This window comes from Flavobacterium sp. ABG (assembly GCF_001027725.1).
Lineage (GTDB): Bacteria > Bacteroidota > Bacteroidia > Flavobacteriales > Flavobacteriaceae > Flavobacterium > Flavobacterium cupriresistens.
In genome coordinates, this window is record NZ_LEKS01000015.1 from 1 (window position 1) to 115,343 (window position 115,343).

At 36.5% G+C, this 115,343-nt stretch carries 37 protein-coding genes and 2 pseudogenes (1 of these 39 running past the window's edge); 8 read left to right on the forward strand and 31 right to left on the reverse strand.

Going from position 1 to position 115,343, the window contains the following annotated elements; all coding sequences use genetic code 11:
• Positions 1-19,046, reverse strand: a 19,046-nt coding sequence (locus tag AB674_RS15405; RefSeq protein WP_047778029.1) for a DUF4347 domain-containing protein, incomplete at its 3' end; no start/stop codon positions are given.
• 1,352 nt (positions 19,047-20,398) lie between these two features.
• Here AB674_RS15405 and AB674_RS15415 point away from each other — a divergent pair.
• Complete coding sequence (locus AB674_RS15415) at positions 20,399-21,001, forward strand: hypothetical protein (protein ID WP_053004291.1); 603 nt, start codon at positions 20,399-20,401, stop codon at positions 20,999-21,001.
• A 339-nt stretch (positions 21,002-21,340) separates the two neighbouring features.
• Here AB674_RS15415 and AB674_RS15420 read toward each other — a convergent pair whose 3' ends face one another.
• The 7 genes from AB674_RS15420 to AB674_RS15450 form a co-directional block, all read right to left on the reverse strand.
• Positions 21,341-23,353 (reverse strand): hypothetical protein, encoded by a 2,013-nt coding sequence (locus AB674_RS15420; RefSeq protein WP_047778032.1) that lies wholly within the window; start codon positions 23,351-23,353, stop codon positions 21,341-21,343.
• Between the two features lie 375 nt (positions 23,354-23,728).
• On the reverse strand, positions 23,729-24,952 hold the full coding sequence (locus AB674_RS15425) for a glycoside hydrolase family 27 protein (protein ID WP_047778033.1): 1,224 nt from the start codon (positions 24,950-24,952) through the stop codon (positions 23,729-23,731).
• Between the two features lie 128 nt (positions 24,953-25,080).
• On the reverse strand, positions 25,081-26,775 hold the full coding sequence (locus AB674_RS15430) for a RagB/SusD family nutrient uptake outer membrane protein (RefSeq protein WP_053004292.1): 1,695 nt from the start codon (positions 26,773-26,775) through the stop codon (positions 25,081-25,083).
• A gap of 22 nt (positions 26,776-26,797) precedes the next feature.
• Positions 26,798-30,106 (reverse strand): SusC/RagA family TonB-linked outer membrane protein, encoded by a 3,309-nt coding sequence (locus AB674_RS15435; protein ID WP_053004293.1) that lies wholly within the window; start codon positions 30,104-30,106, stop codon positions 26,798-26,800.
• A gap of 221 nt (positions 30,107-30,327) precedes the next feature.
• Positions 30,328-31,542: a FecR family protein gene (locus AB674_RS15440; protein ID WP_047778035.1), complete on the reverse strand. Its 1,215-nt coding sequence runs from the start codon at positions 31,540-31,542 to the stop codon at positions 30,328-30,330.
• Positions 31,543-31,867: 325 nt separating this feature from the next.
• A complete protein-coding gene (locus AB674_RS15445) occupies positions 31,868-32,470 on the reverse strand; it encodes an RNA polymerase sigma factor (protein WP_047778037.1) in 603 nt (200 codons plus the stop codon).
• 318 nt (positions 32,471-32,788) lie between these two features.
• Positions 32,789-34,081, reverse strand: a complete 1,293-nt coding sequence (locus AB674_RS15450; RefSeq protein WP_047778038.1) for a S28 family serine protease — start codon at positions 34,079-34,081, stop codon at positions 32,789-32,791.
• Between the two features lie 152 nt (positions 34,082-34,233).
• On the opposite strand from AB674_RS15450, the gene AB674_RS15455 reads away from it, so the two are divergent.
• From AB674_RS15455 to AB674_RS15465, 3 genes are all read left to right on the forward strand, one after another.
• Positions 34,234-35,196: an ornithine cyclodeaminase family protein gene (locus AB674_RS15455; protein WP_047778039.1), complete on the forward strand. Its 963-nt coding sequence runs from the start codon at positions 34,234-34,236 to the stop codon at positions 35,194-35,196.
• A gap of 469 nt (positions 35,197-35,665) precedes the next feature.
• Positions 35,666-36,733, forward strand: a complete 1,068-nt coding sequence (locus AB674_RS15460; protein WP_047778040.1) for a proline racemase family protein — start codon at positions 35,666-35,668, stop codon at positions 36,731-36,733.
• A 58-nt stretch (positions 36,734-36,791) separates the two neighbouring features.
• A complete protein-coding gene (locus AB674_RS15465) occupies positions 36,792-38,003 on the forward strand; it encodes a M24 family metallopeptidase (protein ID WP_047778041.1) in 1,212 nt (403 codons plus the stop codon).
• Positions 38,004-38,856: 853 nt separating this feature from the next.
• On the opposite strand, the gene AB674_RS21950 is transcribed toward AB674_RS15465, so the two are convergent.
• The 3 genes from AB674_RS21950 to AB674_RS15485 form a co-directional block, all read right to left on the reverse strand.
• Positions 38,857-42,705: a M43 family zinc metalloprotease gene (locus tag AB674_RS21950; RefSeq protein WP_053004294.1), complete on the reverse strand. Its 3,849-nt coding sequence runs from the start codon at positions 42,703-42,705 to the stop codon at positions 38,857-38,859.
• A gap of 453 nt (positions 42,706-43,158) precedes the next feature.
• Entirely contained in the window at positions 43,159-44,616 is a 1,458-nt protein-coding gene (locus tag AB674_RS15480; protein WP_047778044.1) for a SusD/RagB family nutrient-binding outer membrane lipoprotein, read from the reverse strand.
• Positions 44,617-44,630: 14 nt separating this feature from the next.
• Positions 44,631-47,813, reverse strand: a complete 3,183-nt coding sequence (locus AB674_RS15485) for a SusC/RagA family TonB-linked outer membrane protein (RefSeq protein WP_240478096.1) — start codon at positions 47,811-47,813, stop codon at positions 44,631-44,633.
• 742 nt (positions 47,814-48,555) lie between these two features.
• Between AB674_RS15485 and AB674_RS15490 the strand changes: the two genes are divergently transcribed.
• The gene (locus AB674_RS15490; protein WP_047778047.1) at positions 48,556-49,185 is read left to right on the forward strand and encodes a DsbA family protein; all 630 of its coding nucleotides are present in this window, start codon (positions 48,556-48,558) and stop codon (positions 49,183-49,185) included.
• Between the two features lie 351 nt (positions 49,186-49,536).
• On the opposite strand, the gene AB674_RS15500 is transcribed toward AB674_RS15490, so the two are convergent.
• A complete protein-coding gene (locus tag AB674_RS15500) occupies positions 49,537-51,309 on the reverse strand; it encodes a MutS-related protein (RefSeq protein WP_047778050.1) in 1,773 nt (590 codons plus the stop codon).
• 69 nt (positions 51,310-51,378) lie between these two features.
• On the reverse strand, positions 51,379-52,212 hold the full coding sequence (locus tag AB674_RS15505; RefSeq protein ID WP_047778051.1) for a universal stress protein: 834 nt from the start codon (positions 52,210-52,212) through the stop codon (positions 51,379-51,381).
• Between the two features lie 226 nt (positions 52,213-52,438).
• Between AB674_RS15505 and mnmE the strand changes: the two genes are divergently transcribed.
• A complete protein-coding gene (gene mnmE / locus AB674_RS15510) occupies positions 52,439-53,839 on the forward strand; it encodes a tRNA uridine-5-carboxymethylaminomethyl(34) synthesis GTPase MnmE (RefSeq protein ID WP_047778053.1) in 1,401 nt (466 codons plus the stop codon).
• A gap of 115 nt (positions 53,840-53,954) precedes the next feature.
• Here the strand turns inward: mnmE and AB674_RS23235 are convergent.
• Positions 53,955-54,401 (reverse strand): annotated as a pseudogene (locus AB674_RS23235) (IS6 family transposase).
• Positions 54,402-54,704: 303 nt separating this feature from the next.
• Between AB674_RS23235 and AB674_RS15515 the strand changes: the two are divergent.
• Together AB674_RS15515 and AB674_RS15520 are read left to right on the forward strand one after the other, a co-directional pair.
• Complete coding sequence (locus AB674_RS15515; protein WP_047778054.1) at positions 54,705-56,600, forward strand: flavin monoamine oxidase family protein; 1,896 nt, start codon at positions 54,705-54,707, stop codon at positions 56,598-56,600.
• Positions 56,601-56,968: 368 nt separating this feature from the next.
• Positions 56,969-57,205, forward strand: a pseudogene (locus tag AB674_RS15520) (tRNA uridine-5-carboxymethylaminomethyl(34) synthesis GTPase MnmE); the annotation flags it as partial.
• Between the two features lie 53 nt (positions 57,206-57,258).
• Here the strand turns inward: AB674_RS15520 and AB674_RS15525 are convergent.
• The 17 genes in view from AB674_RS15525 to AB674_RS22620 are tightly spaced (at most 54 nt apart) and all read right to left on the reverse strand, a layout consistent with a single transcriptional unit that may run on beyond the window.
• Positions 57,259-57,948 carry an MBL fold metallo-hydrolase gene (locus tag AB674_RS15525; RefSeq protein WP_047778057.1) on the reverse strand — a complete coding sequence of 230 codons (690 nt, stop codon included), beginning with the start codon at positions 57,946-57,948 and terminating at the stop codon, positions 57,259-57,261.
• Complete coding sequence (locus tag AB674_RS15530; protein ID WP_165579385.1) at positions 57,948-58,664, reverse strand: 4'-phosphopantetheinyl transferase family protein; 717 nt, start codon at positions 58,662-58,664, stop codon at positions 57,948-57,950. Before AB674_RS15530 ends, AB674_RS15525 begins: the two co-directional genes overlap by 1 nt.
• 13 nt (positions 58,665-58,677) lie before the next feature.
• Positions 58,678-59,649 carry an acyltransferase domain-containing protein gene (locus tag AB674_RS15535; RefSeq protein ID WP_047778061.1) on the reverse strand — a complete coding sequence of 324 codons (972 nt, stop codon included), beginning with the start codon at positions 59,647-59,649 and terminating at the stop codon, positions 58,678-58,680.
• A 23-nt stretch (positions 59,650-59,672) separates the two neighbouring features.
• Positions 59,673-60,419 (reverse strand): polyketide synthase, encoded by a 747-nt coding sequence (locus tag AB674_RS15540; protein WP_047778062.1) that lies wholly within the window; start codon positions 60,417-60,419, stop codon positions 59,673-59,675.
• Positions 60,407-61,195, reverse strand: coding sequence for an enoyl-CoA hydratase/isomerase (locus AB674_RS15545; protein WP_047778064.1), 789 nt, complete (start codon positions 61,193-61,195; stop codon positions 60,407-60,409). Before AB674_RS15545 ends, AB674_RS15540 begins: the two co-directional genes overlap by 13 nt.
• Entirely contained in the window at positions 61,186-62,433 is a 1,248-nt protein-coding gene (locus tag AB674_RS15550) for a hydroxymethylglutaryl-CoA synthase family protein (protein WP_047778065.1), read from the reverse strand. The genes AB674_RS15545 and AB674_RS15550 overlap by 10 nt, the downstream gene beginning before the upstream one ends.
• Positions 62,434-62,456: 23 nt before the next feature.
• Positions 62,457-63,716, reverse strand: a complete 1,260-nt coding sequence (locus tag AB674_RS15555) for a beta-ketoacyl synthase N-terminal-like domain-containing protein (protein WP_047778127.1) — start codon at positions 63,714-63,716, stop codon at positions 62,457-62,459.
• Positions 63,717-63,732: 16 nt separating this feature from the next.
• Positions 63,733-63,966 (reverse strand): phosphopantetheine-binding protein, encoded by a 234-nt coding sequence (locus tag AB674_RS15560; RefSeq protein WP_047778066.1) that lies wholly within the window; start codon positions 63,964-63,966, stop codon positions 63,733-63,735.
• A gap of 20 nt (positions 63,967-63,986) precedes the next feature.
• Positions 63,987-65,306, reverse strand: a complete 1,320-nt coding sequence (locus AB674_RS15565) for an NAD(P)/FAD-dependent oxidoreductase (RefSeq protein ID WP_047778068.1) — start codon at positions 65,304-65,306, stop codon at positions 63,987-63,989.
• A gap of 32 nt (positions 65,307-65,338) precedes the next feature.
• Positions 65,339-67,615 (reverse strand): ACP S-malonyltransferase, encoded by a 2,277-nt coding sequence (fabD, locus tag AB674_RS15570; protein ID WP_047778070.1) that lies wholly within the window; start codon positions 67,613-67,615, stop codon positions 65,339-65,341.
• Positions 67,616-67,647: 32 nt separating this feature from the next.
• Positions 67,648-68,958, reverse strand: coding sequence for an NAD(P)/FAD-dependent oxidoreductase (locus tag AB674_RS15575; RefSeq protein ID WP_047778071.1), 1,311 nt, complete (start codon positions 68,956-68,958; stop codon positions 67,648-67,650).
• A 54-nt stretch (positions 68,959-69,012) separates the two neighbouring features.
• Positions 69,013-70,815 carry a cytochrome P450 gene (locus AB674_RS15580; protein ID WP_047778073.1) on the reverse strand — a complete coding sequence of 601 codons (1,803 nt, stop codon included), beginning with the start codon at positions 70,813-70,815 and terminating at the stop codon, positions 69,013-69,015.
• A 22-nt stretch (positions 70,816-70,837) separates the two neighbouring features.
• On the reverse strand, positions 70,838-71,173 hold the full coding sequence (locus AB674_RS15585) for a hypothetical protein (protein WP_131701552.1): 336 nt from the start codon (positions 71,171-71,173) through the stop codon (positions 70,838-70,840).
• Positions 71,174-71,202: 29 nt separating this feature from the next.
• Positions 71,203-78,933 carry an SDR family NAD(P)-dependent oxidoreductase gene (locus AB674_RS21955; protein WP_082210658.1) on the reverse strand — a complete coding sequence of 2,577 codons (7,731 nt, stop codon included), beginning with the start codon at positions 78,931-78,933 and terminating at the stop codon, positions 71,203-71,205.
• Positions 78,934-89,862: an SDR family NAD(P)-dependent oxidoreductase gene (locus tag AB674_RS15595; RefSeq protein ID WP_047778077.1), complete on the reverse strand. Its 10,929-nt coding sequence runs from the start codon at positions 89,860-89,862 to the stop codon at positions 78,934-78,936.
• 5 nt (positions 89,863-89,867) lie between these two features.
• Positions 89,868-106,160: an SDR family NAD(P)-dependent oxidoreductase gene (locus AB674_RS22615; protein ID WP_047778079.1), complete on the reverse strand. Its 16,293-nt coding sequence runs from the start codon at positions 106,158-106,160 to the stop codon at positions 89,868-89,870.
• Positions 106,161-106,194: 34 nt separating this feature from the next.
• Positions 106,195-115,343, reverse strand: partial view of an SDR family NAD(P)-dependent oxidoreductase gene (locus AB674_RS22620; RefSeq protein WP_117610352.1) — the 3' portion only. Its footprint extends 4,507 nt past the window's final position; only the last 9,149 of its 13,656 coding nucleotides appear in the window; its start codon lies off the right edge, out of view; its stop codon occupies positions 106,195-106,197.

The following is a 115,343-nucleotide window of genomic DNA, read 5'->3' on the forward strand; positions in this document are numbered from 1 at the left end:
GTTCCGGTACACAATACATTGGTAACGGTTCCAACTGTTACTACTGCGTCACAGGTATTCACACAATCCACTACTACACTCTCTGTGAACGTACAGCCGTTAGTATCTGTGACTGTAACACTGTAAGCTCCATTGGTAAGTCCTGTAATGGTTGCTGTTGTACCTCCATTACTCCATAGATACGTATATGGCGCTGTACCACCTGTAGCGGTAACTGTAACGCTACCGTTACTACAGCCTTGACCGGTAGTTGCATTTTGCTTCGTTAAATTAGCAGTTAAAGTACTAGATGGCTGAGTAATCACTATTGGACTAGTAACAAATTTACACCCTTTAGCATCTGTTACTGTCAAGGTATAACTTCCTGCAGGAATTCCTGTTAGGTCTTCTGTTGTTTGTCCTGTATTCCAACTATATGTAAATGGACCAGTTCCTCCGTTAACAGTTGCATTTATGGCACCTGTAGATTGACCTTGACAACCAATATTAGTAGCAAGATTAGTAACTGCTAAATTACTTTGATAAGTCTGAATTATAAATGGTTCACCAGGCACTTCACCAAAACAGCCACTGTCTGTTATAAGAGAAACTATAACATCCGTATAACTTCCCGGCATTAAATTCGGAATCGTTAATTGACTGCTGCTATTTGATGTCATATTGGCTACTACCGGAGCAGCTCCATTTTTCACATAGCTAACCTGATAAATTTTTCCAGGTAAAAGTCCTCCATTACTAATTACCAAACTTCCATCATTGCCCGGAGTACAATTTGTTGGACTGTTTGCCGCTATTGTCAAACTGGTTTCAATTATTTCGCAACATGCTTTAGCAATAGCACTATTGATCCAATCAGTATTAATAGGTTTAAAGCAACCTGCATTTGTTAGTCCTGTTCCACTGCCATCATTCACAGCTGAATAGGCGTTAACGCTAACTGTAAAAGTTACTATATTGATTCCTGCTTCCTGAGCATCACTACAGCTATCGTTATCACTGTTAAGGTCTAAATAATCCGGTAAAGCATCGCCATCTGTATTTATTGGTGTTATTAATCCGCCTGTAGACTGTCCTGTTTCACAGCCACCTGCATCAATAACATTTCCGTCAGGGAAACGACAACTAACAAGACTTGTGTAGCTTGCAAGATTTCCGGAAGCTTCTATTGCATCAGGAATACCGTCATTATCACTATCCAAATCTAAACTGTTGATGATTCCATCACCATCAGTATCTACGGTACCTTCTACTATATCGGAAATTCCGTCATTATCGTCATCAACATCAGCATAATCCGGAACTCCATCACCATCGGTGTCAGTTCTCGTGTTATCAAAACAATCACAAGAATCTGCTACACCATCACCATCGGAATCCGGACTTATTATTGTTGCATTAACATAAGTATAAGTTCCTGTGTATATCCCAGGGCTTGCAAGAGACTCAAGTGTATCATTAAATCCATTTAAATTCGTGTCCGGTTGTGAACTTCCGTATGTAAAATTAGAAGTACGATTCATACTAACACCGGATTCGAAATGATCACTACAACCATCACCATCACTATCCAAATCTACATTATTGGTTTTTCCATCACCGTCTGTGTCAACGGAACAAGTAGCTTTTGGATTGGATGACGCAATATAAGTTGCAGGTCCCTGAGTCGCTGTAATCTCATAATTTGTAAAAGTTGGCGTAGTCGATCCTACTGTAGATACTCTAATTCTATAGTATTTATAAAAATCGTTTTGGTTTGCTGCTTGTACTGCCCATGTTTTGGTTGTTCCTGCACTGGTTGCCACCGGAGCCGAAATAGTCGTATACGCTACGCCATTAATTGAACCTTCTAAAACAGCGAAAGATCCTGTACCCCAACTTGCCGTTCCTCCAATTACATTTACTGTGGCTAAATTTACAAATGCCGGATACTCTATCGTGTAGATTATTGAACTGGTAGTACTCGTTTGTGCGGCTGCGACAATATGATTGGATGCTGCTACATTGGTAGAAGTCCCATCATGTAAAGTTAGAATATCATTTCCTGGTGTAACCGTTATGCTATTTACTGTCGTAGAGGCTAAACCGGTCGAAACTTTTGCTATAACCAATCCTTCTGCAGCAGTATAATAACAACTTGGTGCTTCCACTGCGTCTAAAATACCATCATTATCATCATCAATATCCACTAAATCATTGATTCCATCACCATCTGTATCAGCACAAACGTTTAAAGCTTTGTTTAATCCATATAGTGTATAAGTTGAAGGATAACTTGTGGTTGCCGCAGCCGTATCATTGTTTTCTAATGGATTGGCTAAACCGTTGTTACCATAAGGCCCTTGTGCTACTGCATTTGGAGCACTTACAGTACCGGAAGTATTTACAAGATTACCGCTTAATAAGGTACCTGTAACTCCGGATTCTTTGGCATCCGGACAACCGTCACCGTCACTGTCTAAGTCTAATCGGTTTGCAATTCCGTCACCGTCAGTATCGATATCCAAGATACAACCGGAACTAACATTAGCAGACGAAATAGTTCTTACTGTGGTCTGAGCAGACTGCCATTGCGCAACATAATTGTCTCCGGCGCCATTATCAAAATGATAAACTCTAACTAAAACTCTTCCTGTTGCATTGGTAAAAGCAGGTGTAAATGTACTTGCTGCACCTGTACTTGTTGTAATTTGTGTTGTTAAAGGAACTTCAGAAGGATCTCCATTTGGAAAAACAGAAAGCCATGTATAATCTACAGCTCCTCCGGATGTTACATTAAACTGTACATTATTTTGTGTACGTAGGTCTAAATAGAACTCGTCCACTATCATTTCAAGATCCCCATTCGCTGCTGTACCTACGGAATCATCGTATAAAGCTTGCGTAATTCCCGAAGTGGTAACTACGACATTATAGGTACCTGCATTTCCTCCGTTTGGATTATTTGCATTAGTTGTATATTGACTTGGAAACGTTGGTTGTCCATAAATATCAGTTCCGCTAAAATAGCTTGCCAAAGCCGTACTGCCTAAACTATTATCAAATCCCGGAACAGTCGCGTAATATCTTGTACCGAATTGAGCACAGGCACCAATAACCGTTTCTGCGGTGTCTAAAATACCGTCATTATCGTCATCAATATCCACTAGGTCTCCAATTCCGTCACCGTCTGTATCGGTACATAAATTCAAGCCTGATGCTGTAGCGTATTTAGTATAGGTTGATGTATAACTTGTTACTGCTTTCGTAGTATCATTATTTTCCAGCCCGTTGGCCAAACCATTGGCACCATAAGGTCCTTGCGCTACTGCGTTTGGAGCAGTTACAGTCCCGGAAGTGTTTACAAGACTACCACTTAATAATGTACCGGTAACACTCGATTCTTTGGCATCCGGACAGCCGTCACCATCACTATCTAGATCTAAATTATTGGTTATACCGTCACCATCTGTATCAACACTACAAGTTGGTTTTGGATTGGCTGAAGCTCCGTAAACCGCAATTCCCTGAGTCGCTGTGATTTCATAATTGGTATAAGTTGGTGTAGTTGTTCCAACCGTAGAAATTCTTATTCTGTAATATTTATAAAAATCATTTTGATTGGCAGCTTGCACTGTCCAGGTTTTGGTTGCTCCTGCACTTATGGCAAGTGGTGCTGAGATCGTAGTATACGTACTCGCATTTGTAGAACCTTCTAGCACTGCAGAATACCCTGTTCCCCAACTTGCGGTAGCTCCCACTACATTTAATGTCGCTAAGTTTACCGGTACCGGATACTCTATATTGTAAATTACAGAACTTGTAGTATAAACTAATCCTGCCGGAACAACATGATTGGATGCCGCTACATTTGTAGAAGTACCATCACGCATGGTTGGAATATCGTCACCTGAATTCACTACAACACTATTAACTGTAGTTGTTGTCAATCCAGTTGATACTTTAGATAAAACCAAAGCTTCGGCTGCTGTATAATAACAGCTTGGTGCTTCAACGGCATCTAAGATTCCATCATTGTCATCGTCTATATCTACTAAATCTGATATTCCGTCATTATCACTGTCTGAACAGGCATTTAACGTTTTATAGATAGCATAATTATTATAAGTAGATAAATAACTTGTAGTTGCCGCAGCAGTATCATTATTTTCTAAAGGATTGGCGAGTCCATTGGCTCCATAAGGCCCTTGTGCTATTGCATTTGGAGCGCTTACAGTTCCTGAAGTATTTACAAGATTACCACTTAATAATGTTCCTGTAGCTCCTGATTCTTTAGCATCCGGACATCCGTCGCCATCACTGTCTAAATCTAAATTATTCGTTACACCATCACCATCGGTATCCACACTACAAGTTGCTTTTGGGTTTGATGCAGCTACATAAACAGCAGGACCCTGAGTTGAAGTAACCTCATAATTGGTAAATGTTGGTGTTGTGGTTCCTACTGTAGATACTCTGATTCTGTAATATTTATAAAAGTCATTTTGATTAGCTGCCTGAACCGTCCATGTTTTGGTTGTTCCTGCGCTTGTAGCCACCGGTGCTGAAATGGTTGTATAAGTTGTACCATTTGTTGAACCTTCCAATACGGCAAAGAACCCTGTACCCCAACTTGCTGTAGCTCCAACCACATTTAGAGTGGCAAGATTTACCGGTACAGGATATTGAATGTTATAAATTACGGTACTGGTTGTATAAACTAATCCCGCCGGTACAACATGATTAGAGGCTACCACATTAGTAGAAACACCATCGCGCATTGTTGGAATGTCATTTCCGGGAAGTATTGGTCCACTGTTTACAGTAGTGGATACTAATCCTGTAGATACATTTGCTATAACCGAAGCTTCGGCGGCTGTGTAATAACAACTCGGTGCTTCTATAACATCTAAAATACTATCGTTATCATCATCAATATCAACTAAATCCGGCACTCCGTCATTATCTGTATCTATACAAGCATTCACACCAGTAGAAAGCGCATAATTAGGATAGGTTGATGCATAACTTGTAGTCGCTGATTGAGTATCATTATTTTCCAACGGATTTGCTAATCCATTGGCTCCATAAGGTCCTTGTGCCACAGCATTTGGAGCACTCACAGTACCTGAAGTATTGACAAGACTTCCACTTAATAAAGTTCCTGTGACACCCGATTCTTTAGCATCAGGGCAACCATCGCCATCACTATCCAAATCTAATCGATTCGGAATTCCATCACCATCAGTATCAAGGTTACAAGAGCTATCACTATGTAATACCGTGTTTAAAGCGGTTGCAATTCTTCCTTGATTTTGCGGATAATATCCTGATTGTGTCGGTGTTGCATCATCAGAAACAAAAACAAAATTTCCTTTGCTTGAAGCGCCCGGAATCTGTCTCATAATTATAAAGGCGGAGTTAGGGAATCCTTGACCATAATTCAATACATCCTTATCTGCTACTCCATTTATAAGTTGGAATACCGCTCCATGGGGAACCGGCCATATTGGATTCATTAAACTATAATAATCGGCATTTGCATTTAGTGCTAAATCCTGCGCATTAATAACAGGTCCCACAGAATAACTCGAACCGTATACGGTATTCAGCATGCTTACCAGACTGGTCATGTTGGCAGCATTACAACAACCATCGACAAAAAAGGCAAATGATTTACTTTTTTTATTGACAATAGCATCTGTAAGAGCGGCCCAATGTGCTGCATTAATGGTGTTACTGGTAGATTCAATAACCACCATATCATAACCGCTATAATAATTTGCCGGTACTGTTGCACCTTCTAAAGTAAGAAAGTTTGAAACAGTAGACCCCGCAGGCATATAATTCGTAAATTCAGTTATTAAACCGGTTCTTATTCCAAAAGTATCTTCGTTGGTTGTATTAATCAATACCGTTGAAGGTACCGCACTAACACTGCTTTGCAAACACTCTGTCGTATCCAGTATACCATCATTATCATCATCGATATCCACTAAATCTCCTACTCCATCACCATCACTATCGATACAGGCATTCAGAGTACTGTTCACTGCATATTGACTATAGGTCGAAGTGTAACTTGTTGTAGCCGCTGCTGTATCATTATTTTCTAATGGATTGGCTAAACCATTGGTTCCATAAGGTCCTTGAGCAATTGCATTTGGAGCAGTTACCGTACCAGAAGTATTCACAAGGCTACCGCTTAATAAAGTACCCGTAACAGTTGCTTCTTTGGCATCCGGACAACCGTCACCATCACTGTCTAAATCCAATCGATTTACAATACCGTCTCCATCAGTATCTATGTCGCCACACTCTGCGGCTACGGCTGTCAAATCTGCAGAAACGTTAACAGACCACCAGAATTCAGCTTGAGTAGTTGAAAAGGTAATAGACGATAATGTGTCTCCCAGTTCGGTCGTCCCTTGCGCATAAGTCGTTACACCATCTAACTGATGCAAAGTATTGTTTGCGGTAAAATTTAAACCTGTACCCTGTTGGATTTTTGTTAATGAATAAGTGCCCGTAAAAACCAATGGAGCTTGACCGCCACCGCCACCATACGACCATATATGAAATCTTGGTGTAGGAATCGGCTCTGAAAATGTTAAAGTCCAGCTACCCGCATTGCTTATGACCGGCGTAACGACAGAACCTGTAAAATTGGCTGGACAAAAAGAATTAAGTCCGGTACTGGCATTATCCCACGTCGCTTGAGTAGTACTGCTCATTGCTGTTGCATTATTGCTCTTCAAGGTAACGGTCACGGTTTTGCTGCCGTAGGTCATATGTCCGGACCAAGTGGCAGTTCCTATTCCACTATCCCAAACAATCCAAGAATCGTTACCATGTAAACCGCCGCAATTATCGGCAACTTTACAAATAGCGGATTCGACTGTATCTAATATTCCATCATTATCATCGTCAATATCAACTAAATCACCTACTCCATCACCATCACTATCCAAACAGCCATTTAAAATAGCACTCACTGCATTTGGAGCATAAGTTGATGTATAGCTGGTTGTCCCTGCTGCTGTGTCATTATTTTCTAATGGATTGGCTAAACCATTGGTTCCATAAGGTCCTTGTGCAATGGCATTTGGAGCAGTTACCGTACCCGAAGTATTCACAAGGCTACCACTTAATAAAGTACCTGTAACCGTCGCTTCTTTTGCATCCGGACATCCGTCACCATCACTGTCTAAGTCCAGATTGTTAGTGATACCATCCCCATCGGTATCTACACTACAGGTTGGTTTTGGGTTTTGCGAAGCATTATAAGAAGCCGCCGCATCTACATAAATTTCCAGAACTCTCGCATAATAAGCTGTTCCGGCTGCTCCTGTTATTCTGTATTTAGCATACTTAACTCCCGGTTGCAGTGTATTGGTAAAGGTTTCTGTTGCATTAACAGTTGATCTTACAGCTGCCGCATTCAGATCTATCCACGAAGCACCGTCGTAACCTTGTAATTTCACGGTATTACCGGCACCACCATCAGTGAAGCCTAAATTATACATAGAAAAACGAATCGCTGCTATGGCAACAGGAACTGTCGGAGTAATTTCGTATATCGATAATCCAACTGCATTTTGCCCCGGGTTAAAGTAAAAATCACTGGCAGTACTGTCAATTCCATCATACGTATTTGTTATTGGCGTACCACTTCCTATTGTTAGATTTGAAGTAACATTTGTTATTTTAGTAGCCTCGGCAGCCGTATAATAACAGCTTGTTGCTTCAACGGTATCTAAAATACCATCGTTATCATCATCAATATCTACTAAGTCTGCCACTCCATCCCCATCTGTATCAGCACAAGCATTTAAAGTTTTATAAATAGCATAAGCATTATAAGTAGAAGTGTAACTTGTTGTAGCCGCAGCTGTATCATTATTTTCTAATGGATTGGCTAAACCATTGGCTCCGTAAGGTCCTTGTGCTACTGCATTTGGAGCACTTACTGTACCCGAAGTATTCACAAGGCTACCACTTAATAAAGTACCTGTAACCGTCGCTTCTTTTGCATCTGGACATCCGTCACCATCACTGTCTAAGTCCAAATTATTAGTTATACCGTCACCATCGGTATCTACACTACAGGTAGGTTTTGGATTTTGCGAAGCATTATAAGAAGCCGCCGCATCTACATAAATTTCCAGCACTCTTGCGTAATAAGCTGTTCCGGTTGCTCCTGTTATTCTGTATTTAGCGTACTTAACTCCGGGCTGCAACGTATTAGTAAAAGTTTCAGTTGCATTAATAGTTGATCTAACAGCAGCCGCATTCAAATCTATCCACGAAGCACCGTCGTAACCTTGTAATTTCACGGTATTACCGGCACCACCATCAGTGAAGCCTAAATTATACATAGAAAAACGAATTGCTGTTATGGCAACGGGAACTGTCGGAGTAATTTCGTATATCGATAAGCCAACAGCATTTTGCCCCGGATTAAAGTAAAAATCACTGGCAGTACTGTCAATTCCATCATACGTATTTGTTATTGGAGTAGCACTTCCTATTGTTAGATTTGAAGTAACATTTGTTATTTTAGTAGCCTCGGCAGCCGTGTAATAACAGCTTGTTGCTTCAACGGTATCTAAAATACCATCATTATCATCATCGATGTCTACTAAGTCTGCCACTCCATCCCCATCTGTATCAGCACAGGCATTTAAAGTTTTATAAATTGCATAAGCGTTATAAGTTGACGTATAACTTGTAGTAGCGAAAGAAGTATCATTATTTTCTAATGGATTGGCTAAACCATTGTTTCCATAAGGTCCTTGTGCAATGGCATTTGCAGCATTCACCGTACCTGATGTGTTTACAAGATTACCGTTTAATAATGTTCCGCTAACGCCAGATTCTTTGGCATCCGGGCAACCGTCACCATCACTATCTAAGTCTAAATTATTCGTTATACCATCAGCATCGCTATCAACACTACAAGTTGGTTTTGGGTTTATAGAAGCCGCATAAACTGCCGGACCTTGGGTTGCTGTAATTTCGTAGTTGGTAAAAGTTGGTGTTGTACTTCCAACCGTAGATACTCTAATTCTAAAGAATTTATAAAAATCATTTTGATTCGCAGCTTGTACCGTCCACGTTTTAGTTGTTCCTGTACTTGTGGCAAGTGGCGCCGAAATAGTGGTATACGTTATACCGTTTACTGAACCTTCAAGCACTGCAAAAGATCCTGTTCCCCAACTGGCTGTAGCTCCAATTACATTTACGGTCGCTAAATTTATTAAACCGGGATATTCTATAGTATAAATTACAGTACTTGTTGTAGTTGTTTGTGCAGCAGCTATTACATGATCAGATGCCGCCACTGTTGTTGAAATTCCGTCACGCATAGTAGGAATGTCATTTCCTGCAGTTACTGCGCTACTATTTACTGTAGATGAGGCTAATCCTGTAGAAACTTTAGCTATAACTGAAACTTCAGAACTGGTGTAAAAACAGCTTGGTGCTTCTATAGCATCTAAAATACCATCATTATCGTCATCGATATCTACTAAATCTAATATTCCGTCGCCATCACTATCTTTACAAGCATTCAAACCTGCATTTAACGCGTATAAAGAATAGGTTGACGGATAACTTGTAGTTGCCGCAACTGTATCATTATTTTCTAATGGATTTGCTAAACCATTAGCTCCATAAGGGCCTTGTGCTACAGCATTTGCTGTACTCACAGTTCCTGATGTGTTAACCACATTACCGCTTAATAAAGTTCCAGTAACACCTGATTCTTTGGCATCCGGACAACCGTCACCGTCGCTATCTAAATCTAATCGATTTACAATACCGTCCCCGTCAAGATCGGTTTCAATGTTACCGCAACCCGGGGTATTAGCTTTATATAAGGTTATGCCATCAATTCCAATATAGTTTCCATCACCGGGACCAGCAGCGAGTACATCAATAACCAATGCCGGAGCAGTTGTTGTAGCAACAAAAGTTATGGAAGATTTAGCCCATTGCTTAATATTGTTTCCATTATAAGTCATCATATCCGAAAGATAAGCGACTCCATCAACCGTAAATCTCAATTGCGCCTGCTGACCAACGGTTGTTACTCCATTTGTTCCTCCAAATATTTGATAAAAATCAAACGTATACGATTGTCCAATCTGAATTCCTTTTGAAGCTGGAATAGTTGTACTCATCGCTTCATTTGTAAAGCCATTATAAATAGCTGCGAAGATATTTCCATCCGGCGTAGCCTGTGTACCATTCAACGCACCTCCCCAAAATCCGGAACCATTTAATGAAAAACTTCCCGTCCAGGTATCGCAACTTCCCGAAGAAGCCCAGCCTGTAGGCCCTAGTGTTGAGTTTAAACTAGCTGTATTGGTATTTTCATTCCATGCGACACCTGCAGCTGCTTCAAAAGAGCCATCAACCACACCATTTAATAAAGAAACACAGCTACCTTGTTCGACTGTATCCAATATCCCATCATTATCATCATCAATATCAACTAAATCTCCCACTCCGTCACCGTCAGTATCTAAACAGGCATTTAAGGTTGCACTTAACGAATACTGGTTATAAGTTGATGTATAACTTGTTACAGCTGCTGCTGTATCATTATTTTCTAATGGATTTGCCAAACCATTCGCTCCATATGGTCCTTGAGCAACTGCATTTGCAGCGGTCACGGTACCTGAAGTATTCACAAGACTACCACTCAATAATGTCCCCGTAACGGTAGCCTCTTTGGCATCCGGACAGCCATCACCGTCACTGTCTAAATCTAAATTATTGGTTACACCATCCCCGTCAGTATCGACACTGCACACTGGTTTTGGATTTGCCGAAGCTCCATAAACTGCAGTTCCTTGAGTTGCTGTAATTTCAAAATTGGTAAAAGTTGGTGTAGTTGTCCCTACTGTAGATACTCTGATTCTATAATATCTATAAAAATCATTTTGGTTGGCGGCCTGAACCGTCCAGGTTTTAGTTGTTCCTGCACTTGTGGCTACAGGAGCCGAAATAGTGTTGTAAGTAACTCCATTTGTAGAACCTTCCAATACGGCAAAATAACCTGTTCCCCAGCTTGCGGTTGCCCCTATTACATTTAATGTCGCTAAGTTTACCGGTACCTGATATTCTACATTGTAAATCACTGAACTGGTCGTATAAACCAATCCCGCAGGAATAACATGATCTGATGCAGCTACTGTCGTAGTAGTACCATCACGCAGGGTTGGAATATCACTTCCCGAACTTACAACTACACTGTTAACAGTCGTAGTTGTCAATCCTGTAGCTACTTTTGTTATAACCAAAGCTTCAGTTGCTGTCAGATAACAGCTTGGTGCTTCAACAGTATCCAAAATACCATCATTATCATCATCAATATCGGCAATATCACCTATTCCGTCACCATCACTATCTGTACAGGCATTTAAAGTACTAAAAACCGCATAATTACTGTAAGTAGAATTATAACTTGTTATTGCTGAACCTGTATCATTATTCTCTAATGGATTGGCTAAACCGTTGGTTCCATAAGGTCCTTGTGCTACTGCGTTTGCAACACTTACAGTACCTGAAGTATTTACAAGGCTACCACTTAATAAAGTACCTGTAACACCTGATTCTTTGGCATCCGGACAACCATCACCGTCACTGTCTAAATCTAAATTATTGGTGATACCATCACCATCAGTATCCACACTACAAGTTGGCTTTGGATTTGATGAAGGTCCATAAACCGCAGGTCCCTGTGTTGAAGTAACTTCGTAATTGGTATAAGTTGGTGTAGTGGTACCTACAGTTGATACTCTTATTCTATAATATTTATAAAAATCATTTTGATTCGCAGCTTGTACCGTCCAGGTTTTGGTTGTTCCTGTACTTGTGGCTACCGGCGCCGAAATAGTTGTGTACGTTGTACCGTTTGTTGAACCTTCTAATACCGCAAAAAATCCTGTACCCCAGCTTGCCGTAGCTCCTATTACATTTACTGTCGCTAAATTTACCGGTACGGGATATTCAATGTTATAAATTACGGAACTTGTCGTATATACCAGCGCAGCTGGAACCACATGATTAGAGGCTGTCACTGTTGTAGCAGTACCATCACGCATTGTTGCAATGTCGTCTCCTGGATTAACCACTAAACTATTAACTGTAGTAGTTGCAAGTCCTGTTGATACTTTAGACAACACTAAAGCTTCAGCTGCTGTATAATAGCAAGTTGGCGCTTCTACAGCGTCCAGAATACCATCATTATCATCATCTATGTCTGCCAGATCGCTCACTCCATCATTATCACTATCTGCACAAGCATTTAAAGCTTTATAAGTGGCATACAAATTATAGGTTGAAGTATAACTCGTTACCGCTCCCGCCGTATCATTATTTTCTAATGGATTCGCCAAACCATTAACTCCATATGGCCCTTGTGCCACAGCATTTGGAGCACTTACGGTACCCGATGTATTGACAAGATTACCACTTAATAATGTACCGGTAACCCCAGATTCTTTAGCATCCGGACAACCGTCACCATCACTGTCTAAATCTAAATTATTGGTTACTCCGTCATTATCTGTGTCAACACTACAAGTTGGTTTTGGGTTTGCTGACACAGCATATGCAACAGGGCCCTGAGTCGCTGTAACCTCAAAATTTGTAAAAGTTGGTGTGGTTGAGCCTACAGTAGAAACTCTAATACGATAATATTTATAAAAATTATTTTGGTTCGCTGCCAATACACTCCAGGTTTTGGTTGTTCCCGTACTCGTATCAAGTGGCGCCGAAATAACCGTGTAAGTGCTTCCGTCTGTTGATCCTTCTAATACGGCAAAAGATCCTGTTCCCCAGCTTGCTGTTGCTCCTATTACATTAATATTTGCAACATTTACCGGTACCGGATATTCCAGAGCATAAATAATTGAATTCGTAGCGGTTGTTAACCCTGCCGGAATAACATGATTGGAGGCAGCTACAGTTGTAGAAGTACCATCACGCATAGTTGGTATATCAGTACCCGTCGTCACCACTACACTATTAACAGTAGTAGTTGCCAAGCCAGTAGTAATTTTAGATAAAGTCAAAGCTTCTAAAGCCGTATAATAACAGCTTGGCGCCTCAACAGCATCTAAAATACCATCATTATCATCATCAATATCCACCAAGTTTGATATTCCATCACTATCACTATCCGTACAGGCATTAAAAGTAGTGCTCAATGCATAAGGATTATAAGTAGTGTTATAACTTGTTATTGCTGCACTCGTATCGTTATTTTCTAAAGGATTTGCTAAACCATTAGTTCCATAAGGTCCTTGAGCAACTGCATTTGGAGCACTTACGGTACCCGATGTATTGACAAGATTACCACTTAATAAAGTACCGGTAACCCCAGATTCTTTGGCATCCGGACAACCGTCACCATCACTGTCTAAATCTAAATTATTGGTTATACCATCACCATCCGTATCGACACTACAAGTAGCTTTTGGATTCGCAGAAGATGCATAAACTGCAGGTCCTTGAGTTGAAGTAATTTCATAATTGGTAAAAGTTGGCGTAGTAGTTCCTACTGTAGAAACCCTGATTCTGTAATATCTATAAAAATCATTCTGATTGGCGGCTTGTACTGTCCAGGTTTTCGTCGTTCCTACACTTGTGGCTACAGGTGCCGAAATAGTGGTATAAGTTGAACCATTGGTTGAGCCTTCCAGCACTGCTAAATACCCTGTTCCCCAGCTTGCTGTAGCTCCAATTACATTTAATGTCGCTATATTTACCGGTACAGGATATTCTATATTGTAAAGTACAGAACTTGTCGTGTACACTAATCCCGCAGGAACAACATGATTTGAGGCTGCTACTGTTGTAGAAGTACCGTCACGAAGGGTTGGGATATCATCACCTGAATTTACTACTACACTATTAACTGTTGTAGTGGTCAATCCTGTAGATACTTTAGCCACCACTGAGGCTTCGCTAGCCGTATAATAACAGCTTGGTGCTTCTACCGCATCTACAATACCATCATTATCATCATCTATATCTACTAAATCAGCAACACCATCTCCATCAGAATCAGCACAACCATTTAAAGCGGTACTCAATGCGTATGGACTATAGGTGGAAGTAAAACTAGTAGCTGCAGCAGAGGTATCATTATTCTCCAGCGGATTTGCTAAACCATTAGTCCCATAAGGTCCTTGTGCTACTGCATTTGGTGTGCTTACTGTGCCTGAAGTGTTTATTACATTACCACTTAACAATGTCCCTGTCACACCGGATTCTTTGGCATCCGGACAACCGTCACCATCGCTGTCTAAATCCAGATAATTAGGTACCGTATCTCCATCACTATCTGCCGAGCAGACTGCTTTAGGTTGCACACTGATGATATAAGGCTGCGCAAAAGTAAAATTAACTTCGTGAAGTCTTGTACCGTTTGTTACCGATCCTGTTCCCGCCAAACCTTGTATTCTGAATCGGTTATAAGCTTTAGTGGGTTGTAGCGTATTGGTATAGGTATACGTTATATTCGGAGTAGTCATAGCTTGCGCTGCAGATAATGCCTCCCATGAGGTTCCGTTATAACCCTGAAGCTGAAAACTACTACTTGGAAAAGCGTTATTTATTCCGATCTGAACTGTAACTGTAGCTAATGGTAGTGATGTTACAAGTGGCAGATTAAATTCAATCAGATTTCGGTTGGATGTAATTCCTGTTGTTATATCTCCCCAGGTAGTAGGGTCTCCATCAAGTGCGAAAGAAAAAGGCTGAGTAACCGAATCAAAAGAAAGATCTGAAGTAGCAAACGATACATTTTTTAATTCCTGAAACGTGTAAAAACAGCTCGGGCTTTCTACAGCATCGAGTATCGCGTCATTATCATCATCTATATCTGTAATATCTTTTACGGTATCATTGTCTTTGTCTGAGCATGAATTTAATTTACTGTCTAATGCTAACGGATAATACGTGTTGGTGTAGCTCGTAGCGCCATCCAAATCCGTATCTACACTGTCATTCAAACCGTCATTATTTACATCTGTAGCAGCTGGATTTAACTGACTTCCTGCCGGAGTTGAAATTCCGTAACTTCCACCCACATTGTTGGTAGCAGAAGGCGTACTGACATCTGTTGTTGGGCTAACGCCTGCTTCAACCAAATCGCCACAAGAATCGCCATCACTATCCAAATCCAAACGGTTACTAATCGTATCTCCGTCTGTATCTAAATCCAAATAATTGGAATCATCATACGTTTTTAAGGCACAAAGTCCGTAAGCCATTAAATAAGCACCACCAACACTGGTTACTTTTACTGTTACACTCGTATACACGGGACCATCTACAATAAATATTTCTGTAGAAGTTCCATTCGCCATAACACCAACATTCTGATTGTCAATAGTGGTAAGATTACTTTTGTTACAGGACTCACACATGGTCTGCTGTCCGGTGCCATTATTAGTTGTAACCTGAAAAGATTCTATAAGTCCAGGTGGTGCACTTTCAATTGCCGCTGCCACAATCTGAAAATTGGTTACCGGTTTACTAAAGTTAAACGTAACCGTTTGGTTGTTGGCATCGACTCTTTGCCAGTAAGGCACACCGTTAAGAGGTCCTAAACCACACTGAAATGTGTAACCGGTACTGCCTTGTGCCGTTATAGTTGTGTTTGTGGTTATGGTATACGATACTTCCTCTCCATCTACCACTACCGTAGCCGGAGCTGTTGTGGTAGCTGTTGTAGGAGGAGATACCCAGCTGGTACAATTTACAGTACCACAAGACGCTTTGGTTTGTTCATTTATATCTGTAACTCCATCATTGTCATCATCAAGATCTGCGATATCATAAATACCGTCTCCATCTGTGTCTTCGCAGGCGCGAATAGTTTTTGACTGTGCATATGGCTTGTAGGTAGAGGTATAATTTACAATTCCGTCTCCATCCGAATCGACAGCATTAACCAAACCGTCTCCATTAGAGTCTGCACCGGTAAATTTAAAATTCGCAGTTAGATTTGTGGTAGCTCCCGATTCAAAAGCATCACTGCAACCATCACCATCACTGTCTAAATCCAACTGAGGCAAAATACCATCACCATCAACGTTTGCATCTACGCAAGTACTTTTAGGATAGTTTGAAGCGATGTAGGATGCTATATTGAAATCAAAATAGACTTCGGAAGCATTCTGCGCCGCAATATTGGAAGCCGCAACTCCTGTTATTCTGATATATTTGTAACCAATTGTTTTGTTCAGCGTCACCGGATAGGCAATAGAATTCGTTAGGCTGACCAACCCATTTGTGGTAACATTGGTTCCTGCCGTTTGTGCTATCGCTGCCGACAAATCAACCCAGTCTGCTCCATTATTCGTATTGGATCCCTGTATCTTTGTCGTTCCGGCAAATTGTGTAGCCGTATTAAACTGCAGATACAATGCTTCCAACTTCATGGCGCGCCCAAAAGTGAATAAATACACATTCGCATTCTGAATTGCCTGCGTCGGTGTAGCAGAGAAGGTTACCGCTGTTGCGTTACCAATCCCATCTGTTAACTGACTAAAATTACCTGTAGTCGTTGTTAACGAAGAAGTAACGGAAACTCCTACGGCCGGTTTGGCTAAACTGTTCCATTCACCTGCCAAATAATAACAAGCAGGACTTTCTGTAGCATCCGGAACACCATCATTATCATCATCTAAGTCTGTTAAATCTCCCACACCATCACCGTCGGTATCAACACCACACAAATTCAGACCCGAAGCCGTAGCATATGAATCGTATAAAGGTGTGTAGTTTGTGGTTGCCAAAAAGGTATCATTGTTCTCTATTCCATTGGCCAAACCATTGGCGCCATAAGGTCCTTGTGCAACAGCATTTGGCGCTGTTACGGTACCTGATGTATTTACAAGACTTCCACTCAATAAAGTTCCGCTAACTCCAGATTCTTTAGCATCCGGACAACCGTCTCCGTCACTGTCCAAATCTAAAGTATTGATTTTACCATCCCCATCCGTATCGACACTACAGGTCGTTTTTGGATTTGCTGAGGCAGCATAATTTGCTACACCCTGAGTTGCTGTAACTTCAAAATTGGTAAAAGTAGGCGTAGTTGTCCCTACAGTAGACACTCTGATTCTGTAATATCTGTAAAAATCGTTTTGATTCGCAGCTTGTACGGTCCAGGTTTTAGTGGTACCAGCACTTGTAGCCACCGGTGCCGAAATGGTCGTATATACCATTCCATTTACGGAACCTTCCAAAACGGCAAAAGAGCCGGTTCCCCAGCTTGCTGTTGCTCCAATTACATTTACGGTAGCTAAGTTTACCGGTACTGGATATTCAATCGTATAAATTACGGAACTTGTAGAATTAGCTTGCCCCGCAGCTATCACATGATCTGAAGCTGCTACTGATGTAGAAGTTCCATCACGCAAAGTTGGAATATCATCCCCCGGGGTTACCGTCACACTATTTACCGTAGAGGAAAACATTCCGGTACCAATTTTTGCTATAACCAACGCTTCCGATGCGCTAAGGTAACAACCAGGCGCTTCTATGGCATCTAAGACACCATCATTATCATCATCTAGGTCAGCTAAATCAGGAACACCGTCTGTATCACTGTCTAAACAGCCTTTATAAACATTGCTCACTGCATACGGATTATAGGCCGCATAAAAGTTTAAAACTGCTGAAGAAGTATCGTTATTTTCTAATGAACTGGCTAAACCATTTGTTCCATAAGGTCCTTGTGCTACCGCATTTGCAGCCGTTACAGTTCCGCCTATGTTTATAAAAGTACCACTCAACAGCACTCCCGTAACTCTGGATTCTCTCGCATCCGGACAGCCGTCTCCATCACTGTCTAAATCAAAATTGTTGGTCACACCATCACCATCCGTATCGACACTACAGGTTGGTTTTGGATTTGCCGAAGCGCTATAAAAAGCCGGACCTTGGGTAGCTGTAACTTCAAAATTGGTAAAAGTGGGCGTAGTTGACCCTACTGTAGAAACCCTGATTCTGTAATATCTGTAAAAATCATTTTGATTCGCAGCTTGTACGGTCCAGGTTTTGGTAGTACCTGCACTTGTGGCTAATGGCGCTGAAATCATAGTGTAGGTTGTACCGTTTGTAGAACCTTCTAAAACGGCAAAAGAGCCGGTTCCCCAACTTGCTGTTGCTCCAATTACATTTACCGTCGCCAGATTTACGGGTACGGGATATTCAATCGTATAAATAACCGAAGTTGTAGCGCTGGTTTGTCCTGCTGCTATCACATGATCGGAAGCCGCCAATGTGGTCGAAACTCCATCGCGAAGTGTTGGAATATCTGCTGCCGGAGTTACGGCTATACTGTTTACTGTAGAAGAAGTTAATCCTGTAGAAACTTTAGCCATCACCAAAGCTTCAAAAACATTATAATAACAACTTGGAGCTTCTAAAGCATCCAAAATTCCGTCATTATCATCATCTAAATCAACCGAATTTATGACTCCGTCGCCATCAAAATCATTGCCCGGAGCATACTGTAAATTGTGTTTGTATTCTTTAAAACTAAGAGCTTGAACAGGTTTTCCTACCTCTAAATTCCAATCCCCATTTTTACCTGTAATGTTGTTAGAAGCTGCAACTGTAATCCCCAATGCGTGCTCCAGAAAACGAACTGCAGCCTTTCCCTCTCTACCTTTAGCAAATTCACAACCATAAATATTTATGTGATTAATTTTAGAAAAATCAATGTTTTGAAGCATCCAAAGCGCTATTTCCTCTTTGCTTCTCCATTTGTTTTCTATATAAAGAGCCCCACTCTTTCCGTGCGTTACTAAGTTGTAAACCGTTGAGGCGGTATTGTTTTTTGAAATATCATATAGCGACAAATCTTGTACTGATTTATCGATATAGCTTTTTTCATCTTCATTCCTAAAAGAAGACTCAAAACCAGGTAAAATACCAGTATTGAATTTAACATTTTTTGCACTTATTTCCGAATAATTAAAAAATAAAGAAACAAAGGAGCACAAAAAAAATAGCGAGTTAAGTACTTTTCTTCTCATAAGCGTTACATATAAAAATCCCCCATTTGATATAAAATGGAAGGGAACAAATTAATTTTATCTAAATACTAAAAATTGAAATTCAGTTTATTCCTAAAATGAATCTCATTTCTTTGTTAATGACCGTTAAAAAGTCAAATAACATTTGTAAAAAAATGCTGCAATGAACAGCACTAAAAAAAATTAAATTACACTTAGATTTCTATTTATCAGCTAACTAATCCTAACCAAAACAGAAAACATCTTCAAAAAAATAAAAGCTATTATGGTATTACTATATTATTTTTGAAAGCGAACATTTTACACTTCAAAATTAAATTCTATAAAAAAGTAGAATTGTCGTCTACTTTACATTTGAAAAAAATAATATTCTCCGGGCTACTCCCTATTTTAGCGACGTTACAGCATAGAATCAGCTAATTCTTACAGCCTGTCGTTTCGATTATCAACTTTCGGAATCAATTAAACGCCTTTGAATTGATTTTCTACCCAACAAGAAATCCTGTCTCGATAAATCGATATAAACAGTTTCATTTTCGTTTTTAAAAGAAGACTCAAATCCAGCTTTAGTACTGCTGTTGAGTTGATCCGTGTTTGCACTTAGTTCTGAATAACTAAAAAATAAAGAAACCAGAGAGCACAAAAAAAAGGGTGCGTTAAGTACTTTTCTTCTCATAAGCGTTAAGTATAAAAATGTCTCTACTTAAAAACAGTAGAGAATTAATCAATTAATTGGTAGGCTTAAAAAATCTTACTCTATAGCAAACAGCCATCATTTGGGGCAGATAACGTTTGTTGAAAATTGCTGTGATTGGCAGCAACAAAAAAAATTGATTTGCGCTTAGCGCCTTATGTATGAGCTAGTTAAAATTAATTAAAAAAAAGTTAACAGACCAACATTTATTAAACAAAATTAAACAAATACATAAAAAAAATAGTCATTAATAAATTCAACAACTACTCAATCATTGGTTAATTCCGACAAAACAAAGGTTTCTTGAAGTAAACCTGCCTTATAATACTTCTGAAAGTTTTATTTTGTTTACTTTTTTTTTTATTCTGTTTAACCTATCCTGAAAAATTCTGCCACAATTTTCAGAATTCTCTCCCAGACCAACATTTATAAATTTAGCACTATAAATAAATGAGGGGAAAATGTAAAAGTGTGCTCCGCCAATTTGGTATTGTGCAACAAAAGAGCTTCATAATTTTTTGGCAAGTCGTTTAGAGATTAACTACTCTTTTTTATCAGAAATAAATCAAAAACAAGTCATTATAAATTGATTTTTGATTTGTAGTACCTCGTGTTCATATTTGTTTTTTCGACAATTAATCTTAAAATAATATCTTAAATGAAAACAAGTATTGTTATAACAATGTTATTCTGTGTAATAACAGGATCAATCAAAGCACAGGATTTGGGCAATAATGAAGTACATGTGGCTTATAGTGATGGTTTTACTCTTGGTGCAATTGATTCCTTTTCAAATATTTTACCAACAGCCATTATTGATGGCTTTACAGGAGAAAAAACAAAGATAGAGTCCGAATCCTCTTTTGGTATGATAGAAGCCGGTTACAGGTATCAAATTACGGATAGAAGTAGAGTTGGACTTGATCTTGGTTACCAGAATTACAGCTCTAAAATGATAACAGAAAAAACTTCAAAGACAGTAAAGAGAGCTGTTGACTACATATTGATTTTACCTACTGCAAATTACACTTATTTAAGGACATCGCTAGTAGACTTTTATGGTTCAGCAAGCATCGGTGCTTATCTTACGAACGAAAAAATAACAGAAACAAATCAGAACGTAATTAAAAACAATTCTATCGATTTGGGTTGGCAGGTTAATCCAATTTGCTTGCGTGTTGGAGAAAAATTAAGCGGATTTGCTGAATTAGGATTTGGAATCAAAGGTTTTGTTACAGCTGGCGTTAATTACAAGTTTTAGAGTTCTGCCTTTACTACAAAAAGAGTTGCTAAATTGACGCATCTATGAGCAAGAAAAATGCCACTGATTAAAGGATTAAAATGATTTATAAAATCTGTGTAAATCCTTTTAATCAGTAGCAAAAAATAATTCGGGCCAAGTGGTGAAATTCGTCGCAAAATGATGAAGGTGGTCGCGAAAACGAGGAATCTAAACAACTTCTTTTTTAATAACTTAAAAGAGTTAGATAGAATTTAATGGATTATACAGATCTCTTTTAAACCATTTAAGTTATAAAAATTCATTTTAGAGCCGTATTTGCGTCACTTGATTAAACACCAAAGGTCTCTTTATTTGTTATTATTTATCGAATGTCACCTGAATTAAATTTCCTTCCTTGATTTGTTTTTCAAACCATATTTTATTCTGATTCGAAACGGTTACTTTTAGTCCGTTATTGGTTCGTTTAACTGTAATATCAAAATTCTGTTCAAAAGCATTTATGTTTCGTAAGCTCATACCCGGCCATGATTTAGGAAGACGTGGCATAAAAGTAAAACTATTTAACCCCACAGGACGAATACCAAATAATCCTTCCGTAAAAACCCTGCAATACAAACCGCTTTCTGCCGAAAGATGGCGTTGATTTCCTTCAGGATATGCCTCTACCGGATAAGGAACATGATCGCCCAACAAACGACGTTCGGAATAGTAATGCAAAAAATCCAATGCTTTATCGGTTTCTCCTGCGGCTAAAACTCCTCTTAAAGCATATAAAGTCGAGCGGTCCCAGAATGTTTTGTCACCAGCTGCACTGGCGAGTCCATCGGGAGTCCATAATTTAGAAGAAAACAAGGCGGCAATCGTTCCTTTTTGACGATCGTAAATACCCATTGTTAGCGGCGTGCAGATCCAGGCGCGCAAAACATCATTTTCTTTGTAATATTTATAGGTTAGAAATCCATCTACCTCAGCACCAAAATACTTTTCGATAGCCGTTTTTAAGTTCTGCGATTGGAGCTTATACAAATCCAGTTGTTTTGGATTTTTCTTCAAACTTCTACCCAGATAAACGGCTGAATTTAAAGCATCATAATACAAGGATGAGGTGTTCAGATTTGCTTTTCCTGCCGGAAATCGTCCTTCCAGTTCATCTGAATCCGAATAAACCACTCCTTCAGAATTTAGCTTTAACCTACAATATTCTAAACACCACTCAATTAAAGGCCATACTTGTTCTGCTTCGCTGATATTTCCTCTTGCCAGTGCATAACGTGCCGCTCCGTAGGCAATCATGGCGGCATCACCGCGGTCGCCTGCACCGTCCCAGATATCAGTTCCTTCTGCTACAATCGAACTTGGTATGGGCTTATATTCTTTGTTGATGTATTTCGCAAAAAGCAAATACGCATTCAAAGAGGCTTTATTGGCGTAATCATAACCTAAATACGCAAAAAAAGGACCAATGTATTCTGCCTGATCGTTGGCCCAGATTGCCGCATAATACGATTCTCCTCCGGGACTGTGCATGGGTCCTCCCTTTGTCTCAAAAATACTCTCGGCGGCTCTTAGTTTTGCAAACTCAAATTCGGTATTCAGGATCGGATCAGGGGTTTCTAATACCAATTTAGTTCTTAATTGACGAACCAGTTCCAAGCGATTCTTTTTCTCTGTTTCCATATTCAATTCCGGTATGGATTCGTTCTTTTTAGTTGCACAGTAAAAAACAGAGAAATCAATCGTTTCGCCGGGCTGTAACACAAAAGTTCCTTCATTAGCAACTCGGGTTATTACGTTGTAACTGCCTTCTGTACCTTTATCCTTCGCTGACTTATACTCAAAATTAATTTTCGGAATTTCTACTACACAGCTTTTATCAGCTGTATTTTTGATCGTGTAATTTTCGCAGAAAACAGGCAAAGAGGTTGACGGAAAATACTGTCGGGTTACTTCTAAGGTATTATCGACTTTACTTTTTGCTAGTAAAGTTCCATCTATTGTTACCGAAACTACCTTTTCATTGACAATCGGCTTATAGTTTACCAAAACAAACCGCATCGCATCCTGAGCAAACTGGCGGGTAAAACTGGCATGGGTGTTGTTTGGAATCGTTCGTAACATAGGCCAGACTAAACTACGGGTACTATTAAAAGAACCGTCTGCTCCTACTCCGTAACGAAGCACAGCGGAGATTTTTCTACCGCTCATTTCTATGTGATCTTTGTGTGGAATATTATCTTTTATCTTCCATGTAATTGATCCGTTTTGCTCAATTTCCCACCGACTATTTTCTTGTGAAAACGATTTGCAGGTTACTAAAACTAAAATAACAGCGAAAAAAATCCTTCTGCTGCCAATACATAACTTCTTCATTCAATTGATTTTTAATTTGTGATTCTATTGCTCTATCAAACTGTTGCGTATAATTGTTTTTAACACATAGAGACATAGTTCGCTGAGCCTAAAAAAAGACGTTTCACTTAAAATAAAACACATAAGGTATCTTACAAAAATTTGTTTTTATTGATTGACTTTAAATTGTCAATCCTAAATCTATGTCTCTATGTGTTAAGTTTCATTTATCTGAATTACGATATCAAACTGTTGCGCATAGTTATTTTTAACACATAGAGACATAGCTTGTTAAGCTTTAAAAATTGTCAATCCTAAATCTATGTCTCTATGTGTTAAATAATATTTACGTTATATCAATAGCTGCAAACATTTGTAGACAACATGCTGTACAACTTAAAGAGCGCTTTTACTTAATCGGTACATCAATACGCCATGTGGTTCTATTGTCGCTTTTAGTTCTTTGGCTGTGGTTCCTGCATTTTTCTTGCTCCAAAGATCCAAGAGGTTGTAGGTGCTGTTTTTATCCAATGAATAAGCATAAATGTCGTCTACAATTTTTTCTTTGCTCCAGTCAAAACTAATGGTTTTGGCCAGTGTATTGCGATTTACAAAACAGACTGCCCAATCTCCGTTTTTAAGCGGTTTAAACCAAACCTGCAATCCGTCCTTGTCCAGATAACGGAATCCCTGAATCCCAAGCGGGTCTTGATTGACTGCTAAAATTTCCTTGTTGGTTAGTATTTCTATGGTCTCTTTTGTCATTTTTCTAACATCATTTCCAGCGATTAATGGAGACGCCATTATACTCCAAAGAGCGAAATGTGCTTTGTCTTCATTATAAGTCATTCCGTTGCCTACTTCCAGCATATCAGGATCGTTCCAATGACCCGGTCCTGAATATTTACGAAGATTGGACTGTAAATCAGCGATGTGCATTACACTCAACGAATTCCAGGTTCCCTCGTCGTGTACCGAATCGAAAATCTGATAAATATCTTCTGTTGTTCTCCACAACTGTCCTACTCCTTTTCCCCATTCCCACGGTTTATTTACACCCCATTCGCAGATACTAAACAAAATTGGTTTTCCTGTTTTTTGCAATGCATCACTCATAGTTGTATAGGCTTCTTTAGCATTTATACCGGCTGTATTACACCAATCGTACTTTAAAAAATCAATGTCCCAAGAGGCGTAATTTCTTGCATCCTGATACTCATACCCTCGAGTTCCAGGGTATTTTTGACAGGTTAGGGTTCCGGCACAATTGTACATTCCGAATTTTAATCCTTTGGAGTGCACATAATCGGCAACAAACTTCATTCCGCGTGGAAACTTTTTAGGATCCGGAACCAAATTTCCCTCACGATCTCTTTCCATTGCCATCCAGCCATCGTCTAAAACCAAATAGACGTATCCGGCATCGCGCATTCCTGAGGAAACAAGAGCGTCTGCGGTTTCCATTACCATTTTCTCATTGATATTGGTGTGAAAAGTGTTCCAGCTGTTCCAACCCATTGGCGGTGTGGGTGCTAAATCTTCGACCTTTTGTGCAGAAAGTTGTGTACCGCAAAAAGCCATACTGATAAGAGCCCATTTTATTGTTTTAAAATTTTTCATTTTTTGTTTTTTGTTTTTTTATAAATAATCTAAAAAACAAACCCAGCTATTTATTTCTAAAAAGTGGGTTTGCACCAAAATTGATATTATGCTTATGATTCATAATATCGTTCAACTAATCAAAACCCTTAATTATATCCCGGATTCTGAACAAGACTTGTCCTGTTCATTTCTGTTCTTGGAATTGGCAATAAATAATGTTGTGGTTTAAAAACCCTGTCTTGTACTTTAGTGTAGGTATACGTTTTTGTACCATTAGCATTCTTGGTAATAATGACCCCCATCAATGGTTTGTTTTCTGTTACCTCGGCAATTTTCCATCGACGTACATCGTAATAACGGTGCCCTTCAAGACACAATTCGATTTGTCTTTCGTTGTAGATTTTATTCTCCAATGCTGTTCCTGATAATGCCGGCAGATCATTGTTTATTCCTGCGCGTTTTCTAATCAGATTCAGGTATTGCAGTGCAGTGGCATCATTGCCTGTTTTAAATTGTGCTTCGGCATAGTTCAGATAAATCTCTGCCAGACGCGAAATGATGTAAGGCTTGTTGGTTTGGGTTTCTGTATTGTAATTAAAAGTAGTATCACAATATTTACGGAACGTATAACGTGTCGCACTATTGTTCCAGGTATCCCAGCCTTGAGGAGAATCTAAACCTCCTTCATAAAACTCTGCCATGTTTGAATGTCCTGCTTTGTAACGATCCTGACAAAAGGCAGGATTACCATACGAACGTCCATCATAAACAATATCTTTATAAAAACGCGGATCTCTGTTTTTGTAGGGCTTTTGAGGATCGTATCCTGATGTCGGTTCTGTGATATCTTTACCATCGGCCGTTCCAAAAGCATCTATCAGATTCTGACTTGGAGCAAAGGATGCCCAGCCATGAAAACCACTTGGTGAATTAAACATTTCCACTCCATTAAAAGCACTCCATTGCGGAACCTTACTCGATAAACGAACGGCAATTATTTCCGAATTAGCGGTAGTGAATAAATCAGCATAATTTCCGGTGTACAATTGAAATGCATTAAGATCGATTACGGCTTTAGCAGCATCAGACGCTTTCTTCCATTTTGTCAAATCATTCGACGGATTCCATTGCGGACTTGCGGCATACAATAGTGTTCTGGATTTCAATGCTAAGGCCGCTGCTTTGGTGATTCTTCCTAAATTGGCACCGCTCTGATCTAAAGGCAACATGGTAGCGGCTTTATCCAATTCATCCGAAATAAAGGCAACACATGCTTCATAAGAACTGCGATCTACATTAAAATTACTGTTCAAATCAAAAGGTTCTTTGACTAAAGGTACTCCGCCATAATCACGGATTAATTTAAAATAGGCATAGGCTCTTAGAAAAGTACCTTCTCCTTTTAAACGATTTCTCCATTGGGGATCACCCGGAACATGATCGATTTTAGAAAGCAGAATATTGCAATTTTGAATGATGGCATAGGTTGGAGCCCAGATATCAAATTCATTCATATTATCCGGTGTCAGCGCACCCGAATTGATAATTGAAGAATTATAATCATTGAATTTATTATACGCTTCATCACAAGAAGCAGACAGTGCCCAAGTGCGGTTTGTAGCGGTATCCCAGTTGTGTTGTGTGGTTGGGAGTACATTGTACAAATTATTCACAAAGGCTTCTGTCAGCTTTAAATCATTCCAAACCGATGCATCTGTATAGGAATCTAAAGGAACTTTGTCCAAAATATCGTCACTACAAGACCAGAACAGTCCACTGACCATCAGAAAAACAGCCAGTACTATTTTATTTTTTATACTTCTTATTTTAAAATTTTTCATACTTCTTTCTTTAGCTATTTTATTATAATCCGATATTCAATCCAAATCTGTAAATACGTACCTGAGGGTAATTAATGCCCGTGGTATTATTCGTTTCCGGATCGACATTGTATTTTTTCATTTTATCAATAGAGAACAGATTAGAACCTCCTACATAAAATCTGAAGTTTGTAACACCTAGTTTGTTCAGTATGTTTTTTGGTAATACATAGGATACTTCAAGAGATTTTAGACGAAGAAATGAAGCATCTTTCAACCAAAAATCGGCAGGAACATTATTTCTGCTATCTGTACTGTTGAATGCTCGCGGATATGGGGCATTTGGATTTTCTGCTGTATACCTGCCATCATACAACCAGGTTGGCGGGGCAATTATAGAACCTTGCGCCTGAGGAAGTATCATTTGCTTTGCCATGGTTTGACCCGTCCAAAGAATATCCAAACCAAATCCTTTGTACTGACATCCCATTGGAATACCGTACACGATTTTTGGTGTAGCAGATTCGGGGATTCTTACCTTATCGTTGCTTGTGATACTACCATCATTATCGATGTCTTTTAGCCAAAGATCACCGGGGGCAGCTCCTTCTAAGTGTGGAGATGCATCTACATCTGCCTGACTGCGATAGATTCCGTTTGTTTTATACACTAACCACGAATCGATTGCTTCTCCGGTAGATCTTTGCCATTCGGGAATATTTGGGGACTCATCACGAAAAATGACTTTGCTTTTGGCATAGGTAAAATTAAGCCCTACATTGTATTTGAAATCTGTCGTACCACCAGCATAACTAACCGCTATGTCTACACCATGATTTTGTGATTTCCCAATGTTTTCCGGAGGGAGTACTAACCCTGTGTACTGCGGAACCGATGCACTACGAGCTGCCAAAATATCACTTCTTACATAGTGGAAATAATCAAACCCTACTTTTAATTTATTGTCCAGAAAAGAAGCGTCAAAACCAATGTCTTTTGTGTCTTGATTTTCCCAGGTAATATTAGGATTTGGTGTTGATGAAAGGTATAAATTAGTCGCCTGAGTATAGTCTCCAAAATATACATTATACTCCTGAATCGTATTCAATTGATATCGGGTCATAAACAAATATTGTGCGATAGCATCGTTACCCATTTTCCCCCAAGAAGCTCTAATTTTAAACTGATCTACTATTTTAATATTATTCTTGAAAAAATCTTCATTGGATATTTTCCAGCCTAAGGATAATGCGGGAAACATTCCCCAACGATTTTCGGTAGGAAAATTGAATGATCCGTTATAACGAGCCGAAACTTCTGCAAAATATTTACCGTCATAGTTATAAGCCACTCTGCCTAAATAACTTTCTCTTCCGTCCTGGTATTCAAATCCATTGGCATCTTGCGCTACGGTGCTTCCTGTGAAAATCTGATCCAATTGATCGCTTAATAAATCTCGTCTGTAAGCCGTGGTTCTCTTATTTATATTGGTGGTTTGCTCGTACCCTAAAAAAGCGTTTACTTCGTGTTTGTCGAACTGTCTGTCGTAAGCTGCTTTAAAAAAATACGTATTTTCATTAGACAGGAATTCATCTTGTGTTACACTCGAAATAGCAGTACTTGCTTTTTGATTGTTGTAAGTATCGGTAGTTTTATCATACGAGTACGCATCCCAGGGTTTTGTAAATCTCTTTTCGCTACGCAAAGCATAATCAAAAGCGGCATAACCACTTACAGAAAATCCTTTGGTTACGTATGGCATTTTCAATTCAAATCCAATTTTTGGATTCAGGATTAAATTTTGAATTTTATCATATCCCGCAGCTGAAGAAGTCATAATAACCGGATTTCTACCATTTGCAATACCCGCAGAAGGAAGTCCGTTTGCGTAATAATCCGGAATAAACGGATACATACTAACCGTTTCATGAAGAATACTACCTACCGATGCCGAAGGATACACCCTGCTTTCTCTGCGTCCGGCAAGATCAAAATTGACTTTTAGGTTGTTGCTTATTTTTACATCTATATTAGATCTCAGATTGTATTGTTTAAACAATTCATCGCTGTTTCTGAAATTACTTTCCTGATTCAGATATTGGCCTGATAAATAGTATTTCACATCCTCAGTCCCACCACTAACGGATAGCGATTGAGTCGATTGTGGGGCATTTTGTCTAAAGACCGCTTTCATCCAGTCTGTACTGGTATAATTGGGAACATTTCCTGCTTTGTATTTATCAATATCTGCTTGTGCGTAGGGTGCGGCATTTCCTTTGTTTACATTTAATTCGTTATAATAGGTCATATACTGCCACGAATTAACACGCTCGGTCATTCTGGTTAATTGCTGTATCCCGTAAGAACCATCGTATTGAATCGTTGGTTTCCCTAGTTTCCCTCTTTTAGTGGTTACCAGAATTACACCATTGGCAGATCTCACTCCGTAAATAGCGGCCGAAGCATCTTTTAAAACCGTAACCGTTTCTATGTCTGCGGGATTCATTCTGCTTAAATCTCGATCGGGTATGCCGTCAATCACGACTAAAGGTCCTGTTCCTCCTCCGAAAGAATTGATTCCTCTAATCAGAATGGTTGCATTGTCATCTCCGGGTCTTCCGGAACGGTTATTTGCGATAACTCCGGCAACCCTCCCTACTAAGGTATTGGAAACGTTTGGAGTAGAACTTTTTACCAAAGCGGCTCCGTTTATAGAAGAAACAGCACCGGTTAAACTTCCTTTCTTTTGCGAGCCATATCCAACAACTACCACTTCATCGAGTGTTTTGTTTTCTTCTTTTAATTGAACGGTAATCGCATTCTCTCCTTCTGAAAGTATTATTTCCCTTGAAATAAAGCCCGTAAAGGAAACGATCAAAGTGCTTTTATAACTTGGAATCTGAATTTCGAAACTTCCGTCATCCTGCGTCAAAACCGTTTTTTTGGTTCCTTTTAAAAGTACGTTTGCTCCGGCAAGCGGTAAACCATTTTCGTCGGTTACTTTTCCGCTAATCTGCAATTGTATGGGTTGAATTATTTCTGAAAGATTTGCGAAATCACTTCGTTTTTTCAGGATCACATGATTCCCTTCTAACGTATAAGTCATGGGTTGGTTTTTGAAAATCAACTCTAAGGCGGTTTCTAGTTTTTCATTCTGAATAGAAATCGTAATGTTTTGCGCTTTCATCAGTTGCTCTTTCCCATAAACAAAACTATAATTAGTCTGTTTCTCTATCTCTCTAAAGACCGTCAACAACTTATCATTCTTAAATGTCAGACTTACTTTTTGAGCCATTCCTGTTGCGCAGACCTGCATGGTAACTGCTAGCAATAAAATGCCGGTAATTTTCATCTTTAGTGATGTTTTAAATTTTGACTTTCGCTTGGTAGGCGAAGTCTTCAAAATTGGATTTAAATTCATAACTTTGGTTATTGGTTAATAATTACTACTTGTGGAACTTGTATGATTAAAACAACCTCTTATATCGCCGGAAGTGCTCGAACACTTTCCGGCTTTTTTTATAAAATCATTTTAATTTCCGGTGAACCTTATTAAGACTCTCGAAAGCCTCTCTATGGTTTTGTATAAGACATTACTATAATTTTTTTTCCTTCCAATTTAAAGCGCACCAAATCTGTCATTTCCATTATTTTCAGCAATTCGGACAGTGGTACATCTTTGGAGATTTTCATAACAAACGAAGAATTAATAGTTCCTTTATAGGCTACGTCAAGATCATACCATTTCGAAATTTGATTCATAACCACTTTAATATCTGCTCCTTCAAAATAAAACTGTCCGTCTCTCCACGCAGTTGTTTCTTCTATATTGGCCTCCTTAATTAAAGTCAGCTCCTTTTCGGCTATCACCTGCTGATTGGGTTTAACGATCAGACTTCCGATCAAGAGTTTAGAGACTCTTTTTTCTACTCTGATACTTCCTTCAACCAGTGTGATTTTGGTATTGGGTTGGTCCGCGTAAGCATTGATATTAAATTGAGTTCCCAATGCTTCCGTTTCCGTTCCGTTTGCATTTACTTTAAAAGGCATGTGTTTGTTCTTTGCTACTTTAAAGAAAACTTCTCCGGTCATGCTTACTTTTCGTTCTTTACCAATAAATTCAGATGGAAATGTTAAAGAGGACCCTGCATTTATCCAGGTCATTGTACCATCAGCTAATAGTAACTGTAAGGGCTTACTTCCCTTAGGTACAGCTAAAGTATTTTGGGCTAAAACCTCTTTTTTTGAATTAATACGATCTTTAGAAATGATATTGCCGTCATTCGTTTTTAGTGTTAGTGCTGTTGCATGGATAATCAGCTCTTTCTTGGGGTCATTTTGCACGATGATCTTTTTACCATTTGACAGGGTTAAAATCGCCTGATTGATTTCTGGAGGCATAATTTCTGCACCGAAACGTTCTTTTTGAGATAAATTCTGATCCGGAATTATTTTATTAGGAGTTTTATAAAACCAGAACCCTATACTTAACGCAAACAACACCACAGCAGCCACCATCTGAAACCACTTTCTTTTCTTTTTTCCGGCTATTCTTTTAGCGTGTTTTAAGGAAGCTGCGATGGTTTCCCAACCTGCGTCTTTTTCAAATTCATACATTTTATCTAATTCGGTAGCTACCCATTCTTTATTGGTAAGATTCTCAAAGATTTCTTTGTTGGTTGAGGAGCTGTTAATCCATTCTTTTAAAACAAAATGTTCGTTAGGCGTAATAGTTTTATTGAGGAATTTTAATATTAATTCATCTATTTGAAATGGCAAATTTGACATAATCTTAACTTTGATTTTATGTTGTATAGAACAACACGTATCAACTGTTTTTTTAACTACAGGAAAATGGAGTTATTTTTAAATTATTTTGTAATTAGTTGATTTGCAATAATAAAGACTATTATAAAAAAAGATTATATTTAAGGTAGGTAGCTCTTCGACTTCGCTCAGAGGGACAAAAATAAGGTAGGAGTTTATGCGGCTCTTCGACTTCGCTCAGAGGGGCAAAAATGAGGTAGGAGTTTGTGAGGCTCTTCGGATTGAACTGGAGGAGTAAAACACGATAAGGGTACCGTTTACTTAATGGGAATGCGAAAGAGCAATACTATCTTTGTTTGTAAAATAGCACCGAAAGCATATTAACCAATGCCACTGTAGAAAGTATATTCTCCTGATGCAGTGCTAATCGGATTTTGTACAATGCTCTTGATTTTTGATTTAAAACCGTTTGTGGGCTTATTTTCATTTCACCTGCAATTTGAGCGGTGCTTTTGCCTTCAATAAAAATAGATTTGAAAACTTCCTGGCATTGTTGGGGCAGATTTTCCATTTCGCAATAAATGGTTTGGAGTACTTTGGCTGTTATCATCTCGCCTTCTCCAAATTGCTCTGCAGATTCGGTTAAAAAGCTAATTTCTTCATGCGCTTTTTTATGGCGCTTCTCTTTTCTCAAAAAATCGTAACACGCATTCCTTGAGGTCACAAAAAGGAACGATTTTATATCTGATAAGTTGTCAAAATCATGCTTTTTTTGAAGCAGTTTTAAAAATGTTTCTGTAGAAATATCTTCCGCTTCCTGCGAATATTTAATCAAAGTCTTATTAAAATAACACAGCGGTCGGTAATAAAGCAGATACAACTTACGAATTGCTTTTTCCTTGCCATTTCTAAAATCTTCAACCAGATCTATGTCGTTATTTTGGATCAAAATTTATTTTTTTATTTTAAAAATACAAGCAATCAGCCTACTAAACCTATATTATATTACCTCTAAATTGTACTATGCTACTTAGTTTTCTGTTAACTAATCTCCAGAAAAATATTTCTAAAAAAAGCGTAGCAAGTCCTGAACCATAGCAATTATGGAAGATTAATGACACGAAACATTCCCTGCTAAAATTGAAAATTAAGTCAGCTGCCAGACGCAAAACTGCTATATAAAAATTTGATAAGGCTCAGTAACTGCTACACTATATTATAAGGATGCATTACAAAAAATTGAATCGTTCTGCTGCATCAAAGAATTCTATTTGTTCAACCATCTATCCAACGTGCTCTTAATAAGTGTTTGATCTGCTGAAGAAAAATCTTTGACTCTGGTGGCATGACTTCCCTCGGGCAGTACCATCTTTAAGGCGTCTACATTTGGTTTTGGCGTTGGGGAACAAGAAAACCAGGTATCGTAGCCTCCGTAGATGTATAAAATATGGTCTCCTTTATTTTCAACATACTTACGCACTTTTTTAATATAATCGGGATTGTATTTTATAACAACGTCTTTCGGAGCAAATCGATCGTTGGAAGTATTCTTTACAATTTTAAGTAAATCTGCAACGGGAGAAAAATCAAATCCATAATACCCTAATTCGCTTAAATGCTGATAGTACGAAGGCAGGTAATTGAAATACATTTTATCATTGTAAGTTCCCACGCCTACTATTTTATTCAGATAATCAAACAGTTCTTTTGGGGTAGCATTTGCGGCGGGTATTTCATCACATTTCCCACCCCATTGCCAAAAAGAGAATGGAAATTCTAAAACGGCATATTCCAAAGCCTCTTCCATTGGCACCTTAGTGTATTGCGTTTTTTTTGCCATTGCGTATTCTGAAAAAACAGCCATTAGCTCGGCTCTGTTTTGCAAAACTGCTCGCTGTAAAGCTGTAACTTTCGCTCTGCATTCCGGTGTTCCTACCACTTTTACATGTGTTACAGTTCTGGGATCTTCACAAGTATTAATTAAAGGAGCTACATACGGCATCGCAACATCAACATCTTTTGGATATTTTGATTTGTAAATTAGAGCCGTTTCTCCTCCTTTACTAATGCCGGTTGAAATCCATTTTCCGGTATACAGTTTTTTTAATTGAGTTACTATTCCGTGATAATCTGCAATAGCCTGATCATTAGTCAAATATTCCCACGGAATTGGCTCAGGTCTTGATTTCCCGTAAAAACGATACTCTACCACAACCTGATTGGCTTGCAATAAACTACTTACTTCACTTTTTATATTTCCGGTATTGTATCCGTGTGTTTCTATAACCATTGGCCTGTCAAAACCAACATGGGACAGATAAATGTAATGTTGAAAAGTCCCTTTTTCGGAATGTTTGTGATCTAATGGTTCGTCTAAGATCAATTGATAGGATGCTGTATATCCTTCCAGATTTTCTATTGGTGTAATGACAGCTTTAGGAAACAACTCCGTTAATTTTTGTTGAAGATCCGCCACAGGTTTTGCTACCGTTTGAGCCGAACCAATCGAAGCACTCAAGCCGATAAAGAGCAATAAAGCGATGTACAGTTTTTTATTCATTTTATACTATTTAATTCAATTTTTAAAATTACTGTCATTGTCAAATCAGAACCAATACTATATTATCCCTTAATTGTAATATTTTATCTGATTCCGGATAAAATATAGTTATCCTGAAATAAAGTTTTAATTTTAATCTAAAACTGATCCAAATGACCACAATTCCCTTTATATCCGACTCCTTTATAGCTGAAAATTGCGACTATAAAACCTTGGTAGAAGTCTTGCTAAAAGGTTTTTCTAATACCGAAATCGAAGTTCCGATGCGACACCACCATGACTTTCCAAATCCGGAAGAAAAAGTAGATTCGACCTTATTATTAATGCCCGCTTTTCATCCGGGGAATGATCTGGGTGTAAAAATTGTAACGGTAAGTCCAAATAATGGTAATCACAATTTACCATCCATTCAGGGAATTTATGTTTATCTGGATGCTCATTTAGGTCATGTGAAAGCCATATTAGAAGCAAAAGCTTTAACAGCAGCCCGAACAGCAGCAGTTTCTGCATTAGCCAGCAGTTATCTTTCACGAACAGATGCCAGCACTTTATTTATGATTGGAACAGGCGCTTTGGCGACCAATTTGATTCGGGCACATGCGAGTGTCCGACCTATAACAAAAGTGTATGTTTGGGGGAGAAATCCAGCTAAAGCAAAACTCGTTTGTGACTCCTTAAAAGAATATCCTTTTACCTGTGAAACGGTTGATTCTATTGAAAATACTATTCCAAAAGCAGTTATTATTTCCTGCGCTACTTTGTCAAAGACCCCTTTGGTTTTTGGAGAATGGTTACAAGAAGGACAACATTTGGATTTGGTAGGAGCTTACAAAAAAGATATGCGCGAGGCAGACGATACTGCCATTTCAAGGGCCTCCGTTTTTATTGACACTTATCAGGGTGGATTAAAAGAAAGCGGAGATATTGTAATTCCGTTACAGACTAATGTTATTAAAGTGAGCGACATTAAAGCTGATTTATTCGAATTGTGTTCCGGTACCAAAAAAGGCAGAACGACCGACCGCGAAATTACTTTCTTTAAATCTGTTGGGCATGCGTTAGAAGATCTGGTGGCGGCTGCGCATTTTTATGAGAAATACAGTAATGCAAAATAGCACACGGATTTAGCGGGTTCAGCGGATTTGGCTGATTTTTTTTAAATGAAATTATAAAGAATCTGCTACCCGAGCGATAGCGAACAGGCGAAGCAAATCTGTTGGGCATGCGTTAGAAGATCTAGTTGCAACGGCGCATTTCTATCAGGAATTCAACGCATTAAAATAAAATAGCACGCAGATTTAGCAGATTTGGCGGATTTTTTTTAAATGAAATTATAAAGAATCTGCTAAATCTGCGTGAGAAAAAGAAAAATTGAAACAATAACTACTTTTTACACCAAATCGAAAAGAGTTAAATAGAACCAGACTATCAAAATAATTAGATAATCTGTGCGAATCTTTTTAATCTGTGGAAAAAAATAATTCATCCCAATCCGTAAAATTCGTAGCAAAAAAACTTGACCCAAAAGTAACACACTACAAGCAAATAATATAAAACACTATTAAAGACAAATAAACAGCCACAATGAAAAAAACCTATCAAACTATTTTAAAAAACAACACTTATACTATACCCGAAAATTGTCTCGCCATTAAAACCATAGACATGCATACCGGTGGAGAACCGCTTCGTGTGATTATCGATGGTTTCCCTGAATTAAAAGGAAATTCTGTTTTAGAATATCGCAGGTATATCAAAGAACATTATGATTATTTACGTACGGCTTTAATGTTTGAACCCAGAGGTCATGCCGATATGTACGGTTGCATCCTCCTCCCTCCCAACGATGACGAAGCTGATTTCGGAATCCTCTTTATGCACAACGAAGGGTACAGTACGATGTGCGGACATGCCATAATTGCGATCACAACCCTAGCTGTAAAAATGAATTGGATCACTTTAAAAGAAGGCGAAAATGAATTAAAAATCGATGCTCCTTGTGGCAGAATTCACTCCTATGCCACAATAAAAGACGGAGAGCTGACTGGAGTTCACTTTCATTGTGTCCCGAGTTTTGTGGTAGGTTTAGACCGCGTTGTTTCTGTTCCTACTATTGGCGAAGTTACTTATGATTTGGCTTATGGAGGAGCCTTTTACGCTTATGTTGATCTTCGTAAAAACAAAAATATAAATCTTACTCTGACACCCGAAGACAATCGCATGATTATTCAGACCGGAAGAGCTATCAAACATGCGGTAATGGCACAAGACAACGAAATACTACATCCGTTTGAAGATGATTTAAGTTTTTTATATGGTACCATTTTTATAGATACCTCTTTGGAAGCGCAAAATCATAGTCGAAATGTTTGCGTTTTTGCTGAAGGTGAAGTAGATCGTTCGCCAACGGGTTCGGGTGTTTCGGGAAGAATTGCTATCGAAAAGGCAAGAAATCAGATCAAAAAAGGACAGGAAATTAGTATTGAAAGCATAACAAATAGTATTTTTAAGGGTTCCCTTGTTGACGAATTGGACTTCGGTAAATTCAAAGCCGTAATTCCTCAAGTAGAAGGAACGGCCTACATTACGGGAACAAATACTTTTATCATTGATCCAAATGATCCAATGAAAAACGGGTTTATTTTACGCTAATATTAAAAACAATATAGAAGTACACCACTTTATAACTAACTTAAAAAAAGACAAACAAATGACAATTGGAGTTGGCGGTTCAACCGCAAGTATCGAACTAGACAAAATACAAAACATGACCACAAATGTTCAGCCGATTGCGATCGCTGAATATCAATTACGTCTTAAAAAAGCCGTTCTTCTAATGAAAGAACAAAACTGCAAAGTGCTTTATTTACATGCCGGAACCAACTTATACTATTATACCGGAACCAAATGGAATCCTTCTGAACGAATGGTTGGTGCTTTACTTTTTGAAGATGAAAGCATCGAATACATCGTTCCAAAATTTGAAGAAGGTACTTTTAAAACCTTTATGCAAGTGGAAGGCCATTTAAACTTCTGGGAAGAACATGAAACCCCTTGTTTGTTATTTGGCGCTATTTTACAAAAGAAAAACATCTCTACCGGAACAATCGCTTTAGATGAATCAGCTTCTTATTTTCAAGTTGACAGTATTATCAAAGCAAATCCGGACTATACTTTTATAAATGCACAACCAATAACTGCTGGCTGCCGCATGCACAAATCAGCGGCTGAAATTGCTATAATTCAACAGGCAAAAGAGATTACAATGGTCGTTCAAAAAGCAGCTGCCCGTATTTTGTATCCGGGAATTGAAGCGGCTACTGTTGTAGATTTTGTCAATAAAGCTCATATCAAAGCCGGAATAACCTCAGGTTCGTATTTCTGTATCGTTCTTTTTGGAGAGGATTCGCAATACCCGCATGGCGTTACTGCTCCACAGAATTTAAAAGATAATGATATTGTTTTAATTGATACGGGCTGTCGCTTAGAAGGATATCTTTCCGACATCACACGTACCTACGTATACGGGACTCCAACCGAAGCTCACATAAAAATATGGAACTTAGAAAAAGCCACTCAAAAAGCAGCTTTTGATGCCGCACAAATTGGTGCTACTTGCGGCGCTGTAGACGATGCCGCCCGAAAAGTATTAGCCGAAGCAGGACTAAGCGGTGATTACCAAATCCCGGGTTTACCCCATCGTGTAGGTCATGGTACGGGATTGGACATCCATGAATATCCGTATTTAGTTCGAGGAAATCAAACCCTTTTGCAAGAAGGCATGGTCGTTAGTAACGAGCCTATGATCTGTATTCCCGGTCAATTTGGTATTCGTCATGAAGATCATTTTTACATGACAGCAAGCGGTCCTAAATGGTTTACGACTCCTATGGAATCTATTGATAATCCGTTTGGGGTTTAGGGGGAGGGATTGTTTCAGGTTTCAAGTTTCAGGTTTCAGTCTCGGTCCCGGTCTCAGTCTCAGTTAGTAAAACTGAAGGTTTCGTAAGACGTTTCGACTTCTGTCAGCCTGACAATTGGGGGTTTCCGTCTTAGTTATTTTTGTGTCACCCTGAGCGGAGTCGAAGGCTGGTTTGTTGAGAGGGGCTTCGACTTCGCTCAGCCTGACATTTTGGGTTAAAGTCTCCGTTTTCAGTATCAGTCTCAGTTAGTAAAACTGAAGATTTCGTAAGACGTTTCGACTTCGGTTAGCCTGGCAATTGGGGGTTTCAGTCTTAGTTTTTTTTGTGTCACCCTGAGCGGAGTCGAAGGCTGGTTTGTTGAGAAGGGCTTCGACTTCGCTCAGCCTGACATTTTGGGTTAAGGTCTCCGTTTTCAGTATCAGTTTACCTTTCACATTTAACTTGAAACCTGAAACTTGAAACAAAAAAACTTTCCGTTCTACAAGAAAAAAGGGTTGTCTCAAAATATGAAACAACCCTTTTATTAGTTTCAGGTTTCAAGTTTCAGGTTTTAGTCTCAGTTACTAAAACTGAAGAGTTCGTAAGACGTTTCGACTTCGCTCAGCCTGACAGTTTAGGGTTTTCGTCTTGTTTTTTTGTGTCACCCTGAGCGGAGTCGAAGGCTGGTTTGTTGAGAGGGGCTTCGACTTCGCTCAGCCTGACATTTTGGGTTAAAGTCTCCGTTTTCAGTATCAGTTTATCTTTCACATTTAACTTGAAACCTGAAACAAAAAAAAACTTTCCATTCTACAAGAAAAAAGGGTTGTCTCAAAATATGAAACAACCCTTTTTATTATTAACTAACCAATATAACTACTCAACTAATAACTTTTTCTTTTCGATAAAGTTTCCGTCTGTTGCTACTACAATGTAAACCCCTTTTCTTAGCGTATTAACAGAATAAGAAGTAGTATTTCGTACTATATCAATCAAGTTACCGGTGCTGTTGTAAATCGTTATTTTAACTTTAGTAACATCAATATTTGTAAAATTAAAATTCACTACATCAGAGGCCGGGTTTGGATACAATGTAAATGATCTGGTTGTATCCATTTGTTGTGGTCCTGAACTGGCGGTTTGCAGGTCAATCGTGTGAGAAGGACTCCAATCACTAAATGCTGTTCCGTTTATAGAACGAACTCTGAATTCATAAACCGTTTGAGTACCTTGTTTTGGAATCCACAAATAATAAGTAGCAGAACTTCCTGCTGAAGTCCAGCCTGTTGCGCTATTTAATTGTACTTCGTAAGATGCCGCCTCCGGTTTTGTATCCCAAGAAGCGTAGAAGCCTGATGAGTAAACACCTGAATTGGTAAGATTTGTTGGTACTGGTAAAGTTCCTGGGTTAGGAACCACAATTGTTCCTGATGTAACCGTATAATCTTCTACCTCACCATCTCCAATGTTTCCACAAGCGGTCGTTGGATTGGAATTGTATTTCATTACAACACGCATACGAGTAGTACCTGTAAAGGCAACCGGAGTAAAACTTCCTGTTACTGTGGTTTTTGCAGAAAGGTTGTTTATCACTTTTTCAGAAGCTTCAAACTGATTGTTTTTGTTGTAATCGATCCAAACACCCCAATATTCTGTATAAGAAGTACTGGAGAATCCAGGAGTCAAACTAACATTCATACTTGCATTTGTCGTTAGCGTAATCACTTTTGAAGTATGATCTGCATAACCTGCCGCATCTTTTCCGGTAGTATTCGTAAAAGTTCCAACTGCTACTGTATTGATGTATTCATACCCGTTTGCTGCCTGTGCAGCACAGAATGCAGTATTTGGAATCGTAGCCGATACCACATTTGAATAAGAAGAATAAACCGCTACAGCTTTTGCTCTAACTCTGTATTTATAAGTACTACCAGCTGTTAAACCTGTATTGGTATAAGTAATTACTGTGCTGGCTAAAGTTGCAATTTCAGCATAAACATCATCTGAACCTGCTCTTTCTACTACAACATTGGTAGCATTTGTAGCATTGTTTGTCCAGCTAAGTTGTGCCTCTAAATTTGTTGCATTGACTGTTGCTGTTAAATTTGACGGAGCCAAAACGGTAACTCCCGTCTGTGTTCCTGCTTGTATAGATTCACCAGGTTTTGTATTGTAGGCATGATCCAGAACAGTATATCCTACTCCACCCGCTTCTACTTTTATATGAAGCCATCCATAGCAAGTACGTCCTCTGCTTTTATACTCAAAACCAACATATCCTGTTTTATTATCCCAATTTGTATACGTTGCAGTTCTCAAATCTAATTGATCCGGATAAGAACTTCCCGGAGTAACAAAATTACTGGAAGCTCCAATAGTAGTTCCTTCTGCTATAAAAGAAATATTTCTTGTCCCAGTTTCACCAACTAATCTTTTTCCATAAGTTTCAATTTTTAAAGCTGCTGCTGCAAACTGCCATGCACCATACTCCGTATTGTCCCCTATACCTAAATTAAAATAATCCCATGTCGCTGCAGCTGATGCTACATAATCCGGATTGTTTACATAAAATACGCCATAAGGTGCATCAAATTTCAGATTTATTGTTTTTGCAGCATTGTCTAGAGTCACAATTCCACCGGTAATTGCAGCATCTTTAAAAGTAACTACCACAGCCGCATCATTAGCAGGAAGGTGTGCAGTAGCTTTTCCTGTAAAAGTAAGTGCCGTTTTAGAATTACTCTGAAGTGTCAGTACTGCTGTTAATCCAGCTGGTACTCCTGTAATTGTATAATGTGTTCCAACTGTAAATGTTCCGCTGCTTTTTGTAAATGTTCCGTTATTGGTTGATAACGAAATCACAGTACTTGTACTTAGAGCACCATCATTTACTTCCGATTCATATAAAGTACCTTCTGATAAAACTACAGCTGTTTTAGCCGTCATACCAGTATAAATTGGCGTATTCGGTTGTGTGTTATAAGCATATTCAGAAATGGTATAACCGTCTCCGTTAGCTGTAACAGTAACTTTAAACCATCCGTAACACGTTAGACCATCCATTAAATAGTCAAAACCTACATAACCAGATTTTCCATCCCAAGCAGTATAAGCGGCAGTTCTCAAATCAAGTTGATTCGGGTATGCACCTGGAGCGGTCATATTACTTGTTGGACCAACAGCAGTATTTGCTCCTAGTAAAGAGATATTTCTGGAACCCGTTTCGCAGACTAATTTCTTATCGTATGTTTCAATTTTTAAAGCATTAGCAGCAAATCTCCAGCCTCCAAATGCAGGATCATCACCTTTGGCTATTTCGAAATACTTCCAGCCTAATGAGGCCGAAACGGTAACATCCGGCATGTCTACAAAAAATACTCCGTACGGATCTGAAAATCTAAAATTAAAGAACAAAGAAGTACAAGACAAATTAGTAGTTCCACCAACAAAAGCAGCCGGTAAAAAAGTAATACCACCTGAAGTGTTATTTGCCAATGCGTGATTTGTTGCTTTTCCTGTTAAGGTAACCGTTACCTGATTGTTTGAATTTACAGTAAGCACCGGAGTTATTCCGGCTGGGAAAGTATGTGTGAAATGTGTTCCCGCCGTCATTGTCCCTGAACTAATGGCGAAGGTTTTTGCACCGCTCAAAGTTACTGCAGACGAAGTTGTAAAAGAACCATCATTTACAATTGCTTCTTTAAAGGAAGTTGCAGAAGCCACTAATGCACTTCCTGTTACATTTACACCTGTATCAATTAGGTTTTGAGGTTGCCATAAAGATTTACGTGAAGCATGTTCTAAAGCAGCAAGCATTCTGCTGATCTGTCCCTGCGTATACATTTTATAACAGCCCTGAGCTCCGTTATATCCCATATAATTTTCGAAGTTTACTTTGCCACCACCGCAATTTGTACCCGGAGTACAGGCTAAAGTATGATTTCCGTCTTCTGCCGGTGTATCATCTACTTCGTCTGTTCCCGAACAACCACCGTCAAAAGTGTGAATTAGATTCAGGAAATGACCAAATTCGTGCGTTAAGGTTGCAGAGAATTCTTTGTTGGTGGAGTTATCATACAAATAAGCCCCATTAAAAACAACACGGGCTGTATTATTGGCCGTCATACCCGAATCCGGATACCAGGCAACTCCTGAGTTATTTAGAGCACCATCATTATACAAATCATTTTGAATGTAAATGTTCATATATTTAGTGTTGTCCCAAGCATCAGCAGCGATTTGGTCGTCATAACCACCACCGTTTCCATAACCGTTTTTTGCTGCGTGAAAAACAACTCCTGTTGTACAACCACCGTTAGGGTCTTTTTTTGCTAACTTGAATTCGATATTCAAAGTTCCTCTTCGGGCTTGGAAGAACGATTCTACCGTTTGATAATCGGCATTTCTTCCATTAAAATCATCATTTAGTTGTGCCAGATGATTTACAATTTTTTCATAAGTAACGGTTTTTCCACTTTGAACGTCTCCATAAATATGGAATACCACTGGTATGGTATAAGTAGTAACTGCTGCTTTTGAAGTTTTAGATTTTTGCTGTAAAGCAAACTTTTTGGTAAAAGCATCAAAATCTTTTTTCTCTTGAAGTGCACTTGGATTATTCCGGTACATTTTAGCATTTTCTTCGGTCGTCCGACAAGGTAAACCTTGAGCTCCAACTTTCAACAAACTGAAAATCAGAAAGAACAATAGTAATTTAAATTTCATTCTTATTTGGGTTTTAATTAGTAATGACCAAATTTAGTCCTAGACGTAATTTTATTTTGATACTATTTTAGTAAGAATTAATACATAATTAACAACTTATTAACTTTAAAAAAACGTACTACGAAAAAATAATCTAAAATTTCTATCAATACATCTGTTATTTTTACCAAAAAACAACATAATCATCACAAATACTCTTAATAAACCAGCCTTCGACTTCGCTCAGGGTGACATAAAAAAAACCGAGATACTCTCCAAAAAAAAATGTCAGGCTGAGCGAAGTCGAAGCCCTTCTCAACAAACCAGCCTTCGACTCCGCTCAGGGTGACACAAAAACAACCAAGACTAAAACTCCCTAAACTGTCAGGCTGAGCGAAGCCGAAGCCCCCCATAAAAAAAACCGTCTCCACAATGGGAGACGGCTTCAAAAAACAAATAAAACTAACTCAAAAATTAAAATTTGTCCCAGAAAATTTTGGTGGTCATTAAATCTCCACCTATAGCAGCTGATGCCGCTTCGTAATTTGCTTTGTTAAGCGTTTTGTCTGAAGTGGAATAAATATTTCTTACCGGAACCTTGCCTTCCGCTTCAGCCACAGCCGATACGGGAGCAGTTAGTATTGGAAAATCTAAACGTCTGTATTCTGTCCAGGCTTCAAAACCACGGTTGTAATAAGCGATCCAAAGTTGGTAGGCGATTTTTTGTTTGTCTGTACCGGTTGCTGTTGCAAATGCAACGTCAGGTCTGGCCAGATACGTTTGCATATCGGTACTGGCAACTCCCCAAAATTTCATGCTTGCTTCTATACCCTTAGTATAATATTCTTCGGCTGTTCCTCCAACATTAAAACCTCTGTTAGCAGCATCGGCTAATAAAAAACAAGTTTCAGTGTAATCAAACAATACACCCGGATTGGTTTTTAACTTTAATCTTTTACCCGTGTTTGTAAAATTGGAATAATTAACTTGCTGTGCATAAGGAGCACCTTTGTATTCTCCGGCTATTTTTGAATCCGGGTTAAAAAAGAAATCACGTCTTGGATCTGATTTCGCATTTAATTCATCTGCAAAAAAAGCGGAGATAATGATTTGACTTTCATTCACCAAACTATCATAAAGCGGATTCATATCTGTATTCGTAGAATAATACTGAAACAAGGCTGTTTGAGTTTCATTACTCATTACTCCTGAACTGTAAGCACTTTCTACCATAGCTTTTGCTTTTGTCGGTTCTACATCAGCAAGATGCAATCCCATTTTAAGTTTTACGCTATTGGCTAAAGTCTTCCATTGACCAACATTGCCTTTGAATACCAAATCAGCAGCGCCGAAACTTCCATTTGCAGCATCCATATTTGCTATAGCAACATCTAATCGAGCTGCTAAATCCAGGTATACGGTTTTAGCATCATCATATTTAGGATAAGGAAATGCTTTTACATTAAGCGCTTCTGAATAGGCAACATTTCCAAACAAATCAACAAGTGTTTGGTAAGCCATTACGATTTGTACGTCCAGTATGGCAATGTTATTTTTTTTAACTGCTTCTTCAATTGGGCCTAAAGCCTGCGCTTCTCTAATTTGAATTTGAGCATTCGCCAAATCCTGCAATACATCTCTGTACAGCAATATCGCGTGTGAACTTCCTAAATTTCTTTTTGCCTGATTGTAGTTGGCTTCATCTGTATAAGTTGACGTAGACCAGTGCTGTGCGTAGGCTCTGAAATTATTAGAATTCACAGAAGCGTTAGTTAAAAAATAGGCATAATTTACCTGAGCATTCGTCATCAAAGCGGCAGGTACCACTTTGGTATAGGCTTTTTGATCAACGTTTAAATCGTCTAAGTTGTCACATGAAACTATTGAAAGTAAAACAGCTCCTGCAAAAAATATTGTTTTTATAATTCTCATATCGTTATCTTTTTTTAGAATTGAACTTTCAATGTAAAACTGTACTCTTTTGTAGTTGGCAATACACCAGTCTGGAATCCTTGCAAGTTACCTGAAGACATCCCTGCTTCCGGATCTGCATAAGGCAAGTTTTTACTGATAATCCAAAGATTACTTCCATTCAAAGCAAAAACCATATTGTTAATGAAGGTGCTTTTCAGTAATTTTTTTGGAAATTTATAGCTTATTCCAACCTCACGAAGTTTCACATAAGAAGCATCGTATACATATTCCTGTTGTGGCATTGAGTTGTAAAAATAGTATCCGTCAGTACCTGTTATACTTGCCACTACATTGTTTGGAGTTCCATCTGCTTTTACTCCTTCTAATAAAATTCCACCACCATTAGCAACCGGTTCACGTTGTGGAACTCCTAAATGGTTATTGCTTACTGTGCTTTCGTAAATACCTGTAGTATGTCCGTATTGCTGATCCAGAGAATATACGTCTCCTCCTTTTTTAACATCAATTAAAAAGTTGAAAGCGATATTTTTATAAGTCAAAACGTTATTAAAACCTCCGATCCAATCCGGATTTACATTACCAATAACTACTCCTGCTGATTGTAAATATCTTCCGTTTGAACGAATGATTTTCTGCCCGTCCAAATACGTATATCCGGAACCTACCAACTGTCCAACTGGCTTACCTACTTCAGCTACATAACTTACCCCCTGGAATCCTCCTAACGAAATCCTGTCAGGTCCTCCCAAAGAAATTACTTCATTTTTATTGGTAGACCAGTTTACTGTAGTTTGCCATGTGAAGTTGTCTGTTTTTATTGGAGTCGCATTCAAAGACACTTCAAATCCTTTGTTTTGCACATCACCAGCATTTATCCATGCTCTGGTATAACCTGTTTGAGTTGGTGTTTCAATAGAAAGAATCTGGTTTGTCGTATTCGTTTTGTAGTACGAAAAGTCAAGTCCTACTCTGTTTTTGAAAAATTTAAGCTCAACACCAGCTTCAACTCCTTTTGTTAATTCACTTTTTAAATCCGAATTACTTTTGTTATTGTCTGTAGAAAAACGCGATGCTCCTCCAAAATTGTTATTTTTAGGATACACAGCAGTTGTTACTCCAAAAGGGGCATCATTACCGGTTTCAGCATAATTCAAACGCAATTTCCCAAAAGACAACCAATCTGTTTTAAGGTGATTACTAAAAATGTACGTTGCCGTTACCGACGGATAAGTATAAACACTATTGTCTTTTGGCAAAGTCGAAGATTGATCTACTCTATACGTTCCTTCTAAAAAGTAAGTATCATAGAAATTAAAGTTAGCGGTTGAATAAATACTATTTGTTCCTTTCGTTTCCATCATTTCATCCGGACTATTAATCGCATCAACCGAATTGTCCAAGGCATAAATTCCGGGAACTACCAATCCTCCGTTTGTTACTGCAAAAATGGAAGTATTGATCGAACGTCTTGAGTTAGCACCCAACATACCCGTGAAATTAATCCCGTCAACGATTCTGGCTTTGAAGTTCATTATTAAATCTAAATTGATCTCTCTGAACGTTTTGTCATATCTGGAATATTCTCCTAATCCGTTTGGCGTTCTTTTTGAACCAACAGCCACACGTTCTTCCTGCAATTGGTGGTAATAATCTACTGCACCTCTTCCCATAATATCGAACCAATTGGTGATATCTGTTTTGATCACTACATTTCCAAAGAAACGGTCTCTTACTAATGAATTGTAGTTCTGATATCTTTGAAAATAAGGGTTATCATGAAATTGTACATTTAAATTCTCCGGTGAACCAACATTCCACGTTGTATTTCTTCCAGTTAAATTGTAGGCGTCTTCAAGATCCTTAAAATCAACACTGGTCGAATACCATTGTCTCACACTACTCAAATAGTTGTTTCCACCATCTCCATAACCAGTTTCATTCATTCCTTTAGCATATGATTTCAAGTAATTTGCTGTGGCTGAAACTTTAGTTCTGTCGCTAATTTTATAACTTCCGGAAAAGTTGAAATTGTCTTTTCTGTTCTCACTATTTGGTAAAATTCCCTGATTCTGATTGTAGTTGCTGTAACCAAATCTAAAATCTCCACCTTCATTCGCTCCCGAAACAGCAATACTATTAATAAAGGTCACGCTATTTTGATAAAAACTATTTGGGTTGTTTTTTACTGCTGTCCAAGGTGTCGCTTTTCCGTAAGTTGGCAACTCAGGGTAAAACGAATTCCAATTGTACACCAATAATGACGGATCAAATCTTGGTCCCCATGACGCATCATCAGTTGCGGTGTATGGATGAGTTCCACTGCCTAAATCAGTCGTGCCGTAAAAATCACCATAACCACTTCCGTATTGGTTTTGATATTTTGGCAATGTCTTTTTATCCACAACTCCAATATTTACGCCTGAACTAAAGTTTATTCCTAAACCTCCTTTAGATTTACTTCCTTTTTTAAGCGTTACAATAATAACCCCATTTGAGGCTCTTGATCCGTACAATGCTGTTGCAGCAGCACCTTTTAAAACGTTCATGTTTTCAATATCATCGGGATTAATATCCGAAGCGGCATTTCCGTAATCGTATCCACCTTTGTTACCACCCGATATTTGATCGTTTGTATTGGTATTGTCATTATTCAATATAATTCCATCCACAACCCACAATGCCTGATTGCTCTGTGTCAATGAAGTCGTACCACGAATCACAACATTGGTAGATCCTCCAATATTATTGTTTCTTCTGATTTCTACTCCGGCAATTTTTCCCGAAATATTATTAGAAACGTTACCCGTATTCACTTTCGTAAGTTCTTCACCGCTTACCTCCTGAGTGGCATAACCTAAAGATTTTTTCTCTCTTTTAATACCCAATGCCGTTACTACAATTTCCTGTAATTGCATCGATCCTGAAGACATTTTTACGTTTAAATTTTTATCAGTTGCTATAACTTCTTGCGACTGCATCCCAATATAACTGAATATAATAACAGCATTTCCCTCTGCTTTTATTGAGTATCTACCGTCAAAATCAGTCTGAGTTCCTGTTTTTGTTCCTCTCACTAATACGCCGACACCCGGTAATGGCATTCCTGTATTATCTGAGACAATTCCCGACACAACCCGCTCCTGCGCGAACGTAAGTTGAGCTACAAGCACAAAGAAGAGCATTGTAACTTTCATAAAATTAATTTTAAATTTCATATTATGGTTTTATAATTAGTATTGGCAAATGTTTTGCTTTTTAGCTAATTTTTATGATAATATATTATCGCAAAAGCGGCTTATATTACCCGATAAGTGTAAATTTTACAATTTTAGAAGTATTATCTTACCATTGTGAAATAGGGTGATTGTTAGTGTTTATTGGAATGAGAGAATGAGAGAATGAGAGAATGAGAGAATGAGAGAATGAGAGAATGAGAGAATGAGAGAATGAGAGAATGTGGGAATGTGATAATGAAATACTAAATCTGAAAAACTGGATTTGAAAAACTGGATTTGAAAAACTGGATTTGAAAAACTGGATTTGAAAAACTGGATTTGAAAAACTGGATTTGAAAAACTGAATCCGAAATACTGAATCCGAAATACTGAATCCGAAATTTAAAAGTACGAAAGGTAATCTCCAATCAAACACTTCTTTCTGTAATAGTCAAATCTTTAAAATAAGAGAAAAAACTAAAACATAAAACCATGTTGCATCCGATAAATGGAATAGGTCTGACAAAATGATTCGGTACAACATTTCACATCTCACCTATTCCATTTTCATCTATTAGATTTCTCATTTTTACATTTTTACATTTTGCATCCTGCATTTCAGATTCAGTATTTCACATTATCTAATTATCTCATTTTCTCATTGCCAAATTTTCATAACCAACATTTCACTCCTAAAAAATATTTCTCTATTTTTGTTACTATGAAAATAGAAATCTGGTCGGACATCATGTGTCCGTTTTGTTATATAGGAAAAAGACAATTGGAAACTGCTTTGGCTGAATTTCCAGATGAAGAATTTGAAATTGAATGGAAGAGTTTTCAACTTGATCCAACCATTCCGCTACAATCAGGGCAAGACGTTTTTACATTCCTGGCAGAGCATAAAGGGATTTCGGTTGAGCAATCTATAGCCATGCACAAAGACGTCACTGAACGTGCTAAAAGCGTTGGTTTAGACTATCATTTTGAGAAGGCTATCGTTTCAAATTCATTACCTGCTCATCGCATTATTCATTTAGCCAAAACTAAAAATCTGGCTGGCGAAATGGAGGAAATCTTTTTTAAAGCATATTTCACAGAAGGAAGAGATCTAAATGACGATCCTACCTTATTGGAATTAGCCGAAAGTGCAGGTCTACCTTCAGACGAAGTTTTAGAGGTACTGAAAAACGACAAATTGTTTCTAAACGATGTACATACCGATATTATCGAAGCAAAACAAGTTGGCGTACAAGGTGTTCCCTTCTTTGCTTTTGATCGAAAATATGCCGTGTCGGGAGCACAACCGGTTGAAGCCTTTGTACAAACGATAAAAGAACTACAGAAATAAGAGATTGTAGATTTTAGATTGCAGATTTTAGATTCTTGACTTTAGATTATTGATTATTTGTTTAATATCTTTTTTTTTGACCAGAATAATAAAATAAAAAGATGTAAACTTATCTAGCGCTAGATTGGTACTCAATATCATTTCGCAGAAATAACACGCCCAGCAAAAAATCTAAAATCAACACTCTAAAATCTAAAATAACTCCTGTTTTCTGCATTAAAAAAGTGGCACTTTTGTTAAATGAAACACAAAGATAAAACTTATCGAGCGCTAGATTCGTACGCAATATCATTTCGCAGAAATAACACGCCCAGCAAAAAATCTAAAATCTACACTCTAAAATCTAAAATCTCAAATAACTCCCATTTTCTGCATTAGAAAAGTGGCACTTTTGTTTTTACAAATTCCATTACGGAGTTTGTAATCAAAATGCAGTTCTTCATTTTTAATTTCGACTTCGAAACATTGGTTGGTTAAAATTTCAGGATAATCATTTGTTGTCAGGCACACTTCTATATCGTGTGTTGCAATGGCACCAATCGCTTTTTTAGCAATTATCTTTTTTACGACTTCAATTGTTCCGTTGCGTTTGTCATCGGAATTGGTTCCTCTTAGGATTTCATCCAGTAAAACAAAAGCCGGTTTTTCTTCCAGAGCATCCATAATTTGTTTCAGACGTTTTATTTCCGCAAAGAAATAAGATTCACTATCGGACAAAGAATCCGATAATCGCATGGAAACTAAAACAGGTAACGGATGCATATTAGCTTCTGAGGCACAAACCACAGAACCGATTCCGCCTAAAACCATATTAACGCCCAGGCTTCTTAAAAAAGTGCTTTTTCCAGACATATTCGACCCCGTTAGAATCACAAACGACTCGGGATAAAAATGAGTGTCATTGCCTACTCTGCTTAACGGATTCAACAATGGGTGAGCCAAATCTTTAAATCCAATTTTATATTCGGAATTTATTTCAGGGAAAACAAAATCAGGGTTATTGTAGGCTAAATTAGCTAAACTGTTCAAAGCTTCAAATTCACCAATTATTGAAACCCACTTTCCGAGTTCTGTCGCGTAATTTTCTTTCCATTTTAAAAGCGATTTTAAAACATGTACATTAAACAAAAATGTCCCGTTAAATACAATTGCCGTGACAAAATTATTAATACTGTCCATTCTCGAGAACAACTCTGACAACTCTTTTACATGTGTACTGGCTGTTGCATTTCTAAATACAAGCTGTTGTTGCAGATCGATTAACTTTTTGGATTGAAAAGTCTCCGTTTCGATCTTAATCAGTAATAAACTATACTGTTTGATGATTTTATCAACGTTATCTGCTTTTGCAATTTCAGATTGAATTCTTTTAAAACATTGTCCTAAAACTATGGTGTTTGCAATAAAAATATACGTCAGATAACTCAGCAATATCATTTTCGAAGTAATGATATAGGCGATTAAAAAACCAAAAAACAAGGTTGGCAGTATTATAGAAAGTGCTATAATAACTTTAGGTAGCTTATTAATTTTAGAGGAACTCCAATGCATTATAGAATCATAAGCATTTTTAGAATCTGCACTTATTGTCGCTAAAGCCAGGAAGTCTTGCCTCCAATCCAGCTTGGATTTTAATTCGTTTATTGCTTCCTGATTCTCTAAAATGGTTGTATTAGGAAGTACCTCCAATAACTGATTCGCAAGCGTTTTTTTTCCAACAAAAGTGGCTGTTCTGTTTAAACTTTGAAACAAAGAATGTTCTCCAAAGATATCCAGATCGTATGCATAAGGGTGGTGAAAGTCATTAAATTCAATTCCGTTTTCAAAAGGCAATTTTTCTCTTTTCAAAAAGGCAATTTCATTTTCGTTAATCTTCAGTATCGCGGTTGCAAGCTGCTTTTCGAAAGATAACTTTGAGTGGATTCTCATCAAAAAAATAAAACCAACAAAAGACAGAAAAGCAAAAGCAACGTAGCTAATCTCGTTTGTCTTGATATAATAAAACAATAAAAATAGACAAAGAAAAACGCTTAAAAGACGTGAAATACTAATGCTGTTGTATCTTTTATTGATTTTTTTTAAAAGTTCCGTATACTGAACGACTTTATTTTGATATGAATTCATTTTGTTTATTTGATGGAACACAAATATAGGTTTTCCATAACAAAATAAACGTTCTGAATTTATAGTAATTTAATCTTCGTGCATAACCAAAACGGGCACAGGCACTTGTTTGGATAATTTTTTAGTGAAACTGGAGTCAAAAAGACTTTCAAAAAAAGAACGTTTGTGTGTGATCATAGAAAGAATATCGACTTCTTTGTAAAGCACAAAATCAAGAATTGTTTCTTTTACTTCATCACTTGGCAAAACTAAAAACTCTACATTTTCATTTGCAAACTCTTTCTCCCATTCTTTAACTGTTGCTTCAGGGACATCTGAACTTGAAGTTCTCACGTATAAACTTTTGACTTTAGCATCTGTTTTCTTCGCGATTTCGAGTACTTTTTTCAACTCTTTTTTGTCTTTTTCACGATAACGGGTTGTAAAGCCAATTACTTTAATTTTTTTGAACTTAGCATCAACCGGCACACATAAAACCGGCACTTCCACTCCTGAAATTACAGAACTGGTATTAGAACCAAGGAAAAATTTTGTCCAGTCGGAAGCTCCTGATGTTCCCATAATTACAAAATCAACTTTATCTTCTTCGACGGCATTTTTGAGGTTATACAGTAAGTCACCATCCATTAAACGGTGTTTTATTACGATGTTCCCTAATTTTCGTTCTTCAGCTATAGCTCTTAGCTTTGGAATTTCATTTTTAAACATTTCAAATTTGGCTAATTCTACCGAACTGTAAATTGCGGCATAATTTTCCGGAAAAAATTGACTGTCGTAAACCGGAATCTCAAAGGTATGCAACAAAATAAGCTCGGCATTTACAATCTTAGCAAACTCTAAGGCATGAACAAAAGCATTTGTTGCGGCCTCAGAAAAATCTGTGGGAAATAATATCTTTTTCATTTTGTTTGAGATTTAGAAGTTGTTTTCTCAAATTTAATCATTCTAAAAAGAAATTAACCTGACAATTATCAGTAATTTAACATTCTACAAAAACAAATAAATAATCTGTTAGGTACAATTAATTTTAACATGTAGGAATACAAACAATAAAAGTAAGCTGTAAATACACACCAGACAACGAACTCCGGGTTCGTGATTTTTGAGGCTTTTTTTATACCTTTGCAGCATGATAAATCAAGATTCTATAGTTGCATTGGCTACTCCTTCAGGAGCCGGAGCAATTGCCATAATTCGAATTTCAGGTTCCGACGCTATAACGATCGGAGACAGCGTCTTTAAATCCATCAAAAACAAGGATTTAACCAAACAAAAAACTCATACCTTACATTTAGGTCATATCGTCGACGGGTCGAAAACGCTTGACGAAGTTTTGGTTTCTGTTTTTAAAGGACCGAACTCGTATACCGGCGAAAACACTATAGAAATCTCCTGTCACGGGTCTACTTATATTCAGCAGCAAATTATTCAGTTGTTGTTAAGAAAAGGCTGTAGAATGGCCGATGCGGGTGAATTTACCCTTAGAGCCTTCTTAAACGGAAAACTGGATTTATCACAGGCAGAAGCTGTTGCCGATTTGATTTCATCAGACAATGAAGCTTCACATCAAATTGCCATGCAACAAATGCGTGGTGGTTTTAGCAATGAAATAGCCAAATTGCGCGAAGAGCTTTTAAACTTCGCTTCCCTAATTGAATTGGAATTGGACTTTGCTGAAGAAGACGTAGAATTTGCAGACAGAAGTCAGTTTCATGAACTACTGAACCGAATCGAGTTTGTTTTAAAACGTTTAATTGATTCGTTTGCCGTTGGAAATGTCATCAAAAATGGGATTCCGGTAGCGATCGTTGGAGAACCCAACGTTGGAAAATCGACTTTACTAAATGCCTTATTAAACGAAGAACGCGCCATTGTTTCTGACATTGCCGGAACTACACGTGATACTATTGAGGACGAATTGGTAATTGGTGGAATCGGATTTAGATTCATAGACACAGCGGGAATCCGCGAAACAAAAGATGTTGTGGAAAGCATTGGAATCAAAAAAACCTTTGAAAAAATTGAGCAGGCACAGGTTGTGATTTATTTGTTTGATGGTTTAAAGTTTCAGGTTTCAAGTTCGGAGTTTGTTTCGGAAATTGAGCAAATCAAGAATAAATATCCTTTAAAACCATTGCTGATTGTTGTTAATAAAAAAGATATTTTATCTGCTGATGAAGTTTCAAACATCACCGATAAACTCGAAAATTTAAACGCCAAACTTTTACTAATCTCCGCAAAAGAGAAAATTGGTGTGGATGATTTAAAGGATGAATTGCTTTCTTTCGTAAATACCGGAGCCCTTAGAAACAATGAAACAATTGTTACCAATACAAGACATTACGATTCTTTACTAAAAGCATTAGATGAAATACAAAAAGTAAAATTTGGTCTTGAAACGAATCTTTCAAGTGATCTTATGGCACTTGACATTCGCGAAGCTTTGTATCAATTTGGACTTATTACGGGTCAGGTTTCTAATGATGAATTGTTGGGGAATATTTTTGCTAATTTTTGTATTGGGAAGTAGGTTTCATAAAACATCACAAAATAAAACAAAGAGTCCCAGTTAAAATGCTATAAAACGGCATTTTGGTTCTGTCGCATCTGCCATATAAAACAGAAAGAAATTTCAGATCTGAAAATTATGCTGCCAATTTACAAAATGATTTAAACATACTTGTGCCTGGCCTAAGCATCTGATTCTTTCTCAACATATGTATAACTTCAATTCCACCTAAGGTTCTTTTGGCAGATTCAAAACTTTTGAAACCCAAACTATTTTGTATTCTCCACTTAATAAAGCGATGATCTTGTTCAACTATATTGTTCAGATATTTACATTGTCTAATCTTGATATTCGAAAAAGAGCGTTTATTGTAAACTCTTATAGCGCTAGTGTTCGAGCTGCTTTTATCTATATTTATTAACCTGGGTCTGCAGTTATTATTTATTTCCCTAGTTAGAAATCACTGGGCACTCATTCTTTGCCTTCATTTATTAAGAAGAAAATCTACTGTGTTATCCAATTTATCGACTACCCTATATAAATAGCACCAAATACCTTTAATTTTTATATAAGTTTCGTTCATTCTCCAGCTAGCTCCCTTTACTTTTTTATATTTTAATCTTCTTTATAAAGCCGCATTCATACAATAACCTTAAGTAATTTATTTTATTGGAATAAATCAATTTTATTCACAACAAAAAAACATCCATTCACGACAGAAAAACCTTCACTAATGACATCTTTTTCTTTTTTTTTATTTTCAATCATTAATTTCATTTCGGAAAATAAAATCTAGAGCTAGAAAGCATTTTCGAGATTATCCCAAAGAAAATACGAATACCATAGAAATCAAATTTTTTATTTTTTAACATAAAATTTATATAAAATGGGACAGTACAAAAGTCGTCAGGAATTTTTAAAAAACAATCCGAGATCAATTGCATTCGCCGCATTGGTTAAAGCAACAAAAATGCAAGACACGATTACCAATCAAGCGATTAAACTTAGTCCAAATCAACTAGAAGGAAAGGAGGTTATAATCATCGGGTCTGGTGTTGGCGGACTTACCACCGCGTATGAACTACTCGCTCAAGAATCAGGTGCAAAAGTAACCATTCTGGAAGCATCTCATAAAACGGGAGGACGCTGCATGAGCTTACGCACAGGGGATACACTCATCGAAGATGCAAACAGTGATTTGTTCGATTCGAAACCAGGAGAACCGCAAGTTGTTCGATTTAAACGCCCGGTGGGAGACTCAGAACCTTACCTTAATGCAGGCCCTGGTCGTATTCCAAGCAGTCACAAACGACTCCTTTCTTACTTAAAACGTTTTTCGGTAGACGTTGAAATATATGTGATGAACTCTGAATCTAATTTGGTTCAAAAGAACGAAAGTTTTGGAGGTAAACCTATGGTTTACCGTCGTTTGGATCATAATACAAGAGGTTGGTTGGCGCACATGGTATACAAAAATGCGGAAGAATTACTTCGTAATTCAAAAGTAGGAATTAGTGAAAGTAATCTTAAAACACGCGTTGAAGAATTACAAAGTTTGATGATCAGTTTCGGAGAGCTTGATGTAGATGGAACCTATAGCGCAACGGCTGGATCACCTGGCTTCGAGGATGGAAAAACACGCGCTGGATATGAAGTTTTACCTGGTGTTGCGGCTGGAATTGTAGCCGATGTTTTGAGTTTTGATAAATTGCTCGAATCAAAATTTTGGGAAGGCACAAAATTCTATCAACCTATAGATTTTCTTTGGCAACCTACTTTATTTCAACCCGTTGGAGGAATGGATCAGGTGCAACACGCTTTTGCTCAACAAGTGGCAGCTTTGGGAGGAAATATTCTTTTGAATAGTCCTGTAAAAAAAATAAAATGGGACTCAACTAAAGAAAAGTACATCATTTCGGTTGGACAAGTTGGAACAGAAGAACCGATCTATTACGAAGCTGATTATTGTGTTTGCAACCTTGCGATGCCTTTTTTGAAAAACATTCTAGATTCTGATCTCCTAAAATCGGGACTTGAACCTGAATTTAAAGATGCATTAGAAGCCGTTTTTGTGGCACAATTTGAACCAACACAAGCTCCAGGTTATAAACCGCGAAAAGACGGATACGTTCCGCGTTTTTTAGCCTGTACCTCCAAAGTGGGCTGGCAAGCAAATCGATATTTATGGCAAGGAAGCCCAATAAATCTCAAGACAATGGGAGTTGAAAAATCTGAAGTAGGAGTTGTACCTATTTTTGGAGGAATCTCTTGGACAGACAATGAAATTCAACAAATTTGGTATCCATCTACGGCATATCAAGACGAAAAAGGCGTGCTCACAGGCGCTTATAATTTTGATAAAATAGCACACGATTGGGGAAAATTACCCGTTGATGAGCGACTTACCAAAGCACGAAATGATGCCAGTAAATTCGGTAAGAAATTTGCCGAAGGCTTGGGAGAAGGCGTTGCTATAGCTTGGCAAAATATGCCAAATATTAAGGGGGGCTGGGCATATTGGCAATCCGTTGGAGATGCGAACTATTCAACGAAACAATTTAACGCTATTGCACAAGGATCTGGAATTATAGATCCGAAAACAAAAAATGCGAGCAATGCTAACTTTTTTATTGTTGGTGATCAAATTTCCTCCCTTCCTGGTTGGCAAGAAGGCGCTATTGCAGCCGCATTAAATGCAATTTCGAGAATGGCAAAACCAGAGGTTAAAATACAGCCATTGAAAAATTTACCAGACACTCGTTTGATGGTGGAAGGTATCTAAATCAATTCTATAGAAATGAATGGAACGACGTGGAAGGTATTCTGCGTCGCTTTTTTTCATACTGCAAATCTTAATTTAAAATATACTGCTTGCAGAATTATGGATTTTGAACAACAATGACCTTTAAGTATACATTTTTTAATGGATTTAAAATTCTAAAGATAAAAGTTATTATCAGATGCGACAGACTCCTTACTCTTTCTTCCATTTCAATAGAATTTAATTACTTTTCTAATTTTACTCATGTCTGTTATTTTGTTTGCCATAATCCGTATATTTTTAACGAATGTATGGTTCTAACAACATGAAAAAATGAATAGTTTTTAATCGTTAATTAACCACAAAACTTGGTGGTCAATTTACTCCGGAACGGGGCACTTAGAAACAACGAAACAATCGTTACCAATACAAGACATTACGATTCCTTATTAAAAGCATTAGATGAAATACAAAAAGTAAAATTTGGTCTCGAAACGAATCTTTCAAGCGACCTTATGGCACTTGACATCCGCGAAGCTTTGTACCAATTTGGGCTTATTACGGGTCAGGTTTCTAATGATGAATTGTTGGGGAATATTTTTGCTAATTTTTGTATTGGGAAGTAGGTTTCACAAAACAACAATAACTAAAACACTACAAAAGAGCATTTTATGCAATATCATCTAGAGAATCGATCATCTATTTTCTTATTAAAAGTCCACTCCAATATTTTATGTTGATTTTTTCGAGTCCGAAAAGCAATGAAAGATTTTTTCGAAATGAACTGAAAGTAAATATTGTATATCATTAGATAAGAAATTGATTTTCCCGGTGCTTCACCATATGAATGACCAGGCCAAAACAGGGAGTGCTCAGGCAGATAATTTTTCAAGAATTGAACGGAATCATATAAAGATGCCGCACCATCTTCAGAACAAACTCCAACACCTTCAATAAAAACAGTATCTCCAGAAAACACATGATTATCAATTAAGTAACAAACACTGCCTGAAGTATGCCCAGGAGTAAGAATTGGAGTTATTTCGATTGTACCTATTTTAAAGTTTTTCAAGTGAGAAACCAATTGCAATTTAGAATATGTTAATCGAAAAGTAATTGCATCTATATCGGAGCTCCACACAGGAACATTTTTTTCTTTAGAAAATTTTCCTGCCAGATCTATATGATCTAAGTGGCCATGAGTAAGCAATACACCCTTTAATAAAATTCCATTTTCTTCTATATAATTAGTGATCAGCTCGTAATCCCAAGCCGGATCAATCAAAACACCTTCGTATTGATTATGGACCAGATAGCATTGATTCTTAAAAACACCATTAGTAACCTCAAAAAGTTGCACATAAATCATCAGGATTGTAAATTTAGATGCGTTAAATGTTTAGCAAAATTAGTTAAATCTATATCGGTACGTTTGGGACAAGTAATGGAAACAATATAAGAGTCCAGAACTATAGAAAATGATTTGTATTGCCTAAAATTCTTAAAACTTGCACTATATAATCCATTTTTGTAATCAAGGGAATCTAATTCCAAATAGTTGAAATCAATCATCATTCCTGTCTTTAAGATTTTAGACAGGCTTTCTTTTACAGTCCAAAGCAATGTATAGGCTGAAGCCTTATCATTCAGATATGAATTTGCTAAAGTTATTTCTTGCTGAGTAAACATATTCATCATAGAATCAACTTTTTCCGGATTAATTTTTTCAATATCCACCCCTATAGGATGAGCTTCCGGGTAAGCTATGGAAATACCAATAGCATCACAGTGCGTAATAGATACCTGAAAACCAGAACAAGACAGTTGCTCTATGACCGGGAATTGAAAAACACCGAAACCTACTTTAAAAGAACTCATAACGGTATTTGTCGGAATAATTTTGCCTAAAGCACTCTTCGCACTAATGCGACCTAACAAATAACTAGATTTTCGTCTATTGAATTTTAGAGCATTTAAATAGGTGATCTCATCCGGATGTAAAACTTCTAAATATCCATTTAAATCGGTTAATTCTTTTTTTACAATGGTATATCCCGCTATATGTTCCGAGTTTTCTCTTACCAATCTTATAATACCTTCATATAACATAGGAAGAGTGATTAGAAATTAAACTTTTTACTTTTTCTAATTGCTTAAGCTCATTTCCAAAAGGGGATAAAATAGGCTGTATGCTGGACTCAGATGTTTTTAGTATGGAATATTTAGTAAAAGTAGCACTAGTACCCGAAGGTCCCAGGTCGATATAGAAACACGGTCCGAGTTGTTCCAAAAAGTCAATTGTTTTACTATGACTGGAATAAGAACTTACCACTTGACTATAATACTCGGCATCAATTTCTTTTAAAAGATCTGATGTCACGCCAGACAAATAATGTGTCTTAGGTGGAACCAAATCAATCCCTTGTTGCATATAATACGAAAAATCATGTAAACCTTCCTTAAGGAGAGGAGAATGAAAAGGAACAGTTACCGAAATACGTTTATGCATTATCTCTTCTTCCTTTAAGATTTTTTGATATTGATCCAAATTTGCTGTTGTCCCGGAGACCGTATAACTTCCCTTAAAATTATCGATGGCCAGGTACAAGTTGTATTGTTCATATATTTTAAATTTATGATGTGTCTCTGCGTTTATAACAGTAAGCATACCTCCTTCCAGATTACTCCTTGTTAAAGATTTGGCCTGTTCCATAGCTACTTTTATAGCTGTTGATGCAGACCAAATACCACTGGCAACACCAGCAGCAAACTCACCAAGACTTTGGCCGAAAACATAATCCGGAAAAATATTGTAAGACTTCATTACCTCTATCATAGCAATCTCAATTGCCACGATAGCAGGATGGGTGATTAGCAGCTCATCAAAATCTGAGTCATCTTTACCATATAGTTCATGCACAAGAGATCTATTCAAATATTTCTGAAAAATCAGATCACTTTCCTCCATGCTTGATCTAAAAACAGCATGGTCCATGAATAGGCTTTTTCCCATATTACGATACTGACTACCCTGGCCAGAAAATAAAAAGACAACTTTATACTTTTTCATATCTTGTGTAAGATTACTAATGTTTACCTCTCGAACAAAGCTTTTATATTTTCTTTAACCTGTGGTTGATGAAAAGTTATTTTATGCATTTCTAATTCTTGCTCAAATATATCCTTTAAACTCCTCTTGATTTTTGATGTCATATGTTTTTTTAGCGTCACTAATGAAAGTCTTGGCTTCTCAGCTAATTTCTTTGCTAATGCTATTGCCTCTGTACGAACTTCTTTTTTTGGAACTACGAGTAAAGAGACTCCTCGTTCCTGCAATTCTCCTCCCCTATAACTTTCGGCTGTAAAAAGCATTTCGCTGCCTAAAGAGGAACCAAAACGCAGTGGCACCATGTAAGTTGCTCCCATACCCGGAGTGAATCCGTATTTCATAAAATTTGCAGTATATATATTTTCCTTTCCTAAAATTTGAAAATCTGCATAACATCCGAAAACAAGTCCTCCTCCAATTGCGTGTCCTTGCATGGCAGCAATTACAGGAATTTCGCAATCAATTGGCGCTGTAAAAAAATCTAATTCCGTAAATTTCAACTTTCCATCATATATTTGTTGTAACTCGTCCGGGGTTCCTCCGCAAGAAAAATAGCTATCGTAACCTATTAGAATTACTACTTTATACGCTTTATTTTGGTTTACAATTGCAAAAGCCTGTTTTAACCCTTGCATTAGTTCTTTAGAAAATGTATTTCTTGACACTTTATCTTGCATCGTAATTTGCACAATTTCTTCTGTGATTTCTGTAATGTTTACTACCTCTCCCATGGATATTCTCCTTTCTCAATAAAGTTCTTTATATTCTTCTGTACCGCTTCAGACTCCATTAGTGTCTGTAATTTATTAACTGCTATTGTTTTGGTATCCTCCTTTATAATCCAGAGTTTTGCCGTATAAGATTTAATTTCCTGAATTGTATTCGTTTCTAATCGACTAAGCCTTAGTATATTTTTCCTTAGCAGATTATCAATTTCATCTGTCACTTCATCTACCAGACCTATTTCATAAGCTCGTTCTGCCGATATTCCAAGTGTAATTAATGTCAGCCATTTGGCTTTCTGCGGACCAGTTCTTTGCATCAAAAAAGGCATTACACAAGCGGGTAACAATCCAAATAAGGCTTCAGATAGACCAAAAGTTGCCTGACTATTTGCCAGTACTATATCACTAGCTGCAACTAATCCTATTCCTCCTGCATTTACTTTACCTTCAACTTTTGCTATTACCACCTTATCAATTTCGCTAATCGCTTTCAAAACATTGTAATATTGATCCGGTTGTTGATTCATTAAAGCTTCCTTCTGCTGATTTGCCACCGCTTCAAAATCCATTCCGGTACAGAATTGATTTTCATTACCGGATAGTACTATGATTTTTACTTTTGTGTTTTGTTTAACCTCTTTCAAAACCTCCAAAAGTTCATTTGCCATCAAGGCATTAATACTATTATGCTGTTCGGGTCTATTGAGCTGAATATGGAGAACCTCTCGTTGTTGCCTTACCAAAATGGTGCTGTAATTATTATTGACCTCTATCATACCCATTCGTAAATTCTGTGATAATTTTTAATTTCTGAAAAGATCAGTTTCTTTTTTCCTTTTACTTTACTGAAGGGTTCCGGATATAATGTGGTGTCTATTTTGTAATCTCTGGTTCCGAATTTGATTTGTGAGTTAACAGCAAAAGTACTTTCGTATTCTTCCATAGATAATACCACTCGTTCGTCTAAATGTTCTTCTATAGCCAAAGGTGAAATTAACATTTGACTTTGAGGATGTATCACTCCACTAAAAAACTCGGAACAGCATCCTGATCCATATGAAAATATGCCAACTCTTTTTGGGGTTTCAAAATTTCCTTTTTCAATCATGCTTACTAATGCCAAATAAGTTGTTGCTCCCATAATGTTTCCAACTCTCTGACAATATTCTAAAGAAGGAGCTACACGTCCTTGGAAATCTTCTTCGATCTGATCCGGTTTTGCCTTTTTGAATTTTCGCATATTGGTTCGGTGTGCCCCTTTTACCATTCCTCCAAATGGTGTATGAAAGACTAAGTATTGAAAACTATCCTGATAATCTATATCATCAACTCTCTTTTGGTATTCTTTAAAGCTGTTTTCGCAGCAATCCAGATAAGATAATAAAGATAAATCTGAGTCTCCCGCTTCTTTGTCTGCAACGGGTCTGCAAGTATCCATAACCTCATAACCGTAATAACCGCTGGCTCCTTTGTCTATTTCAAATATTTTTGGTTGATCACTAATCAGCATGGCTACAGCTCCGGATCCGGATGAAGGCTCTACAAAAGACATTTCCATGGCTCCTCCTTCTACTGTACTCATCCTCATAATATCTGTAGCGATGACTAAAACTTTTCTACCCACAGCGGTACCCGAAAGGATAAAATTAATAGCCATCTGAAGACCTGCCGTTCCGGAATAACAGGCATTTTTGAGCTCGAACAATCTGCAATTTCGACTCAATTTTAAATAATCATGTATGTACGTACTCATCGACTTTCCAAAATCAATACCTGATTCTGAACAAGTGATCAACATATCTATGCTTTCTATTTCTTCATCTGTCAATGCATCCAATAAGGGTTTTGCTGCATTAACCCCATTAGAGATCGGATCTTCATAGGGCATTGGCACTGTTTTCTCTTTCATTAACAAATTCTCAAATCGCTCGGTGTTTAATTGTCGATGTTTTGCTAATTCAGCAACGTCTATGACTGCTGATCCACAATATATATTTATAGCTTCTATTCCTGCTCTCATATTTTTTTCTGATTCTATATTGGTTATGCTTCTAGAATAATAGCTGTATTGATACCTCCAAAACCAAAACTATTACTTAATGCGTATTGTATTGAATGGGCCTCTCTATAACTTTGTATCCAGTCCATAGGGTAATCTATCGGTGTTTCTAAATTAAGATTTTCGTGCACAAAATTTCCATTCATTTGTATCAGACTCGCAATAGCTTCAACAGTTCCTGCTGCTGTGATACCATGACCAATTAGTGATTTTGTGCTGTTTATCGGTTTGTTTCTGAGTTCCAGATTAATCAAAGCTTCAATCTCTGTATGATCTCCCAGTTTTGCCCCTGTGCCATGCGCATTAATGTAATCGATTTGTTCTGCCAGAATACCTGCTTTTTGCATCGCTTTAGCTATAGCCTTTTGTTCTCCATCTACTGAAGGATTTGGGTTTCTATTGGCATCTAGTGTCACTCCATAGCCTGATATCGTTCCAAACACTTTTGCTTTTCTTTGCTGCGCATGCTGCTTTGATTCTAAAATAATTGCTCCAGCATTTTGTCCGTATACAAATCCTGAATGATTGATATCAAAAGGTTTGTACAGGGGAATTTCCGCTGTCTCTGATGCTACTGGCTGCATAGCTCCCAAAGCCGAAAATCCTTGATATTCATAAACGGATAAATCCATCATAGGAGCAATTACCATAACAACATCATATGCTTGAGTTTCTATAAGTCTGCAAGCTTGAATGATTCCCATGTTTCCACTGGCACTGGCTGCTCCAACTGTAAATCCTTCTCCTGTAATCTCAAATAATTCTGATGCTACACCTATCATATCACTATCCAAAAAATTGAATCCATAGGAAGGTTTCATGAATTGCATTTTATTTTTGTACGTTTCTCTGATATCCTGACAATGCTGCTGTTGTGTATTGCTGCCTGCTACAACTATAGCTATTTTACTTTTATCTATCGTTGACGGAAGCTTGGCTTGATGCCAAGCTTCCAGAGCACAAAATGTTCCATAAGCAGTACTTAATGAAATATCCCGTAAACGTTTAACTTTAAGTTTCCAATACTCCTCAAACTCACTATCTGATATGTTTTTTTTTAGATCAAAATCTTCTACTTTCCCATATACGTATTTAAAGGTTCTATCTTCTATAACATACTCCTTTATAGCAAAATTCGATTTTCCGTTTTTTAAAGCCTCTGTAAAAGCGGGAATTCCTATTCCTACTGGAGTAACGACTCCCATTCCTGTTACACAAGCTTTATGTATTTGATCTGTACTCATAGCAACGCAGGTGTTTTTATTTTTCAGCAATCAATTCTGCTAATTCATTTATGGTTTGTGCTCCTGCTAATTCTATTCTAGGAATTTCTTTCTCTAATTGTTCTAATGTCAATGCGATTAATTCTGCTCTATCGATAGAATTTGCTCCAATATCTGATAGTTTCTCATCATTAGATATTATTTTTCCTTCCAGTTCTGGAATAATCTCAAGTAAATTTTCTCTGATTTGCTCTATTATTTGATTTTTCATATTCTTGTTTTTTATTTTAATTATAAATTTGTTTTAAATACTTTCCACATAATTTTGGGTCTAAATAGTGTTTTTCCTGATTTAAGATATCCCGCTACTTCTAATATTTCTTTAAATAATTCTGTGTCTTTATTGGCTGCTTTTTGCAAAGCTTTCATGTATCCATTAACCATTTTTAGTCCAACAGGTTTTTCTCCTTCTGTTTCAGGATATTTAAAATCTTCATAAGAACCCGCAGTCCAAAAATCTTCTATTACGGCATTTACTTTTTTTATATGAGGCTTAAATACTTTATCATTTGCTGGAATAATTGTCAGTACTTCGTCTAAAACTTTGGCCTGGCATATAGAGGATGCCATTCCTTGCGCATACATAGGGTTGAAGTTTGAAACTGCATCTCCTAAAACAACATAAGAGCCCGGGAATTTTTTTAGTTTTTCATAATGTCTTCTTATACTATGTGGGCATTTAAATACTAGAAAATCTGTAAGTCTCTTAGCTTCTGATACAGTATCATATAATCCTGAAATAGGAAGTCCTTTTAAGAATTTTAATAATTCCTCATCATTTTGGGGTGGTTCAACTCCTCTCATTCCTATTAGCGTAAGTACCCATCTATTCTCTTCAATAGGCATAAGTACAGCTCCTAATTTTTCGTTTGGTGCATCCGGAGTGTAGCTAATTACTTCTGCTTTTTTTCCTTGAGGTATTTCTTTGCGCTCCAATAATATTGTTACGTACATTATATCAATCTTGATCTTAGTTTCTTCCGGTGTCGCATATCCATGCTGCTCTAACCATTTATAAGCTCTGGTTCCTCTTCCTGATGCGTCTACTACAAAATCGGTATTTATAAGCTGTTTTTCTCCTGCTTTTTCTAATACTAAGGCGTAGACATTTTCATCTTTCATTTTCATTTCTAACGCTTTGGTTTCATCTAGAATCGTAATATTCCCGATGCTCAAAACATGCTTTTTTACATGATATTCCAGAAGTTCCCTTGTCATAGTAAGGGCTGTAATTCCTGTAACTCCTTTTTTCTTATATCCTCCGTAAGAATACCAATTATAATCATTACATACATCCAGTTCTAATGCCCCGGCTTCTATTAATTCTTTTTTTAGCGAAGGAAAATACCCCAAGAGTATATTCATTGCCTGGGCTAATACCAAATGAATGTGCCTGGTTTGAGGTTGTCCTTTTCTCGTCTCTGGTTTATCATTTACTTTATCTTTTTCTATAATGGTTACATTTCTAAAATGTTTGCTTAATACTCTTGCTGTAACTAAACCAGCCATACTCCCTCCGATTACTACTGCATGTTCTCTTTTGGTATTCATACTCTTACTCTTTTACTGTTTTTACTTCGTAATTATACTTCGGCCAACGTGAATTTATTCTTCATTAGTTTTTCTGCAGCTTCCATAATTTTTATGCCTATTTCATCTACATGTCTATTTTGCCATGCTTCTAATGGAGTTCCTTTTACCCATTGATTAAATGCTCCTAAAGCTGCTCCGCTTTGTATTTGAAAATTACCTTGTTCCTCTGTGATTCCATCCAATGCATATTGACTTGCTAGCCTTAGATAATACTTAAATAGAGTAGCCATCTTTTTCTTAGGTCTTTCTTCTATACTCTCTATTTGTGATATTTCACCTCTTTGTATAAACTCTTGCTTGATCGTTTTCCATACTTCAGGCAAAGTTTTCTTGAAGTATTTAAGCACTAATTGCTCCCTTACATCATCAGGTATTGCCTCTAAACTATCATATCGTTGGTACAACTCGTATAGTTTTTTGGCACGTGTTGCAAAGAGAACTCCCTTCTTTAATACCTGAGCTTGTATACCGATCTCAAATAGTTCTTCGTCCGGGATGTAGGCTGTATCTTGTACATCACTATTTTGCAATAACTCTTTGGCTATAGGACTTAAACAAGATTCTACAGTACACTGATTAATTGAACCTGTAAGTACAAAATCGGCTTCCATGACAAAAGCACTAACAGCCGCTTCCGGTGTTCCTATTCCTCCGGAAATTCCCAGATGTATGGGTTCTTTATACTCATATTGCTGTTGTATTTGGTTGCGTAAACTTTTTATAGAAGGAAACAAAACAAATGCAGCGCTTCTATGCGTAACGCCTCCCGGGTCTGCTTCAATACAGATATCACCACTTAAAGGAATTTCTCTTGCCATTTCTGCTTGATCTTGTGTAATCCATTCTTTGTCCAACAACCTTTTAATAAGTCTTTCAGGAACTGGTTTCATAAAACCTTCTGCTACTTCTGGTCGCGATATTTTGGCTATGATTTGGTTTTTACATTTTATACTCTGATCCTTTTTCCTTACTAATCCAACCGTCCTAAAATAGGCCAATGCCAGGGTGATTTGGCTAAATCCTCCTGCTTCAATTATTGTAATCCCATTGTCTAACAACTTATTAACTAATTCAATTTCTTTATTGGGTTCAAGAATATTGTGATATAAATTAACTCCAAAAGGTCTTTCTTTTGTTACTTGTTCCTGAAGCTTTTCTATATCATTATTAATTTCTTTTATGGTGCGCCCTTTGGTTCCCAAAAAACCTAACATCTCAGAATTCGCCATTTTTTTTACCATCTCTACAGAAGCTATTCCCATATGGAGACCTCCTGCTACATAGGCATAAGAGGTGTCGTATCTTTTACAAAATGTGCTACTTCCTAATGTATTTATTCTATGGTTGATGGTTGTTTCTGTTGTTTCTTTCTCTACTTGCTTTTCGCTATTAAAGATTCCCCTTCCTATCTTTATTTCTTCATAGATGGGCGTACAATTGCTTTGAATTTGCTCAACCATTTTGGTTAATCTATCTCCTCCTACTTCTTCGAATTCTTTAACATTCTTCCCCATCAGATAACGGATAGAATCTACCCATTGCACCGAACTTGCAATTTGCTTACTCAGTAAATCTTTAATTTGATGCTGGTTATAACTTCTAGCCGTAACATTAGAAACTACCGGAACTTTGAGCTTATTGAATTCTAGCTTATGAATAAAATTATTAAACTCTTCTACTGCGCTTTGCATATATCTGGAGTGAAATGGTGCTGTAACCAGCAATTGAATAATTTTTATATTTTGCTGATCAAAATCTTTTACCAACTGATTGATTGCAGCTTCAGGACCAGATACTACTACTTGTGCAGGCGTATTGAAATTAGCAATATCTATAGCATGATGTCCTCCTTCTTCCAGTTTTTCTTTTAAAGCAATTTCATCTAATCCTAAAACAGCTGCCATAGCTCCCCCGGAAGCTTCTCCCATCAAAGCTCCTCTCTTTTGTACAATTCGTACTCCTGTTTCAAAATCAAATGCTCCTGCTGCCAATAAAGCATTATATTCACCTAAACTATGACCGATAAAATAATTTGCTTGGGTTGAAGCAAATTGTTCCTCGTACTTTAATGCATTAACAACAAACAAAGCAGGTTGGGTAAATTCTGTTTTGTTAAGTTCTTTTTTTGGATCTTTGAGACATAATTCTTCTAGGTCATATCCGAGGATATTTGAGGCTATTTCCATTTTGTCTTTATACTTCTCAAAAAGGTCCTTCCCCATTCCTTTGTATTGGGCTCCTTGTCCTGGAAACATTATTGCTTTCATTGGTTCTTCCTTGGTTTTAATTAATAAAAAAACTATTTACGCATATTAGCCGCGAATACTTTCCACATAAAAGGAGGAGAAAATAAATTCATTGCAGGTTTTATCATAACAGAAACCTTTACCAGCTCAGCATATACTGATGCATCCTTATTGGCTGCTTTATGAATTGCTACCATATATTTATTAACAAGGTTTAGTGCTTTAGGTTTTATACCTATAGTTTCCTCGTATCTGAAATTTTCATAAGCTGAGGCACTCCAACACTCATCTAAAACCTTAACTATTTTTTTAAAATAGATTGCAGACATATTTGCCGGATCATGTTTCTGTATTAGCTTCTCTAAAATTTCTACTTGCAAACAAGCTGAGGTTATACCTTGTCCGTGTGCCGGATTCAAATTACAAAACACATCACCTATCGGAAGGAATCCTTTAGGGAAATCAGCTAATTTTTCAAAATATCTCCTTAAACAATAAGGAACCTTGTAGGTTACAAAATCGCTCTCTTTATTGCATGCAGATAATACTTTATAAAATCTTTCATCCGGTAATTGTTTAAGGAATTCAAGTAAATCTTCATCAGTCGGAGGATCTTCTTTATGCCAACCCGCTACACAAACCAAGTTTTGATTATTTTCAATAGGTTGTATCACTACTCCTATTTTTTCGGGAGATGTTGGCGAGTACATCAGCATCTTTCCGTCCTGAAGTCCTCCTTTGGGGCTGTTGTATATAGCTGTTTTGTAGGTAATATTAACGACGGTTCTCTCCTCTTCTACTTTTGAGAAATTGTTATTCTCTAACCACTTAGGCGTTAAGGAACCTCTTCCGGTTGCATCAATAACCAAATCTGATTTTATTTCGTACTCTTCAGTATCTATCCCTTTAACTTTCACGCCTTTAATTGTTCCGTTTTCTTCAATAAGATCAATATATTTGGTTTTATCTACTATTTGAACATTAGGTATTTTCTCTACCCTTTTTCGAAGTGTATAGTCAATTATTTTTCTGCTCGATAATAAGGTGTTTATACCTGTAATCTTGTTTTGTTTTACTCCTCCATAAGAATACCAGTAAGCACCATTTCCCAGATCTAACTCTACCGCGCCACTATCTTTTAGCTCTCCTGTAATCCCCTTAAAATAGTGTTCTAAGGTATTTAAGCCTCTAAGCAGCAACACATGAAACTGTCCTGCATGAGATTGTCCTTGTCGTACTTCTGGTTTATCTTCCAGTTTGTCTTTTTCGATGATGATTACTTTTTCATACTTTTTACTGAGTACTTTTGAAACCAATAATCCAGAAATACCTCCTCCTAATATAATTGCCGTTTTATTATCCATTTTATAGTTTTTAAAAAATCTAAGGCTTTAGTTTATAATTCAAATGATTCGCTTTTATACCACCGCAACCGGCGCATTTATACGCCCTATTTTTATACTGAATTTACTCGGTCCCAGCGTTGTATTAAAATGATCTTCTACCTTATTTTCTTTGTCTGATTTACTTATTTCATAATTTTTTAAAATCATACACAAAATGGTTTTCATTTCTACCATTGCCAATGATTTTCCCGGACATATCCTTTTTCCAAGTCCAAAAGGAATAAGATTACTTTGATTGGTATGAAATGTTATACTCTTACTTTCTACCCAACGCTCCGGGTCAAATGCTTCTCTTTTTAAAAAAGGGCAACTTTCCTGATCTCTGTAGTGCGATAACAGAAACACGTCTGTATCTTTTTGTATTTCATATTCTCCAATAACACAGTCTTCATTTGTAGTTAAGGCTATAACAGGAATTACTGGTTTTAACCTCATCACCTCATAAATAACTGCATTTACATATTCCAACTCATTGGAATCATCCATTACTTGCAAAAACTTCTCATCTCCTAAAACAAGTGTTATTTCTTCCCTCATTTTTTTCTGGACTTCGGGATAATCTGTGATGTAATGAAGTACCCATAATATGGTATTAGCAGTAGTATCTTCTCCTGCTACGAGCGTACCAAATATGCTCGGATAAATCTCTTCATCTGTCAGGTATACGCCTTGATCATCTGTTGCTTGTAGTAATGCCTCAATATAGTTTGTTGGGTTTTCTTTTAATTCCGGATTTAATCTGATCCTTTCTTTTGCTTCATTTATATACTTCCAAATACCTTCCTTTATTTCTTTTAGATCATTATCTAACTTATGATCTTTAGGTAGTTTAAAAAATTTCCAATATTGAAAAGGAACCACAATTCGAAATTGAATCATGTTCATCACTCTTTTGTAATTGTTCTGAATCTTGCTTTCTTCATTTCCGACAGTTCCTATTTTCTGTCCAAATGCTAAATAAGATATAATATCAAAGGAGTAATTAAAAATGTCTTTGTGCACATCTATCTCTGAAGTTTTTTCTAGTGTTCTCTCCCAGTGATTATAGAGATCTTCAGTAGTTTCTTTTATCGATGGATAAAACGATCGGAGTACTTTATTTGATAATGCCTGGGTTACGTATTTTCTACTTCTTTTCCACTCATCTCCTTCTGTTGAGAAAAGGTTATGAACATCCATCTCTTCTAATACTGGTCTGATATTTTTGAAACGCCTGTATTTATAAGGTCGCTGATTTAGAATTTCCTTGATAAAAGACGCTTCCGAAATTACTACTCCGTCTTCACCATTAACATTAATCTTATAAAAAGACCCATATTGCTTTGCCCATTCTTCGTATTGTAAATGCACTTTTGTCATTTTGGAAAGAAAGCTTAATGAGTTTCCGAAAACAGGTATTGCTTTTGGACCCGGTAAATCTTTTAATGTTTTTATACGAATTTGTCTTTGCGCAGGCGCATTTTCCATCTCCCTCTTATGATCTAAAAGTTCGTTTTTATCAATAAAAATATCCCCATTAACGATTTCATAATAGAACGTTTTTAGGCTGCCTTTTGGATTACATTTATTTTCTCCTGACAGAGAATTAAACTTCCATTGATGTGCTGGACATACAATGTTTAGCTCTTCGTCAATTTCTCCGAAACTTAGAAGTTCTTTTTCGTGTGGACATAGTCCTTGAAATATTTTAATCCCGTCGTGATTATTAACCACTACAAGTTCTACATTTTCTTTATTAACACCAATCATTTTATTATCCTTTAATTCACTAATGTTTATTAGCCTAATTGGATAAAATTGTTTTTCAATTTCCATATTCTATAATTTAATAAATCGGTTAATAGTTTACTTTCTTTCCTTTTTCGTTTAACACCTTTATAGCAGATTTCCATGAAGGACTTTTTTCTGTTTCATAGGAAACATAGGCGCCATATACTGCTATTTTACCTATATCTTTCATCACATTTCTATGTTCTCCATTGTTTCTGAATTCTAACATATGTTCATGGTCTCTCCATAATGTCATTGTGTAGACTATCCTGAAAAGCTTTAGACTTCTATATTTTAAACACTTTACTTCTTTCATTTGTTTTTTCAGTCTGTATTCTACAGAGAATAGAGACATTGATTTTAATAGTGATGTGCTTTTAATTTTAGTTATAGATACTAGCATTGTTACGTTTTTTTTTATGTTATTTTATGCTATCTGGTTAAGGATACCTGTTCGTTTTTTTCTTTATAAAATGTTATTTCTTTAACCCATTTAGAACAATGAGGTTCTCGTATTATAGAAAAGTGATCTCCTTCTACCTCAATTACTTCTACCTCTTCAAAATATTGGCTCCACCCTAAATCGTATACTTCATTTGTAATTACTTTATCTTTTACTTTGGCCAGAGTAATAGGAACTTGGTGCTGAATATCCATTTCGTAGCTGCAACTCATAGATACATCAAAAACATCCCATAATTTGTCGAACATGTTTTGATTTACAGTCACACCATTTGTTGTAATGAAGTTGTATAGCAATTCTTTTCTATCAGCATTTTTTTCTTGTAGTATACTGTATACTTTACTTTTTAATGCTTCTATTTCTACTTTATCAAATATTTCAGGGAATAGATTAAGAAACAAAACCGTTTTCTCCATCTCGTTACTCGATAATGTATTAGGAAAACAATCTAACATGAATATTTGTTTCACTTCTATATCTAATAGCTGCAACTGTTTGACCATTTCATAACTAATTAATCCACCAAAACTATGAGTAACAAGATGTATCTCTGAATTTGGCGGGGTTATTTTGGCAATCTCTGCTACATTGTGAGCAGCCATTTTTGCTATACTGTCCAGTGGTTTTTTATTATCGAAAATACCCTGCATGGTGATTCCGTAACAATTCCCGTAGGTAGAGAACTGCTCTGCTACTTCATAATATCCATAGGCAATTCCCGGTACGCCCGGTATGATAAAAATAGAAGTCTTCTCGGGTGCTATCTTATGAAACTGAATTAAATAAGAGGATCCTTCTATAGTACTTTGTAATTTGCTAACATCCAGCTGACTTAAACTATGCTCCTTACTTTTTGCATTAGACAAATTGTTTTTATTAGCCGAATCTTCTTCTAAAAAGTCTTCCTTACTATCTTGATGTTTAGTATGAACCTCTAAATTGTATTCTTCTAATAGATGCTCAGCTAAACTTTCTATGGTCGTATTATTGTAGAATACTGATGGCAATAATGCAATTTCATAATAGGCATTCAACTCCGAATTTAATTCTGTTAATAAAATTGAATCTACTCCATATACCGCTAAGTCTTTGTCTCGATCTATTCTATCTTTATCTAATTTTAATAAATCTGCAATCAATAGGTGCAACTTATCCAGAAGCTCTTCTTTAATATTTTTACTGTTTTGTTCTACTAAATTCTCCACCTTTTTCTTTTCGACCAATCGGTTTGTAATGATGGTACTCATTCTTTTTGAATCTCCATAAGCCACTAATAGGTTTTGTGAAGCTGTAGCTAAAATGGTTTCAAACAGCTCTAATCCTGAATCAGTTGGCATTGGCTTCATTCCCCATTGTGTATCCAAATACCCTATTTGCTCCTCTTGCAATCTCATACCTCCATCTTGCCAGAACCCCCATCCAATACTATACGTTTTACCTTTTCTATTGCCTAGTAATCGTTCTTGTTCCCTGTATAGTGCATAATTATTAAGATAGGCATTGGCCGCAGTATAATCTGACTGCCCAATATTGCCTAGTTCACTAACAATAGAAGAGAACAACATCATAAAATCTAACGGTTCATTTTTACATACTTCGTCTAAGTTTTTTACCCCTTCCATTTTTGGAGCAAAAACACTTTTTGCTTCTTCCGCTGTTTTTAATGGTATTAAACTATCTCTTGTAATTCCAGCTGTGTGAATGATTCCGTTTATCTGACCATACTCTTTTTTAATTTTAGAAACTGCATTTTGTACTTTTTGCCTGTTTGTTATATCGCAAATCATATAGGTAGCATTAGGTAAACTCTCAACAAAATCTGTTTGACTTTTATTTAGCTTTTTACGTCCTAAAAGAATGACCTTAGCTTTTTTATTGGTGATATATGTTGCAAAAATGCGTCCCAAGCTTCCCATTCCGCCAGTAATCACATAAAGTCCATTGCTTTTAATAGCTGTTTTTTCTTTAGAATTTGAAAGTCTGACTAATTCCAGTTGTTTAGAGTTTCTGTTTCCTTTAGCGTATTTAATTTCCTGATCAGTTGTTTCCAGTTCATTTCCAATTATTTTATAAAGGGCTTCACTATTTGATGCAGTAAACGCAATAGCTACTCCAATCATTTTTGTCATGATTTTTGAGTTTTCTAATGATGCTGTTTTTAATAAAGCACTTAAAAACTCTATTTCTAACTGCTTATTAACCGGGTATACAAGGGTAACTTCGACATTTTCTTTGCTTGCTATTACTTGCTTGATTATTGCTATAGTCTTTTCAAAATAAACTTCGGGAGACGCAGTCTCAATCATTTCTATATCCGCATTCAAAAATTCATTAAAATGTGGTACCATTTCCGGTACTGCTTCGCAGATTATTATTTTACGCTTTACTTCAACATTCCTTTTACTGCTTATCGGGGTTTCTTTCCAAACAGCTTTATAAAGTTGTATTTCTTCAGTAGGTGTTGTTTGAGGTGCAGTTTTTCTTTCCGGTAGAAATAATACATTCTGAAATGCAATTAATACTTCTCCATTCTGATTGCAAATATCTACATCATAATTAATGACTTCGTCTGATTTGTTGTTCTTACTTTTTCGTACATAAGACCATATATTCTCTTCCAATGACTGGTAAATGTCTATTTGCTCTACGCTAAAAGGGAATAATAAACCTGTAACTTCTTTCTCCAGATTAATTCCTATACAAGTTTGTAAAGCACTATCCAATATTCCAGGAGTCAAAGCATATCCTTCTCCTTTTGGAAGTTCAATCTTAGAAATTGCTTCCGAAGAACTGAACCACAAGTGTTGTACTCCTCGAAAAGAAGCTCCTAGTTCTAATCCTATTTCTTGGTATTTTTCATAAAAAGTATCTCTGGAAATATTCTTGCTAAGGGATTTTTTAATCTTTTCTATATCGTGTTTTACAGGTGCCGAGGTTTCGGTTGAAGTTAACTCTCCTTGCCCATGAATTTGCTTTTCCTGACCTGAAACTCCTGCTGTTGCTATAGTACTATATATAACATACTGAAGGCTATCTCCTTGTTTTATAATTTCTGTTTCAATTTCTATCGTCTTATCTCGATGCCATATAGGTTGAAGCCATAACACATTTTTGAATTGCGTAATGCTTTTTTCTATACACTTCTCTCCAGCCGTTTTGGCTATCTCCAGATAGGCTACTCCCGGCAATATTTTTTCGTTCCTAAAAATATGATCTCTGAAAAAATGTTCCTTTCCTAAATAAATACTATTAAATTTTTGAGTTCCTTCAGCAATGTTTGTCCTTTGGTGTAGCAACGGATGTAGCTTCTGTACTGCAGAATTCGATTCGATTATCGTATTAGATTTTAACCAATATCTTTCTTTTTCAAAAGCATATGTAGGTAAACTTATTCTTTGAGGCCGCTCTTTATTATTTCTGTATAATTTATTCCAATCGACAGTTACCCCCATTGCCCATAAATTTGCTAAAGACTGGTATTCATTATGTTCTGTTGCATACTTTATATAGGCTTCTCCTGCGCCGTTTGACAAAAAAGTTTTGAATTGCTCTTTTTCTTTTGCAGAAATTGCATTGGAGCTCACTAAGCCTTTATTATTTTTTAACTTACTTACAAAATCTACTATAGAATCTGCTATAAATACGCTACGAAATTCCATTGGTTGGCGTCCTACTTGCCATGTATAAGCTACATCAGAAATAGAAATCTCTGGTTTTTGTTCCAGGTAATCAATCAGATTTATTATTTGACGTTCTAGCGCTTTCTCGCTTTTTGCAGATATGGGTATAACAAACTCTTTACTGGAACTATTTTTTTGATGTTTGTTTTCATACTCTTCTACAACTAAATGCGCATTTGTTCCGCTAAATCCAAAACTACTTACGGCTGCCCTCCTTGGTGTTCCTGCAGAAGAAGTCCAATCTTGTATCTTATCTGTTATATAAAAAGGGCTATTTTCTAAATTGATTAAACTATTTTTTGCTTCATAATTTAAAGTTGGTGGTATTATTTTTTCCTGTAATGCCAATAGTACTTTTTGTACTCCTGCTACTCCTGCGGCATAAACTGTATGCCCTATATTCGTTTTAACACTTCCTAATCCACAATAATTTGTATTAGTGGTTTGCTTTTTAAAAGCACGTGTTAATCCTTCAAATTCTATAGGATCGCCAAGGGCAGTTCCTGTGCCATGTGCCTCTACATAAGTGATGCTCTCCGGATGAATATCATATTTTTGATATACTTCATTTTCTAACTCTTCCTGAGATTTCATACTTGGTGCCAAAATTCCATTAGTAGTTCCATCCTGATTGGTTTCTACTCCCTTGATTATACCATGAATATAATCACCATCTCTTTTTGCATCTTCTAATCTTTTGAGTACTAAAACGCCTACTCCTTCTCCTGGTACAAATCCGTTGGCACGATGATCAAAAGCATAACATTGACCGTCTTTGCTTAGCATACCTGCCTTGCTTGACAATTTGTAAAATCTGGGTGTTGTATTAATAAATACTCCACCGCTTAGTGCTATATCAACTTCTTTATAATACAAACTTTTACAGGCCATCTCTATTGCTACCAAGGATGATGAACATGCTGTATCTATAGCAATTGCCGGTCCTTTAAGATTAAGAAAATAGGATATTCTTGAAGCTAAGATTGCGCTGCTGTTTCCCCAATAAATTGCTGCATTTTCCAGATTAGTTGTTTGTACATAATCTCCTTGTCCGGCTCCGACATATATTCCGCATTTTGCTCCATTTAGCTTATCTGTTACAATAGCGGCATCTTCAAAAGCTTTCCAGCAATGTTCCAAAAACAACCGTTGTTGCGGATCCATTCCTTCGGCTTCTTTACCTGATATTCTAAAAAACAAGGGATCAAATTTATCTATGTCTCTTAAAAAACTTCCCCATTTACTATAGGTTTTATTTGCTACTTCTTGATCTGCAGAGAAGTGTTCGTCAATATTCCATCGCTCATTTGGCACTTCTTCGATCAGACTTTCTCCTCCTTTTATTTTTTTCCAAAAATCATTTAAATCCTTTGCACTACCATATTGCCCACTCATTCCTACTATGGCAATATCTAATGCTTTGGAGTTTTGACTGGATTGTTTAATTTCTTTAAAACTACTTGATGGAATTTCTGTCTGCGTCGTTCTTACTGAATTGGCTTTGACAATCACTTTCCCAATATTATCTCTGTCCTCAAGTATTTTATAGGCTTTTTTATAGTCTTCAAAAGGAACTTCTGTACTGATCACTGATTTTAAAATCCCTTTTTCTATATATTGTTTACATTCTGCCCATAAACCCTCAATGTATTCCCGATCTTCCCCTATAAGTTTTCTTAGATCAACGGCTATAAAGGTTTGATTGTTTGAAAATTTACTCAAATCAATATGATTTGCCGATTTTAAAGCCGTCATTGATAACTCAATATATTGCCCTCTTTTTCCTAAACAGTTGATTCCTTTTTGAATATTTTCTCCCGAAAGGGTATTTACAACGACTGTAACTCCTTGCCCATTCGTTATTCTATTTACGGCTTCTTCAAAATCTTGTTCTCGATAATTAATCGCATGCGTTACGCCTATTTCCCTTAAATACTCTATTTTATGAGTACTCCCCGCTGTAGCAATAACCTTTAATTCTAAATGTTTGGCTAGTTGTATAGCAATATGCCCAATACCACCAGTGGCGGTTTGAACCAAAATATAATCTCCTTTTTTAACGTGTACTCTTCTAAAAGCTTCAACCATTGTCATTGCTACCGTAGGAATAGCACATGCTTCTTCAAAAGATTGATTTTCCGGTATAGGTAGCAACTGTAATTCATTAGCAACACAATGCGTACTATGCAATCCGTAGCTGCCATCTGTCATTACTATTACTCTATCTCCAATGCTGAAATTGATTACTTTATCTCCTCTTTCTATAATAATTCCCGAAGCCTCAAAACCCGGAGAAAAAGGATATGGAGGCATTGTAGGATATAATCCTTTCACACAAAGTAAATCCCCAAAATTGAGCGAAAAATGAGAAATCTCAACCAAAACCTCCTCTTGTTGTATTGCAGGTAAATCAAAATTCACAATACTAATATCATCTATTGTAGCAGGTTTTTCCAGCCATAATCGCTGTGCTTGGCCTTTTTCTTTATTGACAGAAAATGGTGTCTCTTCCTTTTTTACCGTTTCTAATTGTTGGCTTAGAACTTCCTTTTCTGGTTTAATTTCGTTTTCTGATACTGTTGGCTGTATCGTAAAAGCCGAACTATGTTCTTCTGCCAAATATTTAGCGAATTCTTTTATGGTAGGATAATCAAATAAAATCGTAGTTGGAATTGCATTTGTTAATGTCTCATTTATTTCCTTTATTAATTCTAAACCTATAATTGAATCTACTCCATAATCCGACATTGGTGTTATCTCGTCAAACTCCGAAATCTCCATTTTTAGCACTAAGGCTAATTTATTCTTTATAAAATTTGCGATCTCCTTACTGTCTACAGCTTGTGCTATCCCCACCGCTTTTTGAGATACTATTTCTTTCTTATCGGGTTTAGTTTCTTTTAAACTTTGCTCGACTTTAGCATCTTCGGCAGCCAAAATAATTTCTCCATCACTTTGAGATATTATAATTTGCTGAAACAATTCTTCGTCTTCCGGGTAGCTCATTGTATTGACAAATCCTGTATCGGTTAATACTTTTTGCCATCCTTTTGGAGATAGACCGGGACTTCCTCCCAACCTAACTTCTGCATCTTCATACAACCACCAGCCATCGAGTAATCCAAATGTGAGGGTAGCATATATATCGTTTTGTGCTATTTCGTTTAATACCAACACTCCGTTTCTCTTGAGTACTCCTTTGATATTTTGAAGACTCTTTCTAATATTTTTTGTTGCATGTACTACATTTGCCCCAATTACCATATCAAAACTTCCCAAGGTTAGTTCCTGATTTTCTGGTGACCTTTCGATATTAAAAAGTTTCGTTTCTAAATAAGGTGCAATTGCCTTGTAATGCTTCTCTGCATGAAACAGAAAACTTTTAGACAAATCTGTATATACATAGCTTATCTTGTCTTTGTATGCACTTAATACCTGAAACAATAAGTTACTTGTTCCTCCCGTACCTGCTCCAACTTCCAGAATGGTAAACTTTTCTCCTTCTCCTAAGTTTTCGATATTATCTGCTACAATATTTTCTACTACCTGGCACAATATATCATTGAAATAATCTGCTTGTTCATTGCCCTTATAAACTCCAGAAACCAGCTCCATACTTCCATCTGGAAACATTACATCTGTTGCATTTATTTTTCCTTGAAATATAGACTGTAACCCATCTAAACATCCTTGTAATAATTTAGCATGACCTGCCATCTCCGGCATTTCTGCAAAGATATTTTGCAATGTTACTTGTCTGTCAAAATCTTTTAATTCCTCCTGAGCTCTTGTAGTAAGGGTAAATACCGCTTCATTTTCCTGAAGATAATCACAGCTTTTTAAACTACGAATACATTCTTCCAGCAAACGGGTATGTTTGTCAACAATTTTTAATTCTATTTTTAACAGATCTATATCATTAGCTATGCCACTTCTAAACCCCATATTTATCAAAATACTGAGTAATGAGTTATGACATATTCTTTGCATCTCTATGGCATTATTTTTTATGGTAGTCATTTAATTTAAGATTTGTTTTGGAGAAGTTATTTTTATCCTTTTAAGTTCTATTGTCGCCTCTTTTGGAGGTAGAATTTTTCTCTTTTTTAATTGAAAAATGTTCATTCTCTTAATTACAGCATCATTTAAAAATTTCATTACGAAAAGTTGGCCTTTTTTTTGTGCAAAAACTTTTTCTAACGATTGCATTCCCTCCTCTTCAGTAATACTTCCTATCCCCATTTGCTGCATGCGTTGTTCATAGTCTTTAGAAGAAACAATACCTGTATTCCCCCAATATCCCCAATGAATTACATAGGTTGGGATTCCTGATTTTTGCTGTACTTGTTTTGCTAAACTATCTTTATAAGTACATCCTGCCGAGTAATTAGATTGACCGGCAGCTCTGAAAAAACTTTGAGCTGAAGAATAAAAACAAATAAAGTCCAGTTCTTCCTGACTAAAAGTTTCTATCAAATATTGACTTCCAACTGATTTTGGATAGAATGATTTTGTAAAATCTTCTTCACTCATATTGGCTACTATCTTATCATTAAGTACAATAGCGGAGTGAAAAATTCCATTGATTTCTTCGGATGTAAGTTTGATTTGCGTATAGGCCGATTGCATACTTAACCTATTGTCTGCATCGCATTGAATATAAGTTGGGTATACTCCATATTGCCCTATTTCTTCAATTGCTGCTGTAATAGCTGCATCTTGTTCTCTTCTTCCTAACCAATACACTTTGGCTTGGTACTCTTTTACCAGGTATGAAGTGGTTACTTTTCCTAAACCACCGGCTCCTCCTAAAATTACATATACGCCACCTTTTCTAAGTTTAGAATATTGTTTTTCTATCTTATCTTCTACTGGTATGAGTATATTTTGATATAAATCGAGATTTCTGATTGCTAAGGATTCTCCCATTTTAGAATAGGGTGTATCAAGAATGCGCTTCATATCATTAGGATGCGAAACATCTACACTTTTAAAACTCCAATTCATTTCTTCCTTTACTAAAGAACCAACTAATCCAAGAATACCGGCACCTTTTTCTGTAACAATATCAGAAAAGGTTACTTTTTGTGTTTGCTTAGTTACAAATACAACCTCTAGCTTTTCAGCGCTTCTTTTTTGTAATGCCTTAATATTCTTGAAGACGTTTACTTCTATTTTATCAATCTGCTCAAGCACCTCATTTTTATCATCGGCATCCCATATCCCTTGCAGGAAATAAATAGATTTAATGTCTTGCGGAACATCAGTTGCATTTTTATACCAATTTACACTTCCGCCATTGGCTTGTATTTCTTTTTCTAATGTTGCCGTATATTCGTTTTTGGCTCCTATAAAAGCATTCTTTTTATGCGGAACTATCGCCGATTTTTCAAAAGATATTTCCTCCCATATCGATTCATAATAAATCCCGATAGACTCCTCTTTATTTTCTTGAGTTGCTTTTGTTTCTGAACTTAATGGAATTGATACAAAATCTCTCATTCCGATCAATACATTCCCATCTTGATCCAGTATTTGCATGGAATATTTGTGTACTCTACTTTTTTCTTTATTTTTTTGCACATAACACCAAGAAGCTCTTGATAAATCTTTAGAATAAATATCTACCGCCTGAAGACTGTACGGCAATTGTAAGCCACCTTGTTTGTTATTAAAATCTACCCCTATGGTTGCTTGTAATGCTGCATCCATAACACCCGGATTTAAGATAACTCCTTCCCATGCCGGTAAATCAATACTAACTAATGATTCATTTTCATTGAAATACATTTTTTTGATCCCTTGAAAACTATCACCATATTCTAAGCCTACCGTTTTAAAAGCTTCATAACATGCTTCGCCTTCTTTCTCGCCTTGCATACGCTCTTTTAAAACCGAAATATCATATCGCGAGCCTTGTTTTAAATCTTCTCTGCCTAATTTTATCTCCGCATGCGTTATACTTTTTCCTTCTGCTTTACTCGATATTTGAACTAAAATCTCGTTTTTATCTTTTGTTACAAGAGTGGTTACTTCTGTACTTTTATCCTCCACTTTTAACGGTTTCAACCAAGTAATCTCTTTGAGCTGTAAAACCTCTTGATGTGTTACTTCTTCTAAAGCTTTTCTGGCCAGTTCTATATAAGCAACTCCCGGAAATAGTTTTTCAGAATTTACTAAATGGTCTTTTAAGAAGGTTTCATTTCCTGAAAAATCACTATGAAATTTAATTCCGTCCAAATCAGATTTGTTTATATGAAGCATCGGATGTAAATCATCCACTCCATTTAATGTTACTCCATTTTCATTTGTTTTATCTGTTTTAGAGAACCAACAATATTTTTTTTCAAAAGGATAGGTAGGCAAACTTACCTTTTGTGGTAATTGCTTTTTATTATAGTAGGTAGACCATTCTATATTCCTTCCCAAAGACCATAATTCTAATACTCTTGCATCTCTGTTTTTCCATAAATTTTTGATCTCTGTAGCTGTTATATCTTCCATTGTTGAAGCTTCCGGGTCTGTAATCCTGCAATAATAATCTAATAAAACTCCGTCCAGATAGGCGTTTAACTGAGCTGTAGCTTCCTCTGTAGTTGTAGCATAAAAAGCGAGTCGGTGTGACATTGCTTCTCTTCCTACTTGTAAGGTATATGCCACTTCTTCCGGCAAAAGTTTTTCTTGATTTTTTATAAAATGCAATAGCTTCTCTGCATATTCCCTGAGCTGTTTTTCTGATTTTGCAGATAGGACCCATATGGGTATCGGTTGGTCATAATTTTGTTGCTTCTCTTGCTTATTATATTCTTCAATAATCAAATGAGCATTACTACCACCTGCACCAAAACTACTAATACCTGCTATTCTTGATTTTCCGTCTGTGTTCCATGGTTCTAATGTTTTTTGTACTCTAAATGGAGTATTATTAAAATTAATATTAGGGTTTTGTTTCTCGGCATGAATAGAGGGCACTAATTGCTGATTCTTCAATTGCAACAGCACTTTTGTTATTCCGGATATTCCCGCTGCAGATTCACAGTGTCCTATATTAGATTTTACAGAACCTATCTTACAGATATAATCTTCCTCTTCTACCTGAAATGCTTTTTTCAGACTCGCAACTTCTATCGGATCTCCCAAACTTGTTCCTGTACCATGTGCTTCTATATAGGAGATTTGATCTGCTTTGAGGTTTGCTTTTTCCATGGCTCTTTTAATTACCGAAGTTTGAGCTTTAGGATTCGGTACTGTATATCCATTCGTTTTCCCACCATGATTTAAAGATGCTCCTCTGATAACTCCATAAATGTGATCTCCATCACGTTCCGCATCTGATAATTTCTTTAGCAAGACAGCTCCAACGCCTTCAGACGGAACGTATCCGTCTCCTCCTTCTCCAAAACTTTTACAACGCCCTGTACTTGATGCAAATCCTGCTTTACTTAAAAGCAAATATTTATTAGGATGAATGCTTACGTTTACTCCCCCTGCAATTGCTGCCTTACAATCACCATTCATAATGCTTTGGCATGCAAGTTCTACTGCTGTTATTGAGGACGAGCACATCGTATCTAAAGCCATACTTGGCCCATGAAAATTAAAGAAATAGGAAACTCGATTTGCTATACTACTTGGGTTACCCACAAGATGAATCTGATTGCCTTTATGCTGTTCTTCTATACCATATAATTGATATTCTTCATACATAACTCCCACAAAAACACCTACATTGCCAGTCATTTCATTTGTTTGGGTGGACCGTCCTAATTGTTCTCTAGTATAACCAGCATCTTCTATGGTTTCCCATGCCGTTTGTAAAAACAATCGTTCTTGAGGCTCCATTATTTCAGCTTCACGAGGGGATATCTTAAAAAATAACGGGTCAAACTTGTTTACGTCTTCTATAAAACCTCCCCATTTACTATAACTTGTACCTGATTTACCTTTTTCTTCATCATAAAAACTGGTCATATCCCATCGGTCACTTGGTATTTCGGTAATACTGTCTTTTCCTTGTTTTAGATTTTCCCAAAACTCTTGTACATTATTTGCACCAGGATACTTTCCTGCTAAACCTATAATCGCTATTTTATCTTCACTGTCCGCATTTCTAACCGCTGAAAAGTCATCTTGAGATTTTGGATTATCTTCTATTACAGATTGATCTGAATCTTGATTTCTCTCTTCAATACCTTCACTTACAAATGTTTCATTATCTACTTCTTCAGGAGATACTGGATCTTCGTTTTTTAACAACAATTCTTGTATCGCTTCTTGTTGATTTTCCAGAAAATAGCCAATCAATTCTTGAAGTGATTGGTATTCAAAAAATAAGGTTCTTGGAATATCATTAAAAACCGCATCAAATGTGTTTGTTAGCTTCGTGATACTAATGGAATCTATTCCGAAATCTTCAAAATATTTATGGGCTTCAAATCGCTCTTTGGGCAACTTAAATTCTGTTGATAAAAGATCTATTAGATAAGACGTAATAAATACTTTTAACTCCTCTTGCTTGTATTCTTTGATTTTCTTCTCATTAACTTCTTTTACAACCTCCTTATTACCCTGTTTTTGTATTTCAATTCTTTCTAATAAACCATATACCGGTATTACCTGGCTCTGTTCACCAGATAGTATAAAATCAAAACTATTTGTACCTACCTCATTAGGCATTGGTAGCATACCTGTCTGATTTTTTATATATTGTTTTTGTTCTTCGGACATTTTCATTCCTCCATTTTCCCATAGCGGCCAATTGATACTTATACTTTTACCAAATCTTGTCTTTTGCTCGTATTTTGTTCTTCTATGAGCCATAAAATTGTCCATAAAAGCATTGGCAGAAGCGTAATCACTTTGCCCCTGATTTCCCTTTACTGCCGCTACAGCAGAAAAACTTACAAAAAAATCTAACTTTTCATTTTTAGTAACTTCATCTAAAAATAAGATCCCATCGATTTTAGGTTTTAATACTTCCTCTGCCTCTTCTGCACTCTTATGAATTATCAAACTATCTTTAATGATTCCCGCACTATGTATAATTCCATCTATAGTACCAAATTGTTGTTTTATTCTTTGAAACTGCAGTGTTACAGCTTCTTTATCAGCGATATCACAAGAATTATATAGCACATTAGAATAGGAGTTTACAATTTTATTATAAGCATCGTTACTACTACTTCTGCCGGTAAGAATTACTTTCGTATCCTTAGTTTTTAAAATATGCTCCAAGAATATTTGTCCTAAACCGCCCATTCCTCCAGTTATCCAATACACTCCTCCCTCCTTGATTTTTATCTCCGGAGTTTGTTTTTGCGGCGTTAAAACCTCTAGAATTCTTTCTTCTCGCTGTCCGTTTATATACCGAACCTCCTGGGCTTCTAACTTACTTTCTGATACTACAATTTCAAGAATTTCTTCTATACTCTTTTTAGATGCATTATCCAGAACTATTACTTTTCCCAATATTTTAGAATACTCTAATTGAGCAGATTGAAGTAATGCTGCCAAATGACCGTATTGCTTATAGCTATTGTTTTCTATGACGATAGTAAGCTGTACTTCTTCCTTTGCTTCTACAATTTGTTTGAGTTTCTTAAAGATAACCTGAAATCCATTTTTTGGATCTTCACTATCTTCCAGTAACCTAACCTCCGGACTATTGTTCTTTATTTTTTCTTTTATTGTACGCTCAAATCCTGCCAAATAAACCAATTGTTTATTTTCTTTACGCTTACTTATTTGCGGGGCAACATTTTTCCATACCGCATTAAAATATCGAATTCCTTCTTTCTTATCTTCTTCACTTTCCTTTTTATCTGCAAGAATATTTTCTAATGGCAATAGCGTAAATTCGTCTAACTTTAAGATAATTTCTCCCACGCTATTCACTAAAATCATATTGTATTTTCGAATACCGGATGTGCTGGATTTTGTTGCAACCAGCTCCACTAAACACCAAGCTTTAAGAGGTATTTCTTTATAGATACTAACCCTCTGTATGCTATATGGAACATAAACTGTATTTGTTTTTCCTTCTAATGAAAGTCCTATTGTACATTGAAATATACTATCTAATAGGCCCGGTTCTAAAACAAATTGATCCTGCTTTTTGAATGTCAATTCAACAACTGCTTTATCCTGAGAATAGCTGATATTTTCAATTCCTTGAAAGTTTCTTCCATAATCAAATCCTAGATCACTAAAATGTTCGTAAACTTCTTTTTTGCTTTTAATTTGTGGCAAACCGGCTATTATTTCAGCTACATCTAATTGCTTTGAAGGTGTAGTATTAGCAGATTGTTTTCGCAATTTACCTGAGCTATGTATGCTTTTTTTCTCTTTATGAATTGAATATATTTGATATTGATATTCTGAACTTGTAATTTCTGAGATCACCGTATTAAGATCCATCCCTTTATCATTATTTCTTAAAGGTTCTTGCCACGTAATATCATATAATTCATTTATCATATCATTCGCACTGATTTTTCCGGCTTGCAGTGCCATTTCTATATAGGCAGCTCCGGGAAATAAACCATAACCGTTAACAATGTGCTCTTTTATAAAATACTCATCACCACTAAAATTACTTTCAAATTTCTGTTCCTTAATAGTGGAACTATTTTGATGAAGTAAGGGATGTATTTTTGAAGTTTTTTCTGTCTGTTTTTCTATTTCTTCAATCCAGTAACGATCTCTCTCGAATGGATATGATGGGATTTTAATTTTCTTTATTTTTTGATTGTAAAATAACTCCCAATCAATTCTTACTCCTTGTGTCCATAATTCAGCTACAGTTTCAAATTCAGCGTGTTTAATTGCACTTTCTACAAATGCTTTCCCCGAAATACCTTTTATAGTCGTATTCTCCTGAACTCTTATATTATTTGTGTAATAATTTAAGGCTCCGGATTTCTCACCCTCTGGATTCAAAAAGTTTTTCAACTTCAATATTAATTCATCATGATCCCGCGCAACACATGCAAAGCGTTCTTCCATTGCTGTACGTCCAACCTGAAATGTAAATGCTAAAGAATTTAATGATACATTGGAATTCTCCTGAACAAACAATACTACTTTTTTACAATATCTCTCCAGACTATTTCTGTCTTTTGCAGATAGTACAAGGATTACTTTGCCATTTATTTCTTGTTCTTTTTCTGAAACGGCAGGAATGTATTCTTCAATAATTGCGTGTGCATTAGTGCCACTAAATCCAAAACTGCTAATAGCCGCTCTTCTTTTACCACCTATGTAGTTATCCCAAGATTTAAGGGCTGTATTTACATAAAAAGGGCTGTTCTCAAAATCGATAAATTCATTATTTCTTTGATAATTCAAAGAAGGCGGAATTTGTTTATGTTGCATTGACAAAATCACTTTTTGCAATCCTGCTAATCCTGCTGCATGGAGTGTATGTCCAATATTGGTCTTTACGCTCCCAATACCACAGTAATTCCTTTTTTGTGTTTTGGATCTAAAAGCTTTAGTAAGAGCTTCAACCTCTATGGGATCTCCTAATTTAGTTCCTGTACCATGTGCTTCTACATAACTTATCGTTTCCGGATTTATCTGAAATTTTTCATATACTTGTTTTTCTAAAGCTTCTTGTGATGGTGCACTTGGTGCCAAAATGCCGTTGGTTGCTCCATCTTGATTCGTTAAAATTCCCTTAATAACTGCATGAATACTATCTCCATCTCTTAGCGCGTCTTTTAAGCGTTTAACCACCACTATGCCTACACCTTCACCCGGTACAAATCCATTTGCTCTATGATCAAATGTAAAACACTGCCCATTCTCGCTTAACATTGAAGCTTTACTTGCCATTTTATGAAATAGTGGCGTGGCTGCGAGACTTACGCCTCCACAAATCCCCATATCAATATGGCCGGTTTGCAGGTTTCTACAAGCTGCTTCTAATGCTACTAATGATGACGAACACGCTGAATCAATTGCTAAGGCAGGTCCTCTTAGGTTTAGATAATAAGAAATTCTGGCTGCAAGAATTGAATTATCCATACCCCAAAAAACAGACACGTGCTTGTTTTTAGGATTCTGAATATAATCGCTATTACCTACTCCCGCATAAACTCCTACTTGCTGACCGTCTAAATGGTCTTGAGTTAAATTTGCGTCTTCTAATGCATGCCAACAATGTTCTAAGAACAAGCGCTGTTGCGGATCCATATTTTCAGCTTCTATACCTGATATCTTAAAAAACCCAGCATCAAACTTGTCTATATTATCCATAAAACCACCCCATTTACTATAGGTTTTATCTTCTTCACCTTTAATAGGGCTGTAATGAAGTGTGCTATCCCATCTTTCTATTGGAGTTTCTCTTATCAAATTTTCTCCTCCTTTTAGAGCTTCCCAATATTCTTCCAGATTTGATGTTCCTGCATAAGCTCCACTCATACCAACAATTGCTATATCGTCTGTATCTTTTTGTTCCTCTTCTGGTAGATATTTTATATTCTCTTCCTCTTTAACGACAGCTGTATTTACATTCTTGTCTTTTATAATCTTGTGTTTCCAACCCTCTTTATTTTCGATAATATATTGTACTAAAGATCGAATACTAGGATAATTAAATAAATCCGTTGGTTGAATATCGATACTCAGTTCTTTATTTATGTAGTCACTAAGTTGATTACTCAGAATAGAATCGTAACCCATTGCCGCGAATGGTTCGTCTAAATCAAACTCTTCCTGAGGAAGCTTGATTAAAGACGCTGCTATTTTTTGTACTTTGTCTAATACAATATTTTGATGTTCTTCTGTATCTGCAGTCTCTAACTCAAATTGATTTATCAGGGTTTTCTCTTCGGTAATTTTATTTACTGAACAGGCTTTTTTTATTCTCGAGGCTAAACTTTTTGCAATCGGTTTTTTAGAAAACTTAACTGCATATATTTCCTTTAGTTCGCCATCCAGAATTTTCTCTAAGGCGGCCATTCCCTCTTTTGCTTCAATGCTCCCTATCCCCATTTGATCCATTCGATCTGCATATTTGGAGTCTGAAGCCACACCAATATGCCCCCAATACCCCCAATTAATTGTATATGCAGGTATCTTATATTTTTGCTCAACTACTTTTGCTAAGGTATTTTTATAAGTACAACCTGCTGCATAATTGGCTTGTCCGGGACCATTAAAAAACCCTTGAATAGAGGAATAGAAACACATAAAATCCAACAACTCATTCCCGCATACCTGAACTAAATTTTGAACTGCTGTTGATTTTGGAGCAAAGGCTTTGGTAAAGTCAGAAAAACTCATCGCATAAAATGGTTTATCTTCTAACACTAAAGCTGAATGAATGACACCATTTATAACTTCTCCACCAGATTTTATTTGCTCAAAAGCCGCTCTTATATCTTCTACTTTATTTGCATCGCATTGTATATAAACGGGTTTCCTTTCATAGCCTGAAAACTGCTTTATACCAGCTTCTACTGTTTGGTCTGATGCTCTTCTTCCTAACCAGTATACTTTGGCATTGTATTTATTAATCAGGTGCTCTGTAGTGATTTTACCTAAACCACCAGCTCCTCCAAGAATTACATAAGTTCCATTTTTTCTAATTCTGTTAGAATAAGATACTGTTGGTAATGTGGCTATTGGACTTAATAGTTTTTTATAAAAACTTCCATTTCTATAAGCCACTAAAGTCTCACTCGTTTGTACTATTTTAATAGCTAATTCTTCAAAATCTATGGGTTCATTCTCATTGATATCAACTACTCTAAAATTCCAGGTAGGCATTTCTGCAGCTACTGTCCCAACTAAACCGAAGATTCCGGCTCCTTTTTCCTGAACTGTATCGGTAGAGAAAACCTGCTGTGTTTGGTTTAGAATAATGTGAATCTGAAAATTATTATTTTTTAATTCTACTAGTTTTTTTAAACAGGTAAAAACAAATTCTTCTTCTTTTCCATAAGATCCATTTTCACTGTCCTGGGCTACCAAAGAACGGTTTGGAAATATAAAGACGTAATCAAAAGATTCATCGATATCATCCATAGCTGAAACATGAATAACTTCTGCATTTTGTTTTGTTAAGGCCTTTTTAAAGTCAAAAAGCAAATCCGTATCATCACCCAAACATAAAATTTTCTTTTCCTGAAAAGGATTTTTTTCCTGAGTTATCTCTTTAGTCTCTTCCCATTTTTCTTCAAAATATTGTAATTCTAAAGCACTATCATCCGGAAGCAATTTCACTCCTTCAAATACAAAAAGAATCTCCCCTTCAGCACTAAGTAAATTAACCGTAAAAGAATCCCCTTTACTTTCTTCTTTAATTGCCTGGCACCAATGTGTATTCGTAATATCGCCATATATATACATTGCCTCAATGCTTTCTATCCTTGAAGTATTCTCTTTTTGTCCATTTAAGGTCTGAAAAGCACTTTCTACTATATTTAAGGGCAATACATACGGCTCTTCTTCCTTTTTAGGAATAACTCTGGACCAAACCTGATTTTGAATTTGAAATACAGAATGAATACTCTGCAATTCATTTGTATATTCTGCTAAATTCTTTACTAACTTTTTATAGAACGCTTCTTTGTATAAGTCTGGTACTATGCCTATTAAATACCCTACTTCAATCTTTTTAGGTATTTTTTCAGAAACCTTTAATAAATCTCCTTGTGCATATATTGTTTTATGAAAGTCATCATTATCCTGATAGAATTCAAACGAAAATCCTTCATTTTGTTCCTTAAATTCAATATGAAGTACCAGTGGTTCATTTTCTATTACAATAGGCTGATTCCATTTAAAGTTTCGTATGGCATTAATTTCTCCATTATTTACTTTACTCCCTGCTACTCTTATCATTTCGATATAAGCTGATAATGGTAATGTTTTCTTTCCGTTGACTTTAAAATATTGAAAGAATGATTCTTTTCCTGTATATATAATCTTGAATTTCATGCTGCTTAATTTTGAAATAATGGATGTATTACTTTTGATACCTTTTCTCTTTTCTCAAATTTCTCAGAGATTTCCGGTATCCAATACCTCTTCTTTACAAATGGATAGGTTGGGAGACTTATTCGCTTAGGCTGTGTATTGTTATCATATAACTTTTCCCAGGCAATATATTCTCCTTGAATCCATAATTTTGCCAGTTCATTCAGATCCTTATTCTCTAAAGCTCTTTTATACAAAATGCCTATATTGTCTGTTGTATTTAACTCGTAACTTTTCAAGCTTTTTTGATGCCCCGAAAATTGATCTTGCAGGTAGTTATGAAGTTCCTTTCTGAGTGATTTTACAGAGGTAACTTCTATACTTAATCTGGTTTCCATAGCAACTCTTCCTACTTGTAGTGTATAGGCTAAATCAGTTAAAGAAATAGTTTCCACTTCGTCCAGAAATTTAATAAGCTCTTCTGCTTTCTGTTTTAAACGTTCTGTATTCTTAGCCGATAAAACAATGAGTACCGACGCCGTCTCAGCTCTATCTCTATCATCATTTCTTTGGTATTCTTCGAGTATAACATGTGCGTTACTTCCTCCAGCTCCAAAGCTGCTTAAACCTGCTCTTCTTTTTTCTGTATCTGTAATGATCCAATCTGTTAATTCTTGCTGAACTTCAAATGGACTTTCGTTAAATTGAATATTCTTATTCAGGATATTACTATGAATGGAAGGGGCAATTTGTTTATACTTAAATTGAAGTAAAATTTTTGTTAATCCCGAAATTCCGGCTGCGGACTCGCAATGCCCAATATTCGATTTTACAGATCCTATTTTGCAAGTGACATTATGGTCTAAGTTTAAAGCCTGAGTCAAGCCTGCTATTTCAATCGGGTCTCCTAAACTTGTACCTGTACCATGAGCTTCTATATACTGTAACGAGGAGGATTGTATTCCTGCTTTTTGAATTGCTTTTTGAATAACTTTGGCTTGCGCATTAGGATTAGGCACATGAAACCCATTAGATCTTCCGCCATGATTAATCGTTGTCGATCGGATTACTCCATAAATTTGATCCTTATCTTTTATCGCTTCCGATAGCGGTTTTAAAAGTACCGCTCCAACACCTTCACCTGGAACATATCCGTCTGCTCCTTCGCCAAAAGCAGCGCATTTTCCTTCGCTGGATACAAAACCCGCACTACTGAGCGAGAGATATTTGTACGGATGCAAATTAAGATTAACTCCACCAGCAATTGCGGTTGTACATTCGCCTTTTCGGAGACTTTCACAAGCTAAATGTATAGCGGTGACAGAAGAAGAACACATGGTGTCGATAGCCATACTTGGTCCCTCAAAATTCATTACATAAGAAACCCTGTTTGCAATACTGCTATGAATTCCTTTTGGTGTCGCAAACTGCCCCTCGTGCATCGTATCTATACCAAACATAGCATACTCACTATACATTACGCCAACAAAAACACCTACTTTTTGATTCAGGTCTTCCGGAGTATATCCTGCATCTTCTACTGTATTCCAGGCCGTTTGCAAAAACAAACGCTCTTGCGGATCCATTAACTCAGCTTCTTTGGGTGATATATTAAAAAAAATAGGATCAAATTTGTCTACATCTTCTACAAAACCACCCCACTTACTATACGTCTTTCCTTCTTTGCCTTTTTCTCGATCAAAAAATAATTCGGTATTCCACCTGTCTTCCGGAATTTCCGTAATACTATCTCTACCTGTTTTTAAGTTCTCCCAAAATTCTTCCAACGTATTGGCTCCAGGGTATTTTCCTGCTACACCAATAATTGCAATTGGTTCCTCAATAGGGCTGTAATTAGTTTCTTGTTGCTCTTTTTCTTCTTTATTAGTGTAAAAAGCTTCTATTTTATCTTCTGCAATTACTTGATTTTCTTCCTGATTTTCTGTGAGTTTCAGCATCGAATCAGAATAATTCTTCATGAAGTATAGGGCTAAATCATCTAGAGTCGGGTTCTCAAAAAACAAGGTATTTGAGACGTCTTCAAAATCTTCATTTAATTTATTCGTCAGTTTCACGATACGAATAGAATCCATTCCATACGTTTCAAATGGAGTTGTTAAACCAATTCTTTCCGGTTCTATTTGTAACTCTTCGCCGATCAGATTTCTGAAATATCTTACACAAGCCTCCTTTGTAATACCAAAAGTATTCGCAACGGGTGCTGTCTTTTTATGCGCTTTCTTTTCTAAAAGCTTAGATGCTTTCTCATATACAACCATTACTTGCGAAGGTGCTTCTTTAAATATATAAGATAATGCCTTGAGTCCCTCGGCTGTAGGCAACGGCAGCATTGCCCAATAATGCTCTAAATATTTCCGGCTTTCTTCATTTATTTGCAGTCCACCCTCTTGCCATAATCCCCAATTAATCGTAATAGATTTTCCTGAGCGTTTTCCTTCTTTTACCAATTGATTTCTGTGTACTGCATAAGCATCCATATAAGCATTGGCAGAGGCATAGTCCGCTAATCCTATATCTCCCATAATGGCAGAAATAGAAGATATATACATCATAAAATCTAACGATAATTGTTGCGTTACTTCATCCAGAATTCTGGTTGCATCAATTTTTGGCGCCAATACTTTATGTATTTCTTCGGGAGTCTTTTTTATTATCTGACTGGCTGTTCCTATTCCTGCATTATGAATAATTCCATTAATTTGTCCTTCTTCCCTAAGAATTTCATTGATCACTACTGAAATAGCTGCTCGGTCGGTAACATCACAACGGATATACTTTGCCTTGTTTAATAGCCTGATCTTACTTTTCTTTTCGGGAGATAATTCGCTCCTTCCGATTAAAAAGAGCTTCGTATTTTTGAATTGATTCAAATAGTTTGCAAAAATCATCCCCAATCCTCCAGCTCCTCCTGTTATGATATAGACCCCATTGGGTTTAATAACAATTGCATTCTGATCGGATACTTTGTTATAGATTCCTATTTCTCTGACTTCCCGATTGTTATTTACATACTGAACTTCAGCCTCTTCCGTGGTTCTTTCTTCGTTTATAATCTTGCAAAGAAGGTCTATATTCGCTACAGAAATTTGGTCTACGGCTATTGTTTTTCCTGAGATTATTGGGTTTTCTTTGTTTGCCGATTTCAATATTCCCGAAACAAAACTATAGGACAAGGCTTCTTGCTCTTCAAATAGTATTAAGAAATGCTGTTCTTTTTTATTGACTAAATGCTGTTTAACACGATCTAGAATAATTCTAAAGAACTCTTCTTCGTTCTGACTTTGTATGCTTGTTACCTCGATTTCTAACTCATCTGTTAATCGTTCGGCCATTTCTGATGTTGCACCGGCCAAAATAACTTCATAATTTCTGTTCGCATTGCTTATTACCTTCTCTGTGATTGGTTTTGATTTCCAGTCATAAGAATATAATTGCGTATACCCCTCTATTTTATTCGATGCAGCTTGTTCTTGGCTAACAAAAGGTAGCGTTACAAAATCTATAAAACTCATGATCACTTCACCACTACCATCTATTAATTTTACATCATAGTGTATCGGTGTATTTTTTTCTTCACTTTGTTCTCTTATCGTTACATAAGACCAAAACTCTGAGGGTAATTCTTTGCAAATATTTACCTCTTTAACGCTAAATGGGATTGATAATGGTAATTCTCTTGTATTTCCTTTAAGATGAATTCCTAAACAAGTTTGCAAGGCACTATCCATTGCTTGAACAGTCCAGTAATTGTCTGAAAGATCTTGATTGATGCTAATTTTGGCTAAGGCTTCGTTTCCGGAATATCGGATATATTCTATCCCTTGAAAACTCGTTCCATAATGAAATCCGAGTTCTTTGAATAGGCTATAATAGGCCTCTTTATCCAGAACATCTCCTAATCGATTACCAATTAATCGTATATCCAATTTCTCTATTTCCTTTGTAAATACGGAACTAATCTTACCTTGGCTTAAGATGATATTTTCTTGTTCCTGATCTTTAACTGTAAACGTAATTTCTTTATTTACTGTTTGTAATTCTGTAACTATTGATTTGGAGTGTCCATTAACTTGTAGCGGTGACATCCAGAATACATCTCTTAATTGAGCTATTTTTTGGTCTGTATAGCGTCCGCCCGAAACTCTTGCTATCTCCAGATACGCTACACCCGGTAAGATTTTTTCTGTATGCAGTATATGTTCTGACAGAAATTGTTCGGTACCGGAATATTTACTTATAAATCGAGAACTATCAGCTTTATTGGCTTGTTGATGTACCAGCGGATGTTCCTTTTTTATTGCTGTAACCTCAGTCGCATCTTTTGGCTTAAACCAACAATAATCTTTGGCAAATGGATAATTAGGGAGACTAATAACAGTCGGCATTTTATCGTATAATTGATTCCAATCAATGCGTTCTCCCTGAGCCCATAAAGTGGCTAAAGCTGTTTGATCTTTTTGTATTAAAGCTTCTTCAACTGCATTGCTTATTTTTGAATAAGCCATCAACTTATTTGTCTCTATTTCGCCCACTATTCCTGTTACAGGATCATCTAAATATTGCTTTAGTTTTGCAACTAATTGTTCTGTATTTGCAACAATAAAAGCTACTCTGCTCTCCATAGCTTCTCTACCGATTTGCAAGGTATAAGCGACATCATTAATCGTTAGGACCTTCATATTCTCTTCCAGAAATTGACTTATTTTTTGAACATGTTCTTTTAATTGAACACTGTTTTTAGCCGATAGTGGAATGATAACAGGTTCTTGTGAGTCGAGAAAATTCTGCGAATCTTTTTTATATTCTTCAATCACAAGATGTACATTGGTGCCTCCCGCTCCAAAACTACTTATTCCGGCTAATCTTGGTCTGCCATCTAACGTAATCCAGTCTTCTAATTCTTGCTGTACTTGAAAAGGGCTGTTTTCAAAATCGATATTGGTATTTAATTTCTTAGAATGTAATGACGGAACGAGTTGTTTATTCCTAAGTTGCAAAAGTACCTTGGTAACCCCGGATATCCCTGCTGCTGCCTCACTATGTCCAATATTCGATTTTACAGAACCTATTTTGCAAAATTGATTTGTTGTACCTGTAAATGCTTTTTTGAGTCCGGCAATCTCAATAGGGTCTCCTAATTTGGTTCCTGTACCATGGGCCTCAATATAACTATAGGCTTCAGGCGAAACTCCTGCCCTATCCATTGCTTGCAGAATTACCGCTGCCTGAGCATTAGGATTAGGTACGGTATATCCGTTTACTTTTCCGCCGTGGTTTATAGCGCCACCTTTAATGACTCCATAAATTTGATCTCCGTCTTGTTTGGCTTTTGCCAATGATTTTAACATGATTGCGCCAACTCCTTCTGAAGGCACATAACCATCTCCTCCTTCTCCAAAAGTTTCACATTTCCCTTTTTCTGAAACCAGATGTAAATCACTCAACATTAAATATTTCCCGGGATGTATACTTAAATTAACACCTCCGGCTATAGCTGCTTCACAGTTCCCTAAATGTATATTTTCGCAAGCCATCTGAATCGCAATTAGCGATGAAGAACACATCGTTGCTACTGCCATACTCGGCCCGTGAAGGTCTAAAAAATAAGAAACTCTATTGGCTATACTACTGGCATTTCCGGTTGGAGCAATAAAATTACCTTTGAGTCTTTCTTCTATTCCGAACAATTGATATTCTTCATACATAACTCCAACAAAAACACCTACATTACCACCTGTATCTGTAGCCGATTTTTTTCCTATATTTTGTAATTTCTTTTTGGTATAACCTGCATCTTCAACCGCATGCCAAGCCGTTTGCAAAAACAACCGTTCTTGCGGATCCATCATTGAGGCTTCGCGTGGCGAAATATTAAAAAACAAGGGGTCGAACTTATCTATATCATTAATAAAACCACCCCATTTACTATAACTTGTTCCTTTTTTTCCCTTCTGTACATTATAAAACTCCTGAATATTCCATCGTTCTTCCGGTATCTCTGTAATACTGTCTTTACCAGCTTTAAGATTCTCCCAAAACTCAGCAATATCATTTGCTCCGGGATAGATTCCACTCAATCCGATTATGGCTATATCGTCACTTTTTATTTCTTCCTTTTTGATAACCGGAACTAATTTAGGTTGCATAAAGCGCTTGTATTCCTTTGCTTCAAGTATAGAAAACGCTTCATCTCTAATTACTTTATCCATCTGAACAGGAACTTCATGAGTACCGTTTGCCGTATTTAATGTTTGTAAAGTATCTGAATGTTCTTTAACAAAATAGGATACAAGCTGATCTATTGTCTGATATTCAAACAGTAAGGATACCGAAACATTATCAAAAATATCGCTCAATCTATTGGTTAGCTTTACCACTAACATAGAATCGATTCCATATTCTTCAAAAGGCAATTCAGTTTGAATGTGCTCTTCTTTTAATTTTAGTTCTTTCTTAAATATTTCGACTATTTTCTCATAAGCAATTGCACTTAAGTCTACTGCCGATTCTCCTGAAGTCTCTTTTTTATCTATAGCGACTATACTGTTCGCTTTAACTCCAAAGGTTTTGTCCAGTTTATTTTTAGAACCATAAACAATAATTGTTTGTTCATTTGCCAATTGCAGTACTTTATCCAATGCTTTTGCTCCTTCTGCTTCCGGTAAAGGAAACATGCCCCATTGTTTGGATAAAAATTCTATACTCTCCGCATTTGCCTGCATTCCGCCAGTTTCCCATAATCCCCAATTCACAGAAATCGTAGTTCCTTTACGTTTACCGTCTTTAACTAAACAATTTCGTTTTTTTGCAAAATGATCCATATAGGCATTAGCGGCAGCATAGTCTGACAACCCTATATCACCTAATACTGACGAAATAGAGGAGCAATACATCATAAAATCTATTGTTTCATTTTGTAATGCCTTGTCTAAATTTTTTACTCCAGCAATTTTTGGTGGCAATACCTTATAGATTTCTGTTTCTGTTTTCTCTATAATTGTACTGGCCAGACCTATACCTGCACAATGAATAATCCCATCTATTTTTTTGTAATCTGTTAAAATAGTTTGTATTACGTTTTCTACGTCTTCGTACTTAGTAACATCACATGCGTAATATTGCGCATGTGGTAAGCTTTCTGTATACTTCCGGATTGTATCATTATTAGTTCTTCTGCCTGTAAGTATAAGTTGCGTTCCTTGGGTTTTGGCAATATGTTCTGCAAAAACACTTCCGATTCCTCCTGCACCACCAGTAATCAAATAAACACCTCCTTCTTTAATCCTAAGATCAGAAATTTGATTTTGAGGTACTGAGCTAGCGCTCTTTACTGCTCTGGTTCCGTTTAGATAACGTACTTCTGCCTGTTCATCAAGATTTTCGTTTTTCAAGATTTGCACTAATTCATTTCCTGTCTTAACATTCATAGATGCTATAGAAATAAATTTAGTTTTAACTCTTGGATTTTCTTTTGAAGCCGATTTCAACATGCCTATAATAAATCCATACTTATCATAATCTGTGTCATTTATAAGCACCGAAAATTGCCCTCGTTGCTTTTGTGACATTCTGTTTCTGAGAAGCTCCAGTATTTTCAGAAAATAGGATTCTTCTATTTCTTCGTCTACACTATATACATTCCCATCAAATTCCCGGCTAAATTGTTGTACCAAATTTTGAGTAGCCCCAGCTAAAATCACATCATTGTAATCTGTAGTATGCGCATACGTTTTTTCCAGTTCAGTTGCTTCCCATTGGTAATCATAAATTTCTGTCGCTACGGATTCTTTTCTTGAATTTTTATTTAGAAATCCTCCATCGTATGGTAAAATGACAAAATCTTTAAAACTTACCACAACCTCACCTTTGTCGTTTAATAAATCCATATCACATTTAGGTATAGTTGCTTTTGGGTTAGCATTCGGGCTAAACCTTGCATACGACCATACCGGAAATGTAATCTCTTTATATACCGTTACTTTACCTACGCTAAATGGGATAGACAATGGCATTTTACCTTCATCTTTTAACAGTAGCCATGCTAAACATGCCTGAAGCGTACTATCTAATACTCCGGGATCTAAGGTCATGTCCCCATGTTGTGGCAATGTAATTTTGGCTAGTGCTTCTGTATCATTATAGTATAACTCTTTTATACCTTGAAACCTTTTTCCATATCCAAACCCAAGGACGCTAAACATTTTATAACATTCTGACTCAGAGGCTGTCTGATTAGTACGGGATTTGATCGTTATCAAATCATAGGGTTTAGGTTCTTCTTGAGCCCTTGTAGTTACAATTCCCTGACCATGAATATATTCTTCTTCTTGGTCTTTAGAATATACCACATATCTAATCTGCTCACCGGAAGGTTCCAGTCTAATAACAACTTTTTTGGGTTGTTCTAATACTTTTATAGGATGCAACCATGTTACGTCCTGAAATTGTGTTACTTTTTGATGTGTACTTCTTTCTATCGCTTCCCTGGCCATTTCCAGATAGGCTACACCTGCAATTACTTTTTCGTTTTGAACAAGATGATCTTCTAAAAACCATTCTGTTCCTGTAAAAACACTCGCAAATTTCTGAGCTTCAAAATCTGATTCATTCGTATGAAGTAATTGATGCAGTTTAGAAACTGATTCGTGTTTTACAGCAGTATTTGTTGTTTGTACCCAATACCTTTCTTTAGCAAAAGGATAGGTAGGCACACTTATTCTTTGCAAAGAGGTATTACCAGAATTCAGTAATTCCCATTTTATTTCAACTCCTTTTGTCCATAGTTGCGCTATAGATGCTATTTCTTTTTCTTGAATAGCTTCTTTAATATATGCGGCGCCAGCTTTACCTTTTAGGAGAAAATCATTGCTTTCATCTTTACTATTAGCTGTAAAAATATCTTCTGCTAAACGCACATCATTTTTAACAAAATTCTCTAATTGTTGCACCAGCTCTTCTTTAGAACTGGTCACTATTGCCAATCGTTCTGACATAGCTTCTCTACCAATCTGCAAAGTATAAGCTATATTTTGTAAAGCTTCCGGAGTTTTTTCTATATAACTTAATAATCGACCGGCATAAGCTTTTAATCGATTTTTGTTTTTAGCCGACAAAACTATTATAACCGGTTCTTTTCCAAAATCAGTAGTTCTCTCCGTTTTCGGATACTCTTGTATAAGGATATGTGCATTGCTTCCTCCTGCACCAAAACTGCTAATACCTGCAGTTAACAATGTTTCGTCTTGATCGGACCAAGGTTCTAATTCTTGCTGAACTAAAAAGGCAGTTTGATCAAACTGTATATTAGGGTTTAATAGAGACGAATGAATGGATGGAACTAACTGTTTGTATTTAAGTTGCATCAATACTTTAGTAATTCCAGAAATACCTGCTGCCGATTCGCAATGTCCAATATTAGATTTTACAGAACCTATACGGCATTTATTTGCAGCTGTTCTTTCTAATGCATTTTTTAGCCCTACAATTTCTATCGGGTCTCCTAAACTAGTTCCTGTACCATGTGCTTCGATATAAGAAATAGACTCCGGTTTGATATTCGCTTTTTTAATAGCTTCCCTAATTACTGCTGTTTGCGCCTTAGGATTTGGAACCGTATATCCTGTCGTTCTTCCTCCGTGATTTAATGCAGATCCTTTAATTACTCCATAAATATGATCTCCATCTTTTTCGGCTTGCTCAAGAGATTTTAACAAAATAGCACCAACACCTTCTCCGGGAACATAACCATCTCCACCTTGTCCAAAACTCTCACATTTTCCTTTGCTACTGGCAAAACCGCCATCGCTAAGCATCAAATATTTATTAGGATGTACACTCAAGTTTACTCCTCCTGCAATAGCCATATTGATTTCTCCTTCTTGTATGGCTTTGCATGCTAAATGAATAGCTGTACTTGACGAAGAACACATCGTGTCCAGAGACAAACTAGGTCCATGAAGATCAAAAACGTACGAAACTCTATTGGCTATACTACTTGAACTTCCTCTAAGTGTTGTCGGGTTTCCTTTTACTGTTTCTTCTACTCCGTATAACTGGTACTCTTGGTACATAACTCCAACATATACCCCTACTTTTCCGTCTTGTTCTCCTGTATAAGGATTCCTTTTTAAAGTTTCATTAGTATATCCTGCATCTTCTACTGTTTCCCAAGCTATTTGCAAAAACAAACGTTCTTGCGGATCTATTTGCTCAGCCTCTAAAGGTGTTATATTAAAAAATAATGGATCAAACTTATCCATATCATTTACAAAACCTCCCCACTTACTATAGCTACGTCCTGATTTTCCTTTTTCTGTATCAAAAAATCCCTCTATATTCCATCTGTCTTCAGGAATCTCTGTGATGCAATCTTTCCCTATTTTAAGATTTTCCCAGAATTCTTCTATCGAATCTGCTTGTGGATATCTACCGCTTAATCCTACAATAGCCACATCGGTACACTTTATTGTATCGTCTTGTCTAGTTTCTGAAAGTTGCACAAACTTATGCGGTACTGCTTTTTTAAAAGTCGCCTTTATTTCTGATGGAATACTAATTTGTTCTTTTATGTCAACCGGTATTTTTTTACTGCTGTCTATGGCATTTAACACATTTGAATATTCTTCGACAAAGAACATAACCAATTCTTCTATGGTTAAGAACTCAAAAAATAAAGTCTTCGGAATGTTCGGAAACGTTTCTTCTAAACGACTAGTGAGACTCGTCATCATTATAGAATCTAAACCGTATTTTTCAAAAGTATCTGTAATTTTAAATTTACTAACCGGAAAACGCAGTTCTTCAGCCAAAATCCCCACGAGATATTCGTAGGTAACTTCTTTTAAACTTTCTTCCGTTAATTCTTCCGTTACATTTTCATTTTTTATAGCTACACTACTTTCCGGCACTTCTTTTAAATCCGATAAAAATATTTCGGGTAAAGGTGCTTTTCCATAATGCAAGACTACTGATTCTGCCGTGCTGCCCAATAATTTTTCTAACCAATATATTCCTTCCTCTTGTGGTAGAGGAACGATGTTCAGTTTCTTTTCCAGCGATTTCTTGCTTTCATCATTTATTTGCATTCCACTACTATCCCATAATGGCCATGCTATACTTATTGTTTTACCAAAAGCTCTTTGTTGTGCTACTTCTTTATTCCTGAATTTTGCAAAATCTCTTAAATATTCATTTGCTGCAGCATAATCTGCTTGTCCTGAATTTCCTAAAACCGCAGCTAATGATGAAAATACCATCATGAAATCTAACGAAATATGCTCTGTAGTTTCATGAAGATTACGTATCCCTTTGGTTTTTACTTCTAAAACTTCTAATGCTTCACCACTATTTTTTTGCTGAATAAAATCGTCATTAATACTACCTGCTGCATGAATAATTGCGTTTAGTTTACCGTATTGGTTTTGTACCTCATCAATTAATTGTTGAGTGGCTAACTTATCCGTAATGTCACAACGGTAATAGGTCAGGTTCTTGAACGATTTTACATATTCCTGATTATTTGAATTTAAAACAGACCTCCCGCAAGCCATAATTTTAATATCATTATAGGTATCAAAAAGGTATTCTATCAGCGTTTTTCCAATGCCACCCATACCACCTGTAATGATATAAACTCCGCCTGGAATGAACTTGATATTTTCATTTGACTCGGTTAGTGGTGGTGCAATTGGTACGATTGCTTTTACTTCTCGTTTTAAATCCTGGTATCGGACTATTGTTTCTCTTTCATTTAATTCCTCCGCAATAATTTTCGATAGTTGTTCTGCATTGCTGTTTTTATCTAAATCAATACCTATACATTTCCATAAAACCTTAGGGTTTTCAATTGCAGCGGTTCTTAATAATCCTGATAAAAACTGTACCTCATGTTCGGTCTTGTCATCATAAATAATGACAAAACGTACCGGAGTTCTCGACGTCATAGCTTGCTTAACTTTATCAAAAACAACAGAAAATAAGATCCTTTCTTCACGATCCGTAATTCTTGTTATAGTGCCCGCTAATTCGACTTTAGGAAAATCACCTACAACTATAAACTCGGTAGATAAAATAGAAAAATCTGCTCTGTTACGTGTGCTTATCTTTGGCTGCCATATCGATTCATATAAATAGGTTTGTGCTGTACTAGGCTTAATTTTTAAGACTGGCATCATTTTATATCCTGATAGTGCTATAACAATTTCTCCTGATGCACTTAATAGTTCAACTTCAAAACTTTTGTTTTTTTCCTTATCCGAATAATAGGCATAGCAGTATTTAATTTCCTCTTCTAAATTATACCATGAAATTTTTTCAATAGAATAAGGTAACGCCAGCGCATCAGAATCTTGCAACCATAATAATGCAGCTGTCTGAAGTGCATTATCTAATTTTTCAACTGGAAGTTTAAATTCACTTTTATCAAAAACTGCAATACTTGTAAGTACTTCTTCTTTTAGAACATGAACAGAATTTATGAGTTGTAAACTATCTCCATAATTAATTCCTTTTGTTCCAAAAATTTGATAACATTGATCACTTGTATATGATGTACTACTTTGCTCTTTTATAGCCGATATATCTCTATAACCAGGCGCTGTTGTTTTTTGATTTTCTTCTAAACTGGCTTGAAAATGAATGGTGGCTTCCTCCTTTTTTATACTCCTTAATTCGATAAAAGTGCCTTCTGCATTTGCATAAACTTCAGTTTCAATCCGGACTGACTCTTTATTTATCTCTATGGGTTGCAACCATTTTATATCCGAGAAACCAGGTACTACATTTAATCCACTTCGTTGTAATGCTTCCCTTGCCATCTCTACATAGGCAACTCCCGGAAGTACCTTTTTTCCTTGCACTATATGATCTGATAGGATCGATTCTCTTCCTGTTAAACAAGATGAAAATTTTTGTGATTCAAAATCTGATATATTTTCATGTACTAATGGATGTAATGTTTTTACATTAGATGATACTATTTCTGTTTTGGGAGTTATCCAATAGGACTCTTTTGCAAAAATATAGGTAGGCAAATGAATCTTTCTAGGTTGCTGTACAGTGTACAAACGCAACCAATCTATAGTGTTTCCTTGTTCCCAGTATTTTGCCAGTTCAGTATATTGCTTCTTATGAATGGCTCGTTGAATTTCAGCTTCATTAACTTCATTATCCTTTCTGTAAGAACTAACCGTTTCCTCTTGAGCAAACTGTTGCAATTGATCTGTTAATTCTTCTATATGACTTACAACAAAAGCTTTACGGCACTCCATTACTTTTCTGCCTATCTGCAATGTATAGGCTATATCATGAAGGTTTAAGTTCTCTTCTTTTTTAATAAAATGAACCAGTTGCGTTACTTTTTTCTTTAAACTTTCTTCATTTAGTGCAGATAAAACTATTAGTATTGGTTCATCACTGGCCTCCGAAAGGCTATTTTTTTGTACATACTCTTCTAAAACAACAAATGCATTTGTGCCACTAATTCCAAAACTACTTACCGAAGCTCGTTTGGGTGTTTTGCTATCCCAAGAAGTTAATTTCTCCTGAATAATGAAAGGGCTATCTTTTAATTGAATGTGTTGGTTAAGGTTTTTATAATTAATTGATGGAGGTAATTGCTTGTTTTTCATGGCCAACAATACTTTAATAATACCTGCCATTCCTGCCGCTCTGAGTGTATGTCCCAGATTTGTTTTTACACTACCAATCCCGCAATAATTTACTTTGGATGTATGCGCCCTGAAAGATGTTTTAAGAGCTTGTAATTCTATAGGATCGCCCAGTTTTGTTCCTGTTCCATGAGCTTCTACATAAGTAATTGTCTCAGGATTAATTTCATATCTATTAAAAACTTCCTTTTGAATGTCTTGTTGAGATAGCACACTTGGAGCCGTAATTCCGTTGGTTGCTCCATCCTGATTGGTAAGAATTCCTTGTACTACAGCATAAATGGGATCACCATCTCTTACCGCATCTTCCAATCGTTTCATAATAAGTACACCTACACCTTCACCGGGTACAAATCCATTTGCTCTTTCATCAAAAGTATAACACTGACCATCGGGAGATAACATTCCTGCCATACTGCTTAGTTTGTAAAACTCTGGCGTTACAGATAATGAAATTCCTCCAGTTATAATAAGATCTGTTTCTTTTGTCAATAAACTTTTACATCCCATATCCATTGCTACCAATGAACTGGAACATGCTGTGTCTATTGCTACGGCAGCTCCTTTCAAATTAAGAAAATATGAAATACGCGCTGCCAATATAGAACCCGAAATTCCCCAAAATGCAGAAGCTTCATTTGCTTCTTCTAAATAGGTTTTGTAATAATCTCCATCTGTTGCACCAACATAGACACCACACTTAGAATCGTGCAAAGTATTTGGATCAATTGCTGCATCTTCCAACGCTTTCCAACAATGTTGCAAAAATAGGCGCTGTTGCGGATCCATGTTTTCTGCTTCTTTACCGGATATCTTAAAAAATTCCGGATCAAACTTATCTATGTCTCTTAAAAAACTTCCCCATTTGCTATAAGTTTTCTGTTTGGCTTTTGGATTTTCGTCAAAATGTAATCCAACATCCCATCTATCTTCAGGAACTTCCTCTACAAGACTTTTTCCATTTTTTAGAACTTCCCAAAACTCCTCAAGATCATTTGCTTTCCCAAATTGCCCACTCATTCCGATGATAGCAATTTTATCCTTTTCTTGCTTATTGTCAATTTTCGAGAAACTTGGTTCTTCGACCTCTTTTTCAGTAATCGGTTCAAGTACTTGTCCTACTATTTTCTTTTTTTCATCCAGTAACTCCGGACGTATATATAGTATATGCTGAGCCAATAGCGGAATAGTTGGATAATTGAATATAGCCGTAACATCCAGCGTTATCTCGAGGGTTTTATTAATGTTTTTGATCAGTGTAAGCCCTAAAATGGAATCAAAACCATAATCTGAAAATGGCTTTTCTTTCTTAAAAGCGGTTACCGGAAGTTTGATAGTGCCTGCTGCAATAGCAATTAATTTCTGTTGAAAATCATTTAAATCTATTGCCGTATTTAAGGAGCTTGGTATAACCTCTTTTACTATTTCTTCTGTTGCCGTTTTAGAGAATTCTTCCGGTTGTTGTTTATCAATTAATACTCTGCCATTACTCCTGGCAATTATTATTTGTTGTGGAATATCTTCTTGTTTGGGATATACATCACAATCAACAAAACCAACTTCAGATAATACTTGTTTCCATTTATCGAAAGTTAATGCCGGACTACCTGAAATTCGTAATTCTTTATCTTCATGATTCCACCAGTCAAAAAGCAAACCGAATGTTAATGTCGTAAACATTTCCAATGCATTCAACTCATTCATAATCAGAATCCCGTCTTTCTTAAGAATTGGTTTTATATTCTTAAGTGTTTCAGCAATATTAGCGGTAGCATGAACAACATTGGCTCCTATCACAATATCATATTTGCCCATTGCGATATCCTGCATTGCTGCAGATTGGGTAATATCAAATCTCTTAGTTTCAAAATAAGGTATGATGTCTTCAAATTTTTCTACTGCTTCAATTAAAAAACTTTGAGAAACATCTGTAAAAGTATATTTTACCTGATTGCCATATTTTTTTAACTTTTCCAGAATACGCACCGTTGTTCCTCCTGTGCCTCCTCCTACTTCTAAGATGTTTATTTTTTGATTAGTTCCTTCATAGTTTCTGACTGTATTTTCTACAATTGATGCCACTATTGAATTGAAATAATTAGATCTGTAATCGCCATTATAGATAGCGCTTACCAATCTGGAATTTCCTTCTGGAAACAATACATCAGTAGCTTTCGTCTTTCCAATCAAAATTTCCTCAAAAGCACCAATCGTTTGATTCAATAATGCGTAATAACTATGATAACTATTTGCCTCTTTTTTTGCTTTTAATAACTTATTGTGCAGAGAAAAGGAGGCCGCTCTTTCTTCAATATCTTTTGGTACAATTACGCTTTGATTCGTAATTTGGATATAGGATATTTTCTCGAGTTCTTTAATAATCGTTTGAAATAGAGAATCATACTGAGGAATGATATTTAATTCTTTTCGCCATTCTTCAATTGTATTTGCACGCAAGGATTCAATTCCCATTCGCATTACAATTTGCAATACGGCCAGAGCACAATCTTCTTTAAAATCATTCTCGGCAACCAGATCCTTTTTATATAAAGTTAAATTTGGAATTTGAGGCGTTAAAAGTGTACTTTCCTGCACCAAAGTCACTTTTTTATTTTTATTAATCTTAATCATAATTATTTGTTTCGATTAGTGTGATCTTAGGCTTTTATAAAAATTTTGCAGCAATAACTTGTTGGTATTCTTGCGCAATGACTTCTTCTAAAATTGCCATTCCTTCCTCTGCTTCTATGCTGCCAATGCCTAATTGTTTCATCTTATTTCTGTATCCATCTGAGGCTACTACACCTACAGATCCCCAATAGCCCCAGTTAATGATCTGTACCGGGATATTGTATTTTTGTTGAACCGTATAAGCAAAACTATCTTTATACATACAGGCAGCTGCATAATTTGCTTGTCCCAAAGCATTTACCTGAGATTGCATTGAGGAATAAAAACATATAAAGTCTAATGATTCTTTGGCAAATACATCTATCAAATAATGGCTGGCGGTTGCTTTGGATTCAAAAACTTCGACAAAAGTACTTTCGTCCATTTGGTGAATTAAACAATCCCTAAGTACCAATGCGGAGTGAAATACACCATTAATATTTTGATAGGTTTGCTTAATTTTATGATAAGCCGCTTTTACTTCTTTTTCCAAAATTGCATTACATTGGATATAAATCGGTTTTGGTCCCCATTCTGCTATTTCTTCTTGTGCTTTTAGGATGGTTTGGTTTTCCGGACTACGTCCTAACCAAATTATTTGGGCTTGGTATTTTTTAACCAAATAGGCCGAAGTAACTTTTCCGATACCACCTGCACCGCCCAGAATTACATACACACCTCCTTTTTTAAATTTGGTTGTAATCGTTTGTGTTTCTAAAGGATATAGATTTCTTGTATAGGTATTTTGATGACGATACGCTATTATTTCTCCATTAGCGTCATACGGTATTCTTAATAACCTCATAATATCCTGAGCTGTTATTTTATCTGATGTATCTACATCGATAATACGAACATTCCAATTGCCCTGTTCTTTGGCTAATGAACTCATTAATCCCAAAATCCCACTGCCTTGATACTGTACTTTATCACTGATCAATACTTTTTGTGTACGATCTGATAAAACAGTAATATTTAATTCTTTATGTATGTAAGGAGAAAACAATAGTTTTTTGAGCTGTTTAAAGACTTCTAATTCATTTCTCTCCCAAAATCTTTCTAATGTTGTAGAGGTGTTTTCCTCAGGTGCATCATGAACAATATATACAGCTGTAATTTTTTCTGGTATTACAGACAGTTCATCAGAATTAAAAATGGCTACGTTTTTATGGATTAAATATTCTCTCAATTCATTTACCATCTTACTTCTTTTATTTTTATAAGAAATAATTAAGGCATTTCCGTTATGGCTCTCTTCCTGTTTCGATAATGTTTCTCTTTTCCATTCAGACACATACATCAAATCGTCTATCGAATAGGGTTCTTGTGTAGGTGCTGTCTTTATATCTAAAGCAACAAAACCTTCAAATTGAACTAAGATTTCACCATCTTCATCAATTAAATCTACATCATAAGTTGGGAGTGCTTCTCCATTTTTTGGCTCTATTTTTTTAGCATATGACCAAAATTGTTGTGGTAATTCTTTATAAATCCTGACCTCTTTGACGCGAAAAGGAAGTTTTGTCGCATTCTTTTTATCAAACCCAAAACTAAGCCCCATCACGGTTTGTACTGCACTATCCAGTAAAAACGGTGAAAGCATATAGTTCTCTTGCGTTTCTGTCAAATAAATCTGAGTCAGGACTTCCGTATCTGAATACATAATATCCTGGATACCCTGAAAATGCTTTCCGTAAGTGATTCCTTTATCCTTTAGCAGTTTATAGTACTCTTCCTGACTTAAACTATTAGGCAATCGCAAGGCTATATTATCTATCGCTACTGATTTTATTGCTGGCAGTGAATCGTATTGAATACTACCATTACTGTAAATAGATGTTGGATCTGATTTCTTTCTAAAATCATAACTCAACCCTTTTTCAGTTTCTTCTAATACAACAACAACCTCAACTCGTTCGTTGTCATTTTCTTGAATAGGTTCTCTAAAGACTACATCAGTAATCCTGGTCACAGCTTGTTTCTTGTACTGATTTCCTACTTCGCGAATCCATTCTATTTGCGCTGCACCCGGTAAGACATTTATTCCATTTACTTTATGTGAAGCAAAAATGGGTTCCAGACCGGAAAAAACACTTTCGTAAGTTGAATCATTTACAATTGTTTGTACTAATGGATGCGCCTTTTGATAAGTCTTTGCTACCGTTTCTTTAGTGTTTTTTGTAGAAACAAACCAATAGCGATCTTTCTTAAAAGGATAGGTAGGCAAATGATTTTTTTGAGGTGTTTTATTTCCATATAAAAGTTCCCAATCCATTTCTACACCCTGACTCCATAATCTAGCAATTGTATCTGCCTCTTTATCTCTAATCAAATTGTTCATAATATCCTGAATATCTTCTTTATCAGGACTATGCATAGTATCTTCATTATTACCAATATACATATCGGTTGATACATAGTTAGTTTCAACAAATTCATTTAATCGATTGATACATTCTTTTCTAGTATTTACAACAAATGCCAATCGACATTCCAGCACTTCTCTTCCGGACTGCAGCGTATATAATACATCCTGAAAACCATTGTCATTACTACATGATAAATACTCAATCATCGATTTAACCAGACGATTTAAACCATCAGAATCTTTGGCTGATAATACAAAAACAGGTAATGCTTCTGGAGAATGATTTGTTAACTGATCTTCTATATATTCTTCAATAATTATATGCGCATTTGCACCTCCAAAACCAAAACTACTTACACCGGCAATTTTATGTTGCCCTTCTTTCACCTTCCAATCTGTTGTATCTTTTTGAAGATAAAAAGGAGTATTCTCTAACTTCAAATAATTATTCGGTTGATGCAATAATGGATTTCCAGGGATTTTATTGTTTTTCATTGCCATCAAAACCTTGATTGCTCCTGCTACTCCCGCGGCAGCTTCCAGATGTCCAATATTTGTTTTGATACTACCAATAGCACAATGAGCTTCTTGTCCATAAGAAGACTCAGTGTCTCTGTATAATGTTTCAAAAGCTAACTTTAAGCCTTCCGTTTCAATCGGGTCGCCTAGTGGTGTTCCTGTTCCGTGAGCTTCAATATAACTTACTAATCCAGGATCTATTCCTGCTGTTTTATATGCTTTTATTAGTAAACTTTGTTGGGCTTTTGGATTGGGAGACGTTAAAGTATTAGCTTTTCCTCCATGATTTTCCGCGCTTCCTTTTAAAATTCCATAAATAGGATTTTTATCTTTAATGGCTTGATCTAAATCTTTTAATATTAAAATTCCAACGCCTTCTCCTCTTACATAACCATTTGCAGCCTGATCAAATGTTTTACAACGACCATCTTTGCTTAGCATGCCAGCTTGACTAAATGACAATGTTAACTCAGGTGATAAAATAGCATTTACACCTCCCGCAATTGCCAATGTACCATGACCATTTCTTATATGTTCTGCTGCTCTGTGAATTGCTATCAAAGAACTGGAACATGCTGTATCGATAGGCTCACTTGGACCATGCAAATCAAAAATGTATGATATTCTATTTACTAAAACGGAATGCGCAGAACCGGTTGCAAATTGAGCCATACCAACTTGATTTGTCTGCTCTTTTAGTAAAGTTGAATAATCTGAACTTGATACTCCAATAAAAACTCCTGTGTCTGTTCCTTTAATTGTATTGATTGAAATTGCCGCATCTTCTAAAGCATGATATACTTCTTGCAATACTAATCGTTGCTGAGGATCCATCAATTCTGCTTCTACGGGCGAAATATTAAAAAACAAAGGATCAAATTCATCTATACCGTCCAGAAAACCTCCCCACTTACATAAAGTAGTATTTTCTTCCTGTTGTGGATCTCCATAATACTTTCTCCAATCCCATCTGGTCTCAGGAACTTCTGTAATTAAATCTTCTTTATTTTTTAAGTGCTCCCAAAGCTCATCTACATTTGCCGCACCTGGAAAACGCCCGCTCATACCAACTATGGCTACTTCTTTTCTACGCGCAACTTTATTTGAATCGGTATCAAAACTTGCTTTTTCCGTCTCTTCTCGAACTGTAGCAATCACTATGTTCTCCTTTTTATCATTAAGAGCTTGATCCTCCTCTACCGAAAGGGCATAATTCGATTCTAAATGTGCTGCTAATTCCTCTAACGTTGGGTAATTAAAGAACAATGTTGGAGTTATATCCAATCCAAAAAGCTCATTAATTTCATTGCAGAACTGTGTATATAAAATCGAATCAAATCCGTAATCTCCAAGTTCTATATGCGAAATTATTTTCTGCGGATTCATTTTAACCAATGTAGCTGCTAGTTCCGTTAATTTTTCCAGCAACGTTTTGGTCGAAATACTATAAGAATTGGTCGTATTTTCTACCTTCACCGGAACCTTTTCTGACGAAACTTTATAGATAACTGAAGCTTGAACACAATCTGAGTTCAAAATTTGTTTCAATGCTTTTATACCTTCTTCATTAGGCATCGCCTGCATTCCCCACTTTTTTAGTAAAAATGTTTCTGTCTGGGCATTAATTTGCATTCCGCCATTTTTCCAAAAAGGCCAATTGATACTTTTAGTTATCCCGTAGCGATTTCCTTTGTTACGCTGATTTTCTCTATATCTTGCATAATCATCAAGAAAAGTATTCGCTGCCGCGTAATCTATCTGCCCTATATTGCCATGAATAGCGGCTACAGAAGAGAACAAAACCATGAAATCTAAAGAATCCTCTTTCGTTTCTCTATCAATATTCTTGATACCCTCTATCTTTGCTTTTAAAACTTTTGCAACCTCTGTTGCCGTTTTATTTTTTGCATAACCATCAGCAGTACTACCAACGAGATAAAATATACCATTGATTGTACCAAATTGCTTCCTAATTTCTTTAAAAACACTCGAAACAGAGGATGCATCCGTACTATCACATTGATAATAATATGCCCCTTCAGGCACTCTTTTGTTAGGTTGTTCACTTCTTCCTAACAGAATCACTTTAGTGTCAAAAGTTTCAAGAATAGAGTCGCAAACGGTACGCCCTATCGCTCCGGTACCTCCTACTAATACATATACTCCTGATGTTTTAACTAAGTCATCTTGCTGTTTATGAATCGTAAATTCTGCGTTTCTTTTTTCGAGTCTTTCAAGAGCTGTATATCGTACTTCAACTGCTTTATTAAATTGTTCTTTATTTAATATTTCAAGTATCTCATGGATATTATGAATTGAAAAATCTTCAATAGCAATTACTTTCCCTTCTAAATTAGGATGTTCTAATGTTAGTGTTTTCAGCATTCCCGAAAGGAATCCAAACTGTTCATATTCATCGTTTGATCCTAGAACAATTAATTGCATTCTTTCTTTTGTATGAAGTCTTTGTTTTACATCTTCAAAAATTTGGATATAAGTCGAAATCTCATTTTCAATAGTTATCGATTGAATTTCTGCTTCATAAGAATTTCTGATGGCATCCTCCAAAATTGGATTACCTCCAATCATATATACAATTGTATGGCTATGAACCGAATCCTGATTTTTGAGACAGGCCACTTTTTGCCATACGACTTCTTGGATATCCAGTGCATTACCAGACTCTTTTTTTCTTTTGTCTTTTACAGGAAGAAATACACATTGTTGAAATTGCACTAAAACATTACCTTGCTCGTCTAAAATATCTATATCATATTCTTGAACTTTATCCGTTATTTGGTTTGATTTACTTTTGCGAGCATACGACCAAAATGTTTCCGGCAATTGATCCACAAATCGATAACATGTTTTCATACTAAACGGGAGTGCCTGACTTAATACTCCCTCGATCATAATCCAACCTAATGCATTTTGCAGTGCACTATCCAAAGCACCCGGTTGCATTTTGTAACCTTCTTGTAAAGGCAATTGTATTCTCGAAATAGAAAATTCCGGGGTTGAATACTGCTCTTGTATTCCCCTAAAACTTACTCCTAAATCAAAACCTTCTGTTTTCAGAAAAGCATAGAATTCTTCTCTTGAAATCTTTTTTTGACTTAAACTCAACAACCTTCTTACCTCTATTTTTTCGGGTTGCAATGGCTCTTCCAAAATAGCAGTTCCTTTACCATGAATTAAAATACTTCCGTTTTCTTTAGTATAAATCTCATAGTTATGATTTTTCGAGTCTGAATATATTCTGGTAAATACATCTTTTTGAGTATTTGCCAAAAGAGGTTGTTGCCAAAAAATGTCTTTCAGTCCCCATATTCGTTTCAAAGTAGCTTCCTCCAAAGCAATACTAGCTTGTTCTATATAAGCAACTCCTGCCAGAACTTTGTTACCATTCACTACATGGTCCTTATAAACCGTTTCTTGTCCTGAATACGTGCTTACATACATGTGCCCGTCTGATGTGACAACATTGCGATGTACTAATGGATGCAATTGATTCTGAACAGGTTCTAAAGCCGATTCCGCTACTATACTTGATTTTACGGGTTCTATCCAATACCTGTCTTTTTCGAAGGCATATGTTGGCAATTGAACTTTTCTTATCTGTTCTTTATCATATACAAGTGCCCAATCTATCTCTATCCCCGAAATCCATGTTTCCGCAAGAATTCTATAGTTCTTTTTGAGGATAGCAGTATCTAATTCCTCTGAACTAATAGATGTTGTACTCTTTTTTCGCTTTTCAATTGTTCCTCTTAATACTACATGATTAGATGTATCAAGAAATTTAGAAAGATGTTGTATGACTTCTTCTTTAGAGTTTCCTACGACGGCTAATCGTTCTTGCATAGCATCTCTTCCCAATTGTAGCGTGTACGCAATTGCTCTTAAAGATTCTTTAGACTCTTTAAGGTAATCCAACATTTGCTGCACTTGCGTTTTAAGACTATATTCTGTCTTAGCAGAAAGTAGTATTAATTGTTCCGTACCGTCATCTGCCATTGTATCCGCTTGTAATTCCGGACATTCTTCCAAAACCAAATGGGCATTGGTTCCGCTAAATCCAAAACTACTTACAACTGCACGTCTAAGATTTTCGTTGTTAAGTTGCCAGGGTTTGAGCGTAGTATTAATATAAAATGGGGACTTTTCTAAAGATATTTCATCATTGAGCTGCTCAAAATGCAAGCTAGGTACAAGGTACTTGTTCTTAAGCATGAGTATGGTCTTAATGACTCCCGAAACCCCTGCAGCTTCAGCAGCATGACCGATATTTGTTTTTACCGATCCTAGTGCACAGCTATTATCTAATGCTGATTTAGTACCGAAACTCGTTTTTAGTGCTTCAATTTCTATAGGGTCTCCCAACTTAGTTCCGGTACCGTGAGTCTCTACATACTTAATGGTTGCCGGATCTATATTATATTGGTTATAAATGCGCTGTTGGAGTAAAGCTTGTGCTGCCCCATTAGGCGCAGTAATACCATTGGTTTTACCATCTTGATTGATACCACTAGCTTTAATTACAGCATGTATTTGATCTCCGTCTTTTATAGCGGCATCTAATCTTTTTAGGAATAGTACGCCCACCCCTTCTGATGAAACAATACCATCGCCTTTATTATCAAAGGTTTTACATTTTCCATCCTTAGAAGCCATTCCTACTTGACTTGTCCAAATGTGCAATAACGGTGTACACATTAATTTTACGCCTCCTGCCAAAGCCATATCTGATTCTCCGGATACGATACTTTGATACGCTCTATCAATAGCGACTAACGAAGATGAACATGCCGTATCCAGCGTTAAAGCTGGTCCTTTTAAGTTCAGTAAAAAAGCAATTCTTCCCGCCAATATAGCTTGGGAATTTCCCATAAAAGCAAAGCCCTCTTTGTCAGCTTGATTTTGTGCCAATAGCTGTTGATAATCACCTGAACTTGCCCCTACAAAAACTCCAATGTTTTGTTTATCAATTGCTTTTGATGTATAACCTGCGTCTTCTATTGTTCTCCAACATTCTTGTAAAAATAAACGATGCTGAGGATCCATTACTTCTGCCTCACGAGGTGATATTCCAAAAAACAAAGGGTCAAAATTATCTTTGTCTTTTATAAAACCAGCCCATTTACTATACGATTTTTTCTGCTGCTTGGGGTCTTTATCATACCAATCGATGTCTTGCCATTGTTCTAAATCTATTTCGGAAATAGAATCGACACCTTCCTTTAAATTTTCCCAAAACGCTACTACATTTTCTGCTCCCGGAAAACGGCATGACATTCCGATAATAGCCACATCAGATGCTATAGGTTTCTTAGAATTTACAATATCCTCTACCTGTACTTCTGCGCTTACTTTTCTTTCTTGTTGTACTGCTAATTGCTTCTGATCAATTTTTACAACTTCTAAGTTTTTAATTGTGATCAACTTACCATAATCCGAAGCTATTTCTATCGAAAAAAGAAATTTATCATCGTCTGCTTCATGGCAAATCATGCGACAATCATAGTTTACATCAGACTGTGCCGCTGCATGAATATTGATCGCTTCTATACGGTAAGGCAAATACATGACTCCATCTATTTTTCCTTGACGTTGTTGTATTGCTGCGTACTGTATGGCAAATAATAGTGCTCCATCTAACCACTGAGACACATAACTAATAGCTTGATTCTGTGGTTTTGTAACTGCAACGATACCGTTAGCAAATTCTCCTTCAATTTCCAGAGATTTTCTTACTTGAAAATAACTATCAGATAAAATATCTTTAGTCCAATCTGTTAATGCTTCGAGGTCTAGCTTAGTTCCTGATGCTTTAGGTGTATAAAGGAAATCATCGATTAAACCAACTTCTTCTACAATAGTTCCCCTAACATAAACCTTCTGTGATTCTTTGTTACTAATTATAAAGCGAATTATTCCTTCGCTAATTTTTTTTAAATTCAGTACAATAGGAACGGTTTCTCCTTTTTGGGCAATTAAAACTTCCGAGATGCGGAATTGTTTTAACGTCAAGCTTTTTTTGCCTAATTGCTCTCTAAAAAAACTATATAATAATTCAACATAAGCATCTGTTGGTAAAATGTATTCATCGAATACTTTGTGATCTCTTAAACATGGTGTATTTGCAATACTTAAGTGATATTCAATATCAGATTCATTATCCTTTTCTATATTTCCAATGATAGCAACTGGCTTAAAAAAAGAATTAATACTACCATTTCCTTCTTCTTGTTTGTTGC

Excerpts from the sequence above, each read along its gene's own strand:
- AB674_RS15480 (WP_047778044.1), bottom strand. The coding sequence starts at position 44,616 with ATGAGAATTATAAAAACAATATTTTTTGCAGGAGCTGTTTTACTTTCA.
- AB674_RS15455 (WP_047778039.1), top strand. The coding sequence starts at position 34,234 with ATGACCACAATTCCCTTTATATCCGACTCCTTTATAGCTGAAAATTGC.
- AB674_RS15485 (WP_240478096.1), bottom strand. The coding sequence starts at position 47,813 with ATGAAAGTTACAATGCTCTTCTTTGTGCTTGTAGCTCAACTTACGTTC.
- AB674_RS15440 (WP_047778035.1), bottom strand. The coding sequence starts at position 31,542 with ATGTCAAATTTGCCATTTCAAATAGATGAATTAATATTAAAATTCCTC.
- AB674_RS15560 (WP_047778066.1), bottom strand. The coding sequence starts at position 63,966 with ATGAAAAATCAAATAATAGAGCAAATCAGAGAAAATTTACTTGAGATT.
- AB674_RS15550 (WP_047778065.1), bottom strand. The coding sequence starts at position 62,433 with ATGAGAGCAGGAATAGAAGCTATAAATATATATTGTGGATCAGCAGTC.
- AB674_RS21955 (WP_082210658.1), bottom strand. The coding sequence starts at position 78,933 with ATGACTACCATAAAAAATAATGCCATAGAGATGCAAAGAATATGTCAT.
- AB674_RS15420 (WP_047778032.1), bottom strand. The coding sequence starts at position 23,353 with ATGAAGAAGTTATGTATTGGCAGCAGAAGGATTTTTTTCGCTGTTATT.
- fabD (WP_047778070.1), bottom strand. The coding sequence starts at position 67,615 with ATGAAAGCAATAATGTTTCCAGGACAAGGAGCCCAATACAAAGGAATG.
- AB674_RS15555 (WP_047778127.1), bottom strand. The coding sequence starts at position 63,716 with ATGAGTACAGATCAAATACATAAAGCTTGTGTAACAGGAATGGGAGTC.
- AB674_RS15450 (WP_047778038.1), bottom strand. The coding sequence starts at position 34,081 with ATGAATAAAAAACTGTACATCGCTTTATTGCTCTTTATCGGCTTGAGT.
- AB674_RS15500 (WP_047778050.1), bottom strand. The coding sequence starts at position 51,309 with ATGAATTCATATCAAAATAAAGTCGTTCAGTATACGGAACTTTTAAAA.
- AB674_RS15515 (WP_047778054.1), top strand. The coding sequence starts at position 54,705 with ATGGGACAGTACAAAAGTCGTCAGGAATTTTTAAAAAACAATCCGAGA.
- AB674_RS15580 (WP_047778073.1), bottom strand. The coding sequence starts at position 70,815 with ATGGAAATTGAAAAACAATTTTATCCAATTAGGCTAATAAACATTAGT.
- AB674_RS15460 (WP_047778040.1), top strand. The coding sequence starts at position 35,666 with ATGAAAAAAACCTATCAAACTATTTTAAAAAACAACACTTATACTATA.
- AB674_RS15575 (WP_047778071.1), bottom strand. The coding sequence starts at position 68,958 with ATGGATAATAAAACGGCAATTATATTAGGAGGAGGTATTTCTGGATTA.
- AB674_RS15465 (WP_047778041.1), top strand. The coding sequence starts at position 36,792 with ATGACAATTGGAGTTGGCGGTTCAACCGCAAGTATCGAACTAGACAAA.
- AB674_RS15430 (WP_053004292.1), bottom strand. The coding sequence starts at position 26,775 with ATGAAAAATTTTAAAATAAGAAGTATAAAAAATAAAATAGTACTGGCT.
- mnmE (WP_047778053.1), top strand. The coding sequence starts at position 52,439 with ATGATAAATCAAGATTCTATAGTTGCATTGGCTACTCCTTCAGGAGCC.
- AB674_RS15545 (WP_047778064.1), bottom strand. The coding sequence starts at position 61,195 with ATGGGTATGATAGAGGTCAATAATAATTACAGCACCATTTTGGTAAGG.
- AB674_RS15505 (WP_047778051.1), bottom strand. The coding sequence starts at position 52,212 with ATGAAAAAGATATTATTTCCCACAGATTTTTCTGAGGCCGCAACAAAT.
- AB674_RS15585 (WP_131701552.1), bottom strand. The coding sequence starts at position 71,173 with ATGCTAGTATCTATAACTAAAATTAAAAGCACATCACTATTAAAATCA.
- AB674_RS15525 (WP_047778057.1), bottom strand. The coding sequence starts at position 57,948 with ATGATTTATGTGCAACTTTTTGAGGTTACTAATGGTGTTTTTAAGAAT.
- AB674_RS15415 (WP_053004291.1), top strand. The coding sequence starts at position 20,399 with ATGAAAACAAGTATTGTTATAACAATGTTATTCTGTGTAATAACAGGA.
- AB674_RS15435 (WP_053004293.1), bottom strand. The coding sequence starts at position 30,106 with ATGAAAATTACCGGCATTTTATTGCTAGCAGTTACCATGCAGGTCTGC.
- AB674_RS21950 (WP_053004294.1), bottom strand. The coding sequence starts at position 42,705 with ATGAAATTTAAATTACTATTGTTCTTTCTGATTTTCAGTTTGTTGAAA.
- AB674_RS15535 (WP_047778061.1), bottom strand. The coding sequence starts at position 59,649 with ATGAAAAAGTATAAAGTTGTCTTTTTATTTTCTGGCCAGGGTAGTCAG.
- AB674_RS15425 (WP_047778033.1), bottom strand. The coding sequence starts at position 24,952 with ATGAAAAATTTTAAAACAATAAAATGGGCTCTTATCAGTATGGCTTTT.
- AB674_RS15595 (WP_047778077.1), bottom strand. The coding sequence starts at position 89,862 with ATGAAATTCAAGATTATATATACAGGAAAAGAATCATTCTTTCAATAT.
- AB674_RS22615 (WP_047778079.1), bottom strand. The coding sequence starts at position 106,160 with ATGATTAAGATTAATAAAAATAAAAAAGTGACTTTGGTGCAGGAAAGT.
- AB674_RS15540 (WP_047778062.1), bottom strand. The coding sequence starts at position 60,419 with ATGGGAGAGGTAGTAAACATTACAGAAATCACAGAAGAAATTGTGCAA.
- AB674_RS15565 (WP_047778068.1), bottom strand. The coding sequence starts at position 65,306 with ATGAATACCAAAAGAGAACATGCAGTAGTAATCGGAGGGAGTATGGCT.
- AB674_RS15490 (WP_047778047.1), top strand. The coding sequence starts at position 48,556 with ATGAAAATAGAAATCTGGTCGGACATCATGTGTCCGTTTTGTTATATA.